Raw genomic sequence first — 115,343 nt, forward strand, 5'->3', positions numbered from 1 at the left:
ATACATATTCTACTTATACAGCAGGAACGGTAACGGCATACATAAAAGATGCTAATGGATGTCCTATTCCAGCACCAATAGATGTTGTGGTACCGGCTTTAAATCCACCAACGGATTTAGATTTTTCATCACCAGCAGTCACCTGTATAGCAACAACAACGGATGTTACGCTAACTACTACCAATGGCGATGGACCGTTAAGTTATGCGATATTATCGCCAGCAAGTGCTACAGGAAATGCAACTGGCGCAAGTAGTGGAGTATTTACAGGCTTAGCACCAGACACCTATATGTTTGAAGTAACCGATGCCAATGGATGTACGTATCAGGAATCCTATACAGTTGTACCGGTAACGAATATTACCATAGCAGGATTAAAATTAAATGATGTTTATTGCTTTGGCCAAAATACGGGTGCGATAGAATTTACGGTAAGCGATTATGCAGGTACTTATACAGCAGTACTACTTACTGGAACAGGTACTATGGTTCCATCAGGAAACACGATAGATTTAACAGATTTAATTGCCGACACATATACTGTTGAAGTTACAGACGATATCACAGGCTGTACAGCTACAGAAACAATTACCATCACCGAGCCAGCAAGTGCGTTAGCGTTTACTGCGACTACAACGCATGTATATTGTAGCAATGATGAATCACAGATAACCGTGACAGCATCAGGAGGCACAGTGAGTTATACTTATGCAGCAGTAGTATCTGGAGCAGGAGCCCCAGCAGTTTATGGAACCAGTAATGTGGTAACCGTAGATACCAATTCGGGAGCAGACTTAGTTTGGGATGTCTATGTAAGAGATGCAAATGGATGTACTGAAATGAATACCGTTACGGTTATATTAGATCCGTTACCATCAGTTACGGTTCCAGCTATGGCTTCAAACCAATGTAATTTGGCTGGAGATCCTTATACATTTACTATCACAGGTAGTTCAGGTGTTGCTCCTTTAACTTATTCTGTAGGAAGTGGTTTCCAATCAAGCGGAACATTCACTGGCTTAACACCTGGTAATTATTTCGTAACAGTAAAAGACGCAAATGGTTGTGAGGCCATCAGTCCAACTTCTGTAACGATATATGCGCATTTAGATTTTACACCAACAATTACGGCTTTACCAACATGTGCTGATAACGACGGCGTAATTACAGTATCACAATCAGGAGGATCTGGTAGCTATAGTTATGCTATTAGTCCGAGTGTTGGGTCGTTATCTGGTAATGTATTCTCTGGTGTGCCATCAGGAACGTATACCATCACCATTACCGATGCCGTTACGTCTTGTACAAAAGATGTAAGCATTACATTAATAGCGGCTACTCCGGTAATTTTCACAACTTCGGTTGATGATGTAAGCTGTAATGGCGGTAATGATGGTATCATCACGGTAAATTTACCTGCAAGTAATGATAATCCAGTTTATACTTATGAGATTACAGCAGGCCCAAGTACAGTGCCAGCACAAAATTCTAATATATTCTCAGGATTGGTTGCGGGAACTTATACTGTTCAGGTAAATTCTGGAAGAGGCTGTTCAGCTACAGCAAATGTAATTGTTGGAGAACCAACATTATTAACAGTTTCTGGAACCGCTACAGATTTTGGATGTGCACCTGATAATTCAGTAAATACCTCGACAGTTACCATAACTGAAGCGGGTGGTACGGCGCCTTATGTGTATAGTATAGATGGTATTAATTATTTAACTACCAATACATTTGATGTTATTGATACAGGAGTTTCTCAAACTATAACCGTATATGTTAAAGATGCTAATGGTTGTTTAAATTCAAACACTGTTGTTATAGCACCGCTTCCGACATTAACGGCAGCTACAGTAGCGATGGCTACACCTATAGATTGTAACAACACGGGATCAGTTGCTATAAATGTATCAGGTGGATCAGGTAATTTTAGTTATCAAATGTTACCAAGCGGAGCAGCTCAGGCTTCTAATACATTTAGCATAACACTGCCTGGAGATTACTATTTCCAAGTAAACGATTTAACCACAGGATGTACAATTGCAACCTCTGCGTTTACAGTTGCACCGTTCGATACGATCGATGTGGTGGCAACAGCAACGGTGCCGGTTACTTGTTTTGGTGATAATAATGGTGCGTTAGAAATAAATGTAACTGGTTATTCCGGAGCCTATAATTATGAAGTATTTGATAATTCAGGTGCTTCAGTTGGAGGTGTGGTTAGTGCAAATACGTCAACAAATCCGCAAGTAATTACAGGATTGCCCGCAGGTAATTATACTGTAACCGTTACAGAAACTGCGAGTCCTTATTGTACTACGGTATCGAATATGGTTACGATTGCATCGCCAGCTTCAGCCTTAACACTTTCAGCTTCTGAAACTTCCAATGTAACCTGTACCAACGATAAAGGTACTATTACAGCAACTGCTACTGGTGGTTGGGGAACTTATGAATATGAATTAACAGGTGCATCTACAGTGGCGTATTCTGCTAATGGAACATTTACAAACTTATCAGCTGGAAATTACACCGTAAATGTAAGAGATGCTGGTGGATGTATAGTTTCAGCAAATGTAACGCTTGTTATTCCAGCACCAATTAATGCTACAGTTACCCCAAGTACAACCTTATTGACTTGTTTTGGAGATACCAATGCATCAATTACAGTGAGTGCTGTAACAGGTGGACAAGGAAGCAATTATTCTTATACACTTAACACGGTTTCACCAACAGTAAGTGCCTCAGGTCCTCAAGCCTCCCCAGTATTTAGTGGTTTAGGAGCCGGAACATACAATGTGGTAATCACTGATGGATATAATTGTTCCTTTACTTCTGCGAATATTGTGATACAACAACCTACTGTAATACAGGCGGAATTAGTAAAAACAACATCGCAAACATGTACAACGGGTACAACGCTTACCTTAAGTGCATCAGGCGGAACAGGGCCATACACATATAGTGATGACGCTAATTTCACTGCAGGTCCGTTAGGTTCATTCGTGTCATCAACAACAATTACTGTGGCACCAGGAACATATGTTTATTATGTAAGAGATGCTAACGGTTGTGTTGCGAATGCTACGAATCAAATCAAGATTGATCCATTACCAACATTGGTGGTGAATTTAGATGTAGCCAATGCCTTTATTAATTGCGCTGGCGATAACACTGGTGTTATTGTAGCAACGGCTCAAGGTGGTTTAGGAAATTACGTTTACACTTTACAAGATGCTGCAGGAAATACAATTCCCGCAGTACAATCTAGTCCAGGTAGATTTACACAGCTTTATGCTGGAGATTACCAAGTGCGAGTAGATAGCGGCGATTGTAATACAACGTCTGCGCTTGTAAGTATTACCGAACCTGCGTCTCCATTAATAGCGCCATACACAACTAGTAATGTAACTTGTAATGGAGCAAATAATGGTACGCTTGTAGTCAATGCGTCTGGTGGAACAGGGCAAATTAAATATGCTATTTCACCACAATTGAATCAATTCTTTGACTCAAATACATTTAATAATCTGGCGGCTGGAACGTACGACGTGATAGCTCAAGACGAATTAGGTTGTTTTGTTTTAATCAATTTTACAATTACAGAGCCAAGTCCATTAATGCTGAGCATAGTTCCAGGATCATTAATTCCTGAAGTTTGTTCTGGAGATATGGATGGGGAGTTTAGTATTGATCTTTCTGGAGGTACAGCACCATATAGCGTGAGTTTAGATGATTATAACGGGGTTTACACAACAGGAACTTTAACTCAAACTCAATTTGATTTTACTGGTTTGAGAGGAGGCGACCATGTAGTTTATGTTCGAGATAATTTTGGTTGTGAATCTGAATGGAATATTACATTCCCAGAATCTGTAACTATTAATCCTGAAGCTTCAGTAGCATATGGATGTACTAATAATATTTCAACCAATACGGTAACAGTTACTGTAGATGCAAGTATTACGAATACTTCCGATTTAGATTATTCATTAAATGGTGGTGCATACCAAACAAGTAATGTGTTTGTAAATGTGCCGTCTGGAATAGGTCATTATATTGATGTTAGACATACCAACGGTTGTATTCAAAGAACTGCAACCTTCGATATTGAACAATATGATGCATTAGCCTTGGCGATAGATACTGGTGAACTGAATCAAATAGTAACAGCTACTTCAGGTGGTGCTGGCGATTACGAATACAGCTTAAACGGCGAATCGTACGGTAGTACTAATACATTCATAATCTATAAATCGGGTGATTACACAGTAACAGTAACAGACCAATTTGGTTGTTTTGCCTCTGCTACCCAATACTTTGAATTTATTGATTTATGTATTCCTAATTATTTCACACCAAATAGCGACGGTGTTATAGATACTTGGGGACCTGGATGCGCATGGCAATATAAAGACATAGCTATAAATATATTTGATCGCTATGGGCGTAAAGTAAGCACGTTAAGAGCAGGACAAAAATGGGATGGAAAATACCAAGGAAAAGAACTGCCATCGGGTGATTATTGGTACGTTATTAAGCTAAACGATAAAAAGTACGATCGTGATTTTGTTGGACATTTTACATTATACAGATAAATGATAATTAGTGGATTTAATCACTAAATAATAAAAATAATATGCAAAAATCTCTCATATATATACTTCTTGTAATCATGGCAAACAGCTATGGTCAAGAACTTAATTTGCCTGTTTTTACTCAGTATCTGGCCGACAATAATTTTGTGGTTTCTCCAACCTATGCTGGTATTGGCGATAATTTAAAAATTAGAGCAAACGGACTAACGCAGTGGGTGGGCATTAAAGATGCACCAGATAACCAATCGCTTTATGCCGATTTTAGAATTGCCAGTCGTTCTGGTGTTGGATTGTCACTTTATAATGATAAAAATGGTAACACCATTCAAACGGGAGCTAAAGTTTCTTTTGCGCACCATCTAATTTTAGATTATTATTCAAAGCAATATCTATCCTTTGGAATTTCGTTTAATATGAATCATTTCAAAATCGATATAAATAATTTTAATACTACCTACGAGCAAACTTTTATCGATCCTTTTGTTACCGATAATAGAGCAAGTACTAATTACAATTTTGATGTAGGTGCGTTGTATCGATTCAAAGGCTTTTTTGCAAGTTTTAATGCGAATAATATTCTTGAGAAAAAGGTTGATGATGATATTAGAGTGTCAGAACCTAGTACGCTTTTAAACTATCAGATATATTCTGGATATACCTTTAAAGGTCCGAAGCATAGTAGAATAGAGTATGAGCCATCCATTTATTATCAAATGTTTAGCAGCGATAATCGATCAAGTACCGATGTGAATTTTAAATACAGAAAGTTTAATAAAAATGAAGATTACTATTGGGCTGGGATATCATACCGCTATTTAAACGATCAGTTTTTAAAACCGTTAAACGTAGGTCCGATGGCTGGGTTTAAAAAGAATAATTTTTATTTTGGATATGCGTATCAAATAACCACGAACCAATTGGCGGGGTATAATTCTGGAACCCATGTAGTAACTATAGGAATCGATTTTCTACAAGGTATTAGCAATTGCCCATGTACGCAAAGCCCTATTCATTAATACATGTTTAGGAACTTTTAAAACAATAAACTACCCGAATTTATTAGTTAAATTCGGGTTTTTTGTTTTTTAATTGAAACACTAAAGTTTTAAATAAGTGGTGATTTTTGTAACAGCCCCGGTGTTGTTTTTAATATAATCGGAATTAGTTTTACCAGAAGACAAGCGTTTTTCTGAATCGAAAATTAATGCGTTTAAGATGTCGTTAAAAGCCATTTGATTTGAAACTGCAAACATGCCTCCGTTGTCAATCATTTCTTGGGCTTCAGGAAATTTGGAGTGGTTAGTTCCAATTATAATAGGTACACCAAAAACAGCTGGTTCTAAAGTGTTGTGTAAGCCAGTGGTTCCCATCGCACCTCCAACGTACGCAATATCGGCATAGCTATAGATTTTGGAAAGTATACCTATAGTGTCAACAATAAACACCTTGGCGTTTTCTAATTGTTTGTTGTCTTTTTCAGAAAACAAAACACTTTCAACCGAAAGTTTATCCTGAATATGTTTAATTTGAGAAGCTTTAATATTATGTGGGGCAATAATGAATTTCAAATCTTTTGAAACTTCAGAATTAATATAATTTACAAATAGAATTTCATCTTCGGGCCATGAACTGCCTGCAACTATACATAATTTATCCTGTTTAAATTTTTGTATAAAATCTAAAGAATTATCAATATTTAATTGGCTGAATACTCTATCAAAACGTGTGTCGCCAGAAACAGTAACATTGGTGTAATTAATTGATTCGAGCAGCTTTTTTGATGCTTCATTTTGGGTGAAAATATAATCAAAAGCAAATAATGCTTCGCGCAATGGTTTTCCATAAAATTTAAAAAACGACTGATTTTCTCTAAATGCTGCCGAAATTAAAATAGCCTGTAATTTTCTGTGTTTTAATTCCTTTAAAAAATTGGGCCAAATGTCATATTTAACAAAAACAGTTAACTCCGGATTTACATAATCTAAAAACCGTTTGGCATTTTTTTTCGAGTCTAAAGGAAGGTAAACAACCACATCTGCAATTGGAGAATTTTTCCGTATCTCATAGCCAGAAGGAGAAAAGAAACTTAATACGACTTTATGGTTTTTATAATGATCTCTTAATACTTTAAAAACAGGAAGCCCTTGCTCGTACTCACCTAATGAGGCACAATGAAACCAAAGTGTTTTGTTATTTGGTTTGAGATTTTCTTTTAGCGTATTAAATGTGGTTTCACGACCCACAACCCCTTTTTTGATTTTTTGGTTAAAAACGGACGCACATTTTAAACCAAAATGTGTGAGATGAATACCAATGTTATAAATAAAACTCAATTCTTAATTATTTTAACGCTAAAATACATTTCTTTAAAATAATTTCATTGGTTACCGCGTACTAATTTCGTAATTTCGTGACTTATAAATTATAGTATAGAGGTACGTAAATTAAGCGTTTCTTTATTTTATAGCGTTACATTTTTTTACATGAAAAAAATTCAAATGGTCGACCTTAAAGGTCAGTACGAAGACATTAAAGAAGTAGTTAATACTTCAATTCAAGAAGTTTTAGAAACAACCGCATTTATAAACGGACCGAAAGTTCATCAATTTCAAAAAAATTTAGAGCAGTATTTAGGTGTAAAGCATGTGATACCTTGTGCCAATGGTACCGATGCCTTGCAAATTGCTATGATGGGTTTAGGATTAAAACCTGGCGACGAAGTCATAACTGCCGATTTTACTTTTGCGGCAACCGTAGAGGTTATAGCGTTATTACAGTTAACACCAGTTTTAGTTGATGTTAATGAAGATGATTTTAATATTAATATTGAAGCCATAAAAAAGGCCATTACACCAAAAACAAAAGCCATTGTTCCGGTACATTTATTTGGGCAATGCGCTAATATGGAAGCAATTTTGGAAATTGCCGAAGCTCATAATTTATTTGTAATAGAAGACAATGCGCAAGCTATTGGAGCTACTTATACCTTTAAAAATGGTAAAAAGGCACAAGCAGGAACGATGGGTCATGTAGCATCAACATCTTTTTTTCCTTCTAAAAACTTAGGATGTTATGGCGATGGTGGTGCGATTTTTACAAATGATGATGATTTAGCTCATACCATTAGAGGTATTGTAAACCACGGTATGTACGAGCGTTATCATCATGATGTGGTAGGTGTGAATTCAAGATTGGATAGTATTCAGGCTGCAGTTTTAGATGCTAAACTTCCACATTTAGATACTTACAATAAGAAGAGAAGAGAAGCAGCCATAAAATATAACAAAGCGTTTGAAGGCAATAAAAATATAGTGACGCCTAAATTATCAAATGCTTGTGAAACTATTTGTGAGTCTTGCGATTGCCACGTGTTTCATCAATATACTTTAAGAGTTAAAGGGGTAGAACGCGATGCTTTGGTTAAGCATTTAAACGAAAACAATATTCCGTGTGGTGTTTATTACCCAATTCCGCTTCATTTGCAAAAAGCATATTTAGATGAAAGATATAAAGAAGAAGATTTTACGGTTACCAATCAATTAGTGAAAGATGTTATTTCGTTGCCAATGCATACCGAATTGGATGACGATCAAATTGAATTTATTACATCAACAATTATAAAATTTGTAAATGGATAAAATATTAGTTACAGGTGGCTTAGGATTTATAGGGTCACACACCGTTGTAGAATTACAAAACGAAGGCTACGAAGTTGTTATTATAGACGATTTATCAAATTCTTCAATCGATGTATTAGAAGGCATTACCGCAATTACAGGTAAAAAGCCATTTTTTGAAAAACTCGATTTGAAAGAGAAAGCAGGTGTTGAAGCGTTTTTTAAAAAGCATAACGACATAAAAGGTGTGATACATTTTGCGGCAAGTAAAGCTGTTGGAGAGAGTGTAAAAGAACCGTTGCTGTATTATGAAAATAATATTAGCACCTTGGTCTATATATTGAAGGAATTAAAAAAACTGCCTTCTGCAGCATTTATCTTTAGTTCATCATGTACCGTTTACGGACAAGCAGATGAATTGCCAATTACAGAAAACGCACCTGTTAAACAAGCTGAATCTCCTTATGGAAACACTAAGCAAATAGGTGAAGAAATAATAAGTGATACCTGTAAAGTAACACCAACACTTAAAGCTATTGCGTTGCGTTATTTTAATCCAGTAGGAGCACACGAGTCTGTTAATATTGGTGAGTTACCAATAGGAGTGCCACAAAATTTAGTGCCTTTTATTACACAAACCGCTATTGGGTTACGTGAGCAATTATCCGTTTTTGGTGATGATTATCCTACCCCTGATGGAACCTGCATTCGCGATTATATTCATGTAGTCGATTTAGCTAAAGCCCACGTTGTAGCGTTGGAACGTTTATTAAAAAATAAAAATAAAGCCAATTACGAAACCTTTAATTTGGGAACGGGTACAGGAAGTTCTGTGTTAGAAGTAGTGAAATCTTTTGAAAAAGTCTCTGGTAAAAAGTTAAATTATAAGATTGTTGGAAGACGAGAAGGCGATATAATTTCTGCTTATGCCGATACTAAGAAGGCTAATGAAGAATTAGGTTGGAAAACAAAGCTAACATTAGATGATGCCATGCGCTCTGCATGGAACTGGGAACAAAAAGTAAGAGCAAAAAACTAACTTATTTTGATATAAAAAGGTTGCTAATTTTATTTAGCAACCTTTTTATTTTTTATGAAATGAAGTTTAAATAGATTTTTTAAACTGTCTTTTCTAAATTGTCATTTTCCTTCTTCTTTTTAAAACTGACTAGTAGAAGGATAATCATGCCAGTCGTAACAGAAAGATCTGCCATGTTAAAAATGCCTGTTCTAAATACGCCACCTAAATCAATAAAGAAAAAATCGGTAACAGAACCATAAACAATACGGTCGTATACATTAGCAATACCACCACCTATAATACTGGCAAATGCAAAAAGCGACCAGTTGTCCAAAGATTTTTCTTTTAAAATGTAGCGTAGAACAAATCCTAAAACCAGTATTGGTAAAATAAGTAATAGAATGATTCGTAATGTCGGATTCAAATCACTTCCCATTCCTAAAAAGGCACCAGCGTTTTCAACATTCATCATAATGAAGTTGTCGCCAATTAACGAAATTCGCTCGCCTAGATTAAATTCTGTTCGAGGTTGAATATGAGTCCTAACAAGTGCTTTTGAAATTTGATCGACAGCAATAGTAGCAACAATTACCACTAAAATAAATAACGAACGTTTGGTTACTTTCATTTAAAAATTATAAAGTTGCCGAAGCTGTTTGCGCTTCTCTGTCAATCTTTTTCACCAACCCTTGTAGTACGTTACCAGGGCCAACTTCAGTAAATAATGTTGCCCCATCTTTTATCATTTGTTGTACAGATTGTGTCCAACGTACAGGAGCTGTTAATTGTAGAATCAAATTATTTTTAATGTCACATTCGCTAATAACCGCACTCGCCGTAACATTTTGATATATTGGGCAATTTGGTTTGCTAAATGTGGTATTTTCTATAGCTGCTGCTAATACTTCACGAGCAGGTTCCATTAAAGGTGAATGAAATGCCCCACCAACCGGTAATACTAAAGCGCGTTTAGCACCCGCAGCTTTCATAGCTTCACAAGCTCTATTAATGGCATCAACATCGCCAGAAATCACTAACTGACCTGGGCAATTATAATTTGCAGCAACCACAACACCTTCAGTTTCGGCGCATACTTTTTCAACAATAGCGTCATCTAATCCTAAAACAGCAGCCATTGTGCTTGGTTGTAATTCACACGCTTTTTGCATTGCTAAAGCGCGCTGAGATACCAGTTTTAATCCATCTTCAAAAGTTAAAGCGCCATTAGCAACCAATGCCGAAAATTCGCCAAGGGAATGTCCAGCAACCATATCTGGTTTAAAGCTGTCTCCTAAAGTTTTTGCTAAAATTACCGAATGTAAAAATATAGCTGGTTGCGTTACTTTGGTTTCTTTTAAGGCCTCAGCAGATCCTTCAAACATAATGTCTGTAATATGGAAACCTAAAATAGCGTTTGCTTTTTCGAATAACTCTTGAGCCAAAGGTGAATTTTCGTAAAGGTCTAAGCCCATTCCTGTAAATTGTGCCCCTTGTCCTGGAAATATGTATGCGTTCATAGTTGGTTAAAATTTTTGTTGTGCAAAAATAGGAATAAATCTTTTAAAGTGGGTTAATCAAAGTGTTTTTAGACTTTTCAAAAGTTGATAAAAAAATGAACGAACTGTTTTTTGTAAGGGCGTTACCTTTATCCTGAAAAAAGTTCAGTATAAAGGTCGGGCTTTACGCTATATCTTTTTGCACCATAACCAAGTAAATGCTAATTTTCTGTGGCAGTTTCTTAATCCGTATAAATTACGTCGTCGTTCCTCCTAGTAATTGGTAAGTTTAAAAAGGCAAAAAGGATGCCGCTTCAATCCCTAACGCGAGCCAAATCGCAGGTTTTGTCATAGTAAATGATGTTTTGGCTAAAACTCCTAAGCTTTAAATTTACAGCCCTTTTATGGCAGCTTCGGCACATCGTTCGCCATCCATAGCGGCAGAAACAATGCCTCCAGCATATCCACCACCTTCGCCACAAGGGTATAAGCCTTTTATTTGAGGATGTTCTAAATCGTCGTTTCTTGGAATGCAAACGGGAGATGAGGTTCTAGATTCCACACCAACTACATTGGCCTCATGTGTGTAGTATCCTTTCATTTTTTGTCCGAAGGCAGAAAAACCTTTTCTAAGTCTGCTTCCTAAAAACTTTGGTAATAATGAATGCAATGGCGCCGAATTTAATCCGGGTTGATAGGAGCTAGGGTTTAAATCTACAGATAAGCGCCCTTCAACAAAATCCGTTAAGCGTTGTGCTGGCGCTACTTGACTGCGTCCGCCTGCGGTAAACGCCATACGCTCTAGATTTTTTTGATATTCTAATCCTTTTAATGGACCAAACTGTTCGTATTTTGGTAAGTCACGGTTTACGTCAATTTCAACCACAATACCAGAATTGGCATATAAGTTGTTTCGCTTAGATGGCGACATCCCATTCACAACCACTTCACCATTAGCCGTGGCGGCAGGTACAATAAAACCGCCAGGGCACATACAAAAAGAATACACACCTCGTTCGTTAACTTGCTGTACCAAACTATACGAAGCCGCTGGAAGTAACTCATGTCGCGGACCACTACAATGGTATTGGATGGAGTCTATAATATGTTGCGGATGTTCCACACGAACCCCCATAGCAAACGATTTAGCTTCTAAAGCGATTTCTTTTTTATGGAGTAAATAGAAAATATCACGAGCCGAATGTCCTGTTGCCAAAATAACTCTGTTAGCAGTCATTTCTTCACCATTTTGCAATTGAATGGCTTGTATTTTGTTGTTTTTTATGGTAAAATCGGTTACCCGGGTTTCAAAATAAATTTCGCCTCCGTGTTTTAAAATGGTTTCACGAATGTTCTGAACTACTTTTGGGAGTTTATTAGTACCAATATGAGGATGCGCATCAACTAAAATCTGATCGGTAGCGCCATGAAACACTAAATTTTCGAAAATTCTGCGAACATCACCACGTTTTAAACTTCGTGTGTAAAGTTTTCCATCGCTGTAAGTTCCTGCACCACCTTCACCAAAACAGTAATTAGAATCTTCATTCACAAAATGATCCTGGTTGATGGCTTTTAAATCGCGTCGACGATCCTTTACATTTTTGCCACGTTCTAAAACAATGGGTTTAAATCCTAGTTCGATACAACGCAAAGCGGCGTACATGCCGGCAGGTCCAAACCCAATGATGTGCACAGGTTTCGCTTTTGAAACATCTTTATAATCAAATTTATAGTCTGATGTTTTTGGTAAAACTTCTCTAATGTATACAGCGACTTTATAATTAATAATAATTTTTGGTTTGCGCGCATCAATAGATTTACGAAGCACTTTTACACCTGTGATATCTTCTTTATCGATATCTAAAGCCTGCGCCGACTTTGTTATTAAAATATTGTCGTACTCTTCTTCTTTGAGTGTAACCCGAAGTTGTAATTCTTTTACCATGCGACAAAATTAATCAAATAGCTGCTACCTAGCATTTTTTTTAAGGATTTCACAAATAATTTAAGTCAAAACCCATATTCTCAAGTCAATTAAAATATGATTTCCAAAGATATTTTGGTTGTTTTATAAAAATAAAACACTATAAATCAGTACAATAAAATATTATTTTTAATTAATCTAAATAAAAATTGTGAATATTATTTTTGTTATATAGATTTGCTCGCAATTTAAAATCAATCTAAATAACAATGAAAAAATCAATTCAATTTATATTATTCGTCTTATTATTCTGTAGCCAATTAAGCGCTCAAGAAACAAAAAGTATTCAAGGAAAAGTCATGACCATATCAAAACAACCTATTGAAGGTGTTACTGTAATGGTAGATAATTCAAAGAAATATGATATCAGTGATGCTAATGGAAACTTTAAAATTTCAGATTTAGTTCCGGGGTTTTATAAGCTTATTATATCGCACATTGGCTATAAAACAGATTTTGTAAAATTCGAAGTAAAAAAACAAACCATCCTGGAACTTCCAATTATTTACTTGCAGGAAGCCGATAATGAGTTGCAAGAAGTGTTTATCTCTGGCAGTATTTTTAATAAAACGCCTAACGCCGCTAAATCTGGTATTAAGCCTTTAGATTTACCACAAAGTGTGGCTGTAATTTCAAACTTAACGCTCGAAAATCAAATGGTTCAGTCGTTAGGCGATATTTTAAAAAATGCCAATGGTGTTTATGTTATGGGTACTACCGGTGGTTATCAAGAAGAAATTGCTTCGAGAGGTTATAGCTTGGGGAGTAATAATACCTTTAAAAACGGAGTTCGGTATTTTAATGGAATGACTGTTGAAACTAGCGGACTTGAAAGCGTTGAAATTCTAAAAGGAAGTGCAGCCATTTTATTTGGAAACGTTGAAGCTGGCGGAATTTTAAATTTAATAACAAAAAAACCTCGTTTTGATTTTGGGGGTGAAATTGATGTTACTTTGGGAAGTTTTAATCTGATAAAACCCACGTTCGATGTTTATGGAGCGGTAAATGAGTCTAAAACCACAGCCTTTCGATTAAATGGATCGTACACTTCAGCCGATAGTTTTAGAAGGTATGTGTCTTCAGAAACATTTTATTTTAATCCGTCCTTACTTTTTAAATTAAGTGATAAAACAAGCTTACTTGTTGAAGCTGATTATACCAACGACCATAGAACACCAGATTTTGGTGCGGGAATTATTAATTATCAAATTGTTGATATGCCAAGAAATCAATTTGTTGGTGTTAAATGGGGCTATTATGATGCCGAACAACTATCGGCTACAACCACGTTAAATCATCAAATTTCAGACGATTGGGCATTAACCTTTATCAATTCCTTTCGCCATTATAATACCGATTTGTTTACTAATGCAAGACCAAATAGTGGTGGTTCAACCGTACAGGAAGATGGTACATGGCAACGAAATCTTCAAAAAAGAGACTATAACGACAATTATATTTTAAATCAATTAGATTTAAAAGGGTTGTTTAATACAGGAGCGTTAAAGCATCAATTATTAATAGGTGCCGATGTAGAAAATTATTCAACAAAAGACACCCGATATTTTGCTTTAACTGCAGCGAATAACAATGGGCAGGCTTATTATGATGAAATCAATATTTTTAATCCGGATTATGATAATTTCAGCAATGATATTCCTGTTCTAAATAAAGACCGATTAACAACAACGCCCGTTTCTAGATTCGGAATTTATATTCAGGATTTAATCGAAATAAACAACTATTTAAAATTGTTGGCTGGAGTTCGATACACGTATCAAGATACAAAGAGTGATGTTTATACGTATTCGAGTCAAACTACAGCAGTTACTAATTTATACGATGATGCATTTACCCCGCGTTTCGGAATCATCATTCAACCAACAGAGCATATGTCTATTTTTGGTAGTTATGCTAATTCTTTTGAAACGAATACCGGCATCGATATTAGTGGAAAGGCGTTAGAACCTTCTTTAATAGATCAGTTTGAAGTTGGCGTAAAAAATGAGTTTTTAAACAGCAAGCTATTCCTCAATGTTACAGGGTATATAATAAATAACAGCAATTTAGCACAAACCTCTTTTGCCAATGGGAATACCGATAGCAATATAAAAGAAATGGCAGGAGCTACCGAAAGTATAGGTGTAGAAATAGATTTTACAGCATATCCGGTAACAGGATTGCGTTTAATGGCGGGGTATAGTTTTAACGAAATGACGTATACAAAATCTAATACTTATGTTGTTGGAAGTTTATTAAGATATAATCCTAAACATACGGCCAATTTTAGTGCTAACTATGATATTGAAACGGGTTCATTAAAAGGATTAAATCTTGGAATACTAAGTACTTATTTTGGTGAACGCTTTGCAGGTAGGTCGTTCTTAATAACATCGCCAAATAGTGGAAGACAACTTATCCCACTTTCAGATTATTTTCAATTAGATGCTACTGTAAGATATCAATTTAACCCAAAATTAGGCGTAAGTGCCAAATTAGCAAACATAACAAACGTATTAAACTATAATATTCACGACGATAACAGTGTAAATCCTATTGCTCCAAGAAATTATACGGTATCTGTAAATTATAAATTTTAAAAATGAAAGCAAAAACACTTAGAGCCATTCATCGCGATTTAGGTTATTTATATGTAGGTTTAATTATATCTTTTGCCTTTTCGGGTATTTTAATGAACCATAGGGAATCGTGGCATCCCGATAAATATGTTATAGAAGCTAAAGCTATAGAAGTTTCGTTGCCAAAAAACAAACATAGTATTGATGATGCTTATGTTGAAAAACTAGCCGCTTCTTTAAATGTTGATGATAAACTAAAACGTCATATGTTCAGAAAAGGCGAATTACGTATGTCTTTTGAAAATACCGAGATTTCAATAGATGCGAAAACAGGAAAGGGTGAAGTTATTTCATTTATAAAAACACCGCTAATTAGTCAGACCATGACTTTGCATAAAAACACCTCCAATTGGTGGATTTATTATTCAGATATTTTTGGGATATCACTTATAGTAATCGCAATAACAGGAATGCTTATGATTACTCATGGAAAATATACCTTTAAAAAGCGCGGATGGAAATTGGCTGTTGCAGGTGTTGTTGTTCCTGTGTTGTTTTTATTGTGTTTTGTGTAAAAAAACCAATTTGTTATGGCTATATCTATTAAATAGATTGTTCTATATATCTTACTATAAGCTAATAATAAATTTTAAAAATATGATATTCGTTAGTTTTTATTATAAATGTTAAAGATAAATTTATCCCTAATAAAATATAATGAATTATGAGCAATGACAATAAGTGTTTGGTTTGCGAAAAATCATCCGATGAAACACCAGTTACAAAATTTTATTACCAGAAGAGTGAATTTTATATTTGCCCACAGCATATTCCTGTGTTAATACATAAACCTCAAGAATTAGTAGGGCTGTTAGATGGCGCCGATAAATTACAAGGAGGATAAATACTTAATTTAGTACGCTATAAATAGCGAATCATTTATCTTCTTTCATAGGTTAAAAACGAATAACTATAGTCGTTTTTGTCGCTTTTTTCATGAAAAACATTGGCTGTTTCTTTCCAAACAGCAGGATCAATTTTAGGGAAGAAGGTGTCGGCTTCAAAAGATTCATGTACACGGGTAATTTCAATTTTATCTGCAATTAATATGGCTTGTTTGTAAATTTCACCACCGCCAATTATAAACGGTTGCGAATCCTGCGAACAAGCCTTAATAGCATCTTCTAAGGAGTTCACCAAAATAACACCTTCAGGAACTTGGTAATTTAAATTCCTAGTAATTACTACGTGAGTTCTGTTTGGTAATGGCTTCGGGAAACTTTCAAAAGTTTTTCTTCCCATTATTATATGATGTCCGTTTGTAAAACTTTTAAATCGTTTTAAATCGTCGCTTATATGCCATATTAATTTGTTGTGTTTGCCTATCGCATCATTGTCGCTTGCAGCTACAATAATGGTCAATTCTTGCTTTTTCTTTTCAGAATTAATAGCAACAGACGCTTGGGCTTTTTCAATTAAAGCCTCATCGCTAGGAAGTGATTTAATTAATTTTTCAATGCGTGCTTTCTGTTTTGCTACCAGCTTGTTTAGTTGTTGGGTTTCCCATTCTTTCCCCATAAACTTATAGGTAATAAAGACATTAAATGCGTGGTATAAGAATAAAAATAACCAGAATAGAATAGCAAAAACAAACCAATGAGTTTCTAAAGGTTTAAAATCTTTACCAAAGCCTAAGCCTAAATTAAATAGAATTAAAAATACCGATCCAATTAAAAAAATAACAAAATGAATGTATAATTTTTTCTTTTGCTTAATTCTTTTTTGTGCATTTTCTATAAGCTCTAACTGCTCTTTATCTATCTGTGGGACGCTTTTTTTTCTTCCGAACATATAACATGAAATATTACGGTAAAGTTAATGCTTTTTAATGAAAATTAAAGGATAATTATATCCGTTCGAAACAACTTTAATTTGGGAAGTCTTTTTAAGTAAAAGTCACTGATAATCAACAAAAAGTGGGGTATTATGATTGATAATTATACAATTAATTCGCACAATTTATAGTTTAGTTTAAATAATAATGAATTGATATTGTTAAATTGATAATTCTTAATGGTTTACCACTTTAAAAGGTAAAAACTGACAATTAGTTTTATAAATTTGCAGTATAAACAACACAAAAAATTTAAACTATGGCTATTTCAAAACAATATTTAAAAAGCAAACCAGTTTGTAAAGTAACGTTTTCTATTCTTGCAGAGGATGCAAAAAAAGTTGGACTTGTAGGGAGTTTCAATAAATGGAAAGCAACCCCACTTAAGAAATTAAAAAATGGAACATTTAAAGGAACTGTAGATTTAGATACAGGTAATTCTTATGAATTTAAATATGTAGTTGACGGTGCATTCGTTAATGATGATGCTGCCGATGCTTATGCTTGGAATGATTTTGCTGCGGCTGATAACAGCGTAGTAAACGTTTAATAAAGGTCAGATATTTAACAAAAAAAGCGCTTTCAAATTTTGAAAGCGCTTTTTTTGTTATACCGCAACGACACCTTTTATATGTGGGTGCGGGTTGTAATCTTCTAACGTAAAATCTTCAAAGGTAAAGTCGAATATATCTTTAATTTCGGGGTTTAGTTTCATTTTAGGAAGTGGTCTTATGTCTCTTGAAAGTTGTAATTCCAATTGTTCATAATGATTGCTGTAAATATGTGCATCACCAAATGTGTGAATAAATTCGCCAGCTTCATAACCACAAACTTGTGCCATCATCATAGTGAATAGTGCATACGACGCAATGTTAAATGGTACTCCTAAAAACACATCGGCACTGCGTTGATATAATTGACACGATAATTTACCGTTAGCCACATAAAACTGAAAAAATGCATGGCAAGGTGGTAATGCCGCTTTTCCGTTGGCTACATTTTCGCTAAAACTTTTAGAGGTATCAGGTAAAACCGATGGATTCCACGCAGAGACCAACATGCGTCTGCTGTTTGGGTTGGTTTTTAAGGTTTCAACCACTTCTTTTATTTGGTCTATCTCATCGCTGTTCCAGTTACGCCATTGGTGCCCGTAAACCGGACCTAAATCGCCTTTTTCGTCTGCCCACTCGTTCCAAATACGAACACCATTTTCGGTTAAATAATTAATATTCGTGTCGCCTTTTAAAAACCACAGCAATTCGTAAACTATCGATTTTAAATGGAGTTTTTTGGTTGTTACCATTGGGAACCCTTCACTTAAATCGAATCGCATTTGATACCCGAAAACACTTTTTGTTCCAGTACCCGTGCGGTCTCCTTTTTCATTGCCGTGTTCTAAAATATGTTTTACTAAATCGTGGTATTGCTTCATAAATTGTCTCCACTTTGTGGAAATTGCTTTAATTAAACTTAATTTTTCTGAAGCTAAAAATAGATAAAAGCACCAAAACTTAGTTGCTGATGCTTTAAATAATATAATAAAGTTATTAACTAAACTGGATGAGAATTATATTTTCCGCCAATAAATTAGCCGATAATCATTCCAGCAATAGTTGCAGAAAGCAATGACGCTATGCTACCGCCAATAAGTGCTTTAATACCGAATTCTGATAAGGTTTTTCGCTGTCCGGGAGCTAACGAGCCAATGCCGCCAATTTGAATTCCAATGGATGCAAAATTCGCAAAACCACAAAGCATATACGTTGCCATTATGATTGATTTTTCAAATTTGAGGTGTGTTAAATTTGCAACATTTTTAAGTTCAGCAAGCTGAATATATCCAACAAATTCACTAGCTGCCAGTTTAATACCTAATAATTGACCCATAAGTGCCATATCTTCTTTGGCAACGCCTATTAGCCACATAACTGGTGCAAAAATATAACCAAGTATAAATTCTAAAGAAAAACTGCTATATGGGGTATTTCCAGAAATCCAGCTGTTTAATCCAGATAAACTACCCAATTTATTAAAACCATAATTTATCATGGCAATAAACGCTATAAATACAAGCAACATAGCTCCTACATTAGCCGCCAATTTTAATCCTTCGGTGGTGCCATTAGCAATAGCGTCCAAAATATTTGAACCAATATTGTCTTGGGTTACTTCTAAATTGGCATTAATTTCTTGGTCTTGAGGATACAGCATTTTAGAAATAACAATAGCACCCGGTGCCGCCATAACAGAGGCTGTTAACAAATGTTTGGCGTAGAATATTTTTAGCGCAGGATCCGTTCCTCCTAAGAAACCAATATACGCAGCTAAAACACCCCCTGCTACTGTAGCCATACCGCCAATCATAACCAAGAGTATTTCAGACTTGTTCATTTTTTCTAAATACGCCTTAATCATTAAAGGAGCTTCAGTTTGGCCTAAAAATATATTTCCTGCTACACTTAAACTTTCGGCGCCAGAAACCCCTAAAAGTTTGGTTAATACCCAAGCTAGTCCTTTTACGATTTTTTGAATAACACCTAAATAAAATAATAAGGAAGTTAAGGCAGAGAAAAATATAATGGTTGGCAATACTTGAAACAAAAATATAAAGCCATAGCTATCCATGTTCATTAAGCCACCAAGTAAAAACTCGCTCCCTGCTCTAGTAAAATCGAGGGTTTTTACGAACAATTGACCAACAAAAGCGAAAATACTTTGTACAAAAGGAATTTTTAAAACACCTATAGCCAATAATAGCTGAGCCAAAAGACCAAAGCCTATTGTTTTCCAATTAATTGCTCTTCGGTTTTTACTTAAAATAAAGGAAATTAAAAGCAACACAAACATTCCTAAAACACCGCGCCATAAGCTGTCTATTGAGAATCCTTGACTTGGTATTATAGGGGTAGAAACTGTTGTGGCTGCTGATGTGTCTTCAGTCTTTATATCATCAATATTAGCTTTTAATGAATCCGTATTGGGATTAAGAGCTGAAGCTTCCTGAACAATTTCACTGGGTGTTTCTTTATTTATATTTTTATCGGTGTCTTGGGCTGATATTGGTGAGTAAAATGTGATTAAAATAATGACAATTGACAAAAATATTTTTTTCATACAGAAGACGTGGGTTATGATTTGTTATTCTCGTTTAGAGATTTCATCACGAATACGAGCAGCCTTTTCGTAATCTTCGTTTGCTACTGCTTCGTTTAAGAGGTTGTGTAATTCTTCAAGTGTTTTGCCTTTAAAACTTTCCTTTGGTTCGCTTGGTTCCATCTCATTAGCGATGAGTTCATCCATCAAAATACTATCTTGAGTATCTTCATCTTCTTCCTTTTTAGGATTTACTTTTAAATAAATCCCAGCTTTATCAAGAATGTTTTTGTAAGTGAATATAGGGGCATCAAAGCGAAGTGCCAAGGCAATGGCATCACTAGTTCTGGCGTCTATAATTTCTTCAATTTTGTCGCGTTCGCAAATTAAACTAGAATAAAAAACACCATCAACCAATTTATGAATAATAACTTGTTTGACAACGATATCAAATCGGTCGGCAAAATTTTTAAATAAATCGTGTGTAAGTGGTCGTGGAGGTCTTATTTCTTTTTCTAAAGCGATAGCTATAGATTGAGCTTCAAAAGCACCAATAACAATAGGGAGTTTCCTATCGCCATCTATTTCGTTTAAAATCAATGCGTAAGCGCCGTTTTGTGTTTGACTATAGGAAATTCCCTTTATATTTAATCTTACTAAACTCATAATGTATTAAAACGCAAAGAACTGTTTAAATTAGGACTTTACCAAACCGCAAAATGCAGAATTAAAAAATTTTAAGCTAATTTAAGCTTGTTCTTATTACAATACAATTTAAAAAATAAAAATTTATTGTTGCGCTTTAAACGCTTTTAATTTTTCAATAAGTTGTGGAACCACTACAAAAGCATCTCCAACAACACCATAATCGGCTGCTTTAAAGAAAGGTGCTTCGGCATCCGTATTAATTACAACTTTTACTTTTGAAGCATTAATACCTGCTAAATGTTGAATGGCTCCCGAAATTCCGATTGCAATGTATAAATTAGATGCTACAGGTTTTCCTGTTTGTCCAACGTGTTCGCTATGTGGTCTCCAACCTAAATCGGAAACAGGTTTAGAACAGGCAGTTGCTGCGCCTAACACAGAGGCTAATTCTTCAACCATACCCCAGTTTTCAGGACCTTTTAATCCGCGTCCACCAGAAACTACGATGTCTGCATCGGCAATACTCACTTTATTAGATGCTTTGTCTACAGATTCTACGGTTACTCCTAAGTCTGAAATGGAAGGCGAAAATGCTTCCGCGGAAGCGCTACCATTAGATTCTACCAAGCCGAAAGCATTGTTAGAAACTCCAATAATTTTAACATCGGTGTTAATGGTTGTCATTTCGAATGCTTTATTGGTAAACGCAGTTCGTTTTACTGTAAATGGAGCGGTGTTAGATGGTGCTGCAATAACGTTTGAAGCATATCCTGCATTTAAATGTACCGCTAATAAAGGTGCCAAATATTTACTATCGGCACTAGAACTTAGTATAACGACTTTAGTTCCTTCTTTCTCTGCGGCTTGTTTAATGGCTTGGGCATATCCGTTGGCATTAAAGGCGGTAAGTTTTTCGTTTGAAACGTTTAAAACTTTATCGACACCATAGGTTCCTAAAATAGAGGCGTCGTTTACATTAAATGCGATGGCTGTTACCGTAGTTCCTAATTGTGTGGCTACGGCCTTGGCGTATGATGCTACTTCTAAGGCCGCTTTTTTAAATTTTCCTTGTTCTGATTCTGTATATACTAAAACTGACATAATCTTTAATTTTTTTCTTCACTCCAATTCCTTTCCAATAAAAAGGGTTTGGGAGCAAACTGTTTATATTTTTTTCGCACCTAAGGCCTATTTTTTAGGTTTAGGAAAGGCTTTAAATCACTTTAGCTTCGTTGTGAAGTAAATTTATTAACTCATCTAAATTATCTGGCGCTACTAATTTTACAGCCCCTTTAGGCGCTGGTTTTTCAAATTTAACCGAAGAAGTTTCATTCGTTGCCTCTATTGGATCTAAAACAGTTAGTGGCTTTTGGCGTGCCATCATAATGCCTCGCATATTTGGAATGCGTAATTCGCTTTCTTCAACCAAACCTTTCTGACCACCAATAACTAAAGGTAACGATGTAGAAAGTATTTCTTTTCCACCGTCAATTTCTCTAACGGCTTTAACAGAAGTGCCATCGATGTCTAAGCTAATACAATTATTTACAAAGTTGGCGTTTGTTAGGGCTGCCAGCATACCTGGAACCATCCCGCCATTATAGTCGATTGATTCACGGCCTGCAATAACCAAATCGTAACCACCTTCTTTAACTACATGAGCCAATTGTTTAGCAACCGAAAAACCATCGGTAGCTACCGTATTAACACGTATGGCAGCATCGGCACCTATGGCCAAAGCTTTGCGTAAAGTAGGCTCGGTTTCGGCACCTCCAACATTAACAACGGTAACATTAGCGCCTTGTTTTTCTTTAAACCACATGGCTCTTGTTAATCCAAATTCGTCGTTAGGATTAATAACATACTGTACACCGTTGGTGTCAAATTTTGTATCGTTTTCGGTAAAATTTATCTTAGATGTGGTGTCGGGAACGTGGCTAATGCACACTAATATCTTCATAATTTATCAGATTAAATAAATATTATTTCTTTAAAGCTACGAAGTTAATTATTTTATTCTGAATATTTACTATGCATGCATAGTAAATATTAAATAATTCTTTTTTACGTATGTATTTTATTTATTCTTATTTTTGCTTTTCGAATTAAAATATATTTAATGAAGACAATACAATTTAGAGAAGCTATTTGTGAAGCAATGAGCGAAGAAATGCGTCGCGACGAAAGTGTTTATTTAATGGGCGAAGAAGTCGCAGAATACAATGGAGCTTATAAAGCATCCAAAGGTATGTTAGATGAATTTGGTCCAAAACGTGTTATTGATACCCCCATTGCAGAACTTGGGTTTGCAGGTATCGCAGTAGGGTCGACTATGACTGGCAACAGACCGATTGTAGAGTTTATGACTTTTAATTTCTCTCTTGTTGGAATTGATCAAATAATAAATAATGCTGCAAAAATCAGACAAATGTCTGGTGGGCAATTAAAATGTCCGATTGTATTTAGAGGCCCAACAGCATCTGCAGGACAATTAGGGGCAACGCACTCGCAAGCCTTCGAAAGCTGGTTTGCCAATACACCTGGTTTAAAAGTTATTGTGCCATCAAACGTATATGATGCTAAAGGTCTTTTAAAGGCTGCTATTCGCGATGACGATCCAGTTATTTTTATGGAGAGTGAGCAAATGTATGGCGATAAAGGTGAAGTGCCAGAAGGTGAGTATGTAATCCCGATAGGAGTTGCCGATGTTAAGCGTGAAGGAACTGATGTGACTATAGTTTCATTCGGAAAAATAATCAAGGAAGCTTACAAAGCAGCCGATGAGTTAGCAAGAGAAGGTATTTCTTGTGAAATAATCGATTTACGTACCGTTCGTCCTTTAGATAAAGAAGCTATTTTAAAATCTGTTAAGAAAACGAATAGATTGGTAATTTTAGAAGAAGCATGGCCTTTTGGAAATGTTTCAACCGAAATCACTTATATTGTACAAGCAGAGGCATTTGATTATTTAGATGCGCCAATTGTTAGAATTAATACAGCCGATACCCCTGCGCCATATTCTCCAGTGTTGTTAGAAGAATGGTTACCAGACAGCAAAGAAGTTGTTAAAGCGGTAAAAAAAGTATTATATAAATAAAATTAGAATTATTACGTTATATAAACTTCATTAGCATAATTGCTAATGAAGTTTTTTTGTCTTATGAACCCAAAACTATTATTATCACTTTTTTTCTTAGGAATATTTTTATCGCAAGCACAAACCAAAGTAAGTGGGTATGTGTTTGATGAGTATAATGAACCAATCTCCTTCGCAAATGTTATTTTTAAAGGCTCCAATCAGGGCACAATTACCGATGAAAACGGGAAGTTTTATTTAGAATCTTCTGGCGTTTGGAATACCTTACGCGTATCATTTATTGGCTATGAAACTTTAGATGTTCCACTGGTTAAACGAGTGAATTATGATTTAAAATTTATTTTAAAAGAAGAGGCTGCTCAATTAAATCAGGTTTTAATCGTATCGGGGAAACAACCCAAAAAGAACAATCCCGCGATTGATTTATTGCGAAAAATATGGGAACATAAGCGTACAAATGGTTTAAAACATTTTAAACAGTACGAGTACAATAAATACGAAAAAGTAGAATTCGATATTAATACGATAGACAGTGCGCTTATAAAAAGTAAGCTGTTTAGGGGAATGGAATTTGTTTTTAATGAAGTAGACACCTCTAATGTTACCGGCAAAACCTATTTGCCTATTTTTATTAACGAAGCGGTTTCAACGGTTTATGGCGATAATATTATTAAGAAAGAAAAAAAGGTTTTAAAAGGAAATAAAAACTCAGGGTTTAGTGATAATCAGATGGTTATAGATTTTGTAGATGATTTATATTCCGATTTCGATGTTTATGATAACTATTTAAAATTTTTCGATAAAAGTTTCGTGAGTCCTTTATCCAGAACAGGAATTGGGACGTACAATTATGTTTTAAACGATAGTGCTTTTATAGATAAAAAATGGTGTTACAATATAATTTACTATCCAAGACGTAAAAATGAGCTAACTTTTAAAGGTGATTTTTGGGTAGCAGATAGTACCTATGCCATTAAAGAAATTAACCTGCAAGCATCAAAAAGTGCCAATATTAACTGGGTTAAAGATATTTATATTGAACAGGAGTTTGAAGTATTAAACGATTCTATTTTTCTTGTAAAACGGGATTACATGATGTCTGATTTTGCTTTGAATAAAAAGGAAAAATCTAGAGGCCTTTACGGAAAACGTACCACGTTGTACAATAATTATACGTTTGATAAGGAATTAAATAAAAAGTTCTACGAAGAAGAAGTTTATAATTACAATCAGGATGTTTACGATAGGGATGACACGTTTTGGAAGGAAAACCGTTTAGAAGATTTAAATAAAGACGAACAAGGTGTTTATAAAATGCTAGATACTTTAAAGACAGTTAAAAAGTTTAAACGCCTTTATAATCTGGGGAGTATTTTAGCTTCTGGTTATATTGAATTTAATCAATTACCGTTAGATTACGGACCCATTTTTTCTACTTTCGGATTTAACGAAGTCGAAGGCTTGCGACTACGAGCTGGAGGCAGAACCTATTTTGGTAAAAATGATTTATGGCGTTTAGAAGGGTTTTTGGCCTATGGTTTTAACGACGATAAGTTTAAATATGGCATCTCCGGAAAATGGTTAATCGATAAGAAAAATCGTTTTATTATATCGGGTGGAAACAGGCGTGATGTAGAGCAAATAGGAGCTAGTTTAACAACCAGTACCGATGTTTTAGGGCGTAGTTTAGCATCTTCGGCAGTAGTGGGAACTGGCGCCAATGATAAGCTTACGAATATTAATTTAACAACCTTAGCAGTTGAGTTAGAACCATGGCGTAATGTGGTTTTTAGATTGGGCGGAAATTACAGAACCTTAGAATCGGCGTCACCAACCTTTAGTTTAGATTATAACACGACAGATGGAGAAGAGTCTGTAATTAAACAATACGAATCTACGTTTTCGGTGCAATATTTTCCAAAACGGAAAATGACAGGTTTTGGGGTAGAACGCAGAGAAGCTAACGATGATTTTGCTCGTGTTTTTGCACAAGTTAGCCATGGTGATAAAAGCATTTTAAATGGTGATTTTGATTACACCAAATTACAAATGTCTTACATACAACCAATGCAAGTTGGTGGTTTTGGTAGATTAACTACTAGTATTGAAGCTGGTAAAACTTTTGGAGAGGTGCCACTTGGGTTGCTGAGTGTAATTCCGGGAAATCAATCTTATTTCTCTATTTATAACACCTTTTCTCAATTAGATTTTTACGAGTTTGTGTCTGATACGTATGCGTCAGTACATTTAGAGCATAATTTTAATGGACGATTCTTTTCAAGAATTCCGTTTTTAAGAAAATTTAATCTTCGCGAGATTGTTAGTTTTAAAGGTGTTATGGGTGATATTTCTGAAGAAAACATTGCTTTAAATAGTACAACCAATCCGAATGCCATTTTGTTGAAAGCACCAAATAAAAAACCTTACTACGAATATAGTGTTGGTGTTGGAAATATTTTTAAAATATTTAGAATAGACTTTAATTTTAGAGGCAATTATTTAAATAAAGTAGAAAACCCCGATGCCAGAAAATTTGGGGTAACCGGATCTTTCGGATTCCATTTTTAATACTGTTTGAGGCTATATCGGACTTTTATAAAACAAAAAAGAGGCTTTTAAAAGCCTCTTTTTTGTTTTATATTGTTTCGTGATGTATTAAATTACATTTTTTTGTTGCCTCTTAACTTTTTAATGCCAAAAAAAGCAGCTGCTGCTAATAAAATTGAAAGTCCACCGTCCAATGGAATAGTGTCATTGCTACCTCCAGCGGCTCTTCCATTCGGGTTGCCATTACTGCCTTGGTTCCCATAAGGGTTATTTCCAAGCCCATTGCCTTGGTTTCCTTGACCGGCATTCCCATTATTGTTAGGGTTTACATTGGCTGAATGTGTAACACTAGCTCCGTTATTTCCTCCAATACCGTTGCCTTGATTGCCGTTATTTTGTTGAGCATTCATAGTAGTGTTAAATGAAAAGGCTAAAATAGCGATTAGCATAGCTAAGGGTCTAAAATAAATTTTCGTTGTTTTCATATTCATGAAGATTAAGTTGATTAATAGCAAAGCGAAAGTAAATCGAAATTGCTTTCAATCAAAACATAAACGATATAACTGATTATTTCATCGTTTATCGATAAAAATGTTGTGAATTACAAAAGTTTTGTTGCCGTTATTTATTATTCTGTTTTTTCTTAAAGGATTCAAAATCAGATTGATGTTCTGCTTTAGGAAAGCTATTATTTGATGTGTCCGTATCCGCAAATTCGAAATTTGGGTCTAAGGTCACTTTCTGTACTTCTTTTGCTTTAATAAAGGTTTTTTTAATTTCATATTCGTTGCTTCTCCACACTTCAGCAGGTAACCGGTCTATTTCTATGCTGCCATCGGTAAATTGCCATTCTATAGTAACAGGCATTACAAGACCGCCTATATTTTTTATGGTCACTTCATAAATATTTTTTCCAGACAGCTGTTTTCTAACCTGATTATCATCTAAACGCGATAAATAATCGCCATAGGCATTTTCTGGGGTGTTTATCATGGTGATGACTTCGGCTCCTTTCGAAAAATCTTTCGGGTCTACATTGCTGTTTCTATCGGTAGTAGCAATTTTGATTTTTTTGCTTCTTTTCTGGTCTTCAATATTGCTAGTTTTTTCGTCTACTTTAAACCATTTAACATGGCTTAATTCCATATCAACATGGTCTGTTGTAAAAAACCATCCTCTGTAAAACCAATCTAAATCGGTTGCAGTGGCATCTTCAAGCGTTCTAAATAAATCACTTGGGTTAGGGTGTTTGTATTTCCAACGATTGGCATATTCTTTAAACGCTTCATCAAATAATTCTTTTCCAATAATGGAGTTTCTCAACATTTGTAATCCAGCAGTCGGTTTTATGTAGAAATTGGCACCAAATTGGTTGAATAATTCGTTGTCGGAAGTCGTCATGATTGGACGCATTACATTTTTATCGCCACTCATAAAAGGTACAATGCTTTTAGGGGTTGTACTATTAAATCCGGGGTATCTTTCGGCCACTGTGCGTTGGTGTAAAAAGGTGTTTAAGCCTTCGTCCATCCACATCCATTTGCGCTCGTCTGAACTTACTATCATAGGAAACCAATTGTGGCCTACTTCATGAATAATTGTTCCAATCATGCCTTGTTTAGCGGCATCACTAATTTTGCCATTTTTCGGTCGTCCACCATTAAAACTAATCATTGGGAATTCCATACCTATGTTTGAAGTATTTACCGAAATTGCCACTGGATAAGGATAATCGAAGGTTGCTTCAGAATACACTTCTAAAGCGTGTTTTATAGCTTTTGTAGATTCTTCTTGCCATACTGGTAATCCTTCTTTCGGATAAAACGACATCGCCATAACGGTATTGGTTGGGAGCTTTACAGCTTGGGCATCCCACAGAAATTTTCTCGATGACGCAAATGCAAAATCACGAACATTAGTGGCATTAAATTTCCAGGTTTTTAGTTTCGTGGCTTTCGTTTTTTCGTTAGCTTCTGCTTCTTCTTTCGTGATAATCATTACGGGTTTGTCAAATGATTTTTTGGCACTTTCTAATCGGTTGCGTTGCGTCTTAGAAAGTACTTCTTCGCTGTTTTGTAATGTGCCAGTTGATGCTACTATGTGGTCTTCAGGCACTGTTATTTCAACATCGTAATCGCCAAATTCTAATGCGAATTCACCCAATTTTTGAAATTGCTGATTTTGCCATCCTTCGGTATCATTATATACCGCCATCCGTGGAAACCAATGCGCTATTAAGTAAACCGTATTATTATCTTCCGGAAAATATTCGTATCCTTCTCTAGATAATAAAAACATACTTCTATCAGTAATCGGGTAATACCAGGAAATGGAAAAGCTTATTGATTCACCCGATTTAAGGATTGTATTCAGTTTTACTTTCATCATGGTATTATTAACCATAGTTTTCATGTTATTTCCCTGGCCATCCTTCACATTTTTAATGGTATAACCAGCAGGAAAATCTATGGCTCTGGTAAGATATTGCATTTGTTTTGCAGAGATAGAATCCTGTATGTCATTATTAAAAGAACCGAAATCTTCATTTCCTTTTTTATTCACATTCTGTTCTAATTGAATCCATAAATAACTTAAATCGTCGGGCGAATTATTAAAATAGGTAATGGTTTCTTCGCCAGAAATGCTGTTGTTTTTTTCGTTTAAAACAACTTTTATCTTATAATTTGCACGTTGTTGCCAATAGTCTTTGCCAGGAGCGCCACTGGCAGTTCGGTAAGTATTTGGAGGTGCTATTAAATTATCTATAGGCTCAAATTTTCCTTTCCATGGTTGAGTTTGTGCGTTAAAAGATGGCAGAACAAAAAGCAGTGATAAAGCTAAGAAGCAGTGTCGCATAATCTTAAGATTGTTTATTTGAATTAGTCTTGAACAAGATACTAAATATTAATATAAAACAAACTCAATTTTAATTGCATGAAGTTATGGGGTTAATTATATTTGCTTTATAAATTAAACAAGACTATGAGCCAAGAAAAAGGAGTAACTTTTGATGTATTGATAGAAATACCAAAGGGAAGTAGAAATAAATACGAATACGATTTTACCTTACATAAAATCCGTTTTGACCGAACGTTGTTTTCATCGATGATGTATCCTGGTGATTACGGTTTTATTCCAGAAACGCTGGCATTAGATAAAGATCCATTAGACGTATTGGTGTTAGGTATAGAGCCTACATTTCCTATGGTTGTTATGGAAGTAAAGCCAATAGGCGTTTTTTATATGACTGATGAAAAAGGACCAGATGAAAAAATAATTTGTGTTCCTGTCTCAGACCCGGTTTGGAGTAATAGAGATGATATTTCAGAATTAAATCCGCACAGATTAAAGGAAATAGAACACTTTTTTCAAGTATATAAAGATTTAGAAGAAAAGAAAGTAGATACAGGAGGATGGGGAAATGCTGCAGAAGCTATTAAAATTTATCACGAATGTGTCACTAGGTATGAAGAAAGTGAACACAAGAAAAAAAGAACTTTTACTATCTAATTATTAGATTCTTAGAAAATTAAATTTAAAATGAACCATCTTTAATAAAAGGTGGTTTTTTTTATCACTTATATTTTACTATTTTTAGCTTCTTTAAAAAAAAATTAATCTCAACAAACTAAATCTATATGGAATTATTAGTGAAAATTTTGCCGCTTTTTGGAGTTTTGGCATTGGCATTTGTATTTGTAAAAAGTGCATGGGTTACTAAACAGGAACAAGGTACGGATAAGATGATTCGTATTGCCAAAAATATTACCGATGGCGCAATGGCTTTTCTTAAAGCAGAATATAAAATACTCTCCATATTTGTAGTGGCGGTTGCCATATTATTATTTTTTAAAGGCACAGCTGAAGCAGGGTCGCACGGAATGGTTGCTATTTCTTTTATTGTTGGAGCTATTTGTTCTGCATTAGCTGGATTTATTGGGATGAGAGTCGCTACCAAAGCGAATGTAAGAACCACACAAGCCGCAAGAACGTCGCTTGGAAAAGCTTTAGAAGTAGCTTTTGCTGGAGGAGCAGTCATGGGCTTAGGCGTTGTAGGTCTTGGTGTTTTAGGTTTAAGCGGACTGTTTGCTATTTATCAAGAAATATGGCCAGGTGAGGAAAATGTATCAATGGTGCTTAATGTACTATCAGGATTTTCATTAGGAGCATCATCTATTGCGCTTTTTGCACGTGTAGGTGGTGGTATTTATACAAAAGCCGCCGATGTTGGTGCCGATTTAGTTGGTAAAGTCGAGGCAGGTATTCCTGAAGACCACCCGTTAAATCCTGCTACCATTGCAGATAATGTGGGTGATAATGTGGGTGATGTTGCCGGAATGGGTGCCGATTTATTTGAATCTTATGTTGGTTCTATCATAGGTACAATGATTTTAGGCGCATTGATTATAACACCCGATGTTGCTGGCGGAATGGGTGCCGTGTATTTGCCATTGGTTCTTGCTGCCGTTGGAATTATCATGTCTATTATCGGAACATTTTTTGTGAAAGTAAAAGACGGTGGGAATCCGCAAACAGCATTAAATATTGGAGAATTTGGTTCAGCTGGATTAATGGTTGTGGCCTCATATTTTATAATTACCGCTTTTATACCAGAAACCTATACTTTTAAAGGTGTGGAGTATGGCGCTATGGGTGTGTTTTGGGCAACCATTGCAGGCTTAGTGGCAGGATTGGCAGTAGGTAAAGTTACCGAATATTATACTGGTACCGGAAAAGGACCTGTTAATTCAATCGTAAGACAATCAGAAACAGGAGCAGCAACTAATATTATTGCTGGTTTAGGAATAGGAATGATGTCTACCATGATTCCAATTTTATTAATCGCAGCGGCCATCTTGGTGTCACATTATTTTGCAGGTTTATATGGTATTGCAATTGCAGCGGTTGGGATGTTAGCAAATACAGGTATTCAATTAGCTGTAGATGCTTATGGTCCAATTTCCGATAATGCTGGAGGTATTGCTGAAATGGCAGAATTACCTAAAGAAGTTCGAGAGCGCACAGATAAATTAGATGCTGTTGGAAATACCACGGCTGCTATTGGAAAAGGCTTTGCTATTGCATCGGCTGCATTAACAGCCTTGGCGTTGTTTGCGGCTTTTATGGAAACAGCGAATGTGCGGTCTATAGATGTTTCAAAACCCGATATTATGGCTGGACTGTTAGTTGGAGGGATGCTACCATTTGTGTTTTCGGCATTATCAATGAACGCTGTTGGTCGTGCGGCCATGGCTATGATAGAAGAAGTGCGTCGCCAGTTTAGAGATATTCCGCAATTAAAAGCGGCTTTAGGAGTGATGCGTAAGTACGATTCTGATATGACTAAAGCAACTCCGGAAGATAGAGCAATTTTTGATGCGGCCGATGGTTATGCTGAATATGATAAATGTGTTGATATTTCAACAAAAGCATCTATTAAAGAAATGGTACTTCCGGGCGTATTAGCCATTGCGGTTCCTGTAGCTGTTGGTTTTATTGGCGGAGCTGAAATGCTAGGAGGCTTATTAGCAGGCGTTACAACTTGTGGGGTGTTAATGGCTATTTTTCAATCGAATGCTGGAGGTGCTTGGGACAATGCAAAGAAAACCATTGAAGAGCAAGGTAAAAAAGGTACCGACGCGCATAAAGCGGCTGTAGTTGGCGACACTGTTGGCGATCCGTTTAAAGATACTTCCGGACCGTCATTAAATATCTTATTAAAGTTAATGTCGGTAGTAGCATTGGTGATTGCGCCAAGTATTGCTTTAGATGCAGAGGATGTTTCGGCTTATGCAATTAATAATACACCAGAAGCAGTTGAAGTAACAAAAGAAGTGAAAGTGGAAATGACCAAAGGTGAAGACGGTTTATTTCAAGCGGTAGTTACAACAATAACCACCGAAAATGACCAAAAACAAACAAGCTACGAAACTTTTAAAGGTACTGAAGCCGAAGTTAAAGCAAATATTGAAGCATTAAATACTGATGCGACCAAGTCAAAAAAAATAATTAAAGAAATTATTGAAGAAAAACAGAAACATTAAGTAAATACTTTCATATTCCGATAAAAAACCACGTTTAAAGCGTGGTTTTTTATTTTATAGCTATTTTATAGTTGGAAATTTCTAAAAGTTATTATATTTGAATTGGTTGACCAATTTGGTTATCCAATTAAATGCTGAATACAAAATGAGAAAACTGGTACTTATTATCGCGATGTTGTTTGCTTATGTAGCACAATCACAAATTGTTAGCAATAACACCGAACTTCAAAATGCCCTTTCAAATGCCACAGCGGGTAGTACAATTATTTTAGCTAATGGGGTTTGGAGCAATACTGTTATCAATATTAATAAAACAGGAACAGCTGCAAATCCAATTACAATAAAAGCTCAAAATGCTGGACAAGTTTTTCTGGAAGGAAAACCGCAAATCAGTTTAGGTGGTACATATATTGTTTTTGAAGGTTTTACGTTTCGTAATCCTTCAAATTTAGTTTCGGTGGTAGGAACTAGTAAAACAACTATAGAGCCAATTATTGAGTTTAGAGATGCCAGCAATAATGTTTGTAATAATTGTAAAGTAACTAATATAAAAATTGATAGTTTTAACGGAACAAGCGCGCAAGCCACCGATACTTTTAAATGGATTATTATTTACGGACAGTATAATGAAATTAGTCACAGTTCTTTTATAGGAAAAAATGGTGTAGGTAGTATTATTAATGATAATCGTGATAATGCAAATGCTAATTATTCAAAAATTCATCATAACTATTTTGGAGAGAGGATTCCTGTAGATAATAACATTAATGGATTAAACGACCAAGATGCTATTAGAATTGGAAATAGCGCAACCTCCTTATCAGATTCGTACACAGAAGTTTATAACAACTTTTTTTATGACTGGAGTGGCGAAATAGAAATAATTTCTAATAAAAGTGGAAAAAACAAATATTACAATAACACGTTTAGAGATTATCAAGGCACATTAACATTGAGACATGGCAATAATTCCGAAGTTTATGGAAACTACTTTTTCGCAAACAATAACGAGTTTTCAGGAGGTATTCGGGTAATTGGTGAGGGACATAAAATATATAATAATTATATTGAAGGTACAAATTATAAAAAACCGGGAGGCTCAGGATCGGATGCTACTGGCGGAATTAATGTTTCAAACGGCACCGTAAATTCAGCGCTTAATGAATATTATCAAGTTAAAAATGTTCAGATTACAAATAACACGTTAGTAAACTGCGATTTGGCGATAAGAATAGGTACGACTATTAATGGTACAACATTGGCGCCTGAAAACTTGATTGTAGCAAACAACATTATGCTAAATTCTAGTATTAAAGCGGTTTCTATAGTAACGGCACCAATTGGAACATCCGAAATTAAAGGTAATATAACTCAAAATGGCAGCTGGGATTTAACAAATAATGTAAATTCTAATAAAACCGTAACTTCTGGATTATTAACAAGCGGAACAAGTTTTTATAGATTGCTAGCCGCAAGTGCCGCAATAGACGCAGGAATCGATACCTATAGTTTTTTAACCGAAGATATTCTAGGAAGTTCAAGATCTAACACTTCTTTTGATGCAGGCGCTGAAGAATATGGTGGTAGCGGAACAAATCTTCCATATGTTGTTGAAGATGTAAGCGTTAAAATTGGGTTTCTTTCTAATCCGAATCCATATATTTCATTATCCACTAACAGACTCGATTTTAACAAAGCTGAAAATAGCGGAAGTTTTGATATTAGTTCAAATGTTAGCTGGATTGTTTCTGATAACGCTTCTTGGGTAACATTTAACCCTTCAAGTGGCAGCAACGGGGGAACAATTACTGTTAATATTGCAGAAAACACAACAGGTTCAGATAGGACAGCAACCATTACCGTTTCACAAAATGGAGGCAGTGAAAGTTCAACACTCACCATTAATCAATCTAGCAGCACATTTAACCCTAATAATGCGGTAAAACTTACAGGGATTACTGTAACCGGGGTTGGGACTCAAGTAAACAGTGAAATTAATCCTGAGAATACACTTGATGGCATTACAACCACAAGATGGTCTGGAGAATCTACAACCGGTTCTGCTTATTTAACCTATAATCTACAATGTTTAAAAACAGTTACTAGTGTGAAAATTTATTTTCATAAAGGTAGTGAAAGAGCCTCTTACTTTAAAATTGCAACTTCAACCGATGGTGTTAATTTTACAGATGCTACAGTTTTGTTAACAAGCTCTGGAACAACAGTTGGATTTGAAGATTTTCCTTTAACAGCAAACCCTCTTGCACAATATGTTAGAATTTTAGGTTATGGAAATTCTTCACCTGGTGGTTGGAATAGTTATGAAGAAGTAGAAATTTATGGAGATAATACCTGTTCATCATTAAGTGTGAACAATGCTGTTTTAAAAAGTAATGATATGCTGTTATATCCAATCCCTACCATAGATGGATATGTTACCTTGAAATCTGATAAAAACGTTATAGGTGAAATTAAAATATTTGATTTGTTAGGTAAATTACTTTATACCCAAAACATAAAATTAAATACAGAAAAAATTGATGTAAGCTTTTTATCTAAAGGTGTTTATATATTAAAAACAACTTCAACAACGAAACGATTTGTGGTTAATTAAAGTTAATTAAAGAATTGCTAAAACAACCCATTTATTTCAGCATCAATGGTATTAATAACAAAGCCTAAATCTTCAGGATTGTCTACAAAATCTAGTTTGTCTACATCTATAATTAAAAGCTTTCCTTTGTTATAACCATGAATCCAAGCTTCGTATCGCTCGTTTAATCTGCTTAAATAATCAATGCTAATGGAGTTTTCGTAATCGCGACCACGTTTGTGAATTTGTGATACTAAATTTGGTATGGTGCTTCGTAAATAGATTAATACATCTGGTCCTTTAACTAACGATTCCATTAATTCGAAAAGCGATTTATAGTTTTCGAAATCGCGATTCGTCATTAAACCCATAGCATGTAAGTTAGGAGCAAATATATGCGCATCTTCATAAATGGTTCTATCTTGAATAATGTCCTTCCCGCTTTCGCGAATTTGCAAAACTTGTCTAAATCGGCTATTCAAAAAATAAACCTGCAAATTAAAACTCCAACGTTCCATTTGGTTGTAAAAATCATCTAAATACGGATTGTCTACAACGTCTTCCAGTTGCGGTTCCCATTTATAGTGTTTTGCTAATAATTTAGTGAGGGTTGTTTTTCCTGCGCCAATATTTCCGGCTATCGCAATGTGCATAATTTAGAGATTTTTTAATTGGAATTGCTGAAGCGTTTCGTCGGTGTAAAGATACAAGGTTTCGTTGGTTGCAGAAAACTGTTTTATTAACAAATTAGGCAGCCTAATTGGGATGATCACCTCTGAACTTTTTTTCAAATAAAACAAGGCATTCTCTTTTTTTAAGATAACATTCTCATTGTCTACCTCTATCGAGGTATAGCCATCATTTTTTATTTTCTTTACTAAGTTGCCAAAATAATCATAAATAATAAGTTGCTTTTCAGTAAGTACCCAGCAAAAATTATAATTGCTTTTTAAATCTAAAACAGGACTTTGAATAGGTAAAGTCTTAGCGCGTGTTGTATTTGTTTTATAGTCGAAAAGCTCTATTTGCTGTGTGTTTTGATTGAAAATCCATAAGGTATTATCCGACCCGGTTGATACATGCGATACGTTTTTGTAATCGGTTTGCGAATTAAAATCTATTTTAAATATTTCGGCTAATCGATTATCAAGAACTATAACGGTATTAAAATCTTTGTAAAAAACATTGATTTTTAAAGGATTAAACGTGTTTACCGAAGTAATATTTCCTAGTTGAAAATTATTGTATCCAATATCGATACCTTTTAGTTCTTTACTGTTTTTAAACAATACATTTTCTAAAATATAAAATGTAGTTTCAAAGTTGTTCGTGCTCACAAAAGTATCGGCAGTTAATTCTGTTTTTTTAACAAAACTGGCCTCAATAAATTCTTGCGAATTCATTGCTATCGAGCATAAAAATAAAATTAAATGTAAACGTTTCATACAGGGTGGAAAAATACAAAAATCAAATTAGTTTCGGCAGAAAAATTTTAACATATAAATAGTGAACGAAATTTTAAAATTTAAGAACACTTTAACATATGCTAGGTTAAACTAATTATCATGTGCGTAGTCTAAGTTCTATTTAAACATATATTTTTACACGAACCTAACTACAATTTTATATATGATGCGATTTAATTTAATTAAAAGAAGTGTTTATTATTTAGCGCTTTTTGTTTCGGTGTATGCATTTGCACAAAACGATTTTCAGGGTAAAGCTTATTATTATTCTAAAACATCTGTAGATATGAGCAATTTTGGAAGACCCGGAATGAGCGAAGACCAGAAAAAGCAAATGGCAGAGCGCATGAAATCCATGTTTGAAAAAACATTTATTTTAACCTTCAACCAATCAGAATCAATATATAAAGAAGAGGAAAAACTAGATGCACCAGGGGATAACAGTGGCCGTTTTGGTATGATGATGAGTAGTTTTAGTGGCGGACCGCAATATAAAAGCATAAAGAGTCAGTTGTTATTACAAGAACAAGAATTTTTTGGAAAGCAATTTTTAATTAAAGATTCGCTTCCAAAATTAAATTGGAAGATGGAAGGCGAAACCAAACAGATTGGGCAATATACCTGTTTTAAGGCTACAGCTACAAAAACGGTTGATGCGGCAGATATTACCAGTTTTAGAAGACCTTCAGATACTGAAGAAAAGGAAGCGGAAACCACTAAAGAAATTCAGATAGTAGCTTGGTACACCATGCAAATTCCAGTGAGTCAAGGTCCTGGGGACTATTGGGGGTTGCCGGGTTTAATATTAGAAGTTAGTGCCGATAAAACGGTTATTTTATGTTCTAAAATAGTTATGAATCCAGAAGAAAAGGATGTTATAAAAGTACCATCAAAAGGTAAGGTGGTTACAAAAGTAGAATATGATGAAATTGTTAAAAAGAAAACCGAAGAAATGCGTGAAAATTTCAGGTCGAGAGGAGGCGGTCCTGGTGGCGGCGGAAGACGATAATATCAGTTTTTAAATATTCTTACAATCTACTCAATGAAAATAAAATTAACTACCCTTTTAATGTTAATTGTCTGTTCTTCTTTTGCTCAAATTAAGCTAGAAGGCGTTATAAAAGACAGTATTGGCAATCCGTTAGAATTAGCGAATGTAATTGCCATCAATCAGGTAACAAAATCTTTAGATGCCTATGGTATTACTAACGACCAAGGGCGATATAAGCTCGTTTTGAAAAAAAATGCATCCTATAAAATTCAGGTGAGTTATGTTGGTATGAAAACCAATGAATCGCTTTTAGAATCTAAAGAATCTGATGTCACAAAAAATTTCACGCTGCACGAAGATAATAGACTAGATGAAATAAATTTAGTTTATGAAATGCCTGTCGTTGTGAGAGGCGATACATTAATTTATAATGCCGATTCGTTTAATAAAGGCACCGAGCAAAAGTTAGGAGATGTACTTAAAAATTTACCGGGTGTTGAAATAAATGATGACGGACAAATACAGGTTGAAGGAAAGGTAGTAACAAAAGTGATGGTTGAAGGTAAAGAGTTTTTTGATGGCGACTCTAAATTAGCCACGCAAAACATCCCTTCGAATGCCGTTGATAAAGTTCAGATTCTTAAAAATTATTCGGAAGTTGGTCAATTAAGCGGTGTTACTAACAACCAAGATAATGTAGCAATCAACATAAAATTAAAGGAAGGTAAAACAAATTTTTGGTTTGGTAATGTTACTGTTGGTGGCGGTGCTTCCTCCCAAAATGAACTGTATTTATTGCAACCAAAACTGTTTTATTACAGTCCAACATACAGTATTAATACCATAACAGATTTAAATAATATAGGTGAAGTTGCTTTTACACGTCGCGATTATTTCAATTTTACAGGCGGTTTTAGAAGTCCGAGTAGAAGCAGTGGTACCAATATAAATTTAGGAAGCAACAGTTTAAACTTTTTAACGGTTCAAAACAACCGTGCTAAAGATATTAACACCAAATTTGGAGGTGCTAATTTTAGCTGGTCGCCCAATAAGGCTTTAGATTTAAGTGGTTTTGCCATTTTTTCGAGCAATAGAACCGATTTAGCCGAAAACAAGGACGTACAATATACCGATTCAGATTTAGGAATTCCAGATGAAAGTACCGAGAGTAACACCACCCAACGAAGCGATTTGGGGATGTTAAAACTATCGGCCAAATATAAACCAAACACCAATAACCAGTTAGATTATGATATTTTAGGTCGTATTTCGAAAGAATCGCAAGATCAAAATGTGAATTCTACTCAAATTGGTGCTATTACTGAGTTTGAAAGCTCAAGTCCCTATAGTATTAGTCAAAATTTAAATTATTATTACACCTTAAATGCTACTAATATTTTTGCTTTGGAGATTCAGCATTTATTGCAAGATGAAGATCCGTTTTATAATGCCATTCTAGAGGATAAGGAAAATTATGAAGATACCGCAAATAATTTAGGACTTGATGGTGCCCAAATAGATTATAATATTGCCCAAGATAAACGTGTCAAGTCTAATCAAATGGACGCGAAACTTGATTACTGGAATATTTTAAACAATAAAAGTGATATTAATTTTACTTACGGAACCATTTTAAGCAATCAGCAGTTTAATTCTAATATTTTTCAGTTTTTAGATAATGGTTCAGAGTTTAATACAACGCCAACTATTAATGATGGGTTAGATTCTAATGATATTACTTATAATTTTAGCGACATTTATTTAGGAGTTCATTATAGGTTAAAATCTGGAATTTTCACTTTTACACCGGGTGTTTCGGCGCATGCTTATAGTGCCGTAAATAAACAGTTTAACACGAAAGTAACCGATAATTTTTTCCGATTGTTGCCAGATTTCAATATGATTATGCAATTAAAAAAGAGCGAACAAATTAATTTTAACTATAAGATGCAAACACAATTTACCGATGTTTCTAATTTTGCAAGCGGTTTGGTGTTAAATAGTTATGGTTCGTTATTTTCAGGTAATCCAGATTTGGAGAGTGCATTATCACACAACCTTAATTTGTCTTATTTTAGTTTTAATATGTTTAACTATACAAACGTTTATGCGAGTTTAAATTATACAAAAAGTATAGATAACATCCGAACGACTTCAATTTTCGAACCAGGAAGCGTTGTGCGTATTAGTACACCATTTAATTCTGGGCTTGCCGATGAAAGTGCCAGTGCTAATGGTCGTTTTCAACGTGCGTTTGGTAAAGTGAGAGCTTCGGTAAGTGGTAATTTTAATTACTCTAAGTTTAACCAGTTTATACAAAGCATCGTGTCGGTAAGTGAAAGTTTTTCGCAAACATATAGAGGTGAATTGCGGACTAGTTTTAAATCGGCACCTAATTTTGAGCTTGGGTATCGTTATAGCATTCAAGATAATAATCAAGGGGATAGGAATACAAAATACTATACAAAATCGCCTTCTTTAGAAGTTGATGCTTTAATTTTTAAAACGATAACTTTTAAATCGGACTATTCTTATAATAATTTTAGTGATGCAGACAAAACAATAAATAGTTACGAGTTTTTAAACGCATCGTTATCCTATAAAAAAGACAAAGATGCGAAGCTTGAATATGAAATAAAAGCGACTAACTTGTTTAATACCAAATCACAAAACACCAGTAGCACCGGAACTGTGTCTGTAAGTGCTACCGAATATTTTATACAACCTTTGTTTGTATCGTTTAGATTGCGCTACGAATTGTAAAATAGCGCATTTTTATTTTGCATAGTTGAGAAACTATAATATATTTGCCGTCGGTTTTGGGGAGATACTCAAGCGGCCAACGAGGGCAGACTGTAAATCTGCTGACTACGTCTTCGCAGGTTCGAATCCTGCTCTCCCCACGAAATACTAAAAAAGCAAGCTAAAATTTTAGCTTGCTTTTTTTATTTGTGTTGTTTTGGTTTGTTAAATTTAAAAGAGATGCCTTATGCAAGCTCTTTTTGGAAGTATTTTTTCCGCAGCCAAAACGATACTCTTACCAATAGAATTAATGCGGGCACTTCAACTAAAGGTCCAATAACGCCAGCAAATGCTTGTCCGGAGTTTAATCCGAAAACAGCAATAGCAACTGCAATGGCTAATTCAAAGTTGTTTCCTGCAGCTGTAAAAGCAACCGAAGCTGTTTTATCGTATTCTGCACCCATCGCTTTCGTAAAGAAGAAGCCAATAATAAACATGAGCGTAAAATAAATTAGTAACGGAACCGCTATAATAAGAACATCCATCGGGATTTCAACAATTAATTCACCTTTAAGTGAAAACATAACTACAATTGTAAATAAAAGAGCAATTAATGTTAGTGGCGAAATAGTGGGTATAAATTTCTTTGTATACCATTCTTCTCCTTTTTGCTTCACTAAAATCAATCGGGTTAAAATGCCCATTAAAAAAGGAATTCCTAAATAGATGGCTACACTTTCAGCAATGGTAGCAATAGAAATGTCTACAATAGCACCTTCAAATCCAAAATAAGGCGGTAGGATGGTTATAAAAATCCAAGCATAGAAACTATACGCAAATACCTGGAAAATACTATTAAGAGCCACCAAGCCGGCACCGTATTCGCTACTGCCTTCCGCAAGGTCGTTCCATACCAAAACCATCGCAATACAACGTGCTAAGCCAATTAATATTAAACCAACCATATATTCCGGATAATCGCGCAAAAATGTAATGGCCAAAATAAACATTAATACGGGGCCAATGATCCAGTTAAGAATTAATGAAATCGATAAAATTTTTGTGTTTCTAAACACTTTTGGTAATAACGAATAATTAACTTTCGCTAATGGCGGATACATCATTAAAATTAATCCTATAGCAATAGGAATGTTTGTCGTGCCGCTATTAAAAGAATTAATGATGTTAGGAAATGTTGGAATAAAATATCCAATACTTACACCAAATGCCATGGCAACAAAAATCCATAACGTGAGATTCCTATCGAGAAAACTTAATTTTTTTTCAGCCATTTTTAAGATTTGATTTGTGAGAAAACATAAAATAATTCGGTGGCAATCTGCAGACTCCTTTCGTTATATTTTTCAGCCTGTTGCGGAGTGTTATCAAACGCTTTCGGGTCTTCAAAAGTTATAGGAATACGTTTTTCTGCTCCTGCAATAAAAGGACAACCATTATCAGCTTGCGAGCAGGTCATAACTGCGGCGAAGTCTGATTTGGGATTAAACTCAGCATCTAGTTTTTTAGAAAATCCAATAATAGGATGTTCATTTTCTGAATATTTAATGCTATATATGGGATTGTTTCCTTCCGAAATGGTTTCTATTTTAAAGCCAGAATTCTGTAATGTTTTGGCTGCCATTTGAAAAAGGGCTGTGCTTTCTGTACCACCAGAATAGCAAAATACATTTTTAATATTAAAATAATACGCCATCGTTTGTGCCCAAATTTGGGACAAATGACTTCTTCTCGAATTGTGTGTGCAGATAAAGTTGATTCTAATTTCTTGATTGCTATCAACTTTTGATTGGATAAAGTGAATGAGTGGTTGCAAAACAGTTTTTCGCTCTGCAGTAATGCTTTCCGGTTTTAAATTAGCAATTAATTTTTCTATTTCTGGGAATAGGGTTGATTGTGTTTTTATCATGTTTTTTTAAGTTTAAATTTTAGCAACAATTTCCATCAGGCGAGCAACATGGCTCATTTTTTATATCAGATAATTTTAATTTGGTTTTTTCGTTAGGAACACCACATTGGTCTTTCGCCAAACAGTCTGTTTGTTTAGTGGTTAACAGAAAATGCGTTCCGTCAAAATCAAGTCCGAATTTCCCAATAGTTTCTGCTTGATATTCCACTTCAATTTCTAAATTCGGAATTCCTAAAACTTTTTCAGAAAGTTCGATGATACTCAATAATTTTTCGGGATGCAGTCTATGGTCATAGTCGTTTGCATTCCATAATTGAAAGTTTACAACTTCCTCATGGCGCACAGTTCCACCACAGTCAATAAAATGTTTTGTAATTTTTCCAACTTCGGTAACATGAAAGTGATTTGGCACTAGTTGCCCGTTGGGTAACTTAAAAGTTATCTTTTCAGATTGCTTCAGTATGTTTTTTGCTTCAGATAGTTTCATTTTTATATATGTTTATTGCGTTTATACGATTAGAGGATAATATTTTAGCAACAATCTCCTTTTATAATGTCTTGGTCTAAAAATCGCGAAATCACTTCCTTCATTTTTGTCCATTTTTCGCCATTTATACAATAGCAAACACTAGTACCTTCAACATTACCTTTTATTAAGCCTAACAGCTTTAATTCTTTTAAATGTTGTGATATGGTTGGTTGCGCCAGCCCAATTTCATTTACTAAATCTCCGCATACACAACTGTCTGTTTTAAACAATTGTTGAAGAATTGCAACTCTTGCAGGGTGTCCAAATGCTTTGGCGAATAACGAAATTTCGTTTTGTTCGTCGCTAAATATTTCGGTTTTTGTTATTCCCATAATCTTTCTATATTATTACATTGCAATATTACGATGAATAAAAGTATTATCAAAAATAATTTTCATTTTGTTGAACATTTAAAATTATGAAGATTGAGTCGTTAGATCTTTAAAAAGAAAAAGACTGCCCAACAAGGCAGTCTTTATGTTTATTTCAGGATACGTATTTTTTACAAGCCAAAAGCTACTTTTACTTTGTCTACGTAGTCAAGTTTTTCCCAAGTAAATAACTCAACATCTAAGCTTATTGTTTCGCCATAAGGCTGACTAAAGGTTTTGGTAACTATTTCATTTTTACGTCCCATGTGTCCATAAGCAGCGGTTTCGCTGTATATAGGGGCGCGCAGTTTCAGGCGTTCTTCAATTGCAAACGGACGCATATCAAATAATTTCGATACTATTTCGGCTATTTCGCCATCTGTCATATTAAAAGGGCAGGTTCCGTACGTGTTTATAAAAATACCCATTGGCTCTACTACTCCAATAGCGTAGCTAACTTGTACTAATATTTCATCTGCAACTCCAGCTGCTACTAAGTTTTTGGCAATGTGTCTGGTTGCATACGCAGCACTTCTATCAACTTTACTTGGGTCTTTACCCGAAAAAGCACCACCGCCATGTGCACCTTTACCTCCGTAAGTGTCAACTATTATTTTTCTTCCTGTAAGCCCGGTATCGCCATGCGGTCCTCCAATTACAAATTTCCCTGTTGGGTTAATATGATATTTTATGTCGCTATTAAATAAGGCTTGTATGTTTTCTGGCAATTTAGCCATTACTCTTGGTATAAGAATGTTTACAATATCCTTTCTAATTTTGGCTAACATGGTATCGTCATCAGCAAAATCGTCATGTTGGGTAGACACTACAATGGCGTCAATACGCAATGGAATATTATCGTCGCTATATTCTATCGTTACCTGACTTTTAGAGTCTGGTCTTAAATAGGTAATCGCGTCGTTTTCTCTTCTTAAATCGGCAAGTTCTCTTAAAATTCTATGCGACAAATCTAAAGCCAATGGCATAAAATTTTCGGTTTCATTTGTTGCGTAACCAAACATCATACCTTGGTCTCCAGCACCTTGCAATTCTTTGCTAGCTCTGTCTACACCACGATTTATATCATCAGATTGTTCGTGAATTGCAGATAGTACACCGCACGAATTTCCATCAAACATGTATTCGCCTTTAGTGTAGCCAATTTTGTTAATGGTGTCTCTTGCAATTTTTTGAACATCTAAATAGGTGGTAGATTTTACCTCGCCTGCTAAAATAACTTGACCCGTTGTTACCAAGGTTTCACAAGCTACTTTAGATTCTTTGTCGAATGCTAAAAAATTGTCTATTAAAGCATCACTAATTTGATCTGCTACTTTATCAGGATGTCCTTCAGAAACACTTTCTGACGTAAATAAATAAGCCATTTAAATATATATTAATAAGGAGATCTGACGAAAATATCGAAGGGAGTATACACTGCCTTTAGCATTTTTATTTATACCTTTTTTTTGCGGTATAAAGAGGTTGCAATCAGTCAAATCTTTCCTCTGTTATTTAGTTGGCAAAAGTAAAAAAATAAAAGGGATAGTAAATATTTTTTTGAATTTTTAACAAAATAAAAAATAAGTACTACAACCAATTTTTTATCAAAATTTGTTGTATTTATTATTTAGCGAAACGTTGTTAATCTAAAAACATCATAAAATTTGGAGACTTTCAAAGACTTGATTTTAATTTTTACTGAATATTTTGAGTGTTTTGAACATCATAAAAAATAGCAATTAATCGACTGTAAAACAATGAGTTATCATATTTTTTAACCTTGTGGATTTAACCTTAAATAATAAATTTTAGATAATGTAAAATCCTAATAATTTAATTTCGAGCATTAATTTAGGAAGATTGAGGAGTTTGTAACTAAAATCCTAAACGCATTAAAATATCATATTAAAACAAGGTAAAGCTTAAAATTATCTATAGTAAAAATGAAGGAACTTAATAAACACAGCAAAAGGTTAACACAAGATCAATCTCAGCCAGCCTCTCAGGCCATGTTATACGCGGTCGGTTTGACTGATGAAGATATGAAAAAAGCGCAAGTTGGTATAGCTAGCACGGGGTACGATGGAAACCCTTGTAATATGCATTTGAATAATTTGGCTGCCGAAGTGAAGATTGAGTGTAAAATAGCTGGTTTAGTAGGTTTAGGGTTTAATACCATTGGTGTAAGTGATGGTATTTCTATGGGAACTTCTGGGATGAATTATTCATTAGCTTCTCGTGATGTGATTGCCGACTCGATAGAAATAGTAATGCAGGCTCAAAGCTATGATGCACTTATTTCTGTGGTTGGCTGCGATAAAAATATGCCAGGAGCTGTTATAGCAATGTTACGTTTAAACCGTCCTTCAATCATGATGTATGGTGGTACTATAGCATCGGGTAAATACAAAGGAAGAAAGCTAAATATCGTTTCTGCTTTTGAGGCCTTGGGTCAAAAAGTGGCGGGCGAAATTAATGAAGAAGAGTATAGAGAAATTATTAAAAGCGCGATTCCAGGTGCGGGTGCTTGCGGCGGTATGTACACGGCAAACACGATGGCTTCAGCTATAGAATGTATGGGGTTTGCATTACCTTATAACTCATCAATACCAGCCGAAAACCCAAATAAATTGTCAGAAAGTGAGCGTCACGCTTTTGCTATTAAAAATTTATTGGAGTTAGATTTAAAGCCATTAGATATTATTTCGAAAAAATCTATCGAAAATGCCATTGCACTAGTAAACGCCTTAGGTGGTTCTACAAATGCTGTATTGCATTTCTTAGCAATTGCACATGCTGCCGATATAGAGTTTACATTAGAAGATTTTCAACGAGTAAGTGATAGAACGCCTTTAATTGCCGATTTAAAACCAAGTGGAAAATACTTAATGGAAGATGTTCATGGTATTGGAGGAACTCCTGCTGTAATGAAATATTTGTTAGATAATGGCTATTTACACGGTGATTGTTTAACAGTTACAGGTAAAACATTAGCTGAAAATTTAGCAGATGTCGAGCCACTTACGTTTGAAAATGAACAAGATGTGATATATCCAAAAGATAAAGCATTAAAGTCTTCAGGAAACCTACAAATTCTTTACGGAAATTTAGCGTCTGAAGGTGCTGTAGCAAAAATTTCTGGGAATGAAGGTTTATTGTTTGAAGGAAAAGCGGTAGTTTATGATGGCGAACAAGCTGCAAATACAGGTATTTCTAACGGCGAAGTGAAACGTGGTGATGTGGTCGTGATTCGTTACGTTGGTCCAAAAGGTGGTCCGGGAATGCCAGAAATGTTAAAACCAACCTCTTTAATTATGGGAGCAGGTTTAGGTAAATCGGTAGCATTAATTACCGATGGTCGTTTCTCTGGAGGAACTCACGGATTTGTGGTTGGACACATTACTCCAGAAGCGCAAGAAGGTGGTGCCATAGCATTATTAAAAACGGGAGACCGTATTAGAATTAGTGCAGAAGATAATACCATTAATGTATTACTTTCTGAGGAAGAATTGGCAGAAAGAAAATCAAAATGGATTCAACCAGAATTAAAACATAAAAAAGGCATATTATATAAATATGCAAAATCGGTATCCTCAGCGTCAAAAGGCTGTGTTACTGATGCCTTTTAAAAAGTAATAGTTAGTCATTCCTTCCAAAGAAGGAATCTCATCATTAAACGTTGAGAATATGAATACAGAAACAGCAAATAAAAAACAAGAAGTGGCACAAGAAACCGTTCGAATTACAGGAAGCGAAGCAATAATAAGATGCTTAATGGCAGAAGGAGTCGATATTCTTTATGGATATCCAGGAGGGGCAATTATGCCTGTCTATGACGAGTTATACAAATTTAGAGATCAGATTCATCATGTATTAACACGTCACGAACAGGGTGCCGCTCATGCTGCTCAAGGTTACGCTAGAATTTCTGGAAAAGTAGGTGTCGCGATGGCAACTTCCGGACCTGGTGCAACGAATCTTATAACAGGAATTGCCGATGCACAAATAGATTCAACGCCTGTGGTGTGTATTACTGGGCAAGTGGCTTCACATTTATTAGGAAGCGACGCGTTTCAGGAAACCGACATAGTGGGTATTTCTACGCCAGTTACAAAATGGAATCATCAAGTAACAAAAGCATCAGAAATCCCTGAGGTTATCGCAAAAGCGTTTTATATAGCAAGAAGCGGACGTCCAGGACCTGTTTTAATCGATATTACAAAAGATGCTCAATTTGGTGAGTTAGATTTTAAATATGAAAAATGCACAGGAGTAAGAAGCTATGTGCCAGTGCCAAAAACGAAACCAGAAGCTGTTTCGGCTGCAGCCGAATTAATTAATGGAGCCAAAAAACCATTGATTGTTTGGGGTCAGGGTGTTATTTTAGGAAGGGCCGAAAACGAATTAAAGGCGATCATCGAAAAGGCAGGAATTCCTGCGGCATGGACCATTTTAGGAGCTTCGGCAATACCTACATCTCATCCTTTAAATGTTGGTATGGTAGGAATGCATGGTAATTATGCGCCGAATAAATTAACTAACGAATGCGATGTGTTAATTGCTATTGGTATGCGTTTTGACGACCGCGTTACTGGAAATTTAGCCACCTATGCTAAACAAGCTAAAATTATTCATTTTGATATCGATCCTTCAGAAATTGATAAAAATGTGAAAACAGATGTGGCCGTAATAGGAAATTCTAAAGACAGTTTAGCAAAATTATTACCCTTATTAAATGAAAATTCACATCCAGAATGGATGCAGAAATTCAAAGATTTATATACTATCGAATTTGAAAATATAATCAAAAAAGATCTTACTCCTACCAAAGAAGGGTTAACCATGGGTGAAGTAATAAAGCAAATAAATCTTGAAACCGAAGGGAATGCAGCAATTGTGTCCGATGTTGGTCAGCATCAAATGATCGCTTGCAGATATGCAGAGTTTACAACTACTAAAAGTAACATTACTTCTGGCGGTTTAGGAACCATGGGATTTGCGTTGCCAGCAGCAATAGGTGCTAAAATGGCCGCCCCAGATAGGGAAGTTGTAGCCATCATTGGTGACGGAGGATTTCAAATGAATATACAGGAATTAGGAACTATTTTTCAGCAAAAAGCGGCTGTTAAAGTAGTAGTTTTAAATAACGGATTTTTAGGTATGGTGCGCCAGTGGCAGCAATTGTTTTTCGATAAGCGCTATGCGTCTACCGAAATGACAAACCCAGATTTTGTAGCCATCGCCAAAGGCTATTACTTAGAAAGCAAGCGTGTTACAAAACGCGAGGAATTAGCCGATGCTATTAAAGAAATGATAGCGTCTAAAAGTGCTTATTTCCTTGAAGTTTGTGTAGAAAAAGAAGACAATGTATTTCCAATGATTCCATCAGGAGCATCGGTTTCAGATATACGATTAAGCTAAATAATTTAAAGAACATGAAGGAAGATATAAAATCATACACGATATCTATTTATACCGAAAATAATATCGGCTTGTTAAATCGTATCTCTGCTATTTTTCAGCGCAGACATATTAATATTGAAAGTTTAACAACGTCGCAATCTGAAATTGAGGGTGTTAATCGATTTGTAATCGTAGTGAATATATGCGAAGATCAAGCTAAAAAAATTATTGGTCAGTTTGAGAAGCAAGTCGAAGTGATTCGTGCATATTATCACACCGAAGAGCAAACTATTTTTACAGAATCTTGTATGTTTAAAATTAAGTCGTCTTTGTTGTTTGATGAACCTCAAATTCAAAACATCATAAAAGAAAGCGACACTAGAATTGTTACTGTAAATAGAGAGTTTTTTGTTTTGGAAAAATCTGGAAGAAGGAACGAAATTGAAGCATTACGTCGCGATTTAAACGTATTTGGCATCATGCAATTTGTGCGCTCAGGTCGTATTGCAGTAACTAAAGATGAAATGAAAGTAACCGAAGCGCTATTAGCCTTCAATAATCATAATAACTAAAATTAAAAATGGGAAATTATTTTAACACACTATCGTTAAGAGATAAATTAACTCAATTGTCGAAGTGTAGATTTATGGACTCTTCTGAGTTTGAAGATGGTGTAAATGCATTAATAGGTAAAAAAATTGTAATCGTAGGATGCGGTGCTCAAGGGCTTAATCAGGGATTAAACATGAGAGATTCTGGATTAGATATTTCTTATGCATTACGTGCCGAAGCTATAGCAGAAAAGCGTAAATCTTTTGTAAATGCAACTGAAAACGGATTTAAAGTTGGAACATATGAAGAGTTAATTCCAACAGCAGATTTGGTATTAAATCTTACGCCCGATAAACAACACACTAGTGTAGTAAAAGCGGTTATGCCTTTAATGAAAAAAGGTGCTACATTGTCTTATTCTCACGGTTTTAATATTGTTGAAGAGGGTACACAAGTACGTGAAGATTTAACGGTTATTATGGTGGCGCCAAAATCTCCAGGTTCTGAAGTTCGCGAGGAGTACAAACGTGGTTTTGGTGTGCCAACACTTATTGCCGTGCACGAAGAAAACGATCCTGAAGGAAAAGGTTGGGCGCAAGCTAAAGCTTATGCTGCCGCTACTGGAGGTGATAAAGCAGGGGTGTTAGCGTCTTCTTTTATTGCTGAGGTGAAATCTGATTTAATGGGAGAGCAAACCATTCTTTGTGGGTTATTACAAACAGGTTCTATTCTTTGTTTTGATAAAATGATTGAAAAAGGAATTGATCCAGGATATGCTTCAAAATTAATACAATACGGTTGGGAAACTGTTACCGAAGGTCTAAAATATGGTGGTATTACCAACATGATGGATCGTCTATCAAACCCAGCAAAAATAAAAGCATTCGAACTTTCTGAAGAATTAAAAGACATCATGCGTCCATTATTCCAAAAGCATATGGATGATATTATGGAAGGTCGTTTTTCTAGCGGAATGATGGTAGATTGGGCTAATAATGATAAAGATTTATTAACCTGGAGAGCAGCAACTGCTGAAACAGCTTTTGAAAAAACACCTGCTGGAAATGTTGAAATTTCAGAACAAGAATATTACGATAATGGCGTTTTAATGGTAGCTTTGGTTAGAGCTGGTGTAGAATTAGCTTTTGAAGCGATGACGGAATCAGGAATTATCGATGCATCAGCATACTATGAGTCTTTACACGAAACACCACTTATTGCAAACACCATTGCAAGACGTAAATTATACGAAATGAACTCTGTTATTTCTGATACAGCTGAATATGGTTGTTATTTATTCGATCATGCATGTAAGCCATTATTAAAAGATTTCATGGCGAAGATTGATACCGATGTTATTGGAAAAGCCTATGCTAAAGATAACGGTAAAGCGGTAGATAATGCAAAATTAATTGCGGTTAATAAAGCTTTAAGAGAGCATCCAGTTGAAAAAATAGGTGCATTTTTAAGAGCCTCTATGACGGCAATGAAGCCAATAGTTTAATTAAGAATAAATTATCCTGCAAGGTTTATAGAACCTTGTAGGATTTAATAAAAAATCATTAATGAAGGAGAAGCATACATATTTTCCTAGTATTAAAGATATAAAAGTAGCTGCCGATACCATTCAAAAAGTATCGGCAGTTACGCCTTTAAGCCCTAGCCTCAGATATTCGAATCAGTTTAAAGCAACTGTACTTTTAAAGCGTGAAGATCTTCAACAAGTACGGTCTTATAAAATAAGAGGCGCCTATAACAAAATAAGTTCGCTAACCAAAGAAGAATCTCAAAATGGCGTAGTTTGTGCAAGTGCTGGGAATCACGCGCAGGGTGTCGCACTGTCATGCAAATTATTAAAAATTAAGGGTACTGTTTACATGCCAGCACCAACGCCTAATCAAAAAATTGAACAGGTAAAAATGTTCGGCGAAGATTATATAGAAATCAAGTTGGTTGGCGATACGTACGATGATGCCTATCATGCTTCTATGCTTGAATGTGAAAAGTATAGCAAAACCTTTATTCATCCTTTTGATGATAAGAAAGTAATTGAAGGTCAGGCAACTATAGGATTAGAAATTCTAAAACAGGCAACCGAACCAATCGATTATGTTTTTATTGCTATTGGAGGTGGTGGTTTAGCTGCTGGTTTATCTACCGTTTTTAAAGAGTTATCTCCAAACACAAAAATTATCGGGGTTGAACCCGAAGGTGCGCCATCAATGGCTGTTTCCATAAAAAACAACAAAAATACAGAACTGGAGTTCATCGAAAAATTTGTAGATGGTGCTGCGGTAAAGCGTGTTGGCGATTTAACCTTCCCTATTTGTAAAGCTAATTTGCATACTGTATTAACAGTGCCAGAAGGAAAAGTTTGTGAAACAATTTTAGAACTTTATAACAAAGATGCTATTGTTGTAGAACCAGCAGGAGCGCTTAGTATTTCGGCTTTAGATTTTTATGCCGATGAGATTAAAGGTAAAAACGTGGTCTGCGTTGTTAGCGGCAGTAATAATGATATTACGAGAACCGCTGAAATTAAAGAACGAGCCCTTTTATATGCCAATTTAAAGCATTATTTTATTGTAACTTTTCCGCAACGTGCGGGTGCTTTAAAAGAATTTGTGGTTGATATTTTAGGACCTAATGATGATATTACACATTTTCAATACACAAAGAAAACCAATCGCGAGAATGGTTCTGCAGTGGTAGGGATACAGCTAAAATCTGCTGCCGATTTAGAGCCTTTAATAGCTAGAATGAAGCAGCATAATTTTTATGGCGACTACTTAAATAATAAACCAGAATTGTTTCAGTTTTTGGTCTAAAAAAGTGTTGTTTTAGATTTGTTAGCCGAAATCGTTTGAGTTTTATACATTTTAATTAAATGTATTTTGTAGATTAAGAATATGCTATTTTTTGTTTCATGCCATTTGATTCAAACAATTTTCACTTATATTATAAGTATCTTAGCTTTGTTTTTTAACTAAAAATCTATTTAAAAATGAGTACAAGTTTTATGGAAATTCCAGACCTATATAAAATCGATTCACTTCTTCATCAAAAAACATATTTATCAGACGGTAAATTAATTGAATGGAAAGGTGAAACAGCAGAAATATATTCAACTATTTCATCAACAGAAGATTATAAGCCTACACTCCTAGGGACCATTCCGCAATTAGGAGAAAAAGAAGCTTTAGAAGTTTTAAATTCTGCCTTAACTGCTTACAATAAAGGTCAGGGATTATGGCCCACTATGAAGGTGGTAGATCGCATTGCGTGTATGGAAAAGTTTGTAAATCAAATGAAAACCAAGCGCGAGGAAATTGTAAAACTTTTAATGTGGGAAATTGGAAAAAATTTACCCGATTCGCAAAAAGAGTTCGATAGAACCGTCGATTATATTTACGATACCATCGAAGCCTATAAACAAATAGACCGAGATTCAGCCAAATTTGAAAAAAACGAAGGGGTTTATGCCCACATTCGAAGAGGACCAATAGGGGTTGTTTTGTGTTTGGGTCCTTATAATTATCCGTTAAATGAAACATTCACATTATTAATTCCTGCCTTAATAATGGGGAACCCAGTAATTTTTAAGCCTGCTAAGTTAGGTGTGTTATTAATTTCACCATTATTAGAAGCCTTTCAAAACAGTTTTCCAAAAGGGGTTGTAAATGTTATTTATGGTCGCGGACGTGTCTTGGCAACACCAATTATGCAATCTGGAAAAATAGACGTGTTGGCTTTAATTGGGAATAGTAAATCTGCCAACGCCTTGCAATCGCAACACCCTAAGGGAAATAGATTGCGCATGGTATTGGGCTTAGAAGCTAAAAATCCAGCCATTGTATTGCCTGACGCCGATTTAGATTTAACCGTCGATGAATGTATCGCGGGTACCTTATCTTTTAATGGGCAACGTTGTACAGCGTTAAAATTAGTATATGTGCACGAATCGATTGTAGATGAATTTAACAAGCGCTTTGCAGCAAAAGTAGATACTCTTAAGTTTGGAAATCCATGGGAGTCTGGTGTTAAATTAACACCGCTACCAGAAGTTGAAAAGCCAGGGTATATTAAAGATTTAATAACCGATGCCTTAAGTAAAGGCGCCAAAATATTAAACAAAAAAGGTGGTGAAATGACTGAAAATTTCATTTACCCAGCGGTGTTATATCCTGTTAATAAGGATATGGATGTGTTTAATGAAGAGCAATTTGGTCCTGTAATACCTGTAATTCCTTTTGAAGATATTGAAGAACCGTTGCATGATATGGCAGAATCTAATTACGGACAGCAAGTAAGTTTGTTTGGTAAAAATATTTATACACTTTCGCCTTTAATTGATACACTGGTTAATTTAGTGTGTCGTGTTAATTTGAATAGTTCTTGCCAAAGAGGACCAGACGTATATCCATTTACGGGTAGAAAAGATTCGGCTTATAGTACTCTAAGTGTTCATGATGCGTTGCGTTCGTTTTCTATAAGAACCTTTGTGGCGTCTAAGGATAACGATTATAATAATGCTATATTAAAAGAATTGTTAGATAAGAAAACGTCTAACTTTATAAGCACCGATTATATATTGTAAAAAACGCATAAAATGGCAAGAGATTTCATTGAATTTTATTTTAAAATATTCAATGAAATATATTTATAATGAGTTATTTATGAGAAAAGGAATGTAATTAGACGGATATTGATAATTTTTTTAAAAAAGTATTTGCTTTTTTTAATTTGTATTAAATAAAATTATAGTTTTACAATATGAAAACTTTAAAAAATAAAATACGTTGTTCTATACCCGGTTTGCCAGCGCACAATCGCCGCCGCTTTTAATCTTATTATAATAGCAAAACCAAAACGTAATTTTAATTTTTATTCTTAGTGTACAAAATATCATTTATAGCATTTCAAAATTTAGTTAGTTATTTAATTAACAAGCGTTTCTTTGGCTATATTTTTCCTCGTCGCCCGTAAGGGTGTACTTCATTTTAAATGTACTAGCGAAGTCTAGAAGATAAAAAAACTCTAATTTTTAAATCATTTTATAATTATAATGGAAATTGTAATTGCCGATATATCACATTCAAAATACGCAGAAATTATTTGCGAAACTATAGCAGAGTCTGCAGCTGTTAGAGGTACTGGTATTGCTCGAAGAACGCCAGAATATATAACTAAAAAAATGGTCAATGGAAACGCTGTTATTGCTTTAGATGGCGATACGTTTGCAGGCTTTTGTTATATAGAGCTGTGGGGTCATGGTAAGTATGTAGCTAATTCGGGATTGATTGTACATCCAGATTATAGAGGTGTTGGATTAGCAAAAAAGATTAAGCATAAAGTGTTTAAGCATTCTAGAACAAAATTCCCCGATGCCAAAGTATTTAGTATCACAACAGGTTTAGCGGTGATGAAAATGAACTCTGATTTAGGATATAAACCCGTACCATTTTCAGAATTAACAGACGATCCGACGTTTTGGGATGGTTGTCAAACCTGTAAGAACTACGATGTATTAACACGTACCAACAGAAAAATGTGTTTATGCACAGGGATGTTATACGACCCGAGTGCTCAAAGTAAAATAAAGCCTAAAAAAATTAAAGAAAAGGTCTTTAATAGATTAAAACATATTAAAGAAACCATGTTTTTAAAAAAAGATAAAAAGTAATATGTTTTCGTTTTCACGGAAATAAAAAAAGTAATTCAATGAAAAAATTAGTAATAGCATACAGCGGCGGATTAGATACTTCGTACTGTGCAGTAAGTTTATCAAAAAAATTCGATGTTCATGCAGTAAGCGTAAATACGGGTGGATTTACAAAAACCGAAATAGAACACATAGAATCGAACGCCTATAAAATGGGCGTTTCAACATATAAGAATATTGATGCTGTTGCCACTTTTTATCAGAAGGTAGTAAAGTATTTGATATTTGGTAACGTTTTAAAAAACAACACCTATCCGTTATCGGTAAGTGCAGAACGTATTATTCAAGCTATTGAAATTGTTGAGTACGCTAAAAGTATAGGTGCAGAATACATCGCGCACGGAAGTACCGGAGCCGGTAACGACCAGGTACGTTTCGATATGATTTTTCAAACCTTAGCGCCAGAAATTCAAATCATCACGCCTATTAGAGATGAAAAATTAACGAGACAAGAAGAAATCGATTATTTAAAAGCCAATGGCATCGATATGTCTTGGGAAAAGGCGAAATATTCTATTAATAAAGGACTTTGGGGAACCAGTGTTGGAGGGTCTGAAACTTTGACTTCTGATAAACCATTACCAGATAGCGCATATCCTTCGCAATTAAAACATACAGAAAACGAAAAGGTAAAATTAACTTTCGAAAAAGGTGAATTGGTAGCCGTAAACGGTATTGAAAACGACCCTGAAATTAATATAGAAACTTTAAATAATTTAGCAAAAGCCTATGCTATTGGTCGCGATATTCATGTGGGCGACACGATTGTGGGGATTAAAGGACGTGTTGGTTTTGAAGCTCCTGCGGCATTAATTACTATTAAAGCGCATCATTTATTAGAAAAGCATACGCTTACAAAATGGCAATTGCAGCATAAAGAATATTTAGCGAGTTTCTATGGCATGCATTTACACGAAGGTCAGTATTTAGATCCCGTAATGCGTAACATTGAAGCCTTTTTACAAAGTAGTCAGGAGATGGTGAGTGGTGATGTAACGGTAACTTTAAGACCATATCATTTCACTTTAGATGGTATTAGCTCTGAGCACGATTTAATGAGTGCGAAATTTGGAAGTTACGGTGAAGAAAACAAAGGTTGGACAGCCGATGAAGCGAAAGGATTTATTAAAATCTTCGGAAATCAAAACAAAATTTATCATCAAGTTAATTCTTAATTTGAAGTGAAACTTAGACCTGCAAGGTTTTCAAAACCTAGTAGGTTTAAAAAATGAAACTTTGTAGTTTCAAAATTAAAGTAAAAGAGTAAAATGAAAAACATTAAAGTTGGAATTATAGGAGGCGCAGGTTACACTGCAGGAGAATTAATTAGATTGTTAATTAATCACCCAAACGCAGAACTTGATTTTGTGTACAGCACTTCCAATGCGGGAAACAGCATTAACAAAATTCATCAGGATGTGATTGGTGATTTAGATATGAAATTTACCGATACCATCAACCCCAATGTAGATGTGCTGTTTTTATGTTTAGGACATGGAAATTCGGTTAAGTTTTTATCGGCTAATACGTTTTCAGCTACCACTAAAATTGTCGATTTAGGAAATGATTTCCGACTAGAAAAAGATAAAGTTTTTAACGGGAAAACCTTTGTATATGGCTTGCCGGAATTACAAAGAGATGCCATTAAAAAAGCAGATTATATTGCAAATCCGGGATGTTTCGCAACAGCTATTCAATTAGGGTTGTTGCCGCTTGCGGAAAAAGGATTGCTTACAAACGATGTGCATATTAATGCGGTTACAGGTGCTACGGGTGCTGGAACCTCGTTGTCTGAAACCTCGCATTTCCCTTGGAGAGACAATAACTTTTCGTATTACAAACCGTTTACGCATCAGCATTTAGGGGAGATTAATCAATCGGTTAAACAGTTGCAAAGCAGTTTTGCTTCCGAAATTTTGTTTATGCCGAATCGCGGGAATTTTTCGAGAGGGATTTTTGCCACCTTATACACCGATTTTGAAGGTAGTTTAGAAGACGCTAAAGCCATGTTTAAAGCCTATTATAAAGATGCTAAATATACCTTTGTTTCTGATGTGGTGTTGCATTTAAAGCAAGTGGTTAATACCAACAAGGGTTTAATCCATTTGCATAAGCATAACAATAAATTACTAGTAACCAGTATGATAGATAATTTATTAAAAGGTGCTTCTGGACAGGCGGTTCAGAATATGAATTTGATGTTTGGATTGGAAGAAACCACAGGATTGCAATTAAAAGCGACTTATTTTTAAAGCCCCACCTAACCTCCCCAAAGGGGAGGAATAGATTGCGGTAAAAATATTATAATAATGAATAATCACGCCCCAAATTCCCCTCCTTTGGAGGGGTTAGGGGAGGAAAAAGATATAGCGGAAAGCGCGACCGAGAGAGTTCCTGCAAGGTTTTGAAAACCTTGTAGGTATTAGCGGAGGGAACGTCAAAATGAATAAGCAAGAGTAATCACACCCTAGTTTTCCCCTCCTTTGGAGGGGGTTAGGGGAGGAAAAAAGAACATATTATGAAAATAGCCATTATAGGAACTGGAAATTTAGGAAGTTCTATTGCAAAAGGACTTATCAATAATAAGTCGTTTTCATCATTGCATTTGGCCGATAGGAATACGGCGAATGTTGATGTTTATAAAAATGAGGACAATGTAACGATTACCAATGATAATGCCTTGGCGGTGGCTCAAAGCGATATGGTGATTTTTGCACTGCAACCTAAGCATATTAATGCGGTTTTAGAGAGTGTATCGTCTATTATTACCGAAAAGCATATTATTATTTCGGTGGCTGCTGGTGTTGAAATTCCTAGAATTGAAGGTATTATTGGAAAAGATAAAAACATTATACGTGTGATGCCTAACACAGCGATTTCTATTGGTAAATCCATGACCTGTATTGCGGCTAATAATAAAGCCCAAGACAAGGTTGGTTTAGCGCAAGAGGTGTTTAACCAATTGGGAACTACCTTGGTAATTCCTGAAGATTTAATTCAAGCAGCAACTGTAATTTGTGCTAGTGGAATAGCGTTCTGGATGCGCCTTGTGCGTGCCACGACTCAAGGAGCTATTCAATTAGGTTTTGAAGCCCACGAAGCACATCAATTGGCAACACAAACTTGTTTTGGTGCTGCGAGTTTATTGTTAGAATCTGGGAGACATCCAGAACAAGAAATAGACCGCGTTACCACACCAAGTGGTTGTACTATTGAAGGGCTAAATGCTATGGAACATCAAGGTTTAAGCTCTGCTTTGATACAAGGTATTGTTGCTTCTTTCGAGAAAATTAATCAAATTAAAAAGAATTAAAATGCCATTATTTGACGTTTATCCATTATATAATGTAACACCAGTTTCAGGTAAAGACATGCATGTCTACGACGAAAATTGTGTTGAATATTTAGACCTTTACGGAGGTCATGCCGTAATTTCTATTGGGCATTCACACCCAAATTATGTGGAGGCTGTTACAAACCAAGTGAAGACTTTAGGGTTTTATTCCAATGCCATTCAGAATCCGTTACAAGTTGAGCTGGCCGATAAAATTGAAGCGCTTTCTGGTTGTAAAGGCTACGAATTATTTTTATGTAATTCTGGTGCAGAAGCTAATGAGAATGCTTTAAAATTAGCATCCTTTAAAACAGGAAAATCCCGTGTTATTGCGTTTAACAATGGGTTTCACGGACGTACATCGGCAGCGGTAGCGGCAACCGATAATAAAAATATTGTGGCACCTATTAATGCACAGCAACAGGTGACTTTTTTAGCACTGAATGATATTGAAGGTGTTAAAAGAGAATTGGAAAAAGGTGATGTTTGTGCGGTTATTGTAGAGTTTATTCAGGGTGTTGGTGGCTTAGACCAAGGTACAGCTGAATTTTTTGAGCAAGTTGATAAACTTTGTAAAGCAAACAATACTTATTTTATTGCTGATGAGGTGCAATCGGGTTACGGACGTTCAGGTAAATTCTTCGCGTTTCAGTATTACAACGTAACACCGGAAGTGATTTCCATAGCTAAAGGCATGGGGAATGGGTTCCCAATTGGAGGAATTTTAATTCACCCAGATATTGAAGCGAGGCATGGTATGTTAGGCACTACATTTGGTGGTAACCATTTAGCGTGTGCTGCTGGTTTAGCAGTATTAAACACTATTGAGGAAGAAAATTTAATTGCTAATGTGAATGAAATTTCAGACTATTTTATTTCTGTAGCTAAAACCATTCCTCAGATAAAAAATATCAAAGGAAAAGGGTTGATGATTGGTCTGGAATTCGACTTTGAAGTTGGCGACCTAAGAAAAAAACTTATTTACGAACATCACATATTTACAGGCGGTGCTTCTAACAAAAAACTGATTAGAATTTTACCACCATTAACTATTAAAAAAGAACACGTCGATCAGTTTTTCAAGGCTTTAAATGAAGTTTTGAAAACGGTCGAAAAATAAAAATGGAGAAACAAAGCAGCAAAGTTTTAAAGCGTAGAAACTCTGAAACTTTGCAGATTTGTAAATCAAAAAATCTGGAATTAAAAAAAATTCTGAAAAATAAGCGCATAACTGAAAACTGTGACTGCGACTGAAAACTAAAATTTATGAATACCTTATTAAACATAGAAACAAGAAATGCTGTATTACTTAAAATGGCAGCCCTTTTAGAACGAGAAAGAGCTGAAATTATTAAAATTAATAAAGCCGATTTGGATGCTTATGATGGCGATGATATTTCTATGTACGATCGATTAAAAGTAGATGATTCTAAAGTAGATGAAATGATTAAAGCTGCAACACATTTGGCGTCGCAAGATGACCCAGTTGGTGTAGAACGTTTCAGCTTTAAACACGATAATGGCATGCAGGTTTATAACAAAACGGCTTCATTTGGAACCATTTTGATTATTTATGAATCGCGTCCAGATGTTACCGTGGAAGCTGCAGGAATAGCTTTTAAATCGGGAAATAAAATTTTATTAAAGGGCGGAAAAGAGTCTTTAAAATCAAATTTAAAAATAGTGGACCTTTGGCATCAGGCGCTAGAAAGTCAGAATGCCTCAAAAGAATGGGTTGAATATTTACAATTCAACAGAACCGAAACTCAGGCATTTTTAGAAAAACCAACACAAAAACTCGATTTAATTGTACCACGTGGTGGCGAACGCTTAATTGCGTTTGTAAAAGAGCATGCATCGTGTCCGGTAATCATCAGTGGACGTGGTAATAACTTTGCATACGTGCATAAAGAAGCGGATTTAGACATCGCTCTAAAAGTTATAATCAATGCAAAAACAGCAAAAATTTCAGCATGTAATGCCTTGGATAAAGTGTTGATTGATGAAAATCTTCCGAATAAAGAAGCCTTCATAAAGACATTAATTTCGAAATTAAAAGAATATAAAGTACAAATTTTAGGCGATGAAGCCATTTCAAAATTTGAAAGCGTTGAAGCTATTGAATCGGACGATATCTGGTGTCAGGAGTTTTTAGATTATAAAATTGCCATCGCAGAAATAGCGTCGAATGAGGCAACTATTGCGATGATAAACAAATATTCTGGTGGTCATTCGGCGACAATCATCACAACAAATAATGCGGTTGCCGAAGTATTTATGGCAAACGTAGATACGGCGGCGGTTTATCATAATGCCTCAACGCGTTTTACCGATGGTAGCCAAATGGGATTAGGTGGAGAATTAGCCATCAGCACCGATAAATTACACCAACGAGGCCCTATCGGGTTACAACATTTGGTTACAAATAAATGGTATGTTCATGGTAATGGACAAATAAGATAAGCTAATAATGGGCATTTAATAAAAAGCGAACGCCTGTAGCAAATTAAAGAGCGAAGTTTTAAATAGATGAAGAAAAAACGCATATTACTTAAAGTTGGTTCTAATACCCTTACCAAAGAAACCGATAATATTTCTTGGGGTAAAATTGAGGATTTGGCAAATCAAATGGCAAAACTTCAAGATACTTGCGAGTTTATTATAGTAAGTTCTGGGGCTATTGCTGCCGCTAAACAGTTTGTAAAACTAGAAAGTAAAGGCAAGGAAATTAAGGTAAAACAAGCGTTGGCATCTATTGGTCAGCCGCATTTAATTCGTATTTATCAAGATATTTTTAGGGAATGTGGTTTGGCAACATCACAATGTTTACTATCGTATTCCGATTTCGAAAAGGAACAGAGCCGAACAAATATTGTAAATACTATTAATGTGTTGGTTGCTAATAATTTCATTCCTATTATCAACGAAAATGATACCGTAGCAACCGATGAAATTAAATTTGGTGATAACGATAAATTAGGAGCATTAACAGCGTCTCTTTTGAAAGCCGATTTATTTATAATTGCAACAAATACCAATGGTATTTACACCAAAGAATCCATGGAAAATGGCACGCCAGAAACCATTGAACTGGTAGCGGATTTTGAGGAATTAGCAAAACAGGTGGTAAATTCAAAATCATCACACGGCAGCGGTGGTATGCAATCTAAAATAGAGGCAGCTTCGGTAACTAGAAAGGCAAATATAGAAACATGGATTGTAAACGGTTTAGAAGATAATTTCATTTTGAATGCCTTCGATAATAAAATTCCGTTTACCAAAATAAAATAAATTATCCTGCAAGGTTCTACAACATTGTAGGTCTGGGAACAAGTTATCCTGCAAGGTTTCAAAAACCTTGTAGTATTATAAAAAAATATATTAATGGTTTTAATAACCAATCAAGGCTAAAAATAAGTTATCCTACAAGGATTCAAAAACCTTGCAGTTTTTAAGAATAATATTAAAAAAATGAAACATTACACCTCCATAAAAGATATAGATGATATCACTATTTGGATTCAGGAAGCTAAGGCATTAAAGAGAAATCCGCTTAATTATAAAGAGCTTGGAAAAAATAAAACCTTAGGCTTATTATTTTTTAATTCCAGTTTACGTACGCGTTTAAGTACTCAAAAAGCAGCTTTAAACTTAGGGATGGATCCTATTGTAATGAATGTGTCTGGTGATGCTTGGGGTATTGAATTTGGTGATGGCACCATTATGAACGGTAACACTGCAGAACACATCAAGGAAGCTGCCGCTGTGGTATCACAATATTGCGATATTATTGCAGTAAGAGCATTTCCAACCTTAACGGATAAGGAAAAAGACGAAAGCGAACAAGTATTAAATGCCTTTGTTAAATATGCGTCTGTGCCCATTGTAAATATGGAAAGCGCTACGGGACATCCGTTGCAAGCATTAACCGATGCAATTACAATTTCAGAATTTAAACAAAAGGATAAACCAAAAGTAGTTTTAAGTTGGGCACCACACATCAAAGCCTTACCACATGCTGTGGCAAATAGTTTTATTCAAGCCATGCAAAAAATGGATGTGGAGTTTGTGGTTACCCACCCGGAAGGTTACGATTTAAGTCCGGACATAATGAGTAATACCAAGGTGAATTACAATCAAACCGAAGCTTTAAAAGATGCCGATTTTGTTTATGTGAAGAACTGGAGTAATTATAAGGATTACGGAAAAGTAACGAATACCGACCCAAATTGGATGATTACAAAAGAGAAAATAGGCGATGCTAAATTTATGCACTGTTTACCGGTGAGACGAAATTTAATTGTTGAAGATGCGGTGTTAGATAGTGATAGTTCTATCGTTATACAGCAAGCAAACAATAGAACCTATGCAGCACAATTGGTGTTGAAAAAAATACTTGAAGATTTATAAAATCTTTGAGATGCTGAACTCGTTTCAGCATCTCAACCAAAAAAATGGATGCTGAAATAAATTCAGCATGACAAATAAAATGAAAGAAAAACTATCCATAGTAAAAATAGGAGGAAATATCATTGAAGACGATGCCGCTTTAAAAGACTTTCTAAAGTTGTTTTCCAAATTAGAAGGCAAGAAAATTTTGGTGCATGGTGGTGGCAAACGCGCTACGGCAATTGCTTCAAAATTGGGCATAGAATCTAAAATGGTAAATGGCAGACGTATTACCGATGCCGAAACTTTAGAAGTGATTACCATGGTGTATGGTGGTCTGGTAAACAAAAATGTTGTGGCACAATTGCAAGCTTTAAACATTGATGCTATTGGATTAACTGGTGCCGATATTAACAGCATTGCTTCAGAAAAAAGACCCGTAAATGAGGTGGATTTTGGTTTTGTAGGCGATGTTAAAAAAGTGGCACACAAGTCTATCGATAAATTAATTCAGGCCGATTTTACACCCGTGTTTTGCGCCATTACACACGATGGCAACGGACAATTATTAAACACCAATGCCGATACCATTACGTCTCAATTAGCCGTTGGTATGAGCAAACTATACGAAACTTCCATCTATTACTGTTTCGAATTAAATGGCGTTTTAAAAGACATAAACGATAAAAATTCAGTAATAAAACATATAACTACCAAGCTATATTCAGAATTGCTGGCAGAAGGTATTATTGCCGATGGGATGCTTCCAAAACTGGAAAATTGTTTCGATGCTCTTAATAACGGCGTAAACACCATCAATATGGGAAACACCAATATGTTAACCCAAGAAAACGATAATTTTACAAGAATAACATTATAAAATGGCTTTACAAGAATTAACAAACGATGCGATTTCACTATTAAAACAGTTAATAGAAACGCCTTCTTTTTCTTCGGAAGAAGATCAAACAGCATCGCATATAGAAGCTTGGTTGAAGCGATATGATATAGCATTTAAACGAACAGGTAACAACGTTTGGGCAACCAATAAATACTTTGATGCGAGCAAACCCAACATGTTGCTTAATTCGCACCACGACACCGTAAAACCAAACACAGCCTACACAAAAGACCCGTTTAAAGCCATTGTAGAAGATGGTAAATTATACGGTTTAGGGAGTAACGATGCCGGTGGCGCTTTGGTGTCTTTAATTGCAACCTTTGCCTATTTTTACAATCATAAAGATTTAAAGTATAATTTAATTTTGGTCGCTTCCGCGGAAGAAGAAAGCAGCGGACCGAATGGTTTAAACTCCATGTTGAAAATCATTCCTAAAATTGATGTAGCCATTGTAGGCGAGCCTACTTTGATGCATTTAGCTGTAGCCGAAAAAGGCTTGGTTGTTTTTGATGCTAAAGTAAAAGGAACTGCGAGTCATGCGGCACATCCAAATGATGATAATCCAATTTATAAAGTTATTGAAACCTTACAATGGTTTAAAGATTTAAAGTTTGAAAAAGGCTCAGATACTTTAGGAGATGTAAAATTAACAGTCACTCAAATTAACGCTGGAAAACAGCACAACGTGGTGCCTGCCGATGTAGAATTGGTGATTGATGTACGTGTAAACGATAAATATACCAATGCTGAAATTGCAGATTTTTTACAACAAAACGCACCATGTGATAGCATTGTACCGCGTAGCTTAAATTTAAACTCGTCGTCTATACCAGTAGATCATGCATTGGTAAAAGCCGGAATTGCGATGGGAAGAACCACATATGGCTCACCAACATTATCAGATCAAGCATGGTTATCATGTAAATCATTAAAATTAGGACCAGGCGATAGCCCACGTTCACATTCAGCGGATGAATATATTTATTTACATGAAATTGAAGAAGGCATAAAAATTTATGTTGAATTGTTGAATCGGGTATTAATTCCTGCGTAGGCAGGAATCTCAATTGTCTGGTCTAGACAGAACGAATCAACGCATAAACAAATAAACAAGAGATTCCCGTCTTCACGGGAAGAAAAGTATTAACTAAAACTGAAAGTAGAGATTTCTGCTTTCGCAGAAATTTATGAAACTCTGGGATAAAGGCATATCAATCGATAAAAAAATAGAACAATTCACCGTTGGAAACGACAGAGAAATTGATGTTCATATAGCAAAATACGATGTTATCGCATCAAAAGCGCACGCTAAAATGCTTCAAAAAATTGGCATTTTAACTACTAATGAATTGGTTGAATTATTGGGAGGTTTAAAAAAAATTGAAACACAGATTGCTAATGGAACCTTCGTGATTGATGCCCAATTTGAAGATGTACACTCTAAAATTGAGTTTGAATTAACAAAATCTTTAGGGGAAGTCGGCAAAAAAATACATACGGCACGTTCAAGAAACGACCAAGTTTTAGTGGCTTTACAATTGTACTACAAAGAAAATTTAGGCATTGTAAAGGAGAAAACGCAAACCCTTTTTGAAACCCTTTTAGGATTAGCCGATACATATAAAGACAACGTATTACCTGGTTACACACATTTGCAAGTTGCTATGCCATCATCATTCGGATTGTGGTTTTCGGCCTATGCCGAGGTGTTGATTGATGATGTGTATTTACTAGATGCTGCCTTAAAAACGGTGGACCAAAATCCGTTAGGGTCTGCCGCAGGTTACGGTAGTTCATTTCCTATCGATCGAGAAATGACTACCAAAGAAATGAATTTCTCAACCTTAAAATACAACGTTGTGGCTGCTCAAATGAGTCGTGGTAAAAGCGAACGTACCATTGCCGCTAGTTTAGGGAGTTTATGCAACACCATGAGCCGTTTTGCAATGGATGTGTGTTTGTATATGAGTCAGAATTTCGGATTTATTTCATTCCCAGATGAGTTAACCACCGGAAGTAGCATCATGCCGCATAAAAAGAACCCCGATGTTTTCGAACTAATTCGTGGTAAATGTAATAAAATACAAGCGTTGCAAACTGAAATGTTGCTAATTACCAATAACTTGCCAAGTGGATATCATAGAGATTTTCAGTTATTAAAAGAAAATATGATTGCTGCTTTCGAAGACGTAAAAGATATTCTCGATATTTTTAATTACTCAATTCAACAAGTCATTGTTAAGGATGTAGATATTCATAATGATTTGTATAAATACCTGTTTACAGTTGATAATATCAATACTTTAGTTGTTGAAGGGCAAAGTTTTAGAGAGGCATATCAAAAAATTGGCGGACAAGTTCAAGACGGAACTTACAAACCAGATACGTCTAAAAAACACACACATGTAGGTAGTATTCATAATTTGAGTTTAGATAAAATTAGAGCGAAGTTTCCACTTTAAATTGAAAAACATGTGAATATGGTTATGAGCAGAACCTTTTTAAATTTATGTGCTTATTTTGTTATGCTAATTGGTTTTTCTCAAAACGAAATAATTCCGTTATGGAATGGCGACATTCCCAATAGTCAAAAATCCGCAGATAAGGAAGTTATTTTAAGCACAGACGCAACGCGAATTTCGTTGGTGCAAACACCTACTTTAGAAGTGTTTTTGCCCACCAAAAAAAGCAACACAGGGAGAGCTATTATAATTTGTCCAGGTGGTGGCTATCATAATGTTGTTTACGATTGGGAAGGAACTGATATTGCAAAATGGTTTAATTCTAAAGGGATTGCAGCTTTTGTTTTAAAATATAGGCTTCCCAATACAAAATCGGTAAAAGTGTCTTTTGAAGCACCGTTGCAAGATGCACAACGTGCTTTAAGAATAGTTCGTTCACAGTCAGAGAAATGGCAGATAAACCCAAACAAAATTGGTGTTATGGGGTTTTCGGCGGGAGGTCATGTGGCTTCAACTTTAGGCACGCAATTCAATAATCCAAATAAATTTAAAGAAACGACTATCGATTCCATTTCTGCAAGACCAGATTTTATGATATTGGTATATCCTGTTGTTACCATGAAACTTGATTATACACATAAGGGATCTCGATTGAGTTTATTAGGAGAGCATCCGAGTGAGGCTTTAATTAATCAATATTCAAACGAATTGCAAGTAACTCAAAATACACCGCCGACTTTTATAGTGCATTCTGGCGACGACACTGCTGTGCCGGTTGAAAATAGTTTGAATTTCTATAAAGCCTTAAAGGACAAAGGCGTTAAAACCGAGATACATATTTATCCAGAAGGTGGCCATGGTTACAGTTTGGCTTTAGGTAAAGGCTATTTGCAAACATGGACCGATAGGTTGTATGATTGGTTGCAAAGTCTATAAATATATATACTACGGATTCAATACCTTCTTAAAATCTGTTTAATTGCCGTTAGATTCCAACCAGTTATAATGCATTAAAAAAAGCGTATTTAAAAAATACGCTTTTAAGGACATTCCAGTAATTTTAATAGGTTGGTGACTAACTCAAATAATTATATGATTGTGGATTGTCCTAAATGTATGTTGGTAAAGTTTAAGTTGGTTTCGTCTGGATGATTAATAAAATCTTCTATAAAATCCCCAACTTTTGTGGTGGTAATATTATCGTATTTGGTGTTTAAGTCTGGTGTTGTGATATGAAGTTTTAAGGCTTTATCAACACCCTCTCTCACCAAGGCAGCTTCATCGTCCAGTCCAAAATGGTCTAACAACATGGCCGCAGCTAAAATAGATGCAATCGGGTTTGCGATTCCTTTATTGGCAGCTTTTGAATATGCGCCGTGAATAGGTTCAAACATAGCATGTTTTTCACCTAATGACGCCGATGCCAGCAATCCGATAGATCCAACTATAACGCTTGCTTCTTCAGATAAGATATCACCAAACATATTTTCGGTTAATATAACATCGAATTGTTTCGGATTCATTACAAGTTCCATGGCAGCATTATCGATATACATAAAGTTTAATCGAACGTTTGGATATTGTGGTGCCATTTCTTGTACCACGCGACGCCATAAACGAGAGCTTTCCATAGCATTGGCTTTATCTACTAAGGTTAATTTTCGTCTTCTAGATTGAGCCGCTTTAAAGGCTAAATGTGCAATGCGTTCTATTTCAAATCGGGTATATTCACATATATCGGATGCGGTATTACCATCATCACTTAATTTTTTTTCACCAAAATAAATGCCCCCAGTAAGTTCTCGGTAAATAAGAATATTGGTGTTGTTTATTTGTTTTTTCTTTAAAGGAGATTTGTTTAATAAATCTTCATAAGCTATTACCGGTCTAATATTGGTGTATAAACCTAACGATTTTCTAAGCCTTAATAATCCTTGTTCTGGTCTAATCTTAGCATACGGATCTAAATCGAACGCCTCATTACCAATAGCGCCAAATAAAATGGCATCGGCTTTTTCGCAAATTGAAACGGTTTCTTCGGGTAGTGGATTGCCTGTTTTTTCAATTGCACAGGCACCAACCAAAGCATGCTGAAAGGTAAAAACGTGGTTAAATTCCATAGCGATAGCTTTCAAGACCTTTTCGGCTTGAGCTATTACTTCTGGTCCAACACCATCACCCGGTAAAACAGCAATATTTAATTTCATTTCAATTGGTTTTTAGACATTTCCTTTAAAACGGAAATATAATCTATTATGCTGAAATTATCTCCTTATATAGCTTACTATTTTCTATAATATAATGAATATCATCATCGGTTACTTCTTTCTTTTGGTCTGCGAAGTCTAAGAAATTAAGATAAATTTCATCTAACTGAAGTTTGGTTAATTCGTAACCCACATTTTTTGCTCTATAAGCCAATGCAGCACGACCACTTCTTGCAGTTAATACAATCGCAGATTCTGTAACACCAACATCTTTAGGATCGATAATTTCGTAAGTTTCACGATTTTTAATCACCCCATCTTGATGAATTCCAGAGCTATGAGCAAATGCATTAGCACCAACAATAGCCTTGTTTGGTTGTGTATAAATACCCATGCTATCAGACACTAACTGGCTAATACCATACAACATTTCTGTTTTAATATTGGTATCTAATTTTAAATAAGGATGTTGTTTTAAAATCATCACCACTTCTTCAAGGGCAGTATTACCAGCACGTTCGCCTATACCATTAATAGTACATTCAATTTGGCGTGCACCATTAATAACTCCTTCAATAGAATTTGCTGTTGCTAAACCTAAATCGTTATGGCAATGGCAAGATAAAATGGCTTTTTCAATACCTTTTACGTTTTCTTTTAAGTATTTAATTTTAGCACCATATTCATGTGGTAAACAATAGCCGGTGGTATCTGGAATGTTTAAAACGGTAGCGCCTGCTTTAATAGCGGTTTCGCAAACACGAGCTAAATAGTCGTTGTCGGTTCTTCCTGCATCTTCGGCGTAAAATTCTACATCATTTACAAAAGATTTTGCGTAACTTACAGCCTTAAAAGCGCGTTCAAGAATAGCTTCTCTTGTAGAATTAAATTTGAATTTTATATGTGAATCAGAGGTTCCTATACCAGTGTGTATACGAGGGGTTTTAGCATATTTTAATGCTTCGGCAGCTACTTTAATATCATTTTCAACAGAACGGGTTAAACCACAAACTGTTGCATGTTTTACAATTTTAGAAATAGCTTCAACCGATTTAAAATCGCCAGGACTTGAAACAGGAAAACCAGCTTCAATAATATCAACACCTAATAAATCTAGCTGTTCGGCTATGATTAGTTTTTGTTCGGTGTTTAATTTGCAGCCCGGGACTTGCTCGCCATCGCGAAGCGTTGTGTCAAAAATTTGTACGTTAGAATTAGACATTTAATAAAATAAATTTTTCTTTTGTGATACGAATTTATATTTTGGTTTGCTTAAAAGATAATGCAACTCGCTTTTTTTACGATGTTTAACTTGCTTGCTAACTTGTTAAACAGCTAATAATCAGTTAATTGATACTGTTTTTATAACTATGACAAAAGAGCAAAAAGATAATTTGTTTGTATTGGTAAAATCGCTTTCTAAGTCAGAAAAGCGTCAGTTTAAGCTATACGTAGGTCGCTTGGGTGTTAATGAAGATTCAAAGTTTTTGACGCTGTTTAATATACTCGAAAAACTGTCTGTTTACGATGAATCTGCTATTTTAAAAAAAGGAATTGTAAAAAAAGAACAATTATCTAACTTAAAAGCACATTTATATAAGCAAATTTTAATCAGTTTACGATTAAATCCATCGCATCAAAATATAAGAATTCAAATTCGAGAACAACTCGATTTTGCAACTATTTTATACCATAAAGGGCTATACAAACAAAGTTTAAAAATATTAGACAAAGCAAAAAATTTGGCCATTGCTAACGAAGAGAAAAATGTGGCTTATGAAATTGTTGAGCTCGAAAAAATTATAGAATCTCAATATATCACCCGAAGTTTAAGTAATCGCGCCGATGAGTTGTCTGTTCAGGCAAAAGAATTAAGTCAGCAAAATGTGTTGGCAAGTAAATTATCCAATTTATCGCTTCAGTTGTATGGCTTGTTTTTAAAAACAGGTTATGTAAAAAACGACAAAGAAAGCAAACGGGTTATCAAGTATTTTAATGCCAGACTTCCTAAGTACGATATAAACACTTTAGGTTTTCGCGAAAAACTTTGGTTATATAAAGCGTATTTATGGTATAGTTTTTTAACGGTCGATTTTTTATCGTGTTATAAATACGCATCCAAATGGGTGGATCTTTTTTATGAAAACAAAGATCAAATTATTTTAAATCCGGTCTTTTTTTTAAGAGGAAATCATTATTTGTTAGAAGCGCTATTTTACTTAAGGCATTATGATAAGTTTAAAGAATCGCTTATTAGATTTGAGACCATAACTAAAGAAAAATGGTTTCCATTTGACGATAATATCGATGGACTAACCTTTTTATATATTTATAACAATAAGTTTAATTTATACTTTATGGAGGGTAACTTTAAAGAAGGTTTGCCCTTAGTTGATGAGGTTTTAGAACGCTTAAAAGATTATAGTGATAGAATTGACGAGCACCACATTATGGTGTTTTACTATAAATTTGCTAGTATGTATTTTGGTGCCGGCGAACATAAAAAGTGTATTGTTTATTTAGAAAAAATAATAGACAATAAGTCGCTGCAAATGCGTGAAGATTTATTGTGTTTTGCTAGAATTTTAAATTTAGTGGCACACTACGAAGCAGGGATGGATTACAACTTGGATGTTTTGATTAGAAGCACGTATAAATTTTTAATTAAAATGGAAGACCTGTACGATGTTCAAAGAGAGTTTATTAAATTCTTAAGAGGTCTCGGAGATATTTATCCACACGAAGTTAGAAATGAATTTATAAAATTACATAAAAAGCTAAAAGAATTTGAAAACGACCCATACCAAAGTCGTGCCTTTTTATATTTAGATATTATATCGTGGTTAGAATCGAAAATTCAAAATAGAGCCATAAGTTTAGTGATTCAAAACAAATTTTACGACATGCGTTTTAACAAGTGATTCGCAGGGATTTAATGTGCGATTTCAGATATATTTTAAAAAATTCTTTAAAAAAAATTAGGATTTTAAATTTTTCTAACTGAATATTTGCACTCACAAAGTTCAAACACTTACTGAAATGTTATCAAGAAAGGTGGAGGGATTAGACCCTTTGAAGCCTTAGCAACCCTTTAAATTTATTAAAGAAGGTGCTAAATTCTACTTGATTTTTAATTCATTTATTAAAAATTGGATAGATAACCCAAAGCTATTTTTTAATTATAGTTATATTTTCTTTTTAACATTTTTCTATTTTAAGTACGTCAGTAACATGATGCATTTGGCTTTTGGTTTAATCAATTTATTAACTGAAAAAAAACAGAAAAATGAGTACACAAAAATTAGCAACTAACGCATTACACGCAGGACACGATTTTAAAGCACATGGCGGCACCAGAGCAGTGCCTATTTATCAAACATCATCGTATGTGTTTAATAATTCAGATCATGCGGCCAACCTTTTTTCATTAAAAGAATTAGGGTTTATTTATACCAGACTTAACAATCCAACAAATCAAATTTTACAAGAACGATTAGCTGCTGTTGAAGGCGGTATTGGAGCCGTTGTTTTTGCTTCTGGAACTGCCGCAATTTCTACAGGCTTATTAACCTTATTGAAGGCAGGCGATCATATTGTCGCATCTAGTAGTTTATATGGAGGAACTTATAATTTATTAAAAGTTACCTTACCTAGATTGGGAATTACAACCACTTTTGTTGATGCCGATAATCCTGATAATTTTGCTGCTGCAGTTCAAGATAATACGAGAGCTTTCTTTGTAGAATCTTTAGGAAATCCGAAGCTGGATGTGTTAGATTTAAAATCGATTTCAGTGCATGCAAAAGCAGCAGGTGTGCCTTTTATTGTAGATAATACGGTAGCAACTCCCGCACTTTTAAATCCTATTGAACATGGCGCGAACATCGTTATTCATTCACTTACAAAATATATTGGCGGACAAGGAACATCCTTAGGCGGCGCTATTGTTGATGCTGGAACTTTTGACTGGTCAAATGGTAAATTTTCAGAATTTACAGAACCTTCAGCAGGGTATCATGGTTTAGTGTATCATGAAGCTTTAGGTGCTGCGGCGTATACATTCAAATTAATTTTAGAAGGCTTAAGAGATTTTGGAGGTGCTTTAAGTCCGTTTAATGCATTTCAAATTATTCAAGGATTAGAAACTTTACCTGTTAGAATAAAACAACATAGTCAGAATGCTTTAGAATTGGCAAAGTGGTTAGAGCAACAACCAGAAGTGGCTTGGGTAAATTATCCAGGGTTAGAAAGCAGCAAATACAAAGCACTATCCGATAAATATTTGCCAAAAGGTCAAAGTGGAATTGTTACCTTTGGCGCTAAAGGTGGATTTGATGCCGCCAAAACCATTGCCGATGAAACGAAGTTGTTCTCTTTATTAGCAAACATTGGTGACACAAAATCACTTATTATTCATCCAGCGAGTACAACCCATCAGCAATTAACAGAGGCTGAACAAGCGGCTGCTGGTGCGCCAAAAGATTTAATTCGTTTGTCTGTTGGAATTGAAGATATCGACGATTTAAAAGCCGATTTAAAAGAAGCTTTTAGCAAAATATAAATTACAAATTACTCTTGAAAAAAGATTTGCGACATATCATCATTAAAGACTTTACTACAGAAAGTAAGGTTGTTAATCCTGTAATAAACTTAAGTTATCAGGTATTTGGCAATCCCATTGGAACAGCACCAGTGGTGTTGGTAAATCATGCTTTAACAGGAAATAGTAATGTAGCTGGAAAAGATGGCTGGTGGCAAGACTTGGTTGGCGACGACAAAGTTATAGACACCAAACTTTACACAGTGTTGTCGTTTAACATTCCAGGAAATGGTTTTGATGGATTTGTAATCGACAACTATAAAGATTTTGTAGCCCGCGATATTGCAAGTTTGTTTTTAATTGGGTTGAAGGAGTTGAAAATCGACAAACTTTTTGCAATTATTGGTGGCTCATTAGGTGGCGGTATTGCATGGGAAATGGCGGTGTTAAATCCAGACATTACAGAGCATTTAATACCCGTAGCAACCGATTGGAAATCTACGGATTGGTTAATCGCTAACTGTCAGATTCAAGAGCAATTCTTGTTAAATTCCAGAAATCCTGTACACGATGCCAGAATGCATGCCATGTTATGCTACAGAACGCCAGAATCATTTAACGAGCGTTTTCAGCGTTCAAAAAATGAAGAATTAGAGATTTTTAATGTAGAAAGTTGGTTGTTACATCATGGTGAAAAGCTGCAGGAACGTTTTCAGTTATCTGCTTATAAATTAATGAATCAGCTTTTAAAAACTATCGATGTAACTAAAAACAGACCAACCGATTTTAATGTATTAGAGAATATTCACTGTAACATTCATATTATAGGAGTAGATTCCGATTTGTTTTTTACAGCCGAAGAAAATAGACAAACACACAAACAATTGGCGGTTTCAAATCCGAATGTCACGTATAATGAGATAAACTCGGTACATGGGCATGATGCATTTTTAATGGAGTACGAGCAATTAGAGAAAATAGTAGAAGGCATTTTTGTGCCAAATTCGAAAAAAAGAAGAATGAAAGTATTAAAGTTTGGAGGAAAATCTTTAGCAAATGGCGACGGATTAAACACCGTTATTTCAATTATTGAAAATAAAGTAAATGCTGGGGAGAAAATTACTGTGGTAGTTTCGGCAAGAAGTTCTGCTACAGACGATTTAGAAGATATTTTAAATAAAGCCGTAAAAGGGCATCCGTATAAAGAAGTTTTACAAGTTTTTAAAAACTATCAAACAAAGCCATTTAAAGAAGTCGATTATTCAGCTGAATTTGCAACTTTAGATAAATTATTTGAAGGTGTTAGCTTGTTGGGCGATTACAGTAAAAAAACCAAAGACGAAATTTTAGCGCAGGGCGAATTGTTATCGGTTAAATTAATTGCAGCCATATTAAACAGCAAAGGAATTAAAGCGAATGCTGTCGATTCGAGAGAATTAATTAAAACCGATGGCGCTTTTGGTAATGCCCAACCCATTTTGCAACTATCAAAAGAGAACGTTAAAAACTTTTATAAGAAAAACGGTGGCGATGTTATAAATATTGTAACAGGTTTTATTGCGTCGAATTCTAAAAATGAAACCACGACTTTAGGTAGAAATGGCAGTAATTATACTGCGGCGCTTATTGCCAATTATTTAGATGCCGAAGAATTACAGAATTACACGCATGTAAATGGCATTTATACGGCAAATCCAGAATTAGTTGAAGACGCGAAACAAATAAGAGAATTGTCGTTTAGCGAAGCGAACGAACTCGCCAATTTTGGCACTACTGTGTTACACGCAAAAACCATTATTCCGCTAGTTGAAAAAAATATAAACCTGCGAATTTTAAATACCTTCAATCCAAAAGACGAGGGTACCTTAATTACCGCCAAACCAAATTCTAAAGAAGTAACCTCGCTATCGGTTTTAGATAATGTGGCACTTTTAAATTTAGAAGGTCGTGGGTTATTAGGTAAAAGCGGGGTTGATGCTCGTATTTTTGGTGCATTAGCAAAACAAAATATAAGTGTTAGTATTATTTCGCAAGGCTCTTCAGAACGTGGTATAGGGTTAATTATTGATGCAGACCAAGCAACCCAAGCAGTTATCGCCTTAGAACGCGAATTTGAAAACGATTTCTATTCACAAGACGTCAATAAAATAGGTGTGGTTGACGATGTTTCGGTTATTTCCATAATCGGAATAGAGTTAAGTTCATTTCATAAACCATTTAATGCCCTTATAAAAAACCAAATTACGCCGTTACTATTCAATAATACAGTAACTGGAAAAAATGTGAGTTTGGTGGTTAAAAAGGACCAACTTCATAAAGCTATGAATGTGATTCATGGTGAAATTTTCGGAATTTCAAAGAAAATTAATATTGCCATTTTTGGTCACGGTTTGGTGGGTAGTGCTTTAATTAATCAGATTTTAAAATCGAAAGATGATATTGAAAAACGCAAAGGAATTAACCTGAATGTTTTTGCCATTGGAAATTCTAGAAAACTACTTTTAAACAAAAAAGGTGTTGATAAAAACTGGAAACAGGCTATTGAGTCGTCATCATTAGAAAGCTCTATTCAGCACGTTATAGATTTTGCTAAAACGCATCATTTAGAAAATTTAATTGCGGTCGATAATACAGCGAGTTCTGGTTTTTACACGAATTATGTTCCGCTTGTTGAGGCTGGTTTCGACTTAGTGTCTTCTAATAAAATAGCCAATACCATTTCGCATCAATTTTACACCGATTTACGCGAAAAATTAAAAGAGCAAAACAAGCAATATTTATATGAAACCACGGTTGGCGCGGGATTACCTCTAATCGATACCATTAAATTGCTGCATGAATCGGGCGAAAATATTACCAGAATACGCGGTGTATTCTCGGGCACATTAAGTTATTTGTTCAATAATTTTTCGGTTCAAGACAAACCGTTTAGTAAAATCATTAAAGAAACTATTGATAAAGGTTTTACGGAGCCGGACCCTAGAGAAGATTTTTCTGGAAACGATGTGGCTAGAAAATTGCTAATTTTAGCCAGAGAATTAGATTTGCAAAATGAATTTGAAGATGTTTCGGTTCAGAATTTAATTCCGGAAGCATATCAAAACATTGCTGTTACTGAATTTTTAAGTCAGTTGCATGTCTTAGATGATGAATTTCAAAAACTAAAAGAAGCACAAAAACCGGGGCATGTTTTAAGATATATTGGCGATTTGTCGGGCGATTTATCTCAAGACAAAGGCAATTTAGAAGTAAAATTAGTATCTATTCCAGGAGATAGCACATTGGGTCAAATTAAAGGATCGGATGCTATTTTTGAAATATTTACCGAGAGTTATGGCGAACAACCCATAGTAATTCAAGGTGCAGGCGCCGGTGCCGAAGTAACAGCACGAGGTGTATTTGGCGATATTTTAAGATTGTCTAAACATATAAATTAAGTTTCAGAGTCGCAAAGTTTCAAAGTTTTAAAGTCGTTAAGAGAGGGGGCTTTTTGTGTATAAAAGAAATCTAATAGCGCTGTAACTTTGTAACTTTGCTGCTTAGAAGCTTTAAAATAGAATGATAAAAATGCCTTGGCGTGGTTTAGGTAAAATAAAAAAATATGAGTAATAAAAAATTCGAAACATTAGCGATAAGAACACAGTCTGAAACCACACAATTTTCAGAGCATTCGGTTCCTTTATATTTAACATCAGGATTTGTTTTTGATGATGCCGAAGAAATGCGTGCCTCTTTTGCAGAAGAAAAGCAACGCGATTTGTATAGTCGTTATAGCAATCCTAATGTTAACGAATTTGTAGATAAAGTTTGTTTAATGGAAGGTGCCGAAGCAGGTTTTGCTTTTGCTAGTGGAATGGCTGCTGTGTTTTCAACCTTTGCAACATTGCTAGATGCGGGCGATCATGTGGTGTCATGTAGCTCTGTATTTGGTGCTACCCATGGTTTATTTACCAAATACTTTCCAAAATGGAATATAGAGTGTTCTTATTTTAATGTAAACGATGTTGAAAGTGCAGAGGGGTTAATTAAACCTAACACGAAGTTTCTGTATGCCGAAACACCAACAAATCCCGGAGTAGATGTGTTGGATTTAGACTATTTAAGTGCTCTTTGTAAAAAACACAATATACTCTTAGTGATCGACAACTGTTTTGCGACACCTTATTTGCAAAACCCTATAAAACATGGTGCCGATTTAGTAATTCACTCCGCCACTAAATTAATGGACGGACAAGGGCGTGTACTCGGCGGTATTACCGTTGGTAAAGCAGAATTAATTCGCGAAATATATTTGTTCTCGCGTCTTACGGGTCCTTCAATGAGTCCTTTTAATGCTTGGGTTTTATCGAAATCTTTAGAGACGTTAGCGGTTAGAACAGAAAAGCATTGTGAAAACGCTTTAAAATTGGCGACTTATTTAGAAGCGCATCCTAAAGTAAAATGGGTAAAATATCCTTTTTTAAAGTCACATCCTAAATACGATATCGCAAAAAAGCAAATGAGATTGGGCGGTAATATCGTTGCCTTTGAGGTAGAAGGCGGAATAGAAGGCGGGCGACAATTTTTAGATGCGATAAAAATGTGTTCCTTATCTGCCAATTTAGGAGATACTAGAACCATAGTAACGCACCCGGCAAGCACCACGCATGCCAAGGTAGAGCAAGAAGTGAAAGCAGCAGCAGGAATTACCGATGGAATGGTGCGAATTTCGGTGGGTTTAGAGCATGTAAATGATATTATTAATGATTTGGAGCAAGCCCTAAATTAACTATATTAGCATCATGCTATCTAAAAAAACAAAATACGGAATAAAGGCGCTTACTTTTATCGCTAAAAAAGAAGGGAGTCAACCCGTTCAGGTAGGCGAAATATCTAAAGGCGAAAACATTCCACAAAAATTTCTTGAGAGTATTTTACTTTCTTTAAGAAAGGCGGGATTTTTAGGCTCTAAAAAAGGAAAGCATGGCGGTTATTATCTTATAAAAAAACCGGCAGATATTCAAATGGCAGACGTTATGCGTATTTTAGAAGGTCCAATTGCCATGGTGCCCTGTGTGAGTTTGAATTTTTATGAGAAATGCGATGATTGTCCAGATGAACATGCTTGTGGTGTTCATAAACTTATGATTCAGGTTCGTGATAATACCTTAAAAGTGCTAAGAGAGAATACTTTAGAGGATTTATCGGGCTCTTCATAATTGAGGTTTTCTTAAAATACTAGACTTTTTTTTATTTTTTTTAACTTAAATAAGTAAAACAATGCGTTTTCTTAATTTTTTTACATTATAGTTTGATTTAAAATAAAAAGTTCTAAATTTGCAATTCCTACTAAATCGATAGGATTAATGTAATACTAAGTAAAAATGATTGAGCAAGTGTTAATAAATTCAAATCAAAGCGAGAAAACCACCTATAAATCAGATGCTGCTAAAGAAAAGCCGGCCAGAAGTGTTGTTAAGTCAATTAGCTGGAGAATAATCGGAACTTTAGATACTATTTTAATTTCATGGGTTATTACCGGACAGCTAACGTTGGCATTTTCAATTGGATCTGTAGAGTTAGTGACAAAAATGGTTTTATACTTTTTTCACGAACGAATTTGGAATGGCATTAAATGGGGAAAATAACATTGAAGATGATAACACAAGAAAAAATAAACGAATTAAATACGCTTTATAAAGATAAATCGCCTTCTGAAATTATCAAGAAGGCTTTTGAACTTAATAATGAGGCTGTTGTAACAACAAATTTTAGACCTTACGAAGCGGCTATTTTACATGCAGTAAGTGTGGTTGAAGCTAATATACCAGTAGTTTGGTGCGATACAGGGTACAATACACCACAAACCTATAGACATGCAGAGCAAGTAATAAAAGATTTAAAGTTGAATATCTTTTTATACGTGCCTAAACAAACTACAGCACATAGAGATGTGGTTTTGGGAATTCCCAGTGTAGATGCACCAGAACACGCATTATTTACAGAACAAGTTAAGTTGGAACCGTTTAGACGCGCTATGGAAGAGCATAAGCCAAAAGTTTGGTTTACAAATTTACGTCAAGGGCAAACAGCGTTTAGAGACAGCATTGGTATTTTTAGTGTTAGTAAAGATGGCGTATTAAAAGTGAGTCCGTTTTACTATTGGTCTGATGCCGATTTAGATAAATATTTAGAAGAAAACAAGTTGCCTAACGAATTTAAATATTTCGATCCCACAAAAGCTTTAGAGAACAGAGAGTGTGGATTGCATGCTTAATTGAGTTATAAAGTTATCAGGTTAAAAAGTTATAAAGTTGCGATTTGTGTTTTTAGCAAATAGCATAAAAGATTAAAATATAAAACAACAAAGATTCTTATTCCGCCCGAGTAAGAATTCCTCCCCCTTCGGGGAGGTTAGGTGGGGCCTATTATGAAGAAAGATACATCAAAAATAAATTCATTAGAAAACGAAGCGATATACATTATTAGAGAAGTTGCTGCACAGTTTGAAAAACCTGTATTGTTATTTTCTGGTGGAAAAGATTCAATTACTTTGGTACGTTTAGCGGTTAAAGCATTTTATCCTGCTAAAATTCCATTTCCTTTAATGCATATCGATACAGGGCATAATTTCCCTGAAACTATTGAGTTTAGAGATCGTTTGGTGAAAGAGTTAGGGTTGGAATTAATTGTTAGAAATGTGCAAGATTCTATCGATCAAGGTAAAGTAAAAGAAGAATCTGGTAGATATGCTAGTAGAAATCAATTGCAAACAACAACGCTTTTAGATGCTATTGAAGAATTTAAGTTTGATGCTTGTATAGGTGGTGCACGTCGCGATGAAGAAAAAGCAAGAGCAAAAGAGCGTATTTTTTCGGTACGTGACGATTTTGGTCAATGGGACGAAAAAAACCAACGCCCAGAGTTATTCGATATGTTGAATGGTCAAATTAATTTAGGGCAAAACGTACGTGTGTTCCCAATTTCAAACTGGACAGAATTAGATGTTTGGTCTTATATAGAACAAGAAAACATCGAAATTCCTTCTATCTATTTTGCACACAAACGTAAAGTATTCTTAAGAGATGGAATGATTTGGTCTGCAGAAGATGAAGTTGTTTACAGAGATGATAACGAAGAAGTGATTGAAGAAATGGTGCGTTTTAGAACTGTAGGCGATATGAGTTGTACCGCGGCAGTATTGTCAGAAGCATCCACAATTTCTAAAGTAGTAGAGGAAATTAGAGATAGTACTATTTCAGAGCGTGGTGCGCGTATCGACGATAAACGCTCTGAAGCAGCCATGGAAAAACGTAAACAACAAGGTTATTTCTAGCAGTAAGCTTCAGGCTTTAAGCCGTAAGCCAAATTAAAATTAAGATAAGTTTAAAATGCTTAAAGCGTAAAGCCTAAAGCATAAAGCAAAATATAAAATGGAAGTATTAAAAATTGCAACAGCAGGAAGTGTAGACGATGGAAAAAGCACCTTAATTGGGCGCATACTTTACGATACAAAATCATTAACCACCGATAAATTAGAGGCTATAGAAAAAACAAGTAAACAAAAAGGATACGATTACTTAGATTTTTCTTTAGCAACAGATGGTTTGGTAGCCGAAAGAGAACAAGGAATCACCATTGATGTTGCTCATATTTATTTTTCAACCAAAAAGAAAAGTTACATAATAGCAGATACGCCTGGTCATGTGGAGTATACACGTAACATGGTTACTGGCGCATCCACTTCACAAGCATCTATTATTTTAATTGATGCTAGGAAAGGGGTTATCGAGCAAACCAATCGTCACTTCTTCATCAATAATTTATTAAGAATTAAAGATGTTGTTGTAGCTATTAATAAAATGGATTTGGTGGATTATTCTGAAGATGTTTACAATAAAATCAAAGCAGATTTCTCTGAATTAATGAGTAAGAGAGATTACCAAGACCAAAAAATAACGTTCATTCCTGTAAGTGCTTTAAAAGGTGATAATGTGGTAAACCGATCAGGAAATATGCCTTGGTATAAAGGTGAAGCCTTATTAGAACATTTAGAGCAATTAGATAAAAAAGACATCTATAATGTGGGTACACCACGCTTCCCAGTACAATTTGTTATTCGCCCAAAAACGGAAGATTTTCACGATTTTAGAGGTTATGCAGGCAAAGTGTATGGTGGCGAATTAAGTGTTGGCGACGATATTTTAGTATTACCATCAAAAACAAGATCTAAAATTAAAGACATTTATTTCTATGATGAAAAGTACCAGACGGCTTCAAGACGTTCTTCGGTAACCATCACCTTAGAAAATGATATTAATGTAAGCAGAGGTGATATGATTGTAAAAGAAGGGGAATTACCAACCATCGATAAGCAATTTACAGCTAATATTTGTTGGATGGATTCAACACCTCTAGAAGCGGGATCAAAATATGTAATACAACATGGTGTTAATAAAGTTTTAGCACGTGTTGAAACAATCAACCATAAAATTCACCCAGATTATTCAGGTATAGAAAAGAATGTTAAAGGTCTAGGCGTAAATGATATCGCTTCGGTTACTTTTAAGTTTAATAAACCATTATTCTTTGATCAGTTTAAAAATCACAGAACAAACGGATCATTTATTTTAATTGATACACAATCAAATAATACCGTAGGAGCGGGATTTATTCAATAATAGCAGATTGATTTAAATATAAACACTAAAAAAAATTCCTTCTGCACAAGAAGGTCAGGTATGAGATGCAAAGTTTTAGAACGGAAATAGAAGATCCTATTGTCGAAAGGGATATTATTGAATTAGCCAAAAAAATTGAGCTATTCAATAAAGGTAAAATCGACGAAGAAAAATTTAGAAGTCTGCGTTTAGCACGTGGTGTTTACGGTCAGCGTCAAGAAGGCGTACAAATGATTCGTATAAAATTACCTTACGGAAAAGTAAAGAGTAACCAATTAAGAAGAATTTCTGATGTATCAGATGAATATTCTCGTGGGCGTTTACACATTACAACACGTCAGGATATTCAAATTCATTATGTAGATTTAAATAGAACACCAGAACTTTGGCAAGAATTAGAAAAAGATGATGTTACCTTACGTGAAGCTTGTGGAAACACGGTTAGAAACGTCACAGCATCAGAACTTGCCGGAATCGATGTTAACGAACCGTTTGATGTTTCGCCATACGCAGATGCCTTATTTCGTTTCTTCTTAAGAAACCCTATTTGTCAGGAAATGGGACGTAAATTTAAGGTCTCTTTTTCGTCTTCAGATGAAGATACCGGACTTTCGTACATGCACGATTTAGGTTTTATAGCTAAAATTCAAAATGGCGTTCGTGGGTTTAAAGTAATGATTGGTGGTGGCTTAGGGTCGCAACCACGTCATGCCGATGTACTTTACGATTTTATTGAAACCGATAAAATAATTCCAACCATGGAAGGTGTTTTAAGAGTTTTTGATCGTTTTGGCGAGCGTAGATCTCGTGCCAAAGCCAGATTAAAATTCTTAATTAAAGATATTGAATTAGATGCTTTTAGAGACTTAGTAAACCAAGAGCAAAACGCTATCGAATTTAAGTCGGTTGCTATTGATGCCGATGCTTATGTGGCTTCAAAACCTGTTTCGGTTGAAGCACCAGAGGTGGATATTAAAGATCAAAAAGCCTTCGAATTATGGAAATCTACTAACCTCATTCGGCAGAAGCAGGCAGGTTATGTGGCCATCGGAATAAAAGTGCTTTTAGGAGATTTTTATACAGATAAAGCAAGATTATTAGCAGATTTAGTTGATAAATATGCTGCTGGAGAAATTCGCTTAACCTTGCGTCAAAATATAGTAATTCCATTTGTAAAGGAAGATTTAGTACCATTCTTTTATACAGAATTAGAAAAATTAGGTTTCTCTGAAGCTGGTTATAATAAAGCCGTAGATATTACTGCTTGCCCTGGTACCGATACCTGTAATTTAGGAATTGCAAGTAGTACGGGTATTGCCGGAGAATTGGAGCGCGTAATAAAAACAGAATATCCTCAGTATTTAGAAAACAGCGACGTCGTAATTAAAGCGAGTGGTTGTATGAATGCTTGTGGGCAACATAATATGGCGAATATCGGGTTTCAAGGGATGTCTGTTCGTACGCCAGATAAATTAGTGGCACCGGCCTTACAAGTCTTAATTGGTGGAGGAAATTTAGGTGATGGTAATGGGCAATTTGCCGATAAAGTAGTTAAAGTACCAAGTAAAAGAGGGCCAGAAGCTTTACGTCGAATTTTAAATGATTTTCAAGCTAACGCAAATGGTAAATCGTTTGTAGAATATTATAAAGTAACTGGAGAACGTTATTATTATGATTTATTAAACGACCTTCAAGATGTAACGAACTTAACTCAGGAAGATTTTATTGATTGGGGTTCTAATGAAAAATACGAAAAAGAAATTGGTATTGGCGAATGTGCTGGTGTAGTAATCGATTTAATTGCAACACTGTTTTTTGAAAGCGAAGAGAAAATAGAAAACGCCCAAGAAGCATTTAACAATAAAGTGTATTCTGGCGCTATCTATCATGCGTATACGTCTATGGTGAATTCTGCGAAAGCTATGTTATTAGCAGAAAACAAAAGCACGAATACCCACGCCGGTATAGTAAGTCAGTTTGATGAATTATTTGTAGCTAGCGAAAAAATAGATTTAGGAACCTCGTTTTCAGAGTTAATTTATCAAATAAATAAATTCGCGCCAACCGAAGATTTCGCTTCTCGATATATCGATAATGCCAATGCATTTTTAGCGAAAGTAAGAGCTTTTAGAGGCGAGGATACAAAATTGAATCAAACTACGATTTAGAATAGGAGGTACAAATGAGTATTAAAATTCCAAAATTAACAGTAGTAGGAGCAGGACCAGGCGATGCAGATTTAATTACGATTAAAGCTATTAAAGCGATTGAATCTGCAGACGTGATTTTGTATGACGCACTTATAAATGAAGCACTTTTAAAATATGCTTCAAAAGATACCGAGCTTATTTTTGTAGGCAAACGTAAGGGGTGTTATGCCTATCAACAAGAGCAAATTAATGAACTTATTGTTTCAAAAGCTAACGAAAAAGGACATGTGGTTCGATTAAAAGGTGGCGATCCTTTTGTTTTTGGAAGAGGTGCGGAAGAAATCGATTATGTTAAACAATTTGGTTTAGAAACGTTTGTGGTTCCAGGAATTTCATCGTCAATTGCTGTTCCAGCATATCAAGGGATTCCACTAACTAAACGCGGAGCCGCAGAAAGTTTTTGGGTAATAACAGGAACGACTAAAGAGCATCAATTGTCTGCAGATGTTGCCATTGCGGCAAAATCTTCGGCAACCATTGTAATTTTGATGGGCATGGGCAAATTAGAAGAGATTGTGCGTATTTTTTCAGAAGAAAACAAACAAGAATTACCTATTGCAATAATACAAGAAGGCACTACCGAAAACGAAAAATCTGGTTTCGGTACCATTAATACGATATGCGAAATTGTCAAGGAAAAGCAATTATCAAATCCAGCCATAATCATTATTGGCGAGGTCGTAAAAGAGCGGGTTCAATTAACTTCAATAGTTAAAGAATTTCATAAAGTATAATCTCAATTGAAATGATGGAAAGGAATAATTTATACCCTATTTTTTTAAAGCTAGGGCATCTTAATGTGCTTATTGTGGGCGGTGGACACGTAGCCGAAGAAAAACTAACATTTCTCTTAAAATCGAGTCCAGACGCCAAAGTAACCATGGTGTCGCCAATGTTTCGAGAAGGTACCATAGAATTGGCTAAAAAAGGCGATGTTAAATTAATTAAGCGTCGTTACAGCAAGCGCTATCTAAAGGGCAAACATATTGTTATCGCCACGACCGATGTTCCTAAAGTCAATATTAAAGTACATAAACACTGCAGAAAAAGAAGCATATTGGTTAATGTTGCCGACAACCCACCGTATTGCGATTTTTATATGGGTGGTATTGTCACAAAAGGCAATGTAAAAGTGGCTATTTCAACCAATGGGAAGTCACCAACTACAGCTAAACGTTTACGCCAGTTTTTCGAGGATGTGATTCCAGAAAATGTAGACGATTTAGTTAAAAATTTAAATGAATATAGAAAAACAATAAAAGGTGATTTCGAACAAAAAGTGGAAACACTAAACGAATTTACTAAAGGATTAATTGAAAAGAAAAATGATTAAAACAGATATACTTATAATAGGAGCGGGACCAACAGGATTATTTACCGTTTTTGAAGCAGGATTGCTAAAATTAAAATGTCATTTAATAGATGCCTTACCACAACCTGGTGGACAATGTTCAGAGATTTACCCTAAAAAACCTATTTATGATATACCAGGATTTCCAGAAATATTGGCCGGCGATTTAACAAAAAACTTGTTAGAACAAGGCAAACAGTTTGAGCCAGGATTTACCTTAGGCGAACGTGCCGAAACTATTGAAAAGCAGGAAGACGGTTCTTTTATTGTAACAACTAATAAAGGCACTAAACACCAGGCGCCAGTGGTGGTAATTGCTGGTGGTTTAGGATCTTTCGAACCCAGAAAACCAGGATTGGATAACTTAGAAATCTATGAAGACAACGGGTTGGAATATTTTATTAAAGATCCTGAAGTTTATAGAGATAAACGTGTGGTAATATCTGGTGGTGGCGATTCTGCCTTAGATTGGAGCATTTTTCTTGCCGATGTGGCATCAGAAGTTACTTTAATTCATAGAAGAAACGAATTTAGAGGAGCGCTTGATTCAGTCGAAAAAGTGAGTGAATTAAAAGCAGCTGGAAAAATAAATTTAATCACTCCTGCCGAGGTAACCGAATTACATGGTGATGGAAAAATTGAAGCGCTAACCGTAAATAAAGAAGGAGAAGATTTTCGTTTAGAAACAGATTATTTTATTCCGTTATTCGGCTTGTCACCAAAATTAGGTCCTATCGCAGATTGGGGATTAGAAATCGAGAAGAATGCTATCAAAGTAGATAATTCACTTAATTACCAAACGAATATTCCGGGAATTTTTGCCATTGGTGATGTAAATACCTATCCGGAAAAATTAAAATTAATACTTTGTGGGTTTCATGAGGCAACTTTAATGTGTCAGGCGGCTTATCGAATTATCAATCCAGGGAAGCGATATGTTTTAAAATATACCACCGTAAGTGGTATTGATGGATTTGATGGTTCACGTAAAGAAGCGCCAAAAGCTGTAGTACAATCTATCTAATAAATAATTATTTATTGCGTATTTTTACGGCTTCAATTGTGATACCTAATCATGAAAAATTACAACATACGATTAAAAGAGGTTATCAAAACATTTACAAAACGACTGTTTTATAACTTGTTTGATGAGCTGGAAGACGAAACCATATTTTTAAAAAAAACGTTTATAGAAATAACATCCAAACTTGCTATCGAAAACGGTGAAGGGTTATGGAATGAGTTTCAAGAACAGTTTCCAACAATCAGAAAAAAGCTCGATTTAGATGCGGCGTCTTTTCTGAAAAACGACCCTGCTTCAACCTGCATTGAGGAAGTCTATTTGGCATATCCCGGATTTTATGCTATTTCGGTATATCGATTAAGTCATCAATTATATGTCTTAAAAGTGCCTATTATTCCACGTATGATGAGTGAATATGTACATGGTATTACGGGTATCGATATTCATCCGGGAGCAACTATTGGCGAATCCTTTTTCGTGGATCATGGAACAGGTATCGTTATAGGCGAAACCTCTATTATAAAAAGTAATGTAAAAATCTTTCAAGGGGTTACGCTGGGAGGTATTCAGGTGAAAAAGGAAATGAAATCGAGCAAGCGTCACCCAACCATCGAAGATAATGTTACCATTTATGCTAACGCAACTATTTTAGGTGGCGATATTGTAATTGGAGCAAATAGCACCATTGGAGCAAACGTTTGGATTACGCAATCGGTCCCAGAAAACTCGTTAGTGACCTATCAAACCGAAATAAAAATCAGACCCAAAAAAAATGGCATCAATTAAAGGTATCTTAGATCAAATAGGAAACACGCCACTTGTTGAGGCAACGCATCTCATTTCAAAAAAAGGTGTAAAACTGTACTTGAAATTAGAAGGCGATAACCCAGGAGGAAGCGTAAAAGATCGTGCGGCCTTTAACATGATTAACGAAGCTGTTAAGCGTGGTGATATTAAAAAAGGCGGTTATCTTGTAGAAGCAACAAGCGGAAATACAGGTATTGCCTTGGCGTTCATCGCTAATTTATTTGGTTTAAATATGGTGTTGATTATGCCTGAAAACTCTACGGTAGAACGGGTAAAAACGATGCGTGCATATGGTGCCGAAGTTATTTTAACACCTGCCGATGCTGGTATAGAAGGTTCCAGAGATTTAGCGTTTCAGTTACGTGATGAAAAAGGATATACCTTACTAAATCAGTTTGAAAATGACGATAATTGGAAAGCACATTATAAAACCACCGGTCCAGAAATTTGGAATGACACCGATGGTAAAATAACGCATTTTGTGTCGGCTATGGGAACAACAGGAACCATTATGGGCGTTTCAACTTATTTAAAAGAAAAAAATAAAACAATATCTATAGTTGGAGCACAGCCAGAGGATGGTGCTAAAATACCTGGAATTCGAAAATGGTCACCAGAGTATGTACCCAAGTTTTTTAATCGTTCCAAAGTAGATGTTGTGGTAGATGTTAGCGAACAAGATGCTAAAACTACAACGCAACGACTAGCTAAAGAAGAAGGGATTTTTGCAGGTATGAGCAGTGGCGGTTCGGTGTATTGTGCATTAAAAATTGCCGAAACGATTGAAGAAGGAGTCATAGTGGCCATTATTTGCGATAGAGGCGATCGTTATTTGTCATCTCCATTATTTGAATAGAATATTAAATCCTGTAAGGTTTTAAAAACCTTGTAGGTATTTATTTTTAAATGATAACAACACCTACAAGGTCAAAAAAAGACCTTGCATGATAATGAAAACAAAAATATTGTTAGTATTTTTGCTCGCTAGTTCATAAACGTATTAATAGTGTTATCAAGAAAGGTAGAGGGAATAGACCCGTTGAAGCCTTGGCAACCCTTTATGCTATTAAAGAAGGTGCTACGTTCTACTAATATTCCATAGAATATTGGAAAGATAACGAAAAGTGTTTTTTTTACTTTTCTTGATGACATACAGAGATAAAAAAATCAATATGTCAAACATACAAAAAGCTTTACAAGAACGTATTCTGGTACTCGATGGTGCTATGGGAACCATGCTTCAGCGCTATAAATTTACCGAGGCAGATTTCCGTGGTGAACGCTTTAAAGATTACCCAACACCATTACAAGGAAATAACGATTTGTTGTCCATAACCCAACCAGAAGCTATTAAAACCATTCACGGTAAATATTTTGAAGCTGGGGCAGACATCGTAGAAACCAATACCTTTTCGGGTACTACTATTGCTATGGCAGATTATCAGATGGAAGATTTGGTTTACGAACTAAATTATCAATCGGCTAAAATAGCAAAAGAAGTTGCCGATGAGTTTACAAAAAGAGAACCCAATAAGCCGCGTTTCGTAGCGGGGTCTATCGGGCCAACAAATCGTACCGCAAGTATGTCGCCAGATGTTAACGATCCAGGCTTTCGAGCGGTAACCTTTGATGAATTGCGCATAGCCTATAAACAACAAGTTGAAGCCTTAATAGATGGTGGTGTCGATTTACTATTAGTTGAAACGGTTTTTGATACGTTGAATGCTAAAGCAGCATTGTTTGCTATTGAAGAAGTAAAAGAAGAAAGAAATATCGATATTCCTATCATGTTAAGCGGCACGATTACAGATGCTAGCGGTCGTACCTTATCAGGACAAACAGCTGAAGCATTTTTAATTTCGGTGTCTCATATTCCGTTATTGTCCATAGGTTTTAATTGTGCGTTAGGAGCTAATTTATTGCAACCGCATTTAGAAGCCATCGCGAATAAAACCGATTTTGCTATTTCGGCGCATCCTAATGCCGGTTTACCAAATGCTTTTGGTGAGTATGATGAATCTCCAGAAGACATGGGCGAGCAAATTGAAGAATATCTAAAAAAGAATTTAATAAACATTATTGGCGGATGTTGCGGAACCACGCCAGAACATATTAAAGTTATTGCAGATATAGCAGCTAAATATAAACCACGAACTGTCACCCTGAGCGCAGTCGAAGGGTCACATTAAGAGTTATGAAAATTAAACAAACAAAATACATGCGTTTATCTGGATTAGAGCCTCTAGTCTTGAATGAAAACAGCAATTTTATCAACGTTGGAGAACGTACAAACGTTGCTGGCTCTCGTATGTTTTTAAGACTTATTAAGGAAGAGAAATTCGATGAAGCTTTGCAAGTAGCACGTCATCAAGTGGATGGTGGTGCGCAAATTATCGACATTAATATGGACGACGGACTGATAGACGGCAAAGAGTCTATGGTGCGTTTTTTAAACCTTATTGCTGCCGAACCCGATATTTCACGAGTTCCTATCATGATTGATAGTTCTAAATGGGAAATTATCGAAGCTGGACTTCAAGTTGTGCAAGGGAAGTGTGTGGTAAATTCTATTTCTCTTAAAGAAGGTGAAGAGAAATTTATTTGGGAAGCAAAGCAAATAAAACGTTATGGTGCTGCTGTGATAGTCATGGCCTTTGATGAGGTTGGACAAGCCGATAATTACGATCGAAGAATAGAAATCGCAAAACGTTCTTACGATATTCTAGTCAATAAAGTAGGATTCCCTTCAGAAGATATTATTTTCGATTTAAATATATTTCCTGTGGCAACAGGTATGGAAGAACACCGCCGAAATGCTATCGATTTTATCGAGGCAACACGATGGGTTCGACAAAATTTACCCAATGTTTCTGTAAGTGGTGGTGTAAGTAACGTATCGTTTTCATTCAGAGGAAATGATGGCGTTCGCGAAGCGATGCATTCGGTGTTTTTATATCATGCCATCCAAGCGGGTATGAATATGGGGATTGTAAATCCAGCTCTTTTAGAGGTGTATGATGATATTCCCAAAGATTTATTAGAGCATGTTGAGGATGTTATTTTAGACAGACGCGATGATGCCACCGAACGCTTATTAGATTTTGCCGAAACCGTAAAAGGTTCTAAGGTTGAAAAAGGAGTCGATTTATCATGGCGAGAAGGCTCGCTTCAAGATAAAATTACCCATGCCTTAGTAAAAGGGATAGATGCCTTTATTATTGAAGATGTTGAAGCTGCCCGATTAGAAGCCCAAAAACCCATCGATGTGATTGAAGGCCATTTAATGATAGGGATGAATGTAGTAGGCGATTTGTTTGGAGCAGGAAAAATGTTCTTGCCTCAGGTAGTTAAATCGGCGCGTGTAATGAAGAAGGCTGTGGGCTATTTGAATCCATTTATTGAAGCTGAAAAAGGTGAATTTCAAGAACCAGTAGGAAAAGTGCTTATGGCTACCGTGAAAGGTGATGTGCACGATATTGGAAAAAATATAGTAAGTGTTGTACTGGCTTGTAATAACTACGAGATTGTCGATTTAGGGGTGATGGTACCACCAGAAAAAATTATTGCAGAAGCGAAAGCGCACAATGTAGATGTGATTGGTTTGTCGGGGTTAATTACACCTTCGTTAGATGAAATGGTGTATTTGGCTAAAGAAATGGAACGTCAAAATTTTACAGTGCCCTTGCTTATTGGAGGAGCAACTACCTCGAAAGCACATACAGCAGTTAAGATAGATCCACAATATAAAAATGCCGTGGTTCATGTAAATGATGCCTCGAGAGCAGTTACTGTTGTTGGCGATTTACTGAATAAGAAAACGGCAATCGATTATGTGGCGAATATAAAAATGGATTACAATGAGTTTCGTGAGAAATTTTTAAAGCGTGGTAAAGAGAAATCATATATTTCGATAACCGAAGCCAGAAAACGTAAGTTTAAAATCGATTGGGAAACCACTGAAATTGTAAAACCTAAAGAGTTAGGCATTCAGATGCTTAAACAATTAAGTTTAAAAGAACTGGTACCGTTTATAGATTGGTCTCCGTTTTTTAGAAGCTGGGATTTACATGGTAAATTTCCAGATATTTTAAAAGATGATTTGGTGGGCGAACAAGCAACAACGATGTATGAAGAAGCTCAAAAAATGATTGAAACCATCATTGCGAAACAACTATTAAAGCCTAGGGCAGTTTTCGGATTGTTTGAAGCTAACAGCATTAATGATGATGATATTTCGGTTCAGAAAAAAGGCAAAGAAATAGCTGTTTTTAGAACCTTACGTCAGCAATTAAGCAAGCGTGAAGGGATTCCAAATATCGCGTTAGCAGATTTTATAGCACCAAAAGACAGCGGGAAAACCGATTATATGGGGGCGTTTTGTGTGGCCATTTTTGGCGCGCAGGAATTAGCTGATAGTTATAAAGCGAAAGACGACGATTACAACGCCATTATGGCTCAAGCCATTGCCGATAGATTTGCCGAAGCATTAGCCGAATATTTACACAAGCAAGTGCGCACCAAACATTGGGGCTATGCTGAGAATGAAGATTTAACAAACGACGATTTAATTAAAGAAAGTTATAAAGGCATTCGTCCGGCACCAGGATATCCTGCTTGTCCAGATCATTTAGAAAAGGAAACTATTTGGAGTTTGTTAGAGGTTGAGAAAATTATTGGTGTAACCTTAACCGAAAGTTTAGCCATGTGGCCAGCAGCTGCTGTTTCTGGATATTATTTTGGTAACCCAGAAGCGAAATATTTTGGTTTAGGAAAAATTACAGACGACCAAGTAACAGATTATGCGGTACGAAAAGGCATCACCAAAGAAAAAGCTAGCAAATGGTTGCATCCAAACATTGCAGAAGTATAATTTAACCTGCAAGGTTTTTAAAACCTTGTAGGTTTAATGAAGTCCAGATCTCCCCGAAGGGGAGGAGCCAATGCGCAGTTAAGACCTCACAGGTTTTCAAAACCTGTGAGGTCTGGTAAAAAAACAATATGAAAGATAAATTTATAGAATTAACATTGGGAAGCTATATAATTTCTCATGGGTTTAGTTCCAAGAATAAAGAAATAATGGAGCCTATAACTTCTGAAAATTTCGCAAAAAAATTGATTCCTGTTTCAAGGATTAAATCTATTAGCGAAAAGTATATTTTAACCGACTATGTTGATGGTAGATGGATTTATTGGGAGTATGCAGAAGACTATGATGCCGTGAAAAAACTATTGGTGTAGCCTGCGTTAGCGATTGAAGCGGCATCCTTTTTACCATAGTAAATTGGCGTTATTACGAGGAGGTACGACGACGTAATCTCTTCAGATAAAGAGATGGCCACAGAAAATTAGAAATTTTCTTCGCCATGACGTAAAAAGATATAGCGAAAAGCGCTCCCGAAGCTTCGGGATTGTGGTAACGCTAAAAATAAATAGATAAATATTGATGAGATTCCCGCCTTCGCGGGAATGACAAAAGGTAACTGATGAAAGTAACAGATCACATAAAAAAAGCAGACGGAAAAACCTTGTTTTCGTTTGAAGTTATTCCGCCGCAAAAAGGAAAAAACATCCAGGATTTATATAATAATATAGACCCGTTGATGGAATTTAATCCACCATTTATTGATGTAACAACCTCGCGCGAAGAGTACGTGTATATTGATAAAGGTAACGGCCTTTTAGACAAACGAATTACCCGTATGCGCCCGGGAACGGTTGGTATTTGCGCCTCTATTATGCATAAATATAAGGTAGATGCGATACCACATTTATTATGTGGCGGGTTTACGAAAGAGGAAACCGAATATGTTCTGGTAGATTGTCACTACTTAGGTTTGGACAATGTGATGGCTTTACGTGGCGATTCTATGAAAGATGAACCCTATTTTAAACCCGTGCAGGGTGGGAATGCCTATGCGAGCGAATTGGTAAAACAAATTGCCGATTTAAACCGAGGCAAATATTTGCACGACGATGTGGTTGTGGAGCATAATTCTGATTTTTGTATTGGTGTAGCAGGCTATCCTGAAAAACACATGGAAGCCCCATCGCTCGTTACCGATTTAAAACGTTTAAAAGAAAAAGTAGATGCTGGCGCCGACTATGTGGTAACGCAAATGTTTTTTGACAATAACAAGTTTTTTGAGTTTGTAGATAAAGCGAGGGCTATAGGCATTAACGTCCCAATAATTCCCGGGATAAAACCAATTGCGATAAAACGCCATTTACAAATTTTACCTCAGGTTTTTAAAATAGATCTACCACAAGAACTTATTGAAGCTGTAGAGGCTTGTAAAGATAATAATGCGGTAAGACAGGTTGGGATTGAGTTCGCCATTCAACAATCGAAAGAGTTAAAGGCGGCCGGAGTTCCAGTGTTGCATTATTATTCTATGGGTAAAAGTGATAACATAAAAGCAATTGCATCGGCATTGTTTTAAAAAATCAGATACTTTTATAGCTTAGGAAATTTGTTAATGAAATCATTTTTAACCTACACCTTTTTAATATGTTCGGCCATTGTTTTTTCACAGGAAAAACAATACACATCGACTTTTGATGTTAACTATTTTAAAGGAAATATAGCCTTGCATAATAATGATATTCTGCATTTAATTAATGGGCATCCGGAAGGTGCCGTTTTAAGTTGGAATAAAAAAACTTACGGCTTTGAAGATTGGGAACAGCGGTATAATTATCCCGATTATGGTCTAACTTTCGCCTACCAAAACTTAAAAAATGAGGTTTTAGGAAATAGCGCGTCGTTATATGCACATTATAATTTCTATTTCTTCAATCGCAATTTAATGTTTAAAATTGGACAAGGAATTGGATATACGTCAAAACCCTACGATAAAGAAACCAATTACAGAAATATTGCTTTTGGAACAAAATTATTAAGCAGCACCTTAATGATGCTTAATTACAAAAAGGAACGTGTAATAGATAACTTTGGACTGCAGGCTGGAGTATCTTTAATCCATTATTCCAATGCCAATATAAAGGCACCAAATGCAAGTGTTAATACAATTGCTTTAAATTTAGGCGTCACGTATAGTTTGGACACGGAAGAACCAACGTATATCACTACAATAGCCGGTGGTGAACCAGAAAAATTCACCCAGCCAATAAAATACAATCTCGTTTTTAGAGGCGGGGTAAATGAAAGTGATGTGGTTGGAAGTGGGCAGTTTCCGTTTTATATTCTTTCTGGGTATGCCGATAAGCGCATTAATGTTAAAAGCGCTTTGCAATTCGGGACCGATGTGTTTTTTTCCAACTTTTTAAAAGAACTTATTTATTATAAAAGTGTGTCGTTTCCCGAAGAAAACGTATCAGGAGATGAAGATTATAAACGCGTGGGTATTTTTGCAGGGCATGAATTGTTTATCAATAAAACGTCTTTAGAAACACAATTAGGCTATTACGTGTATTATCCATTTGATTTTGAAGGACGCGTTTATTCAAGAATTGGGTTAAAGCGATATGTCTCAGAGAAATGGTTTGGCGCCTTAACTTTAAAAACGCACGGCGCTAAAGCCGAAGCAGTTGAAATAGGGGTTGGAATTCGATTGTAATGAAAATGAAAAAACTAACATACATACTAATTTTAGTGCTCCTGTTTTCATGTAATAGTGAAAATACAAGCGATTGTTTTCAATCTACAGGAACAATGATTCAGCAGGAAATTACGGTTGACAGTTTCGATAAAATATTAGTAAATAGAGATATTGAATTAATACTGAAAGAGGGTTTAGAGCAAAAGGTTGTGGTTGAAACAGGGAAAAATCTGTTAAACGATGTTGAAGCAGAAGTTGTTGACGGGCAACTGATTTTAACCGATAATAATTCGTGTAATTATGTGCGTAATTATGGGGTTACAAAAATATATGTAACGGCACCAAATATTACTGAAATTAGAAGCTCAACCCAATACGATATTAGTTCTGAAGGTGTTTTAACTTACCCTTATTTGGCTGTTTTGGCAGAAGATTATAGCGCGCCCGATACCTTTACAAGTGGCAATTTTAAACTGGAAATTGACAATGATGCTTTTTATTTGGTTTTCAACAATTTATCAAACTGCTTTATTTCAGGAAAAACCAATAACCTAAATATTACATTTGCTGCAGGAACCTCGCGTTTTGAAGGTGAAAATCTTATAGCGCAACATGTGGTGTTGTGGAATAGAAGCTCTAACGATATGATTGTGAATCCGCAACAATCTATAACTGGCAAAATATCAGGAACAGGCAATGTTATTGCTGTGTCATATCCGCCAGTTGTAGATGTGCAAGAATTATATAAAGGGCGATTAATTTTTAATTAATTCCACCGATTGTTTAGCAATTTCTAACTCTTCGTTTGTTGGAACTACTAATATTTGAACTTTAGCGCCTTCTTTATTAATGGCTCTGATGTCTCTTTCTTTAGAATTGTTTTTGTCGTCATCTAAATCAATACCTAAAAAGTCTAAATTTTCGCAGATTAGTCTTCGCATATATTTAGAGTTTTCGCCAATACCAGCGGTAAATACAATAGCATCTACACCGTTTAATACAGCAGTATAGCTTCCTATGTATTTTTTAATACGATACGCATTCATTTGTAAAGCAAGAATACAATCTTTATCACCTTTAGCAGCTTCATTTTCAATATCTCTTAAATCGCTATAACCTGTAAGACCCAGCATACCACTTTTCTTTTGTAAAAATGTGTTTATATCGGTTAAAGAATAGCCAAACTTATCTGCTAAGTAGAAAATAATAGCAGGGTCTATGTCTCCAGAGCGGGTTCCCATAATTAATCCACTTACTGGAGAAAAGCCTAACGAATGATCCATACTTTTACCATTATTTACAGCGGTAATACTACAGCCATTTCCTAAATGAATAGTTATAATTTTAGATTCTTTTTTACCTAAATAGTCGATTGCTTTCTCTGAAACATATTTATGACTTGTTCCGTGGAAACCGTATAAACGAATATGTTTTTTAGTTAAAAACTCATTCGGAATCGCGTATTTATAAGCAACTTCGGGAATCGACTGATGAAATGCAGTATCGAAAACAGCTACTTGCTTCGCGTTAGGGAAAATATCTTCGGCAACTTCAATACCTTCTAAATTCGCAGGGTTGTGCAATGGTGCTAAAGACGATAATTCTTTTATTTTTTCTTTAACCTCATTGGTTATTTCTGTGGTATTACTAAAATAAATACCACCATGAACAACTCTATGGCCAACAACAGCAATGTCGTCTGGCGATTTTATAATGCCGGTGGTTTTATCTAAAAGATGGTCGGCAACCAGTTTTAATCCTGCTTTGTGGTTTGCTATATAAGATTCAAATTCAATGGTGTTTTTTTCAGTTTTAAATTTGAAAATGGCATCATCAAAACCAATACGTTCAATAATTCCTGAACATAAAATGGTTTCACTAGGCATTGAAAATAACTGATACTTTAGAGATGAACTCCCCGAGTTTAATACTAATACTTGCATGTTTAAATTTCTTGTGCTTGAATTGCGGTTATAATTACAGTGCTATAAATATCGTCTGCGGTACAGCCTCTACTTAAGTCGTTTACTGGTTTGTTTAATCCTTGTAAAATTGGTCCGATGGCTAATGCGCCTGTTTCTCTTTGTACAGCTTTATACGTATTGTTTCCTGTGTTTAAATCTGGGAATATAAGTACACTTGCACGTCCGGCAACTTCAGAATTTGGTAATTTACTTTGACCGATGCGCATATCTACTGCGGCATCATATTGAATTGGACCTTCAATTTTTAAGGTTGGAGCTTGTTTGTTTACAATTTCGGTGGCTTCTCTAACTTTTTCAACATCGGCACCTTTTCCTGAAGCACCAGAAGAATACGATAGCATTGCTACTTTAGGTTCAATTCCAAATTCTTTTGCTGTTTGAGCAGAAGAGATAGCTATTTCGGCTAATTCTTGTGCATTCGGATTTGGGTTGATGGCGCAATCGCCAAAAACAGAAACGCGGTCTTCTAAACACATAAAGAATATAGAAGATACAATGTTTACCCCAGGTTTCGTTTTTATAAACTGTAATGCTGGAAGTAAGGTATGCTGCGTGGTATTAACTGCTCCAGAAACCATACCATCGGCATGACCTTTATAAATCATCATGGTTCCGAAATATGACACATCAGCCATAGCGTCTCTTGCCATTTCTAAGTTTACATTTTTATGTTTTCTAAGTTCATACAAGGTATTCACATAGTCTTCAAAATGAGGCGATGTTTTTGGATGTACAATGTTTATGTCGTTGATATCTAGTGCTATATCGTATCTTTCAATACGTTCTTTGATTTTTTCTACTTCACCAATTAATGTTAATTCAACAACCTGTGCATTTATTAATCTTGCTGCAGCTTGTAACACACGTTCGTCATAACCTTCTGGTAACACAATGTGTTTTTTGTTTTTAAGTGCGCGTTGTAATAAATTGTATTGAAACATTCTTGGTGTGAAAATGTCCGATTCAAAAGTAATTAACTGTTCAGCCAATTTATCTGAATTTACATTGAGGTCGAAAGTTGAAATAGACGTTTCAATTTTCTCTACGTTTTCAGCATAAATTTTAGATTTTATATTACCAATACTATTGGTTACCGAGTAAGTACCACCTTTTACGCTAATAATTGGTACAACGCTAGATAGACCTTCAATTAATTTTAAAATAGGTTCTTCTGGAATTAAACCACCCGTTAAAATAATACCCGATATTTTTGGGTAATTTTTAGAAATATTAGCTTGTAACGCCCCTAAAATAATATCGGCTCTATCGCCTGGAGTAATAACTAAAGCGTTTTCTTTTAAATAGGTTAAATAGTTACGCAATTGCATGGCGCCAACACTAAAGTTGTCTATTAAATTATTTAATAAATCTTTACCAAAAAGTACTTTTCCGTCTAAAGATTTTATAACTTCTTTGATTGTTGGACTCGATAAGCTGTGAATTTTAGGAATCACCGAAATATCGGTGTTATTATTAATTCTGCTTTGTAATAATTTTTTTAGTGTGACCGTGTCTTTCGGATCTACTTTGTTAGTCATTATAGAAAGCACATCTACCTCACTTCTAAACGTATCATACGCTAATTGAACACCATCAACGATTTCGCGATGTTCTTTTTTGTCGCCCTGCATTACTATAATAACTGGAAGGCTTAAGTTTTTGGAGATTAGAATGTTTAAATCTAATTCTATACTCGAGTTATCATGCGAAAAATCGGTTCCTTCAACTAAAACAAAATCAAAGCGCTCTTCAAGATATTTGTATTTTTTAATAATTTCATCAATTACTTCACCAGATTTTCCTTGGTTGTATAAGTCCAACACTTCGTTCCTCGTAAAGGCAAATGTTTTTTTGTAATTGATATCAATTTCGAAATGCGATAGAACAGTGCTAATATGGTTGTCCATTTCACCAGATTCTAAATCTTCGATAATAGGTCTAAAATAACCTACTTTAGCTGTTTTACCTAAAAGCATACGCATTAAACCTAACACCACAACAGATTTTCCGCTGTTCGGTTCAATAGTAGCTACATAAATTCCTTTACTCATTTTAGTGTTTTTGTAGTTCCGCAATCGTTATCGTATTTCATGTTTAAGATAGCGTTGCTTTTAATTATTAATGATAAAATATAATTTGATGCCGCAAAATTAGCATCTACATAGTTTAGTAAAGATGATATTAGTCATGTTTTCGCCACAAAATTAATAACTTTTATAAAGTTTTTTTAATCATTTAAAAGTATTGATGCTTTTTTATGATGATGTTAAATCTCTAAAAAGCGATTCTAAGCTTGCGTTTTTTTGATTAAGCTGCAGGATTTTCAATTTATTATCGTGCGCAAAGTCAAAGACGTGCGATCTCATATCGTTAGAAGTAGAAAACGTGATTTCATAAACAAAACCATGGGTGTTTACTACATTTTTAACCTTAGGTAATTTATTTAAAAAGGCGTCTTCAACTCTATAATCGAATTCTACTATTACAGTTTGTTCTTTGCTGTCCCGTAATTCGTTTAATTTTTTATCGGCTACAATTTCACCTTTATTAATTACAATGACGCGGTCGCAAATGGCTTCAACTTCCTGCATAATATGAGTGGATAGAAATACAGTTTTAGTCTTCCCAATGGTTTTTATTAGGTTTCTAATTTCTACCAATTGGTTGGGGTCTAACCCTGTTGTAGGTTCGTCGAGTATTAAAACATCCGGATTGTGTAATAAGGCGTTCGCTAACCCAACACGCTGCCGGAACCCTTTAGAAAGTTGCCCGATTTTTTTGTGCGCTTCGGGGGTTAATCCGGTAAGTTCTATAACCTCGTTTATTCTTTGTTTAGTCACATTATATATACTGCCGTTAAAAGAAAGGTATTCTTTAACAAACATCTCTAAATATAAGGGGTTGTGTTCGGGTAAATAACCAACGCTTAATTGTACTTGTGGTTTTTCTTGAGTTACATCAAACCCATTTACTAGTGCAGTACCTTCGTTTGCACTGATATACGTCGTTAAAATTTTCATCATGGTAGATTTGCCAGCACCATTGGGGCCTAAAAACCCAACAATCTCTGGTTTTTCAACCTTAAACGTAATATTGTTTAATGCTTTTTGATTTCCGTATAGTTTGGTAATGCCTTCTACCTGTATAGACATGTTAGTTTTTTTTGGTCAAAAATAATGATTATCTAATGTAAAGTAAGTTTTGCTGTAAAATATTTAAAACTTTTAATAAAAATAAAAAAAAGGTTTTATCATATTTTGTATTCTTAAAATATTAATTACTTTAGCCTCATAATTATGAAAGCAACAGTAAGTTATACATATTTTAGCAATTTTTATTTTTTCTTTAGCAGAAAAAACGAGGCGTTGTATGTGTAATTTATCATTATAAATTTAAAATATAAGGTCTCGATGAAAATCGGGACTTTTTTTTGTATATGATTAAAACAGTAGCAATACAAGGTGTAAAAGGATCGTTCCATCATATTGTTTCTCAGCAGTTTTTTAAAAAACCTGTTGATGTTCTTGAGTGCTTAACATTCGATCAGGTAGTCGATTTTCTGATTACCAAAAAATGTGACGCCGCTATAATGGCTCTAGAGAATTCTATTGCGGGATCTATCATTCCTAATTATGCCTTAATCAATAAATTTGGGCTACATATTGTGGGAGAGCATTATTTAGACATTCAGCATAATTTAATGGCATTGCCAAAACAAAATATCATGGAGATTAAGGAAGTGTACTCACATCCCATGGCATTATTGCAATGTATTGAATTTTTTAAATTGTATCCGCATATTAAATTGGTAGAAGATAAAGATACCGCTGAGGTTGCGCAACGTATACAAGAAAAACAGTTAAAAGGGGTTGGTGCGATTGCAAGCACAATGGCTGCCGAGATTTTCGAGCTCGATATTTTAGCCCGTAGCATTCAAACTATAAAACATAACGAAACGCGTTTTGTGATTGTAAACCGCGTTAATTCTGAAATACCAGAAAACGAAATAAATAAAGCTTCTGTAAGATTTGAGGCAGACCACAAGCGTGGTAGTTTAGCGGCTATTTTAAATGTTATGAGCGATTGTAAATTAAATTTAACTAAAATACAATCGTTACCTATTGTTGAAACACCTTGGAAATACGCCTTTTTTGTGGATGTTACTTTTGAAACCTACGAAGATTTTAAGAAGGCAAAATCTATTATAAATATTATGGCTCAAGGATTTAAAGTGTTGGGCGAGTATAAAAACGCAAAGTTATGATTGAGGCAGCTAATAGATTAAATACTGTTGAAGAATACTACTTTTCAAAAAAATTAAGAGAAGTAAATCTTCTTATCGCCAGTGGTAAACCCATTATTAATTTGGGTATTGGTAGCCCAGACATGCAGCCACCGCAAAAAGTGATAGATGCATTAAATGAAGGATTTTCAAGTCCGAATGCCCATAAATACCAAAGTTATCAAGGACTTCCAGAATTAAGAGAAGCCATGGCAGGTTTTTATAAAGAACATTTTCAGGTGCATTTAAGTCCATCTACCGAAATTTTGCCGCTCATGGGAAGCAAGGAAGGTATTATGCATATTTCTATGGCATACTTAAATGAAGGCGACCAAGTTTTAATACCAAATCCTGGATATCCAACATACCAATCGGTAACAAATTTAGTAGGGGCGGTACCTGTGTTTTATGAGCTTGACGAAGCGAATAACTGGATTCCAGATTTAAAAGCCTTGTCTAAATTAGATTTAAGTAAAGTAAAATTAATGTGGGTAAATTATCCACATATGCCAACGGGCGCTCAACCAAGTAAATATGTGTTCGAAGAGTTGGTTGCTTTTGGTAAAAAACATAATATATTAATTGTTAATGATAACCCATACAGCTTCGTTTTAAACGATAATCCAAGAAGTATTCTGGAGGTTGAAGGCGCCAAAGAGGTTTGTTTAGAATTGAATTCGTTAAGTAAAACCTTTAATATGGCTGGATGGCGTGTAGGCATGGTTGTGGGCGATAGCACACACATTAACAATATTTTAAAAGTAAAAAGTAATATGGATTCGGGAATGTTTTACGGCATTCAAAAAGGCGCGGTTGAAGCTTTAAAATGTTCTAAAATGTGGTTTGTTACGTTAAATAATGTCTATAAAAAACGACGCGATTTAGTGTGGCAGTTAGCCGATGCTTTAAATTGTACGTACGACAAAAATGCTACAGGATTGTTTGTATGGGCAAAATTACCACCATTTGTAAAATCTGAAGAGTATATAGATTTGGTGCTTAAAAATAATCATATTTTTATTACTCCGGGAACCATTTTTGGTAGTCAAGGAGAAGGGTATATTAGATTTTCGTTGTGTGCATCAACCGAAGTTTTAGAAGAAGCAATAGCAAGAGTCAGATGAAAAATATTTACATGATAGGTGTTGGGTTAATAGGCGGAAGTCTGGCTATTGATATTAAAAAGAAGTATCCGGATGTGGTTATTCATGGTATTAGTAGAAAAGATTCTACGCTCGAAGAAGCCTTAGCACTAAATTTAATCGACAAGAAAGCAAGCTTAGATGATATAGAAAATGCCGACATGGTTATCATTTCTATTCCTGTTGATGCTACGGTTAAATTGTTGCCATCGGTTTTAGATAAAATTTCTGATACTGGGCTGGTAGTAGATGCCGGATCAACAAAAGCAGCGATTTGTGCATGTGTAGAAAACCATCCGAAGCGCAGAAATTTTTTAGCAATGCATCCCATTGCAGGTACAGAACATTCGGGACCAAGTGCCGCCATTGAAGGTTTGTTTGTGGGGAAAACAAATATTGTTTGCGAAGTTGAAAAAACAACTTTTAAACTTCAGGAAAAGGCATTAGAATTGTTTAAAAGTATCGGTATGCGCATTCGCTATATGCATCCGGTGGCACACGATAAGCATATTGCTTACGTATCACATTTATCGCACATAAGTTCGTTTATGTTAGGTAAAACAGTGATTGATAAAGAAAAAAATGAACGCGATATTTTTGATATGGCTGGAAGTGGATTTGCCTCTACAGTAAGATTAGCAAAAAGTTCACCAGAAATGTGGACACCCATTTTTAAACAAAACAAAGATAATGTTATTGAAACCTTAGAAGAGTATATTATCAACCTAACTCATTTTAAGGAATTAATGAAAGAAGATAATTTTGATGCTATTTTTGATGAGATGAAAAGCACCAATTATATAAAAGATATTTTAAAAGGAATTAGTTAAGAATAAACAAAATGGAGAACAAAAAAGAAATGAGAGCGTGGTTAGATGATTTAAATTTAAGTCATCCCTTGGTAATTGCAGGACCTTGTAGTGCCGAAACAGAAGAGCAAGTTTTAAAAATAGCACATGAGCTAAAAAACACAGATGTAAGTTATTTTAGAGCAGGAATTTGGAAACCAAGAACACGACCAGGAATGTTTGAAGGTGTAGGCGCATTAGGCTTAAAATGGTTACAAAAAGTAAAGGCAGAAACGGGCATGAAAATTTGTACAGAAGTTGCGAATGCAGCTCATGTAAAATTAGCTTTAGAACATGATGTAGATATGTTATGGATCGGTGCACGTTCAACTGTGAGTCCTTTTATCATGCAAGAAATTGCAGATGCACTTCAAGGAACAGATAAACCGGTACTTATTAAAAATCCAGTTAATCCAGACTTAGCATTATGGTTAGGTGGTATTGAAAGAATTTACGAATCGGGAGTTAAAAATATAGGAGCAATTCACCGAGGGTTTTCAACATACGAAAAATCAAAATACAGAAATAATCCGGAATGGCAATTAGCTATCGAGTTTCAAAATAAATATCCAGACATCCCTTTAATTAACGATCCGTCGCATATTACAGGAAAAAGAGATATGATTTTTGATGTGTCTCAAGAGGCCTTAGATTTAAATTTTGATGGCTTAATGATTGAAACACATTTCGATCCTGATAATGCATGGAGTGACGCTTCTCAACAAGTTACACCAACAACATTAATTCAGATTATGAGAGATTTGAAAATTAAAAAGGAAACAGATCCAGAAGCAGAATACAATAAGGAACTGAATAATTTAAGAGCACAAATTGACGTAGTAGATAATCAAATTATTGATTTATTAGGAAAACGTATGAAGGCTGCCGATGGTATTGGAGCGCTTAAAAAGTCTAAAAACGTTGCTGTTTTACAAAGCAAACGTTGGAACGAAATTTTAGGAAAAATGGTTTTAGAAGGCGAGTCTAGAGGACTTAGTGAAGAGTTTATTTTAAAAATGTTTAAAGCTATTCACCAAGAATCTATTAACCATCAAGAGAAGATTATTAACGGATAAAATTAAAAACGCCTCACAATTTGTGAGGCGTTTTTGCTTATTGTTTATTTCTCTTAAAAATATAACGGGTAATAAAAATACCTTGTCCGTCGTCTTTTCCAGAATCACTCTCAACAGCACTGGTAACAAAGGCTAAATCCCAGCCTTCTTCAACCATAGTGTTTATTTTTGAAGTAATAAGGGCATCATTGGCTGCGATATTCTGAAACCGAATTCCGGCTATATTGTAAAAGTTTAGCAGTTTGGTTTCGTCAAAATCTTTCACCCGAATATCACCACGGTCCGATTTATTTCTGCTGTTGTCATCATCCGTTTGGGTGGAGGTGTAATCTTTGTAATTTTTGTCTTCGTTGGCGCTAATAATTCTAGAGCGTCCTAGTCCGCTAGGCACAATAGATTCTACGCTTGTAATGACTTTGTATTCTACTTGAGAAAATGAGTCGAGGCATAAAATCAGCCCTAATCCAATAAATAATAATAATTTTTTCATAATTGTTTTTGATTTTTGAAATTATGCACCTAATATACATTTTTTGTTAAATTGAAAAGTTGTTAATTTGTAACGCTTAAATTAATTGAATGACAGGACTCGTTTATAAATCTACTGGAAGTTGGTACACCGTTAAGACAGAACTAGGTGATACTTACGAGTGCCGTATTAAGGGCAAATTTCGATTAAAAGGCATTAAAAGCACGAATCCGATAGCGGTAGGCGATTATGTGGATTTTGAGTTAGAAACAGATAATAATCAGGTGTCTGGAGTTATTCATAACATTCACGACCGAAGAAATTATATTGTTCGTAAATCGGTTAATCTTTCAAAGCAAACACATATTATAGCCTCTAATATAGATCTGGTTTTTTTAATGATAACTATTAATAATCCACCAACTTTAACCAGTTTTATCGATCGGTTTTTAGTAACGGCTAATGCGTACTCCATAAAAACCATCTTACTTTTCAATAAAATTGATGTTTACGACGAGGAAACTCTAAATGAGGTAAAATATTTAGCACATATTTACAGGCAAATTGGCTACGAATGTATTGGTGTATCTGCTTTAACGGGTAAAAATATTGATAAAGTAAAAGCGCTCATGCACGATAAAGTGAGTATGTTTTCTGGTCATTCTGGTGTTGGAAAATCCACCTTAATTAATACTATAGAACCGACTTTAGATATTAAAACCAAAGAAATATCAACGCTTCATATGCAAGGGCAACACACCACAACCTTTGCCGAAATGTTCGATTTAAGTTTTGGTGCCAAAATTATCGACACGCCCGGAATTAAAGGTTTTGGCGTGGTAGATATGGATAAAGAAGAAGTGGGCGATTATTTTCCTGAGATTTTTAAACTAAAGCAAGACTGTAAGTTTAATAATTGTTTACATGTGCACGAACCGCATTGCGCTGTAAAAAAAGCCTTAGACGAAGATAAAATAGCGTTTTCAAGATACAGAAGTTATTTGCAAATTATCGAGGGCGAAGATGAGCATTACCGAACCGATAACTGGGAAAAAGAATGAAACATCTTTGTCAAAAATGATTGTACTAGAACAGGATATTGAATAAAGATGTTGCATGCAACAAATAAAAAGCACTGAATAAAAACACATGAAAGTAGTAATTCAAAGAGTTTCTAAAGCCCATGTTACTATCGACAAAAAAATAATGGCATCCATATCACAAGGCTTGTTAATCTTTTTAGGCATTGTTAACGATGATACTATAGAGGATATTAGCTGGTTAGCAAACAAAACCGCTAACCTTCGCATATTTGCAGACGAAAATGATGTAATGAATAAATCCTTATTAGATGTAAATGGCGATGCGATTGTGGTGAGTCAGTTTACCCTGCATGCCGCCACGAAAAAAGGAAATAGACCCAGTTATATAAAAGCAGCAAAACCAGATATTGCTATTCCATTGTATGAAAGCTTTGTAAAAGAATTAGAGTTTGTACTTGGTAAGACGGTACAAACTGGCGAATTTGGCGCCGACATGAAAGTGGAGTTAATAAATGACGGACCTGTAACCATCATCATAGATTCTAAAAATAAAGAATAATGGCTTCTATATTTGGGCATGCTATTGTTGGATATACCTTAACAAACGTTATAGATTCTAAAAATACCAAGTGGCTATTAATTGCGGCTATTTTTTCAGCTATATTACCAGATTTTGATATCATAGCCTTCCGTTTTGGTATCCCGTATGAGCACCCATTGGGGCATCGCGGATTTACTCATTCTATTTTATTTGCGGTTTTGTGGGCATTACTTTTAATGTTTTTGCTTGGTAGAAAAAATAAACTCATATGGTTTTTAGTTATTTTTTTATCTACCGTTTCTCATGGGGTATTGGATGCGATGACTTCTGGCGGAAAAGGCATTGGTTTTTTAATTCCTTTTAATAACCATCGGTTTTTCTTTCCTTTTAGAGGTATTCAAGTTTCGCCTTTAGGTGTAAGTAAGTTTTTATCTGAATGGGGTGTTCAGGTAATTTTAAGTGAAATTAAATATGTTTTTCTTCCTTGTTTTATTATATTAGTTGTAAGATTTTTATATGCTAGGTTAAAAGTTATACTTTATGATAAAATATGATTTTTCTCATGCAATATGATTTTTAGAAATTTTATATTTAGTCTTTTAACTTTACTTAAACTAAAATATGAAGGTAAAGAACGCCCTGTATGCGCTTGTTTTATTCGTAATTACTTCAAGTTTTTCACAAAACATCTCCCATTCCAGTCTATTAATACCCGCTAGTCTCAAACAGCATGCAAATGCTGTAATTAGAAATCAGCAAACAGAGATTATATTAAAATCTTCTAACGAAATGGAAGTCTCCGATAAAAGGATTATTACCGTTTTAAATAAAGAAGGCGATAAAAATGTTGATGCGTATTTACATTACGATTCTAATGTAAAAATAAAAGACTTAGAGGTTTTGGTTTATAATCAAATAGGAGCGGTAATAAAAAAAATAAAGAAAAACGATTTTAAAGATGTTAGTGCCGTAGATGGTGGAACCTTATATTCCGATTCTAGGGTAAAAGTATTAGAATATACCCCAATTTCGTATCCGTACACCATTGAGTTTAATTACGTAATTAATACCAGCAATACGGCTTTTATTAGGTCGTTTATGCCAGTTTACGATTTTTTTGTAAGCGTTCAAAATAGTTCGTATGCTATTAGTTTTCCTGCAGATTTATCCATTAGAACTAAAGAGAAGAATTTTGAAAATATTGACTTCACAAAAGAAGAACTTCCTAATAAAATTAGTTTTAGTGTTAAAAATATAGAAGCCTATAAACCAGAACAATTCAGTCCGTCTATAATCGATATAATACCTAAAGTCTTAGTGTCGTCTAATAAATTTTCCTTAGAAGGTGTTCAATCTCAAGCAGAAAATTGGGAGCAATTTGGTAAATGGATATATAATGATTTATTAAAAGATACCCACGATTTACCAGCAAGTACCATAAATACGATTCAGGAATTGGTTAAAGACGAAACGAATGATATTGAAAAAGCAAAAAAAATCTACCAATATGTACAAGATAAAGTTCGTTATATAAGTGTGCAGGTAGGGATAGGAGGTTGGAAACCTTTTAAGGCTTCAGAGGTAGATAAATTAGGTTATGGCGATTGCAAAGCGTTAACCAATTATACCATGTCGCTTTTAAACGCCGTGGGGATAAAGTCTAATTACACGGTGATATATGCCGAAAGTTCGCAAAGAAATATTGATTACGAATTTGCATCGATGCAAGGAAACCATGTTATTCTAAATATTCCGTCAGATAACGATGAATCTATTTGGTTGGAATGTACCAATCAAAAACTACCATTTGGATTTATAGGTGATTTTACTGATGATAGAGATGCCTTAGTAATTACGCCCGAAGGTGGCAAAATTCAGCATACAAAAAAATATACTACCAACGAGAATTTACAAATCATTAAAGGAACATATAACGTTTCAAACGAAGGCGATATAGATGTCGTAGTTAATGTAAATTCAAAAGGCATTCAATATGATGATAAGTATTGGCTAGAAACCGAAACTCAGCGGGATTTAGACTCCTATTATAAAAAACGATGGAAGTATATAAACGGTATTAATATCAATACCATGCGTATTAACAATGATAAAAATGCCATAGAATTTATTGAAGATATTAATTTTCAAGCAACCAGCTATACTAAAAAAGCGGGCGACAGAATGTTACTTACCATAAATGCTTTAAATAGAAGTTTAGATATTCCAGACAAATACAAAGACCGAAAATTACCATTAAAAATTAAACGAGGTTTTAAAGATATTGATGAGGTTGAAATAAAATTACCATCAGATTTTAAAGTTGAAACAGCGCCAAAAAACGTGCTAATAGAAAATAAATTTGGAAGCTATAAAGCGGAATTGGAAACGATTGATGAAAACACATTAGTGTATAAAAGAGAATTTATAGTAAATGATGGCGAGTTTCCTAAAGAAGATTACGACGCATTTAGAGATTTTTATAAAGACGTTTCTATTCAAGACAATTCAAAAATAGCATTAATTAATAAGTAACATTCCATGAGATTCATCGTATTATTATTTAGCCTTTGTTTTTCGGTTTCAGTATGCGCTCAAAATTTCGATTTCGGCAAAGTATCAAAAGAAGAACTTCAAGAAAAATTTAACCCGTTAGATTCCTCGGCAAGCGCCACTTATTTGTATAAATACAGAAAGACCTTCTTTGAATACCGACAAGAAAAAGGATTTGAGTTAGTAACCGAAATTCATGAACGCATAAAAATATACAATAATGAAGGTTTTAATTACGCCACTAAAAAAGTTAATCTATATAAAAGTGGAAGTGATGAAGAAAAATTAAGCGGTTTAAAAGCATACACTTATAATTTAATAGATGGAAAAATAGAAGAAACAAAGTTGGATAAAAATGGCATATTTGAAACAGAACAGTCAAAGTACCTTAATGAAACAAAATTTACTATGCCTAATATTAAACCAGGATCGGTTATTGAATATAAATATGCAATTAGTTCACCATTTTTTTGGAACGTAAATGATTTTGTATTTCAGCATGATATTCCAGTAAAAAAAATTGAATCTAAGTTTGAAACCCCCGAATATTTTAATTTTAAGATTAATACCAAAGGCTTTTTATCCATTAGTCCAAAAATAGAAACCAAAAGGGATAAAATAAGATTTCCTGCCAAAAAAGAAATAAGAGAAGGTTTAGTTGTTGTACAGTATGCCCAAAATGAATCATTTTTAGAGTTTGCAAAAAATATTACTACTTATGATTTAACAAATATTCCGGCATTAAAGGAAGAGCCTTTTGTGAATAGTATTAATAATTACAGGTCGGCCGTTCAATTCGAATTGTCTTATACAAATTTCCCTCAATCACCCATAAAATATTACTCCACTACCTGGGAAGACGTTGTGAAAACTATTTATCAAAATCCGAATTTTGGAGGAGAACTAGATAAAACAGGTTACTTTGAAAAAGATATCGATGCCTTAATAGGGAGTATATCAGATCCTGTAGCAAGAGCTTCTCTTATATATAATCATGTAAAAGCTCAAGTGTAATGGAATGGCTATTATGGTAAGTATGCCGATGATGGGGTGCGTAAGGCCTATAAAGATCAAGTTGGAAATGCGGCCGAAATTAATTTGATGCTCACATCTATGTTGCGCTATGCAGGAATAAAAGCGTATCCTATTTTGGTTAGTACACGACAAAATGGAATTCCTATTTTCCCAACACGAGAAGGTTATAATTACGTGGTTACCTATGTGAACTTACCAACAGGCGTGATGCTTTTAGATGCTACTAATAAATATAGTGCACCCAATGTTTTACCGTTTAGAACTTTAAACTGGCAAGGTCGCGTTATTGCAGAACATGGTGGGTCTGAATTAATTGATTTATTCCCAAAAGAAGCATCAAAAAACACAACCTATCTAATGGTTAATTTGGACGATCATGGCGCCGTTAATGGCGATTTCCGAACCATGAAAACCAATCATAGCGCCATGCTATACAGAGAAGAATATATAGAAACTAATAAAGAGCAATATCTAGAAAAACTTGAAAACAAGTATAAAGGCATGGAGATTTCAGACTTTAAAGTGGACAATGAATCAGACTTGTCAAAACCAGTTATGGAAACTTATAAATTTGTAAAAGAAAATCAGGCAGATATTATTGGAGATAAAATTTATTTTTCACCGCTTTTATTTTTAAAAACCACCGAAAATCCTTTTAAACTAGAAAAACGAGAGTTCCCAGTCGATTTTGGTTTTCCAACCTTTAACAAATACATGATTGTTATAAACATACCAGAAGGATATAAAATTGAAACGTTTCCAAAACCTACGGTTTTAGCGCTGCCAGATCAACTAGGAAGCTATAAATATAATTTATCATTCACCGATAATAGAATTCAGGTAATTATAGAATCAGAAATTAATCAACCCATTATATCTTCTCTTTACTATGAATCATTAAAAGCTTATTTTAGCAAAATAATTGAAACGGAAGCGGAAACAATTGTTTTAACTAAAGCATAAATGGACATAAAAAACGCACAACTTATAGTAGATAACTGGATAAAAGACCACGGTGTTCGTTATTTTAACGAACTTACTAATATGGCACAACTTACCGAAGAAGTGGGTGAAGTAGCTCGTATTATAGCCCGTCGTTACGGCGAACAAAGCGAAAAAGAAAGCGACAAAGACAAAGATTTAGGCGAAGAATTGGCCGATGTAGTTTTTGTAGTATTGTGCTTAGCTAACCAAACAGGTATCGATCTTCAAGCGGCGTTTGATAAAAAAATGGATATAAAAACCAATCGCGACCACGATAGACACCATAATAATGAAAAATTAAAGTAAATTTGCTGCTTCTAAAAAAATAGAATTTATAAGTATGCATATTACGCTTCAAAAATCTGCAATAGCAAAGGAATCTTCAGTTCAAATTACGGGCTCAAAAAGTGAATCAAACAGATTATTACTTTTAAAAGCCTTGTATCCAACTATCCAACTTGAAAATGTTTCAAATTCAGACGATAGTGTTTTAATGACTGAAGCTTTAAAATCAAATTCTAATTTTGTTGATATTCATCACGCAGGAACCGCTATGCGATTTTTAACCGCGTATTTCTCTATTCAAGAAGGACGAGAAGTTACGCTTACTGGTTCTAAACGTATGACAGAGCGTCCTGTGCAAATATTGGTTGAAGCTTTAAAAGAACTTGGTGCAGAGATTAGTTATGTAGAAAACGAAGGCTTTCCGCCAATAAAAATAAAAGGTAAAAAGCTAACAAATAATAAAGTATCGCTTCAAGCCAATGTGAGTAGTCAATATATTTCGGCGTTATTACTCATCGCTTCAAAACTTGAAAATGGTATCGAGTTAACTTTAGAAGGCGAAATCACGTCGGTGCCTTATATAAACATGACACTTAGTTTGTTAGATGAAATTGGTGTAGCATCCTCTTTCGTAGGTAACACCATCACCGTAAAACCCAACCCCCAAGCCCCAACCCCTAAAACCTTAACGGTAGAATCCGATTGGTCTTCGGCATCCTATTATTTCAGTATTGCTGCTTTAAGCGAGGTTGGTACAAAAATAACCTTATCGTCTTACAAAGAAAACTCGTTACAAGGCGATTCAGTGTTAGTCGCTATTTATAAGCATTTTGGAGTACAAACTAGTTTTAAGAATAATACCGTGGTATTAGAAAAAATTAGTACCGACCTAAAACCGTTTTCCTATAACCTAACTAACGCACCAGATATTGCACAAACCATCGCTGTAACCTGTTTTGCATTAGGAATAGCCTGTGATTTAACCGGACTTCATACCCTAAAAATTAAAGAAACAGATAGGTTAGTGGCTTTAAAAACCGAAATTGAAAAATTAGGAGGCAGTGTTAAAATAACAGATAAGTCGTTACACCTTTCAGCATCAAATAAGATTAAAGAATTAGTGCCTATTGCAACTTACAACGACCATAGAATGGCCATGGCTTTTGCGCCAATAGCGCTTAAAACGCCAATAATCATTGAAGATGCCGAGGTGGTTTCAAAATCCTATCCAACCTTCTGGAAAGACCTCGAATCTATTGGTTTTAAAATAACTAAATAATAATCACGTATTTACTTGACAAGGCCTACTTTCAGATTGTATATTTGCACCCGTTTATAATTATAAGAATTGTTTTATAAACGAATAAACAAATAAACATATAAACTCTTTTACATGAAGTTATCAAACTTTGGTTTCAATTTGCCAGAAGAATTATTAGCAGAATATCCTGCAGAAAATAGAGATGAATCTCGTTTAATGGTTTTAGATAGAAAAAAACAAACTATCGAACATAAAATGTTTAAAGACATTATAGACTATTTTAACGAGGATGATGTTTTAATTCTTAATAATACTAAAGTGTTTCCTGCCAGATTATATGGTAATAAAGAAAAAACAGGCGCAAGAATAGAAGTATTTTTATTAAGAGAATTAAACGAAGAACAACGTCTTTGGGATGTTTTGGTAGATCCAGCTCGAAAAATTAGAATTGGTAATAAATTATACTTTGGCGACGATGATACGTTAGTTGCAGAGGTTATAGATAACACAACCTCTCGTGGTCGTACATTGCGTTTTTTATATGATGGGTCTTACAAAGAATTCCGTAGAAAATTAAATGAACTGGGCGAAACACCACTTCCAAAATACATAAAAAGAGAAGTACAGCCAGAAGATGAAGAGCGTTACCAAACCATTTACGCAAAAAACGAAGGGGCTGTAGCTGCTCCCACCGCAGGACTTCATTTCTCAAGACATTTATTAAAACGTTTAGAAATAAAAGGTGTAAAATTTGCTGAAGTTACCCTGCATGTTGGTTTAGGAACCTTTAACCCTGTTGAGGTAGAAGATCTTTCTAAGCATAAAATGGATAGCGAAGAGCTTAAAATAGACCAAAAAGCCGTAGAAATTGTAAATAAAGGGATAAGAGATAAAAGACGCGTTTGCGCTGTTGGTACTACCGCCATGCGAGCTATCGAAAGTTCGGTGTCATCAAACGGCGAATTAAACGAAGTAGAAGGATGGACTAACAAATTTATTTTCCCTCCGTACGATTTTAGTATCGCTAACTGCATGATTACCAATTTCCACACACCAAAATCAACTTTGTTAATGATGGTGTCTGCGTTTGCAGGTCACGATTTTATTAAAAAAGCATACGAAGAAGCTGTAAAAGAAAAGTACAAATTCTACAGTTATGGCGATGCCATGTTAATCATATAAATTCCAAAAAAGCCTTGTTAATTCAAGGCTTTTTTATTCTTACAAAGGCTGGGGTCTATTTTTTTTATTTGGGCATTCCCCTTAAGGGTCGCGCTTTCCATTGCAAGTCCTCGCTCCCCCGAAGCGTCGGGGTCGCTGTGGGCTTTCCATTACAATCGCTAATGCAAATCACAACTTCAATTCATAATTCGTAATTCATAATTCATAATTAGAAAAACGTTTCACTATTTTTGCAGCACTTATGGCAACAACAAAAAAAGACATTCGGGCACTTACTAAAGAACAACTTAGAGAATTCTTCGAAAAACAAGGCGATAAAGCCTTTCGGGGTAATCAGGTTTACGAATGGTTGTGGCAAAAATCGGCACACACTTTTGAGGATATGACGAATCTTTCAAAAGAAACCCGACAAATGCTCGAAGAACATTTTGTTATCAATCACATAAAGGTCGATACCATGCAGCGCAGTAAAGATGGTACCGTTAAAAATGCCGTGCGATTGCACGATGGCTTAATTGTAGAGTCGGTGTTAATACCAACTGCTACCAGAACCACGGCCTGTGTTTCCAGTCAGGTAGGTTGTAGTTTAGACTGTAAATTTTGTGCCACGGCACGTTTAAAACGCATGCGTAATTTAAACCCCGATGAGATTTACGACCAAGTAGTTGCCATCGATAACGAAAGCAGATTGTATTTTAATCGGCCATTAAGCAATATTGTTTTTATGGGCATGGGCGAACCACTCATGAACTATAATAACGTTTTAAAGGCGATCGATAAGATTACTTCAGATGAAGGCTTAGGCATGTCTCCAAAGCGTATTACGGTTTCAACCTCTGGCGTGCCAAAAATGATAAAAAAAATGGCCGACGATGAGGTTAAATTTAATTTAGCCGTGTCCTTGCATTCGGCGATTGATGAAGTTCGAACCGCTATCATGCCGTTTAATGAGAATTTTCCCTTAGAAGACTTGCGAGAAGCTTTAGAATATTGGTATGCGAAAACAAAGCGTAAAATTAGTTACGAATATGTAGTTTGGAAAGGTATTAACGACAGCCAAAAAGATATCGATGCGTTTGTGAAATTCTGTAAATATGTACCTTGTAAGGTGAATATTATTGAATACAATCCTATTGATGACGGAGAGTTTCAACAAGCATCAAACGAAGCCTTAGAAAATTATATCGCTTCATTAGAAAAAAATAGAATCGTGGTTAATGTACGCCGAAGCCGAGGAAAAGATATTGATGCAGCGTGCGGACAATTAGCAAATAAAAGTTAAAATTTAAGTTGTAAAACTTATATTTGAAACTTATAACTCAGAAATTTGAAAGTAGTAGAGCAAATAAAACAACCTATAGATTTTGAAATGGATCTTTTCGAGCAAAAGTTCCTACTCTCAATGTCTAGTAAAGTCGCTTTACTTAATAGAATCACAACTTATATTGTTAACCGTAAAGGCAAACAAATGCGACCCATGTTCGTGTTTTTAGTTGCTAAAATGGTATCGAATGGCGAGGTAAGCGAACGTACTTACCGTGGCGCTTCGGTGATTGAATTAATACATACCGCAACCTTGGTGCATGACGATGTGGTAGACGATAGTAACCGTCGCCGAGGTTTCTTTTCAGTAAATGCCCTATGGAAAAATAAAATAGCGGTTTTAATTGGCGATTATTTATTGTCTAAAGGCTTGCTTCTAAGCATTGATAATAACGATTTCGATTTATTAAAAATAATATCGATTGCAGTTCGCGAAATGAGTGAAGGCGAGTTGTTACAAATAGAAAAAGCCCGTAAGTTAGATATTACCGAGACGGTTTACTACGAGATTATTCGCCAAAAAACAGCCACCTTAATTGCAGCCTGCTGTAGTTTAGGCGCTGCCTCGGTAAAACCTGAATCAACCCACGTAGAGGCTATGCGTAAGTTTGGTGAACTTATAGGTATGGCATTTCAAATTAAAGATGATTTATTCGATTATAGCGACGATCAAATTGGAAAACCTACAGGCATCGATATTAAAGAGCAAAAAATGACCTTGCCTTTAATTTATGTGCTCAATCAAGCAGAAAAAAAGGATAGAAATTGGTTAATTAATTCTATTAAAAACCACAATAAAGATACAAAGCGTGTTAAAGAAGTAGTGGCTTTTGTAAAAGACCATGGCGGGTTAGAGTACGCTATTTCTAAAATGAAAGAATTTCAAGAACAAGCATTACAAATACTTAATACGTACCCAGAATCAGAATATAGAAATTCATTGGAATTAATGGTGAATTACGTGATTGAC

94 protein-coding genes, 1 tRNA gene and 2 riboswitches (1 of these 97 running past the window's edge) are annotated in these 115,343 nt (G+C 35.1%); of the genes, 70 read left to right on the top strand and 25 right to left on the bottom strand.

Features of this window, described 5'->3' with window-relative positions; genetic code table 11:
• A partial coding sequence (locus ACFQ0I_RS05045) for a T9SS type B sorting domain-containing protein (protein WP_379939999.1) occupies nucleotides 1-4,601 on the top strand: 4,601 nt, incomplete at its 5' end.
• Between the two features lie 41 nt (nucleotides 4,602-4,642).
• A complete protein-coding gene (locus ACFQ0I_RS05050; RefSeq protein WP_379940001.1) occupies nucleotides 4,643-5,617 on the top strand; it encodes a PorP/SprF family type IX secretion system membrane protein in 975 nt (324 codons plus the stop codon).
• 81 nt (nucleotides 5,618-5,698) lie between these two features.
• On the opposite strand, the gene ACFQ0I_RS05055 is transcribed toward ACFQ0I_RS05050, so the two are convergent.
• Nucleotides 5,699-6,934, bottom strand: a complete 1,236-nt coding sequence (locus ACFQ0I_RS05055) for a 3-deoxy-D-manno-octulosonic acid transferase (protein WP_379940003.1) — start codon at nucleotides 6,932-6,934, stop codon at nucleotides 5,699-5,701.
• Nucleotides 6,935-7,084: 150 nt separating this feature from the next.
• On the opposite strand from ACFQ0I_RS05055, the gene ACFQ0I_RS05060 reads away from it, so the two are divergent.
• Together ACFQ0I_RS05060 and galE are read left to right on the top strand one after the other, a co-directional pair.
• On the top strand, nucleotides 7,085-8,239 hold the full coding sequence (locus tag ACFQ0I_RS05060) for a DegT/DnrJ/EryC1/StrS family aminotransferase (RefSeq protein WP_379940005.1): 1,155 nt from the start codon (nucleotides 7,085-7,087) through the stop codon (nucleotides 8,237-8,239).
• The gene (galE, locus tag ACFQ0I_RS05065; RefSeq protein WP_379940007.1) at nucleotides 8,232-9,257 is read left to right on the top strand and encodes a UDP-glucose 4-epimerase GalE; all 1,026 of its coding nucleotides are present in this window, start codon (nucleotides 8,232-8,234) and stop codon (nucleotides 9,255-9,257) included. Before ACFQ0I_RS05060 ends, galE begins: the two co-directional genes overlap by 8 nt.
• 79 nt (nucleotides 9,258-9,336) lie before the next feature.
• On the opposite strand, the gene lspA is transcribed toward galE, so the two are convergent.
• The 3 genes from lspA to ACFQ0I_RS05080 all read right to left on the bottom strand — a co-directional run bounded on the left by lspA (nucleotide 9,337) and on the right by ACFQ0I_RS05080 (nucleotide 12,683).
• Nucleotides 9,337-9,867, bottom strand: a complete 531-nt coding sequence (lspA, locus tag ACFQ0I_RS05070) for a signal peptidase II (RefSeq protein WP_379940009.1) — start codon at nucleotides 9,865-9,867, stop codon at nucleotides 9,337-9,339.
• 7 nt (nucleotides 9,868-9,874) lie between these two features.
• Nucleotides 9,875-10,756: an ACP S-malonyltransferase gene (gene fabD, locus ACFQ0I_RS05075; protein ID WP_379940011.1), complete on the bottom strand. Its 882-nt coding sequence runs from the start codon at nucleotides 10,754-10,756 to the stop codon at nucleotides 9,875-9,877.
• A 370-nt stretch (nucleotides 10,757-11,126) separates the two neighbouring features.
• Nucleotides 11,127-12,683 carry an NAD(P)/FAD-dependent oxidoreductase gene (locus ACFQ0I_RS05080; RefSeq protein ID WP_379940013.1) on the bottom strand — a complete coding sequence of 519 codons (1,557 nt, stop codon included), beginning with the start codon at nucleotides 12,681-12,683 and terminating at the stop codon, nucleotides 11,127-11,129.
• Nucleotides 12,684-12,931: 248 nt separating this feature from the next.
• Here ACFQ0I_RS05080 and ACFQ0I_RS05085 point away from each other — a divergent pair, with 248 nt between their 5' ends.
• From ACFQ0I_RS05085 to ACFQ0I_RS05095, 3 genes are all read left to right on the top strand, one after another.
• Complete coding sequence (locus tag ACFQ0I_RS05085) at nucleotides 12,932-15,322, top strand: TonB-dependent siderophore receptor (RefSeq protein ID WP_379940015.1); 2,391 nt, start codon at nucleotides 12,932-12,934, stop codon at nucleotides 15,320-15,322.
• A gap of 2 nt (nucleotides 15,323-15,324) precedes the next feature.
• Entirely contained in the window at nucleotides 15,325-15,876 is a 552-nt protein-coding gene (locus ACFQ0I_RS05090; protein WP_379940017.1) for a PepSY-associated TM helix domain-containing protein, read from the top strand.
• Between the two features lie 149 nt (nucleotides 15,877-16,025).
• Complete coding sequence (locus ACFQ0I_RS05095) at nucleotides 16,026-16,205, top strand: hypothetical protein (RefSeq protein ID WP_379940020.1); 180 nt, start codon at nucleotides 16,026-16,028, stop codon at nucleotides 16,203-16,205.
• Between the two features lie 35 nt (nucleotides 16,206-16,240).
• On the opposite strand, the gene ACFQ0I_RS05100 is transcribed toward ACFQ0I_RS05095, so the two are convergent.
• Complete coding sequence (locus tag ACFQ0I_RS05100; RefSeq protein WP_379940022.1) at nucleotides 16,241-17,152, bottom strand: dihydrofolate reductase; 912 nt, start codon at nucleotides 17,150-17,152, stop codon at nucleotides 16,241-16,243.
• Between the two features lie 302 nt (nucleotides 17,153-17,454).
• Between ACFQ0I_RS05100 and ACFQ0I_RS05105 the strand changes: the two genes are divergently transcribed.
• Nucleotides 17,455-17,745, top strand: coding sequence for an isoamylase early set domain-containing protein (locus ACFQ0I_RS05105; protein WP_379940024.1), 291 nt, complete (start codon nucleotides 17,455-17,457; stop codon nucleotides 17,743-17,745).
• Between the two features lie 57 nt (nucleotides 17,746-17,802).
• On the opposite strand, the gene ACFQ0I_RS05110 is transcribed toward ACFQ0I_RS05105, so the two are convergent.
• The 5 genes from ACFQ0I_RS05110 to ACFQ0I_RS05130 form a co-directional block, all read right to left on the bottom strand.
• The gene (locus ACFQ0I_RS05110) at nucleotides 17,803-18,627 is read right to left on the bottom strand and encodes a thymidylate synthase (RefSeq protein WP_379940026.1); all 825 of its coding nucleotides are present in this window, start codon (nucleotides 18,625-18,627) and stop codon (nucleotides 17,803-17,805) included.
• A gap of 155 nt (nucleotides 18,628-18,782) precedes the next feature.
• Entirely contained in the window at nucleotides 18,783-20,309 is a 1,527-nt protein-coding gene (locus ACFQ0I_RS05115) for a NupC/NupG family nucleoside CNT transporter (protein WP_379940028.1), read from the bottom strand.
• Between the two features lie 24 nt (nucleotides 20,310-20,333).
• Nucleotides 20,334-20,954: a bifunctional nuclease family protein gene (locus ACFQ0I_RS05120; protein WP_379940029.1), complete on the bottom strand. Its 621-nt coding sequence runs from the start codon at nucleotides 20,952-20,954 to the stop codon at nucleotides 20,334-20,336.
• A gap of 123 nt (nucleotides 20,955-21,077) precedes the next feature.
• Nucleotides 21,078-22,037, bottom strand: a complete 960-nt coding sequence (locus tag ACFQ0I_RS05125; protein WP_379940031.1) for an electron transfer flavoprotein subunit alpha/FixB family protein — start codon at nucleotides 22,035-22,037, stop codon at nucleotides 21,078-21,080.
• 112 nt (nucleotides 22,038-22,149) lie between these two features.
• On the bottom strand, nucleotides 22,150-22,896 hold the full coding sequence (locus ACFQ0I_RS05130; protein ID WP_379940033.1) for an electron transfer flavoprotein subunit beta/FixA family protein: 747 nt from the start codon (nucleotides 22,894-22,896) through the stop codon (nucleotides 22,150-22,152).
• 159 nt (nucleotides 22,897-23,055) lie between these two features.
• Here ACFQ0I_RS05130 and ACFQ0I_RS05135 point away from each other — a divergent pair, with 159 nt between their 5' ends.
• Complete coding sequence (locus ACFQ0I_RS05135) at nucleotides 23,056-24,033, top strand: pyruvate dehydrogenase complex E1 component subunit beta (RefSeq protein ID WP_379940035.1); 978 nt, start codon at nucleotides 23,056-23,058, stop codon at nucleotides 24,031-24,033.
• A gap of 63 nt (nucleotides 24,034-24,096) precedes the next feature.
• Nucleotides 24,097-26,601 carry a DUF5686 and carboxypeptidase-like regulatory domain-containing protein gene (locus tag ACFQ0I_RS05140; RefSeq protein WP_379940037.1) on the top strand — a complete coding sequence of 835 codons (2,505 nt, stop codon included), beginning with the start codon at nucleotides 24,097-24,099 and terminating at the stop codon, nucleotides 26,599-26,601.
• Nucleotides 26,602-26,693: 92 nt separating this feature from the next.
• Here the strand turns inward: ACFQ0I_RS05140 and ACFQ0I_RS05145 are convergent, their stop codons facing one another.
• Together ACFQ0I_RS05145 and ACFQ0I_RS05150 are read right to left on the bottom strand one after the other, a co-directional pair.
• A complete protein-coding gene (locus tag ACFQ0I_RS05145) occupies nucleotides 26,694-27,065 on the bottom strand; it encodes a PID-CTERM protein-sorting domain-containing protein (RefSeq protein WP_379940039.1) in 372 nt (123 codons plus the stop codon).
• A 136-nt stretch (nucleotides 27,066-27,201) separates the two neighbouring features.
• Nucleotides 27,202-29,436 carry a M1 family metallopeptidase gene (locus ACFQ0I_RS05150; protein WP_379940041.1) on the bottom strand — a complete coding sequence of 745 codons (2,235 nt, stop codon included), beginning with the start codon at nucleotides 29,434-29,436 and terminating at the stop codon, nucleotides 27,202-27,204.
• A gap of 126 nt (nucleotides 29,437-29,562) precedes the next feature.
• Here ACFQ0I_RS05150 and ACFQ0I_RS05155 point away from each other — a divergent pair, with 126 nt between their 5' ends.
• The 3 genes from ACFQ0I_RS05155 to ACFQ0I_RS05165 all read left to right on the top strand — a co-directional run bounded on the left by ACFQ0I_RS05155 (nucleotide 29,563) and on the right by ACFQ0I_RS05165 (nucleotide 35,238).
• Nucleotides 29,563-30,090, top strand: a complete 528-nt coding sequence (locus ACFQ0I_RS05155; protein ID WP_379940043.1) for an inorganic diphosphatase — start codon at nucleotides 29,563-29,565, stop codon at nucleotides 30,088-30,090.
• Nucleotides 30,091-30,218: 128 nt separating this feature from the next.
• On the top strand, nucleotides 30,219-32,624 hold the full coding sequence (locus ACFQ0I_RS05160; RefSeq protein WP_379940045.1) for a sodium-translocating pyrophosphatase: 2,406 nt from the start codon (nucleotides 30,219-30,221) through the stop codon (nucleotides 32,622-32,624).
• A 145-nt stretch (nucleotides 32,625-32,769) separates the two neighbouring features.
• On the top strand, nucleotides 32,770-35,238 hold the full coding sequence (locus ACFQ0I_RS05165) for a chondroitinase-B domain-containing protein (RefSeq protein WP_379940048.1): 2,469 nt from the start codon (nucleotides 32,770-32,772) through the stop codon (nucleotides 35,236-35,238).
• A 17-nt stretch (nucleotides 35,239-35,255) separates the two neighbouring features.
• Here the strand turns inward: ACFQ0I_RS05165 and ACFQ0I_RS05170 are convergent, their stop codons facing one another.
• Nucleotides 35,256-35,870, bottom strand: coding sequence for a deoxynucleoside kinase (locus ACFQ0I_RS05170; RefSeq protein WP_379940050.1), 615 nt, complete (start codon nucleotides 35,868-35,870; stop codon nucleotides 35,256-35,258).
• 3 nt (nucleotides 35,871-35,873) lie between these two features.
• Complete coding sequence (locus ACFQ0I_RS05175) at nucleotides 35,874-36,620, bottom strand: hypothetical protein (protein ID WP_379940052.1); 747 nt, start codon at nucleotides 36,618-36,620, stop codon at nucleotides 35,874-35,876.
• 226 nt (nucleotides 36,621-36,846) lie between these two features.
• Here ACFQ0I_RS05175 and ACFQ0I_RS05180 point away from each other — a divergent pair, with 226 nt between their 5' ends.
• From ACFQ0I_RS05180 to ACFQ0I_RS05190, 3 genes are all read left to right on the top strand, one after another.
• Nucleotides 36,847-37,692 carry a GLPGLI family protein gene (locus tag ACFQ0I_RS05180; protein ID WP_379940054.1) on the top strand — a complete coding sequence of 282 codons (846 nt, stop codon included), beginning with the start codon at nucleotides 36,847-36,849 and terminating at the stop codon, nucleotides 37,690-37,692.
• A 33-nt stretch (nucleotides 37,693-37,725) separates the two neighbouring features.
• A complete protein-coding gene (locus ACFQ0I_RS05185) occupies nucleotides 37,726-40,437 on the top strand; it encodes an outer membrane beta-barrel protein (protein WP_379940056.1) in 2,712 nt (903 codons plus the stop codon).
• A 58-nt stretch (nucleotides 40,438-40,495) separates the two neighbouring features.
• Nucleotides 40,496-40,577: transfer RNA gene (locus ACFQ0I_RS05190), tRNA-Tyr, on the top strand.
• Between the two features lie 84 nt (nucleotides 40,578-40,661).
• Here ACFQ0I_RS05190 and arsB read toward each other — a convergent pair.
• From arsB to metK, 5 genes are all read right to left on the bottom strand, one after another.
• The gene (gene arsB / locus ACFQ0I_RS05195; protein WP_379940058.1) at nucleotides 40,662-41,708 is read right to left on the bottom strand and encodes an ACR3 family arsenite efflux transporter; all 1,047 of its coding nucleotides are present in this window, start codon (nucleotides 41,706-41,708) and stop codon (nucleotides 40,662-40,664) included.
• A 2-nt stretch (nucleotides 41,709-41,710) separates the two neighbouring features.
• Complete coding sequence (locus tag ACFQ0I_RS05200; RefSeq protein ID WP_379940060.1) at nucleotides 41,711-42,343, bottom strand: arsenate-mycothiol transferase ArsC; 633 nt, start codon at nucleotides 42,341-42,343, stop codon at nucleotides 41,711-41,713.
• A gap of 19 nt (nucleotides 42,344-42,362) precedes the next feature.
• On the bottom strand, nucleotides 42,363-42,830 hold the full coding sequence (locus tag ACFQ0I_RS05205) for a DUF6428 family protein (RefSeq protein WP_379940062.1): 468 nt from the start codon (nucleotides 42,828-42,830) through the stop codon (nucleotides 42,363-42,365).
• Nucleotides 42,831-42,874: 44 nt separating this feature from the next.
• Nucleotides 42,875-43,204 (bottom strand): ArsR/SmtB family transcription factor, encoded by a 330-nt coding sequence (locus ACFQ0I_RS05210; RefSeq protein WP_379940064.1) that lies wholly within the window; start codon nucleotides 43,202-43,204, stop codon nucleotides 42,875-42,877.
• A 170-nt stretch (nucleotides 43,205-43,374) separates the two neighbouring features.
• Nucleotides 43,375-44,628, bottom strand: a complete 1,254-nt coding sequence (gene metK / locus ACFQ0I_RS05215; protein ID WP_379940066.1) for a methionine adenosyltransferase — start codon at nucleotides 44,626-44,628, stop codon at nucleotides 43,375-43,377.
• A 561-nt stretch (nucleotides 44,629-45,189) separates the two neighbouring features.
• Here metK and ilvD point away from each other — a divergent pair.
• The 18 genes from ilvD (at nucleotide 45,190) to ACFQ0I_RS05305 (ending at nucleotide 66,945) form a co-directional block, all read left to right on the top strand.
• The gene (gene ilvD, locus ACFQ0I_RS05220; protein ID WP_379940068.1) at nucleotides 45,190-46,875 is read left to right on the top strand and encodes a dihydroxy-acid dehydratase; all 1,686 of its coding nucleotides are present in this window, start codon (nucleotides 45,190-45,192) and stop codon (nucleotides 46,873-46,875) included.
• Between the two features lie 58 nt (nucleotides 46,876-46,933).
• Nucleotides 46,934-48,667 carry a biosynthetic-type acetolactate synthase large subunit gene (gene ilvB, locus ACFQ0I_RS05225; RefSeq protein WP_379940070.1) on the top strand — a complete coding sequence of 578 codons (1,734 nt, stop codon included), beginning with the start codon at nucleotides 46,934-46,936 and terminating at the stop codon, nucleotides 48,665-48,667.
• A gap of 14 nt (nucleotides 48,668-48,681) precedes the next feature.
• Nucleotides 48,682-49,221: an acetolactate synthase small subunit gene (ilvN, locus tag ACFQ0I_RS05230; RefSeq protein WP_379940072.1), complete on the top strand. Its 540-nt coding sequence runs from the start codon at nucleotides 48,682-48,684 to the stop codon at nucleotides 49,219-49,221.
• A gap of 8 nt (nucleotides 49,222-49,229) precedes the next feature.
• A complete protein-coding gene (gene ilvC / locus ACFQ0I_RS05235) occupies nucleotides 49,230-50,705 on the top strand; it encodes a ketol-acid reductoisomerase (protein WP_379940074.1) in 1,476 nt (491 codons plus the stop codon).
• A 61-nt stretch (nucleotides 50,706-50,766) separates the two neighbouring features.
• Complete coding sequence (ilvA, locus tag ACFQ0I_RS05240) at nucleotides 50,767-52,029, top strand: threonine ammonia-lyase IlvA (protein ID WP_379940076.1); 1,263 nt, start codon at nucleotides 50,767-50,769, stop codon at nucleotides 52,027-52,029.
• A 176-nt stretch (nucleotides 52,030-52,205) separates the two neighbouring features.
• Nucleotides 52,206-53,798, top strand: a complete 1,593-nt coding sequence (locus ACFQ0I_RS05245; protein ID WP_379940078.1) for an NADP-dependent glyceraldehyde-3-phosphate dehydrogenase — start codon at nucleotides 52,206-52,208, stop codon at nucleotides 53,796-53,798.
• A 468-nt stretch (nucleotides 53,799-54,266) separates the two neighbouring features.
• Entirely contained in the window at nucleotides 54,267-54,884 is a 618-nt protein-coding gene (locus ACFQ0I_RS05250) for a GNAT family N-acetyltransferase (RefSeq protein ID WP_379940080.1), read from the top strand.
• Between the two features lie 38 nt (nucleotides 54,885-54,922).
• The gene (locus ACFQ0I_RS05255; RefSeq protein WP_379940081.1) at nucleotides 54,923-56,098 is read left to right on the top strand and encodes an argininosuccinate synthase; all 1,176 of its coding nucleotides are present in this window, start codon (nucleotides 54,923-54,925) and stop codon (nucleotides 56,096-56,098) included.
• A 93-nt stretch (nucleotides 56,099-56,191) separates the two neighbouring features.
• Nucleotides 56,192-57,175: an N-acetyl-gamma-glutamyl-phosphate reductase gene (argC, locus tag ACFQ0I_RS05260; protein ID WP_379940083.1), complete on the top strand. Its 984-nt coding sequence runs from the start codon at nucleotides 56,192-56,194 to the stop codon at nucleotides 57,173-57,175.
• Between the two features lie 266 nt (nucleotides 57,176-57,441).
• A complete protein-coding gene (gene proC / locus ACFQ0I_RS05265; protein WP_379940085.1) occupies nucleotides 57,442-58,236 on the top strand; it encodes a pyrroline-5-carboxylate reductase in 795 nt (264 codons plus the stop codon).
• Nucleotide 58,237: 1 nt separating this feature from the next.
• Complete coding sequence (locus ACFQ0I_RS05270; RefSeq protein ID WP_379940087.1) at nucleotides 58,238-59,377, top strand: aspartate aminotransferase family protein; 1,140 nt, start codon at nucleotides 58,238-58,240, stop codon at nucleotides 59,375-59,377.
• Nucleotides 59,378-59,523: 146 nt separating this feature from the next.
• Nucleotides 59,524-60,720, top strand: coding sequence for a glutamate-5-semialdehyde dehydrogenase (locus ACFQ0I_RS05275; protein WP_379940089.1), 1,197 nt, complete (start codon nucleotides 59,524-59,526; stop codon nucleotides 60,718-60,720).
• Nucleotides 60,721-60,786: 66 nt separating this feature from the next.
• Entirely contained in the window at nucleotides 60,787-61,548 is a 762-nt protein-coding gene (gene proB / locus ACFQ0I_RS05280) for a glutamate 5-kinase (protein WP_379940091.1), read from the top strand.
• A gap of 180 nt (nucleotides 61,549-61,728) precedes the next feature.
• The gene (locus tag ACFQ0I_RS05285) at nucleotides 61,729-62,667 is read left to right on the top strand and encodes an N-acetylornithine carbamoyltransferase (RefSeq protein WP_379940093.1); all 939 of its coding nucleotides are present in this window, start codon (nucleotides 61,729-61,731) and stop codon (nucleotides 62,665-62,667) included.
• Nucleotides 62,668-62,734: 67 nt separating this feature from the next.
• Nucleotides 62,735-63,526 carry an acetylglutamate kinase gene (gene argB, locus ACFQ0I_RS05290; RefSeq protein WP_379940096.1) on the top strand — a complete coding sequence of 264 codons (792 nt, stop codon included), beginning with the start codon at nucleotides 62,735-62,737 and terminating at the stop codon, nucleotides 63,524-63,526.
• A 1-nt stretch (nucleotide 63,527) separates the two neighbouring features.
• Complete coding sequence (locus tag ACFQ0I_RS05295) at nucleotides 63,528-64,601, top strand: M20 family metallo-hydrolase (RefSeq protein ID WP_379940098.1); 1,074 nt, start codon at nucleotides 63,528-63,530, stop codon at nucleotides 64,599-64,601.
• Between the two features lie 133 nt (nucleotides 64,602-64,734).
• Nucleotides 64,735-66,009, top strand: a complete 1,275-nt coding sequence (gene argH, locus ACFQ0I_RS05300) for an argininosuccinate lyase (protein ID WP_379940100.1) — start codon at nucleotides 64,735-64,737, stop codon at nucleotides 66,007-66,009.
• Nucleotides 66,010-66,033: 24 nt separating this feature from the next.
• Nucleotides 66,034-66,945 (top strand): alpha/beta hydrolase, encoded by a 912-nt coding sequence (locus ACFQ0I_RS05305; RefSeq protein WP_379940102.1) that lies wholly within the window; start codon nucleotides 66,034-66,036, stop codon nucleotides 66,943-66,945.
• Between the two features lie 152 nt (nucleotides 66,946-67,097).
• Here ACFQ0I_RS05305 and leuB read toward each other — a convergent pair whose 3' ends face one another.
• Both leuB and ACFQ0I_RS05315 read right to left on the bottom strand, forming a co-directional pair.
• A complete protein-coding gene (gene leuB / locus ACFQ0I_RS05310) occupies nucleotides 67,098-68,216 on the bottom strand; it encodes a 3-isopropylmalate dehydrogenase (RefSeq protein WP_379940104.1) in 1,119 nt (372 codons plus the stop codon).
• A gap of 46 nt (nucleotides 68,217-68,262) precedes the next feature.
• On the bottom strand, nucleotides 68,263-69,438 hold the full coding sequence (locus ACFQ0I_RS05315; protein ID WP_379940106.1) for a 2-isopropylmalate synthase: 1,176 nt from the start codon (nucleotides 69,436-69,438) through the stop codon (nucleotides 68,263-68,265).
• Nucleotides 69,439-69,586: 148 nt separating this feature from the next.
• Here ACFQ0I_RS05315 and ACFQ0I_RS05320 point away from each other — a divergent pair, with 148 nt between their 5' ends.
• The 21 genes from ACFQ0I_RS05320 to ACFQ0I_RS05420 all read left to right on the top strand — a co-directional run bounded on the left by ACFQ0I_RS05320 (nucleotide 69,587) and on the right by ACFQ0I_RS05420 (nucleotide 95,137).
• Nucleotides 69,587-71,137, top strand: a complete 1,551-nt coding sequence (locus ACFQ0I_RS05320) for a hypothetical protein (RefSeq protein WP_379940107.1) — start codon at nucleotides 69,587-69,589, stop codon at nucleotides 71,135-71,137.
• A 118-nt stretch (nucleotides 71,138-71,255) separates the two neighbouring features.
• Nucleotides 71,256-71,380: riboswitch (SAM riboswitch) on the top strand.
• A gap of 122 nt (nucleotides 71,381-71,502) precedes the next feature.
• Nucleotides 71,503-72,777, top strand: coding sequence for an O-acetylhomoserine aminocarboxypropyltransferase/cysteine synthase family protein (locus ACFQ0I_RS05325; protein ID WP_379940110.1), 1,275 nt, complete (start codon nucleotides 71,503-71,505; stop codon nucleotides 72,775-72,777).
• A 14-nt stretch (nucleotides 72,778-72,791) separates the two neighbouring features.
• Nucleotides 72,792-76,193: a bifunctional aspartate kinase/homoserine dehydrogenase I gene (gene thrA, locus ACFQ0I_RS05330; RefSeq protein ID WP_379940113.1), complete on the top strand. Its 3,402-nt coding sequence runs from the start codon at nucleotides 72,792-72,794 to the stop codon at nucleotides 76,191-76,193.
• Nucleotides 76,194-76,357: 164 nt separating this feature from the next.
• Nucleotides 76,358-77,524 (top strand): trans-sulfuration enzyme family protein, encoded by a 1,167-nt coding sequence (locus tag ACFQ0I_RS05335; RefSeq protein ID WP_379940115.1) that lies wholly within the window; start codon nucleotides 76,358-76,360, stop codon nucleotides 77,522-77,524.
• Nucleotides 77,525-77,537: 13 nt separating this feature from the next.
• A complete protein-coding gene (locus ACFQ0I_RS05340; protein ID WP_379940118.1) occupies nucleotides 77,538-77,954 on the top strand; it encodes an RrF2 family transcriptional regulator in 417 nt (138 codons plus the stop codon).
• Nucleotides 77,955-78,119: 165 nt separating this feature from the next.
• The gene (locus ACFQ0I_RS05345; RefSeq protein WP_379940120.1) at nucleotides 78,120-78,383 is read left to right on the top strand and encodes a DUF2061 domain-containing protein; all 264 of its coding nucleotides are present in this window, start codon (nucleotides 78,120-78,122) and stop codon (nucleotides 78,381-78,383) included.
• An 8-nt stretch (nucleotides 78,384-78,391) separates the two neighbouring features.
• On the top strand, nucleotides 78,392-79,012 hold the full coding sequence (locus tag ACFQ0I_RS05350) for a phosphoadenosine phosphosulfate reductase domain-containing protein (protein WP_379940123.1): 621 nt from the start codon (nucleotides 78,392-78,394) through the stop codon (nucleotides 79,010-79,012).
• A 153-nt stretch (nucleotides 79,013-79,165) separates the two neighbouring features.
• The gene (cysD, locus tag ACFQ0I_RS05355; RefSeq protein ID WP_379940125.1) at nucleotides 79,166-80,071 is read left to right on the top strand and encodes a sulfate adenylyltransferase subunit CysD; all 906 of its coding nucleotides are present in this window, start codon (nucleotides 79,166-79,168) and stop codon (nucleotides 80,069-80,071) included.
• Between the two features lie 97 nt (nucleotides 80,072-80,168).
• Nucleotides 80,169-81,416 (top strand): sulfate adenylyltransferase subunit 1, encoded by a 1,248-nt coding sequence (locus ACFQ0I_RS05360; RefSeq protein WP_379940128.1) that lies wholly within the window; start codon nucleotides 80,169-80,171, stop codon nucleotides 81,414-81,416.
• Nucleotides 81,417-81,481: 65 nt separating this feature from the next.
• Nucleotides 81,482-83,584 (top strand): HEPN domain-containing protein, encoded by a 2,103-nt coding sequence (locus ACFQ0I_RS05365; protein WP_379940131.1) that lies wholly within the window; start codon nucleotides 81,482-81,484, stop codon nucleotides 83,582-83,584.
• A gap of 14 nt (nucleotides 83,585-83,598) precedes the next feature.
• Nucleotides 83,599-84,360, top strand: a complete 762-nt coding sequence (gene cobA, locus ACFQ0I_RS05370) for a uroporphyrinogen-III C-methyltransferase (protein ID WP_379940134.1) — start codon at nucleotides 83,599-83,601, stop codon at nucleotides 84,358-84,360.
• A 14-nt stretch (nucleotides 84,361-84,374) separates the two neighbouring features.
• A complete protein-coding gene (locus ACFQ0I_RS05375) occupies nucleotides 84,375-84,959 on the top strand; it encodes a precorrin-2 dehydrogenase/sirohydrochlorin ferrochelatase family protein (RefSeq protein ID WP_379941039.1) in 585 nt (194 codons plus the stop codon).
• The gene (locus ACFQ0I_RS05380; RefSeq protein ID WP_379940136.1) at nucleotides 84,952-86,001 is read left to right on the top strand and encodes an NAD(P)/FAD-dependent oxidoreductase; all 1,050 of its coding nucleotides are present in this window, start codon (nucleotides 84,952-84,954) and stop codon (nucleotides 85,999-86,001) included. The genes ACFQ0I_RS05375 and ACFQ0I_RS05380 overlap by 8 nt, the downstream gene beginning before the upstream one ends.
• Nucleotides 86,002-86,052: 51 nt before the next feature.
• Entirely contained in the window at nucleotides 86,053-86,787 is a 735-nt protein-coding gene (gene epsC, locus ACFQ0I_RS05385; protein WP_379940138.1) for a serine O-acetyltransferase EpsC, read from the top strand.
• The gene (gene cysM / locus ACFQ0I_RS05390; RefSeq protein WP_379940140.1) at nucleotides 86,774-87,664 is read left to right on the top strand and encodes a cysteine synthase CysM; all 891 of its coding nucleotides are present in this window, start codon (nucleotides 86,774-86,776) and stop codon (nucleotides 87,662-87,664) included. Before epsC ends, cysM begins: the two co-directional genes overlap by 14 nt.
• A gap of 150 nt (nucleotides 87,665-87,814) precedes the next feature.
• A riboswitch (SAM riboswitch) is annotated at nucleotides 87,815-87,929 on the top strand.
• A gap of 51 nt (nucleotides 87,930-87,980) precedes the next feature.
• Nucleotides 87,981-88,997, top strand: a complete 1,017-nt coding sequence (locus tag ACFQ0I_RS05395) for a homocysteine S-methyltransferase family protein (protein WP_379940142.1) — start codon at nucleotides 87,981-87,983, stop codon at nucleotides 88,995-88,997.
• A gap of 5 nt (nucleotides 88,998-89,002) precedes the next feature.
• Complete coding sequence (gene metH, locus ACFQ0I_RS05400; RefSeq protein ID WP_379940145.1) at nucleotides 89,003-91,678, top strand: methionine synthase; 2,676 nt, start codon at nucleotides 89,003-89,005, stop codon at nucleotides 91,676-91,678.
• 128 nt (nucleotides 91,679-91,806) lie between these two features.
• Nucleotides 91,807-92,046: a hypothetical protein gene (locus ACFQ0I_RS05405; RefSeq protein ID WP_379940147.1), complete on the top strand. Its 240-nt coding sequence runs from the start codon at nucleotides 91,807-91,809 to the stop codon at nucleotides 92,044-92,046.
• A gap of 245 nt (nucleotides 92,047-92,291) precedes the next feature.
• Complete coding sequence (gene metF / locus ACFQ0I_RS05410) at nucleotides 92,292-93,248, top strand: methylenetetrahydrofolate reductase [NAD(P)H] (protein WP_379940149.1); 957 nt, start codon at nucleotides 92,292-92,294, stop codon at nucleotides 93,246-93,248.
• Between the two features lie 36 nt (nucleotides 93,249-93,284).
• Complete coding sequence (locus ACFQ0I_RS05415) at nucleotides 93,285-94,385, top strand: acyloxyacyl hydrolase (RefSeq protein WP_379940151.1); 1,101 nt, start codon at nucleotides 93,285-93,287, stop codon at nucleotides 94,383-94,385.
• A 5-nt stretch (nucleotides 94,386-94,390) separates the two neighbouring features.
• Complete coding sequence (locus ACFQ0I_RS05420) at nucleotides 94,391-95,137, top strand: head GIN domain-containing protein (RefSeq protein ID WP_379940153.1); 747 nt, start codon at nucleotides 94,391-94,393, stop codon at nucleotides 95,135-95,137.
• On the opposite strand, the gene ACFQ0I_RS05425 is transcribed toward ACFQ0I_RS05420, so the two are convergent.
• From ACFQ0I_RS05425 to gldA, 3 genes are all read right to left on the bottom strand, one after another.
• Nucleotides 95,123-96,310, bottom strand: a complete 1,188-nt coding sequence (locus tag ACFQ0I_RS05425; protein ID WP_379940155.1) for an acetate/propionate family kinase — start codon at nucleotides 96,308-96,310, stop codon at nucleotides 95,123-95,125. The genes ACFQ0I_RS05420 and ACFQ0I_RS05425 overlap by 15 nt on opposite strands.
• Nucleotides 96,311-96,312: 2 nt before the next feature.
• Nucleotides 96,313-98,403, bottom strand: a complete 2,091-nt coding sequence (gene pta / locus ACFQ0I_RS05430; protein WP_379940157.1) for a phosphate acetyltransferase — start codon at nucleotides 98,401-98,403, stop codon at nucleotides 96,313-96,315.
• A 204-nt stretch (nucleotides 98,404-98,607) separates the two neighbouring features.
• Complete coding sequence (gene gldA, locus ACFQ0I_RS05435) at nucleotides 98,608-99,504, bottom strand: gliding motility-associated ABC transporter ATP-binding subunit GldA (RefSeq protein ID WP_379940159.1); 897 nt, start codon at nucleotides 99,502-99,504, stop codon at nucleotides 98,608-98,610.
• A gap of 284 nt (nucleotides 99,505-99,788) precedes the next feature.
• Here gldA and ACFQ0I_RS05440 point away from each other — a divergent pair, with 284 nt between their 5' ends.
• Genes ACFQ0I_RS05440 through ACFQ0I_RS05455 form a run of 4 tightly spaced genes read left to right on the top strand, consistent with a single transcriptional unit; the run spans nucleotide 99,789 to nucleotide 103,700 of the window.
• Nucleotides 99,789-100,616 (top strand): prephenate dehydratase, encoded by an 828-nt coding sequence (locus ACFQ0I_RS05440; RefSeq protein ID WP_379940161.1) that lies wholly within the window; start codon nucleotides 99,789-99,791, stop codon nucleotides 100,614-100,616.
• A complete protein-coding gene (locus tag ACFQ0I_RS05445) occupies nucleotides 100,613-101,758 on the top strand; it encodes a pyridoxal phosphate-dependent aminotransferase (RefSeq protein WP_379940162.1) in 1,146 nt (381 codons plus the stop codon). The genes ACFQ0I_RS05440 and ACFQ0I_RS05445 overlap by 4 nt, the downstream gene beginning before the upstream one ends.
• Nucleotides 101,755-102,606, top strand: coding sequence for a prephenate dehydrogenase (locus ACFQ0I_RS05450; RefSeq protein ID WP_379940164.1), 852 nt, complete (start codon nucleotides 101,755-101,757; stop codon nucleotides 102,604-102,606). Before ACFQ0I_RS05445 ends, ACFQ0I_RS05450 begins: the two co-directional genes overlap by 4 nt.
• Nucleotides 102,607-102,617: 11 nt before the next feature.
• Complete coding sequence (locus ACFQ0I_RS05455) at nucleotides 102,618-103,700, top strand: chorismate mutase (protein WP_379940166.1); 1,083 nt, start codon at nucleotides 102,618-102,620, stop codon at nucleotides 103,698-103,700.
• Between the two features lie 37 nt (nucleotides 103,701-103,737).
• Here ACFQ0I_RS05455 and ACFQ0I_RS05460 read toward each other — a convergent pair whose 3' ends face one another.
• The gene (locus ACFQ0I_RS05460) at nucleotides 103,738-104,190 is read right to left on the bottom strand and encodes a hypothetical protein (RefSeq protein WP_379940168.1); all 453 of its coding nucleotides are present in this window, start codon (nucleotides 104,188-104,190) and stop codon (nucleotides 103,738-103,740) included.
• An 89-nt stretch (nucleotides 104,191-104,279) separates the two neighbouring features.
• Between ACFQ0I_RS05460 and rsgA the strand changes: the two genes are divergently transcribed.
• The 11 genes from rsgA to ACFQ0I_RS05515 all read left to right on the top strand — a co-directional run.
• Nucleotides 104,280-105,230: a ribosome small subunit-dependent GTPase A gene (rsgA, locus tag ACFQ0I_RS05465; RefSeq protein WP_379940170.1), complete on the top strand. Its 951-nt coding sequence runs from the start codon at nucleotides 104,280-104,282 to the stop codon at nucleotides 105,228-105,230.
• 88 nt (nucleotides 105,231-105,318) lie between these two features.
• A complete protein-coding gene (gene dtd, locus ACFQ0I_RS05470; protein ID WP_379940172.1) occupies nucleotides 105,319-105,771 on the top strand; it encodes a D-aminoacyl-tRNA deacylase in 453 nt (150 codons plus the stop codon).
• Nucleotides 105,771-106,307 carry a metal-dependent hydrolase gene (locus tag ACFQ0I_RS05475; RefSeq protein WP_379940174.1) on the top strand — a complete coding sequence of 179 codons (537 nt, stop codon included), beginning with the start codon at nucleotides 105,771-105,773 and terminating at the stop codon, nucleotides 106,305-106,307. The genes dtd and ACFQ0I_RS05475 overlap by 1 nt, the downstream gene beginning before the upstream one ends.
• A 67-nt stretch (nucleotides 106,308-106,374) precedes the next feature.
• Nucleotides 106,375-108,285 (top strand): DUF3857 domain-containing transglutaminase family protein, encoded by a 1,911-nt coding sequence (locus ACFQ0I_RS05480; protein ID WP_379940175.1) that lies wholly within the window; start codon nucleotides 106,375-106,377, stop codon nucleotides 108,283-108,285.
• A gap of 6 nt (nucleotides 108,286-108,291) precedes the next feature.
• Nucleotides 108,292-109,317, top strand: a complete 1,026-nt coding sequence (locus tag ACFQ0I_RS05485; RefSeq protein WP_379940176.1) for a DUF3857 domain-containing protein — start codon at nucleotides 108,292-108,294, stop codon at nucleotides 109,315-109,317.
• Nucleotides 109,318-109,353: 36 nt separating this feature from the next.
• Entirely contained in the window at nucleotides 109,354-110,301 is a 948-nt protein-coding gene (locus tag ACFQ0I_RS05490) for a hypothetical protein (protein WP_379940178.1), read from the top strand.
• Nucleotides 110,302-110,628: a nucleotide pyrophosphohydrolase gene (locus ACFQ0I_RS05495; protein WP_379940180.1), complete on the top strand. Its 327-nt coding sequence runs from the start codon at nucleotides 110,302-110,304 to the stop codon at nucleotides 110,626-110,628. It begins immediately after the preceding gene.
• A gap of 34 nt (nucleotides 110,629-110,662) precedes the next feature.
• The gene (locus tag ACFQ0I_RS05500; RefSeq protein WP_379940182.1) at nucleotides 110,663-111,886 is read left to right on the top strand and encodes a 3-phosphoshikimate 1-carboxyvinyltransferase; all 1,224 of its coding nucleotides are present in this window, start codon (nucleotides 110,663-110,665) and stop codon (nucleotides 111,884-111,886) included.
• Between the two features lie 114 nt (nucleotides 111,887-112,000).
• On the top strand, nucleotides 112,001-113,050 hold the full coding sequence (gene queA / locus ACFQ0I_RS05505) for a tRNA preQ1(34) S-adenosylmethionine ribosyltransferase-isomerase QueA (RefSeq protein WP_379940184.1): 1,050 nt from the start codon (nucleotides 112,001-112,003) through the stop codon (nucleotides 113,048-113,050).
• A 241-nt stretch (nucleotides 113,051-113,291) separates the two neighbouring features.
• Entirely contained in the window at nucleotides 113,292-114,332 is a 1,041-nt protein-coding gene (gene rlmN / locus ACFQ0I_RS05510) for a 23S rRNA (adenine(2503)-C(2))-methyltransferase RlmN (RefSeq protein WP_379940186.1), read from the top strand.
• 45 nt (nucleotides 114,333-114,377) lie between these two features.
• Nucleotides 114,378-115,343 carry the 5' portion of a polyprenyl synthetase family protein gene (locus ACFQ0I_RS05515; RefSeq protein ID WP_379940188.1) on the top strand. Its footprint extends 12 nt past the window's final position, so only the first 966 of its 978 coding nucleotides appear in the window; its start codon is at nucleotides 114,378-114,380; its stop codon lies off the right edge, out of view.

Source organism: Mariniflexile aquimaris, from assembly GCF_042676825.1.
GTDB lineage: Bacteria > Bacteroidota > Bacteroidia > Flavobacteriales > Flavobacteriaceae > Mariniflexile > Mariniflexile aquimaris.

Coding starts and splice junctions, on each gene's coding strand:
- ACFQ0I_RS05050 (WP_379940001.1), top strand. CDS start 4,643: ATGCAAAAATCTCTCATATATATACTTCTTGTAATCATGGCAAACAGC.
- ACFQ0I_RS05060 (WP_379940005.1), top strand. CDS start 7,085: ATGAAAAAAATTCAAATGGTCGACCTTAAAGGTCAGTACGAAGACATT.
- galE (WP_379940007.1), top strand. CDS start 8,232: ATGGATAAAATATTAGTTACAGGTGGCTTAGGATTTATAGGGTCACAC.
- lspA (WP_379940009.1), bottom strand. CDS start 9,867: ATGAAAGTAACCAAACGTTCGTTATTTATTTTAGTGGTAATTGTTGCT.
- fabD (WP_379940011.1), bottom strand. CDS start 10,756: ATGAACGCATACATATTTCCAGGACAAGGGGCACAATTTACAGGAATG.
- ACFQ0I_RS05080 (WP_379940013.1), bottom strand. CDS start 12,683: ATGGTAAAAGAATTACAACTTCGGGTTACACTCAAAGAAGAAGAGTAC.
- ACFQ0I_RS05085 (WP_379940015.1), top strand. CDS start 12,932: ATGAAAAAATCAATTCAATTTATATTATTCGTCTTATTATTCTGTAGC.
- ACFQ0I_RS05090 (WP_379940017.1), top strand. CDS start 15,325: ATGAAAGCAAAAACACTTAGAGCCATTCATCGCGATTTAGGTTATTTA.
- ACFQ0I_RS05095 (WP_379940020.1), top strand. CDS start 16,026: ATGAGCAATGACAATAAGTGTTTGGTTTGCGAAAAATCATCCGATGAA.
- ACFQ0I_RS05100 (WP_379940022.1), bottom strand. CDS start 17,152: ATGTTCGGAAGAAAAAAAAGCGTCCCACAGATAGATAAAGAGCAGTTA.
- ACFQ0I_RS05105 (WP_379940024.1), top strand. CDS start 17,455: ATGGCTATTTCAAAACAATATTTAAAAAGCAAACCAGTTTGTAAAGTA.
- ACFQ0I_RS05110 (WP_379940026.1), bottom strand. CDS start 18,627: ATGAAGCAATACCACGATTTAGTAAAACATATTTTAGAACACGGCAAT.
- ACFQ0I_RS05115 (WP_379940028.1), bottom strand. CDS start 20,309: ATGAAAAAAATATTTTTGTCAATTGTCATTATTTTAATCACATTTTAC.
- ACFQ0I_RS05120 (WP_379940029.1), bottom strand. CDS start 20,954: ATGAGTTTAGTAAGATTAAATATAAAGGGAATTTCCTATAGTCAAACA.
- ACFQ0I_RS05125 (WP_379940031.1), bottom strand. CDS start 22,037: ATGTCAGTTTTAGTATATACAGAATCAGAACAAGGAAAATTTAAAAAA.
- ACFQ0I_RS05130 (WP_379940033.1), bottom strand. CDS start 22,896: ATGAAGATATTAGTGTGCATTAGCCACGTTCCCGACACCACATCTAAG.
- ACFQ0I_RS05135 (WP_379940035.1), top strand. CDS start 23,056: ATGAAGACAATACAATTTAGAGAAGCTATTTGTGAAGCAATGAGCGAA.
- ACFQ0I_RS05140 (WP_379940037.1), top strand. CDS start 24,097: ATGAACCCAAAACTATTATTATCACTTTTTTTCTTAGGAATATTTTTA.
- ACFQ0I_RS05145 (WP_379940039.1), bottom strand. CDS start 27,065: ATGAAAACAACGAAAATTTATTTTAGACCCTTAGCTATGCTAATCGCT.
- ACFQ0I_RS05150 (WP_379940041.1), bottom strand. CDS start 29,436: ATGCGACACTGCTTCTTAGCTTTATCACTGCTTTTTGTTCTGCCATCT.
- ACFQ0I_RS05155 (WP_379940043.1), top strand. CDS start 29,563: ATGAGCCAAGAAAAAGGAGTAACTTTTGATGTATTGATAGAAATACCA.
- ACFQ0I_RS05160 (WP_379940045.1), top strand. CDS start 30,219: ATGGAATTATTAGTGAAAATTTTGCCGCTTTTTGGAGTTTTGGCATTG.
- ACFQ0I_RS05165 (WP_379940048.1), top strand. CDS start 32,770: ATGAGAAAACTGGTACTTATTATCGCGATGTTGTTTGCTTATGTAGCA.
- ACFQ0I_RS05170 (WP_379940050.1), bottom strand. CDS start 35,870: ATGCACATTGCGATAGCCGGAAATATTGGCGCAGGAAAAACAACCCTC.
- ACFQ0I_RS05175 (WP_379940052.1), bottom strand. CDS start 36,620: ATGAATTCGCAAGAATTTATTGAGGCCAGTTTTGTTAAAAAAACAGAA.
- ACFQ0I_RS05180 (WP_379940054.1), top strand. CDS start 36,847: ATGATGCGATTTAATTTAATTAAAAGAAGTGTTTATTATTTAGCGCTT.
- ACFQ0I_RS05185 (WP_379940056.1), top strand. CDS start 37,726: ATGAAAATAAAATTAACTACCCTTTTAATGTTAATTGTCTGTTCTTCT.
- arsB (WP_379940058.1), bottom strand. CDS start 41,708: ATGGCTGAAAAAAAATTAAGTTTTCTCGATAGGAATCTCACGTTATGG.
- ACFQ0I_RS05200 (WP_379940060.1), bottom strand. CDS start 42,343: ATGATAAAAACACAATCAACCCTATTCCCAGAAATAGAAAAATTAATT.
- ACFQ0I_RS05205 (WP_379940062.1), bottom strand. CDS start 42,830: ATGAAACTATCTGAAGCAAAAAACATACTGAAGCAATCTGAAAAGATA.
- ACFQ0I_RS05210 (WP_379940064.1), bottom strand. CDS start 43,204: ATGGGAATAACAAAAACCGAAATATTTAGCGACGAACAAAACGAAATT.
- metK (WP_379940066.1), bottom strand. CDS start 44,628: ATGGCTTATTTATTTACGTCAGAAAGTGTTTCTGAAGGACATCCTGAT.
- ilvD (WP_379940068.1), top strand. CDS start 45,190: ATGAAGGAACTTAATAAACACAGCAAAAGGTTAACACAAGATCAATCT.
- ilvB (WP_379940070.1), top strand. CDS start 46,934: ATGAATACAGAAACAGCAAATAAAAAACAAGAAGTGGCACAAGAAACC.
- ilvN (WP_379940072.1), top strand. CDS start 48,682: ATGAAGGAAGATATAAAATCATACACGATATCTATTTATACCGAAAAT.
- ilvC (WP_379940074.1), top strand. CDS start 49,230: ATGGGAAATTATTTTAACACACTATCGTTAAGAGATAAATTAACTCAA.
- ilvA (WP_379940076.1), top strand. CDS start 50,767: ATGAAGGAGAAGCATACATATTTTCCTAGTATTAAAGATATAAAAGTA.
- ACFQ0I_RS05245 (WP_379940078.1), top strand. CDS start 52,206: ATGAGTACAAGTTTTATGGAAATTCCAGACCTATATAAAATCGATTCA.
- ACFQ0I_RS05250 (WP_379940080.1), top strand. CDS start 54,267: ATGGAAATTGTAATTGCCGATATATCACATTCAAAATACGCAGAAATT.
- ACFQ0I_RS05255 (WP_379940081.1), top strand. CDS start 54,923: ATGAAAAAATTAGTAATAGCATACAGCGGCGGATTAGATACTTCGTAC.
- argC (WP_379940083.1), top strand. CDS start 56,192: ATGAAAAACATTAAAGTTGGAATTATAGGAGGCGCAGGTTACACTGCA.
- proC (WP_379940085.1), top strand. CDS start 57,442: ATGAAAATAGCCATTATAGGAACTGGAAATTTAGGAAGTTCTATTGCA.
- ACFQ0I_RS05270 (WP_379940087.1), top strand. CDS start 58,238: ATGCCATTATTTGACGTTTATCCATTATATAATGTAACACCAGTTTCA.
- ACFQ0I_RS05275 (WP_379940089.1), top strand. CDS start 59,524: ATGAATACCTTATTAAACATAGAAACAAGAAATGCTGTATTACTTAAA.
- proB (WP_379940091.1), top strand. CDS start 60,787: ATGAAGAAAAAACGCATATTACTTAAAGTTGGTTCTAATACCCTTACC.
- ACFQ0I_RS05285 (WP_379940093.1), top strand. CDS start 61,729: ATGAAACATTACACCTCCATAAAAGATATAGATGATATCACTATTTGG.
- argB (WP_379940096.1), top strand. CDS start 62,735: ATGACAAATAAAATGAAAGAAAAACTATCCATAGTAAAAATAGGAGGA.
- ACFQ0I_RS05295 (WP_379940098.1), top strand. CDS start 63,528: ATGGCTTTACAAGAATTAACAAACGATGCGATTTCACTATTAAAACAG.
- argH (WP_379940100.1), top strand. CDS start 64,735: ATGAAACTCTGGGATAAAGGCATATCAATCGATAAAAAAATAGAACAA.
- ACFQ0I_RS05305 (WP_379940102.1), top strand. CDS start 66,034: ATGAGCAGAACCTTTTTAAATTTATGTGCTTATTTTGTTATGCTAATT.
- leuB (WP_379940104.1), bottom strand. CDS start 68,216: ATGAAATTAAATATTGCTGTTTTACCGGGTGATGGTGTTGGACCAGAA.
- ACFQ0I_RS05315 (WP_379940106.1), bottom strand. CDS start 69,438: ATGTCTAATTCTAACGTACAAATTTTTGACACAACGCTTCGCGATGGC.
- ACFQ0I_RS05320 (WP_379940107.1), top strand. CDS start 69,587: ATGACAAAAGAGCAAAAAGATAATTTGTTTGTATTGGTAAAATCGCTT.
- ACFQ0I_RS05325 (WP_379940110.1), top strand. CDS start 71,503: ATGAGTACACAAAAATTAGCAACTAACGCATTACACGCAGGACACGAT.
- ACFQ0I_RS05335 (WP_379940115.1), top strand. CDS start 76,358: ATGAGTAATAAAAAATTCGAAACATTAGCGATAAGAACACAGTCTGAA.
- ACFQ0I_RS05340 (WP_379940118.1), top strand. CDS start 77,538: ATGCTATCTAAAAAAACAAAATACGGAATAAAGGCGCTTACTTTTATC.
- ACFQ0I_RS05345 (WP_379940120.1), top strand. CDS start 78,120: ATGATTGAGCAAGTGTTAATAAATTCAAATCAAAGCGAGAAAACCACC.
- ACFQ0I_RS05350 (WP_379940123.1), top strand. CDS start 78,392: ATGATAACACAAGAAAAAATAAACGAATTAAATACGCTTTATAAAGAT.
- cysD (WP_379940125.1), top strand. CDS start 79,166: ATGAAGAAAGATACATCAAAAATAAATTCATTAGAAAACGAAGCGATA.
- ACFQ0I_RS05360 (WP_379940128.1), top strand. CDS start 80,169: ATGGAAGTATTAAAAATTGCAACAGCAGGAAGTGTAGACGATGGAAAA.
- ACFQ0I_RS05365 (WP_379940131.1), top strand. CDS start 81,482: ATGCAAAGTTTTAGAACGGAAATAGAAGATCCTATTGTCGAAAGGGAT.
- cobA (WP_379940134.1), top strand. CDS start 83,599: ATGAGTATTAAAATTCCAAAATTAACAGTAGTAGGAGCAGGACCAGGC.
- ACFQ0I_RS05375 (WP_379941039.1), top strand. CDS start 84,375: ATGGAAAGGAATAATTTATACCCTATTTTTTTAAAGCTAGGGCATCTT.
- ACFQ0I_RS05380 (WP_379940136.1), top strand. CDS start 84,952: ATGATTAAAACAGATATACTTATAATAGGAGCGGGACCAACAGGATTA.
- epsC (WP_379940138.1), top strand. CDS start 86,053: ATGAAAAATTACAACATACGATTAAAAGAGGTTATCAAAACATTTACA.
- cysM (WP_379940140.1), top strand. CDS start 86,774: ATGGCATCAATTAAAGGTATCTTAGATCAAATAGGAAACACGCCACTT.
- ACFQ0I_RS05395 (WP_379940142.1), top strand. CDS start 87,981: ATGTCAAACATACAAAAAGCTTTACAAGAACGTATTCTGGTACTCGAT.
- metH (WP_379940145.1), top strand. CDS start 89,003: ATGAAAATTAAACAAACAAAATACATGCGTTTATCTGGATTAGAGCCT.
- ACFQ0I_RS05405 (WP_379940147.1), top strand. CDS start 91,807: ATGAAAGATAAATTTATAGAATTAACATTGGGAAGCTATATAATTTCT.
- metF (WP_379940149.1), top strand. CDS start 92,292: ATGAAAGTAACAGATCACATAAAAAAAGCAGACGGAAAAACCTTGTTT.
- ACFQ0I_RS05415 (WP_379940151.1), top strand. CDS start 93,285: ATGAAATCATTTTTAACCTACACCTTTTTAATATGTTCGGCCATTGTT.
- ACFQ0I_RS05420 (WP_379940153.1), top strand. CDS start 94,391: ATGAAAAAACTAACATACATACTAATTTTAGTGCTCCTGTTTTCATGT.
- ACFQ0I_RS05425 (WP_379940155.1), bottom strand. CDS start 96,310: ATGCAAGTATTAGTATTAAACTCGGGGAGTTCATCTCTAAAGTATCAG.
- pta (WP_379940157.1), bottom strand. CDS start 98,403: ATGAGTAAAGGAATTTATGTAGCTACTATTGAACCGAACAGCGGAAAA.
- gldA (WP_379940159.1), bottom strand. CDS start 99,504: ATGTCTATACAGGTAGAAGGCATTACCAAACTATACGGAAATCAAAAA.
- ACFQ0I_RS05440 (WP_379940161.1), top strand. CDS start 99,789: ATGATTAAAACAGTAGCAATACAAGGTGTAAAAGGATCGTTCCATCAT.
- ACFQ0I_RS05445 (WP_379940162.1), top strand. CDS start 100,613: ATGATTGAGGCAGCTAATAGATTAAATACTGTTGAAGAATACTACTTT.
- ACFQ0I_RS05450 (WP_379940164.1), top strand. CDS start 101,755: ATGAAAAATATTTACATGATAGGTGTTGGGTTAATAGGCGGAAGTCTG.
- ACFQ0I_RS05455 (WP_379940166.1), top strand. CDS start 102,618: ATGGAGAACAAAAAAGAAATGAGAGCGTGGTTAGATGATTTAAATTTA.
- ACFQ0I_RS05460 (WP_379940168.1), bottom strand. CDS start 104,190: ATGAAAAAATTATTATTATTTATTGGATTAGGGCTGATTTTATGCCTC.
- rsgA (WP_379940170.1), top strand. CDS start 104,280: ATGACAGGACTCGTTTATAAATCTACTGGAAGTTGGTACACCGTTAAG.
- dtd (WP_379940172.1), top strand. CDS start 105,319: ATGAAAGTAGTAATTCAAAGAGTTTCTAAAGCCCATGTTACTATCGAC.
- ACFQ0I_RS05475 (WP_379940174.1), top strand. CDS start 105,771: ATGGCTTCTATATTTGGGCATGCTATTGTTGGATATACCTTAACAAAC.
- ACFQ0I_RS05480 (WP_379940175.1), top strand. CDS start 106,375: ATGAAGGTAAAGAACGCCCTGTATGCGCTTGTTTTATTCGTAATTACT.
- ACFQ0I_RS05485 (WP_379940176.1), top strand. CDS start 108,292: ATGAGATTCATCGTATTATTATTTAGCCTTTGTTTTTCGGTTTCAGTA.
- ACFQ0I_RS05495 (WP_379940180.1), top strand. CDS start 110,302: ATGGACATAAAAAACGCACAACTTATAGTAGATAACTGGATAAAAGAC.
- ACFQ0I_RS05500 (WP_379940182.1), top strand. CDS start 110,663: ATGCATATTACGCTTCAAAAATCTGCAATAGCAAAGGAATCTTCAGTT.
- queA (WP_379940184.1), top strand. CDS start 112,001: ATGAAGTTATCAAACTTTGGTTTCAATTTGCCAGAAGAATTATTAGCA.
- rlmN (WP_379940186.1), top strand. CDS start 113,292: ATGGCAACAACAAAAAAAGACATTCGGGCACTTACTAAAGAACAACTT.